Source organism: Pseudomonas sp. Cab53 (genome assembly GCF_018325965.1).
GTDB classification, from domain to species: Bacteria; Pseudomonadota; Gammaproteobacteria; order Pseudomonadales; family Pseudomonadaceae; genus Aquipseudomonas; species Aquipseudomonas chlororaphis_E.
This window is the reverse complement of record NZ_AP021902.1, coordinates 4,676,882-4,791,501: the sequence shown is the minus strand read 5'-3', so window position 1 is coordinate 4,791,501 and position 114,620 is coordinate 4,676,882. Positions and strand designations below refer to the sequence as shown.

Below are 114,620 nucleotides of genomic sequence, written 5' to 3'. Positions count from 1 at the left end.
CGGTGGGTCAGGTTGCGTGGATGCTGGCTGCGCTGGTGTCTTCGCGAGCGAGCCCGCTCCCACAGGGCGCCGCGTTCGCCGCAGGCCCTGTGTGGAGCAGCGTAGCCAATCGCTTAAGGCTGAACGACCGCGCCGGGCACCAATGGCAGCTCCAGGCTGGCGATGAAGCCGCCCCCAGGATGATTGGCCAGCACCAGCGCGCCACCGTGACGCTCGGCGGCGCGGCGGGCGATGGCCAGGCCCAGGCCGTGGCCGGCGGCGGTCTGCCCGGGCGCGCGGTAGAACGGTTCGCCCAACTGGCCCAGGTGTTCGGCTTCCACCCCCGGCCCATGGTCACGCACGCTGATGATGATCCGCTCCCCCTGGCGCAGCGCGCGCATTTCGATCGGCTGGCCGACGGGGTTGAAGCGCTGGGCGTTGCGCAGCAGGTTGTCCACGGCCCGTTCGATCATGGTCGGCCAGCCCTTGAGGTTCAGGTTCGGCTCAGCGTTCAACTGCACGCTTTGTTCTGTCGACGCCAACTGCGCATCTTTTTGCAGGTTGACCAACAGGCTGTTCAGCTCGATGTCCTCGGCGCTGGCGTTGTCGGCATCGACCCGGGCCAGGACCAGGATTTCACTGATCAGCGCTTCCAGGCGGTCGCATTCGCGGGTCAGGCGCGGCCAGAGTTTTTCGCGCTCCTCGGGGCTTGCCCGTTCCGCCAGCGCCAGGGCAATGCGCAGTCGCGCCAGGGGCGAACGCAACTCGTGGGATACGTCGCGCAACAGTTGCCGCTGGCTGCCGATCAGGCTTTGCAAGCGGGCCCCCATGCGGTTGAAGTCGGTGGCCAGCACGCCGAACTCGTCTCGCCGGGCGGCCAGCTTGGCCAGGCTGTTCTGTTGGTAGGTGGCCTGGCCGAGGTCGTGCACTGCGCCCCGCAGGCGGCTCAATGGGCGAGTGATGGAGAGCGTCACCAGCAGGCTGAACAAGGTCAGCACCACCAGCGCGATTCCCAGGGCACTGAGGGGCCAGAGCAGGCTTCCACGGTGCCAGGCATCCAGTTCGGGGTGGGGAATGCGATAGATGAACAGGTACGTGTCGCCGCTCTTGGCGCTGGTGAATTCGTCGGTCAGCCGCCGCCAGGGCAGGCGCCGGTCGTCGTTGTTCTGCCGGGCCTCGAACGCCGCGGCGCGACGCGGGAAGGTGCCGCGCACCACCGGGTCGCCGCTTTCGTTGAGCACCTGGACGTCGATGTGGTACTGGCGCTTGCGCTGTTGCAGGATCTCCTGCGCGGCGTCCTCGCCCTGGCTTTCATAGGTTTGCGTCCATTCTTCGGCCAGGGTGTTGAGCCCCGGGTGGCGACTGAGGATCCATGCGTCCTGGTTCAGCATGTGGCCCATGAGAATAGACAGCCCGGCAACCAGGGCGATGGCCAGCCAGAAACTGGCCAGGATGCGCCAGAACAATGAACGCACGGTAAATCCTCGAAAACAAAGAAAGCCCAACGGCGGTTTGCCGTTGGGCTGGATGACTTCAGCGCATTATTGCGCTTTTTGCGGCTGTTGCGCTTTCCAGGCCTTGAATTCGGCCCATTCGGCGCGACGCTCGGCCTGTTTCTTCTGGATCGCGTCGAACTCTTTCTGTTGTTCAGGCTTGAGCAGCCCGCGGATCTGGGCGTCGACTTTTTCATGCCGGGCCGCCATTTCGTCCTGCATGGCCTTCTGATCGGCGGGCGACAACTTGGCCAGGTACTTTTCTACCAGCTCGCGGCGTTCGTGGCGTTGTTCGTCCATGATCTTGCGGATCTGCTGGCGCTGTTCGCGGCTCAGGTCCAGTTGGCTGTACGGGCCTTTGTCGTGCATCTGGCCACCGTGACGCGGGCCGTCCATCGGGCCCATCGGGCCGGGGCCTTCAGGCATGGCCATGGCAACGGTGGGCAGGGCAGCTGCGAACATCAGAGCGGTAAGGGTCTTGCGCATGGTGTTTCTCCTTGTCTCGTTCCCGGTCAGTTCCGGATGTGTGCAGATTACGCAGAGCAAGGTCAGCGGCGGTCAGGGGGGCGTAAAGCTTGGGTAAAGACGGTTGGGTGCGAGCCTGACAAAACAGGCGATACAAATCCCTGTGGCGAGGGGATTTATCCCCCGCTGGGCTGCGCAGCGGCCCCCTGAGGTCTGCCGGATGTAACCGGGAGTCAGAAAGACTTTGGGGGCGCTTCGCACCCCAGCGGGGATAAATCCCCTCGCCACAAGGGGATCGGTTCAGAGGCTGTAGTAATAGCCTCGGCTGCGCAGCGCCACGATGCGCGGGCGGCCGTCGGGGTGGGGGCCGATTTTCTTGCGCAGGTTGCTGACATGCATGTCGAGGCTGCGATCGTAGAGGGTGAGCTTGCGGCCCAGGGCGATCTGCGCCAGTTCCTGCTTGTCCAGCGGCTCGCCCGGTTGCTTGAGCAAGGCTTCGAGCAGGCGGCTTTCGGAAACGGTGAGGGTCTGTTCCTGTTCGTCGATGCTGACCACGCCGCGTACCGGGCTGAAGGTCAGGTCGCCCAGTTCGATCTGGCTGGACACTGCCGTCGGGTGGCTGCGGCGCAACACGGCGCGCAGGCGGGCGGTGAGTTCACGTGGGTCGCAGGGCTTGGCTAGGTAATCGTCGGCGCCCAGCTCCAGGCCCAGGATGCGGTCCAGCGGTTCGCCCCGGGCCGAGAGCATCACCACCGGCAATTCCGGGTGGTCGTTGCGCAATTGCTTGAGCAGTTCCAGGCCGCTGCCATCGGGCAGCATCACATCCAGCACGACCGCCGCGGGGGAGGCCTCGGCCAGCGCCTTGCGGGCACTCTGGCCATCGTGGCAGGCCCGGACCTGAAAACCTTCCTGGCCCAGCCAGCTCACCAGGAGCTCACACAGCTCCTGGTCATCATCTATCAGTAACAGCTCGCTCATGACTCACTCAATTTAGCCATTGCCGACGTCGTCTGCGTCCACCGCTGGCAAAGATACCGCAGAGCAGGGCCAATAGCGCTACCCCGGCACCAATCACGAACCATTGTTGCTGATCGGTCAGCAGCCGTGGCAGCGGGCTTGCCTGGGCTTCCTTGAGTTGCAGTTTCAGGCGCTGGTTTTCCTGGCGCAACCGGCCCAGCAAGGCACTTTCGCGCTCGCCGTCGGCGTTTTGCAGTTGTTTGCTCAGTTCTTCACGCTGGCGCTCGCTGTCTTTCAAGCGCTGTTGCAGCTCGGCGATCTGGCTACCGGCGCTCAGGGACAAGGGCGCCGAATGACTGCCCTCGGTGCTTTCCTCGCCATGGGCGGGGGCCCCGATCGCCAACGTGACCAACAACAGGCACAACGGACCTTTGCGCATTGCAACTCCTGGATTCCAATCGAGATTAGACAGGTTGTCGGCAGGCAAACGAGAACAATGAGCAATTGAGCGCAATGAGCCGTGCAGGCTCATTGCACCTGGGGGATTTACGGCAGGACTTGCTTGAACGGCTTGACCACGACGCTGGCGTAGACACCGGCCTTCACGAACGGGTCGGCCTCGGCCCAGGCTTGCGCGTCGGCGAGGGAGTCGAACTCGGCCACGGTCAGGCTGCCGGTGAAACCGGCGGCGCCCGGGTCATTGCTGTCTACGGCCGGATGCGGGCCGGCCAGCACGACGCGGCCTTCGGCGGTGAGCTGTTGCAGGCGCTCAAGGTGCGCGGGGCGAGTGGCCAGGCGTTTTTCCAGGGAGTTGGCGACGTCGGTGGCAATGATTGCGTAGAGCATGTCAGTCCTCGGTGTTTGGCGTGGTGGTGTCGGTATCGTGCAAGTGACGGGACAGGTAGATGCCCTGGCCAATCAGGAACAATAGCGTCATGCCCAGGCTGCCGAAGACCTTGAAGTCGACCCAGTAGTCCTGGAATGTGAACGCCACGAACAGGTTGGCGGCCCCGCAGAACAGGAAGAAGGCGATCCAGGCGATGTTCAGCCGGGTCCAGATCACGTCCGGCAGGCTCAGGGCGTGGCCCATGATGCGCTTGATCAGCAGGCGGTCGCCGATGAAGTGGCTGCCGATGAAGGCCAGGGCGAACAGCCAGTTGACCACCGGGGCTTTCCATTTGAGGAAGGTTTCGCTGTGGAAGGCCAGGGTCAGGCTGCCGAACACCAGGCAGGCGATCAGGGTCAGCCACTGGCTCTTTTCCAGCTTGCGCTGGGAGATGAACAGCGCGCCGTAGACCACCAGGGAACTGATGATCAGCACCGCGGTGGCGCTGTAGATACCGCCTACGGTCAAGGATTGACCAGCGATGTCGACGCTGCGCGGATCAAGTTTGTAGACGACGAAAAACAGCAGCAGCGGGATGAAATCGATGAATTGTTTCACAGTGGCAGCCAGGAGCGGGATGTGGCGGCATAATAACAAACATCCTTGGCCGCGATAGGGCCAGCTGATTTGAGGTAACAAACTCTCGTGAATGTTGATTTGCACTGCCATAGCACGGCCTCCGATGGCGCCCTGGCGCCTGCGGTTCTGGTGGCGCGGGCGTTCGAGCACGGCGTGCGAGTCCTGGCCCTAACCGACCACGACACCCTCGAAGGCCTCGATGAGGCCCGCGACGCCGCCACGGCGTTGGGCATGCAACTGGTCAACGGGGTCGAGCTGTCCTGCACCTGGGGCGGGGCGACCATTCACGTGCTGGGCTATGGTTTCGATGTGAATGCGCCAGCGCTGGTCGAGGCCCTTGCGCAACTGCGCGACGGCCGCTGGCTGCGGGCGCAGGAGATCAGCCGCAAGCTCGAGCTCAAGGGCATGCCCGGTGCGCTGGAGGGCGCCCGGCAGATCCAGCAGGAACTGGGCGACAGCGGTAACGCGCCGGCCCGGCCGCACTTTGCCGACTGGATGGTGCGCGAGGGGTTCGTCAAGGATCGCGCCGAGGCGTTTCGCAAATGGCTGGGGGCCGGCAAGCTGGGAGACGTCAAGCAGCATTGGCCGACCCTGGAAGAGACCGTCCAGACCCTGCGAGCGGCGGGTGCCTGGGTCAGCCTGGCGCATCCGTGGCACTATGATTTCACCCGTAGCAAGCGTCGCCGCCTGGTTGCCGACTATATTCAAGCAGGGGGCCATGCCATCGAGGTGGTCAATGGTCACCAACCGGCCGAGCAGGTCGGCAGCCTGGCGATCCTGGCCCGTGAATTCGGTTTGCTGGTGAGCGCCGGAAGTGATTTCCATGGCCCTGGGGGCTGGTCCGAGATCGGCGAATATCGCCCGTTGCCGGAAGATCTGCCACCACTATGGTGTAGATTCAAACATGATCCCGTTACCGCCGCCGTCTGAACAGGTAGAACACGTGAGTCAATTTTTCCAGATTCATCCGGAAAACCCGCAACCGCGCCTGATCAAACAGGCCGTCGAGATCATCCGTAGCGGTGGCGTGGTGGTCTATCCCACCGACTCGGCCTACGCCATCGGTTGCCAGATCGGTGACAAGAACGCCGTCGAACGGGTTCGACGCCTGCGCCAGCTCGACGACAAGCACAACTTTGCGTTGATCTGCAGCGACCTGTCCCAGCTGGGCCTGTTCGCCAAGATCGACACTGGCACCTTCCGCCTGCTCAAGGCCCACCTGCCGGGGCCGTACACCTTCATTCTCAACGCCACGCGGGAAGTGCCGCGGCTGTTGCTGCACCCGAAGAAACGCACCATCGGCCTGCGGGTGCCGAGCCACCCCATTGCCCTGGCGCTGTTGGCCGAGCTGGGCGAGCCGCTGATGAGCGTGACGCTGATCATGCCCGGTGACACCGAGCCGATGACCGACCCCTACGAGATTCGCCAGTTGCTCGAGCACCAGGTCGAGCTGATCATCGACGGTGGCTTCGGCGGCATGAAGGCGTCCACCGTGATCAACCTGGCCGACGGCGAGCCGCAGGTGGTGCGGGTCGGCTGCGGCGATCCGGCCCCGTTCATGGCCGAGGCCTGAATGTCGGCTGTGCAAACCCCTGTGGACAGCGCGGACAGCCAGGCCGGTGCGCAACAGGAGCTGCCGTTCGCCATGGTCTACGGCCAGGCGGTCCTGGAAATGCCCCTGGACCTGTACATTCCGCCGGACGCGCTGGAAGTGTTCCTCGAAGCCTTCGAGGGCCCGCTCGACCTGCTGCTGTACCTGATTCGCAAGCAGAACATCAACATCCTCGACATCCCGGTGGCGGAAATCACCCGCCAGTACATGGGGTATGTCGAGCTGATGCAGTCGGTGCGCCTGGAGTTGGCGGCCGAGTACCTGGTGATGGCGGCCATGCTCGCCGAGATCAAGTCGCGGATGCTGTTGCCGCGTTCGGCCGAGGTCGAGGAAGAAGAGGACGACCCGCGCGCCGAATTGATCCGCCGCTTGCAGGAGTACGAGCGCTTCAAGGTGGCGGCGGAAGGCATCGACGGCTTGAGCCGTGTCGGCCGCGACGTGCTGGTGCCCAAGCTGGATGCCCCTGAGGCCCGGGCGCGCAAGTTGTTGCCGGATGTCAGCCTGGAAGAGCTGCTGATGTCCATGGCCGAGGTCCTGCGCCGAGGCGATATGTTTGAAAGTCACCAGGTCAGCCGCGAAGCGCTGTCCACCCGCGAGCGCATGAGCGACGTGCTGGAGCGGCTTAAAGGCGGCGGCTTCGTGCCGTTCGTCGAGCTGTTCACCGCCGAGGAAGGGCGGCTGGGCGTGGTGGTGACGTTCATGGCGGTGTTGGAATTGGTCAAGGAATCCTTGGTCGAGCTGGTGCAGAATGAGCCGTTCGCAGCGATCCACGTGCGGGCACGAGCCGAATAACGAGCAAATCAATGAATCTGACTGAACCCCGCGAGCTGGCCCCCTTGCTTGAAGCTTTCCTGTTGGCTTCGGGAAAGCCGCAATCGATGGAGCGCCTGTTCGAGCTTTTCGAGGAAGGCGAGCGGCCAGAGCCGGCCGTGTTCAAGAAGGCCCTGGCGCTGCTGGGTAAATCCTGCGAGGGACGGGCCTTCGAGCTCAAGGAAGTGGCGTCCGGCTATCGCCTGCAGATCCGCGAGAAGTTCGCCCCTTGGGTCGGGCGCCTGTGGGAAGAGCGGCCGCAGCGCTATTCCCGGGCCATGCTCGAAACCATGGCGCTGATTGCCTATCGCCAGCCCATCACCCGCGGTGAGATCGAGGATGTGCGGGGGGTGGCGGTCAACAGCCACATCGTCAAGACGCTGCTGGAGCGGGAGTGGATCCGCGTGGTCGGCTATCGCGACGTGCCGGGCAAACCGGCGATGTTCGCCACCACCAAGGCCTTCCTCGATCATTTCAACCTGAAGAACCTGGATGACTTGCCGCCCTTGGCCGAGCTTCGGGAAATCGAGCCTGAGCCGGTGTTGGAGTTCGACGATGCACCTGTGCCCCAGGGCCTGCAGGACCTGGCCGATGCCAGCGCCGAGCCGGAGGAGCCCAAGGAGGAGACCAGTTTCCACTCATTGCTGCTGGAACTGGACACCATGGAGGAGGGCCTGAAGACCGATTTCGACGACCTGCTGCGCGAGGGCCCGGGGCCTGAAGGCGAGACGGATGAGTTGCCTGAGCCTGACAGCGAGTCGGAACCTGAGCCAGAGCCAGAGCCGGAAGAAGACATCCTCGGCGTGGCCGAAGCCCGGGAAAAACTGCTGGCCGCCGTCGCCGCCCTTCAACCGCCGGAACTCGAATTGAGCGACGAAGAAGCCGAAGCCCGCGCCCTGGCTGAAGCGATCGAAAACGAACGGCGCGAGTTCGACGACTGATCCGATTTTTTGGTGATTAGACCTCCGCCATCGCGAGCAAGCTCGCTCCCACAATTGATCTTCAGTGTTCATGGGGTCCGAATACCCACAGAACCCTTGTGGGAGCGAGCTTGCTCGCGATAGCGGTGGGTCAGTCAACGAAGAGGGTGAGGGTAATGACGCTATCGCGAGCAAGCCCGCTCCCACATTGGAGGGTGCGGCGTTATCACCGATCGGCGGAAAACGCGCCGGGCCTGCATTGATCAGCTAGTCTCTGATGCGCAAACGTCTCAACGAGCGTATGATTCGCGACCCTTTGGCGATCCCTTCGCCATGGACCTGTTTTCAACGCGTCAGGCCACGCCTGGCCGACCACACCGGGAGGTGCCCAGAATGAAAGACCAAGACCAGAACGACAGCCAGGAAATCCGTCCAGCCGGCGAGAAACTGCAGAAAGTCCTCGCCCGTATCGGCGTCGGTTCGCGCCGTGACGTGGAAACCTGGATCACTCAGGGCCGCATCAAGGTCAACGGCAAAGACGCCACCTTGGGCCTGCGTGTCGACATGCATGACGCCATCACCATCGATGGCAAGGTGATCAAGCGCGAAGAGGCCGCCGAAACGGTGCGCCGCGTGATCATGTACAACAAGCCCGACGGTGAGATCTGCACCCGTGACGACCCGGAAGGCCGTCCGACCGTGTTCGACAAGATGCCGCGTCCCAAGGAAGGTCGCTGGATCAACATCGGTCGCCTCGACATCAACACCACCGGCTTGCTGATGTTCACCACCGACGGCGAGCTGGCCAACCGCTTGATGCACCCGTCCTACGAAATGGACCGCGAATACGCCGTGCGTGTACGGGGCGAAGTCGATGACGAGATGATCGAGCGCCTGAAGGCCGGCGTCGTGCTGGAAGACGGCCCGGCGCGTTTCACCGACATCAAGCAGGCGCCCGGCGGTGAAGGTTTCAACCATTGGTACCACTGCGTGGTGATGGAAGGCCGTAACCGTGAAGTGCGCCGCTTGTGGGAATCCCAGGGGTTGGTGGTCAGTCGCCTGAAGCGCGTGCGTTTTGGCCCGGTGTTCCTCAACTCCGACCTGCCGATGGGCCGCTGGCGTGAAATGAGCCAGTACGAAGTCGACATCCTGGCCGCCGAAGTGGGCCTCACGCCCGTGGCAATGCCGCAGATGACCGCCAAGAGCAAGGACAAGCTGGAGCGGATGCAGCGCAAGTCCTCGCGGCCGATGGCCAAGACCGAACGCGTGCGCACCCTGCGTCCGCCAGTCGAAGGTGCGGCGCCTGGCCCGCGTCCTTCGCGCGAGCCGCAGATCGAAGGCGAGCGTCCGGCCCGCAAACCGGCGCCTCGCCAGGATGGCGAGCGCGGCCCACGCAGCCCGCGTCCGGCTAACGGTCGGGCCGAGCGCGGCGAAGGCCGCAGTGCTCCGGCAGGTCGTGGCACCCCAGTTGCCGATCGCCCGGCCGACACCAAGCGTCCAGCCAAGCCGGCGCCGAAGAAGCGCCCTGGCATCGCGCTGGTGGACCGTGACGCGCCTTCGGGCAAGCGTCGTGGGGCACCGGCCGGTTCGGGACAGCGTCCAGGCTTCGGGCGCCGCAAGCCCGAGTGAGGCCGCGTTGAGGTTCTAGCTGCAAGCGGCAAGAAAAAACGCCAACCGTTGGGTTGGCGTTTTTTTTGGGTTCGGCTTAAGGGGTGGGGTGCTGATGAAACCGCTTTCGCGGGCAAGCCCGCTCCCACATTGGGGCGGCGGCGTTCAAAGATCTTCCATTCACTGAGATCAACTGTGGGAGCGGGCTTGCCCGCGAAGGGGCCAGCCGCCTCAACCACTCTTTGCCAGACCTCCCTCGCTTGCCGCTCGAAGCTGCCCTTAAAGCGGCTTCTAAAGCACAAACCGCCCATCGAACATCGCTTCATTGTCCAGCGCCAGCACACCACTTTCGAAAATCAGGTCCAGGTGATGGCTGCCCTTGGCCCCGCCGCCTAGCCCCAGGTGCAGGCCGCAATGACGTTCCTCGAAGCCGGCGTTGCGCGCGTACAGGCTTTTGATCCCTTCATTGGTGCCGATTCCCAGTTCCTCGATGCGACGGTTGGACGGATTGGCGTCCAGGTATTTGTTGAAGTCGTGTTCCAGGCCCGGCACGTCGGTGGCGATTTTCTGAATGGTGGAGTCTTCGATCCACAGCTCCAGCGGCGATTGCAGCACACCGTACTTGCGCGCAAACGGGATGGTGCTGAGGAACGTGCCGACGAATTTGACCCGGCCGTTGATGGTGTCGCTGTGAGTGGCGATTTCACCGGGGGCCAGGTCGTAGTTGCCCACGCCGTTGATGTCGGTCCACTTCTTCACGCTGTCCAGGGCCGTGTCGAAATACGAGCCGTGCTCATCCTGGAAGCTCAACGTCGTGGCTTGGGACATGCGCCGGATCAGGTGACTGTTGAGCCCGGCGATCCGCTGGGGGATGACGCTGAAGGTGTCGTAGAAATAATCGCCGTAGTCCTTGAACAGCAGCGATTTCCTCCAGTTGTCCGCCATCACGCCTTGCAGCGCGCGAACAAAGTCCGGGCCGTCCGGGCGGGGGTTGGGCAGGGTGGAGGAGTCGTAGAAGAAAATGTACAGATCGCTGTCGGCAATGGCCTTGGACAGGCGCTCCGTGGATTCGAGGTCCAGGCGCATGGCACTGAACTGCAAAGGTGAACCGCTGCCCGCCTGTTCGACGATGGCGCCGGTCAGTGCCTCGTAGTCGGCGGTGTGGCCGAGCAAGACCTTGGCGGGCTGGATGCCGGCCAGGGCTGGATGGTGATCGAGGTAGTAAAGGAAATGTGAGATGGCTCGTTGTGTGTCCATGCTTGTTCTTCCCTGACAAATCTATTTGGCTTCCCTGACAACGGCAAAAAGTGGCGGAGTCGACCGGCCGGACCGCCTCCGCCGGGCTGTGCCTACAGAGGCCACATCGCCGTGCCGAACGGAACGACCGCGTCGGCTTGCATCATTTCAACAGCGGCTTCATGGGTTGGCGCTTCAAACCATTCGTCCAGTTGCAGTTCGGTTTCCAAGTCTTTGTCCAGTGTTTGCATAGTGAATCTCCTAGAGGACTTTTACGGAAATGAGCGGGCCGATCGGCGAGTGGAAACTGGCCGCAGGGGGCACCGCAAAACTTGTCGGCACGATGCCTTGGCAAGTCGGTGAAAACCTAGTCGAGGGTTTTTTGGAATGCAAAAAATAATTTTTATTTTTTCAGATGAACTTTTTGTTCCATTTTCGGCGGGTTTTTTTGCTGAGGTAAAACAATTGGCTGTGAGGTTTATTCATTAGCTAGCTTCCTACCGTCAATTTCCAGACGGATGACAGAAATTTCCTACATGGAAAAAATGCGTTACGCCTTGTAAAGAAAAGCTGACGAAAAGCCAGTGCCGCGTCGATCCCAAACACCTGTACCGACGAATGTAAGAAAAAGCTTCCATCAAGCCCTTCAAACGGAGTTTTCCAGGGAATGGGGCGCCTTGTTTCCGCTCCTGGGGCAGGGTCAGATGCGTGCCATGCCTTGTGAGGGTGTCTGGCGGCAAAAGGTCGGCGGTGTACAATGCGCCGCGTTTTACTGTGACCCTTCGCGTACCCACGCACCTTCAAGGTTATCCGCCTTGCTCATTCCGCCACGTCACAAGCGTGTCGGGTTCGATTTCGTCACAGATAAAAACAAACAGGTGACGCATGACCGTTGTAAATACGCTGAATTCCTGGTGCCTGCGCTGGGGTTTGATGGGCGCTGCTTGAAATCCATTTGAGCGGCAACGTCCTACGAACATCATCAAACCTTGCGTGAGACCCTTTTCATGAGTGGACAAAACTCGCATTCAGGCGAGCTGAAACGCGGCCTGAAAAATCGCCATATCCAATTGATCGCCCTCGGCGGCGCCATCGGTACCGGTCTGTTCCTGGGTTCGGCCGGGGTGCTGAAGTCGGCCGGTCCGTCGATGATCCTCGGCTACGCCATCTGCGGCTTCATCGCCTTCATGATCATGCGCCAGTTGGGCGAAATGATCGTCGAAGAGCCGGTGGCCGGTTCCTTCAGTCACTTTGCCCACAAGTATTGGGGCGGTTTCGCCGGCTTCCTGTCGGGTTGGAACTGCTGGATCCTCTACATCCTGGTGGGCATGTCCGAGCTGACCGCGGTGGGCAAGTACATCCACTACTGGGCGCCGGACATTCCGACCTGGGCTTCGGCGGCCGCGTTCTTCATCCTGATCAACGCCATCAACCTGGCCAACGTCAAGGTGTTCGGCGAGGCCGAGTTCTGGTTCGCCATCATCAAGGTGGTGGCGATTGTCGGCATGATTGCCCTGGGCAGCTATCTGCTGGTCAGCGGCCATGGTGGGCCGCAAGCGTCGGTGACCAACCTGTGGTCGCACGGCGGGTTCTTCCCCAACGGCGTCAGCGGCCTGGTGATGGCCATGGCAATCATCATGTTCTCCTTCGGTGGCCTGGAAATGCTCGGCTTCACCGCCGCCGAGGCCGACAAGCCGAAAACCGTGATCCCCAAGGCCATCAACCAGGTGATCTACCGGATCCTGATTTTCTACATCGGCGCCCTGGTGGTGCTGTTGTCCCTGACGCCTTGGGACAGCCTGCTGAGCACCCTCAACGCTTCCGGCGACGCCTACAGCGGCAGCCCGTTCGTGCAGGTGTTCTCGATGCTGGGCAGCAACACGGCGGCGCACATCCTCAACTTCGTGGTCCTGACCGCTGCGCTGTCGGTGTACAACAGCGGCACCTACTGCAACAGCCGCATGCTGCTGGGCATGGCCGAGCAGGGCGATGCTCCACGGGCCCTGGCCAAGATCGACAAGCGCGGCGTGCCGGTGCGCTCGATCCTGGCGTCGGCGGCGATCACGCTGGTGGCGGTGCTGTTGAACTACCTGATCCCGCAACACGCGCTGGAGCTGCTGATGTCGCTGGTGGTCGCGACCCTGGTGATCAACTGGGCGATGATCAGCTACTCACACTTCAAGTTTCGCCAGCACATGAACCAGACCGGCCAGGTGCCGCTGTTCAAGGCGCTGTGGTATCCCTACGGCAACTACATCTGCCTGGCGTTCGTGGTGTTCATCCTTGGCGTGATGTTGCTGATCCCCGGCATCCAGGTCTCGGTGTACGCGATTCCGGTGTGGCTGGCGTTCATGGGGGTGTGCTACGTGATCAAGAACAAGCGCAGTGCCCGTCAGGAACTGGCTGTGGCAGCGGCCAAGTAGGCGCCCCGAAACACACCAGACCCGGCCGCGTGCCGGGTCTGGTTTTTCTGGCTCACGCGATCCTTTGTGGGAGCGGGCTTGCCCGCGAAAGCGTCGTTACATTCAATGCTTCGTCGACTGACACAGCGCTGTCGCCAGCAAGCCCGATGCCACAGCAGGATGGGTGTTGCGCTGGCGATTCGGGGTATTCTTGGCGGCCTGAATACCGGACCTTTTCCCAATGCTGGCGATTTCCAACACCGTGCACATTCCCGACGCCGAGATCGAGCTGACGGCCATCCGCGCCCAGGGCGCCGGGGGCAGAACGTCAACAAGGTGTCCAGCGCCGTGCACCTGCGCTTCGACATCCCGGCTTCGTCCTTGCCCGAGTTCTACAAGGAACGGTTGCTGGCCCTGCGCGACAGCCGCATCACCAGCGACGGTGTGTTGATCATCAAGGCCCAGCAATACCGCACCCAGGAACAGAACCGGGCCGATGCGCTGGAGCGCCTGGTCGAACTGATCCTCGGGGCCACCAAGGTCGAGAAGAAGCGGCGTCCCACCAAACCGACGCTGGGCTCGAAGAAACGTCGGCTGGAATCCAAGACCAAGCGCGGCTCGATCAAGGCCGGACGCGGCAAGGTGGATTTCTAGTTGCGCGTCCGTGCCTCGCGCTGCCTTGGCGCTTGCCGGTACAAGTACACGCTCAGGGCCAACCCGCCCAAGGCGGCCAGCGCCGCGAACAGGAAGATCGACGCGAAGCCAAAGCCTGCGGCAATGGCACCGGCCAAGGGACCGGTGATCCCCAGTGACAGGTCGATGAACAACGAATAGGCACCCACCGCCGCGCCGCGACTGGACGCCGGCACCAGGTTGACCGCCTCCACGCCCAACGCCGGGAACACCAGGGAAAAACCGAAACCGCTCAACGCCGCCCCCGCCAACGCCCAGTGGGCATCGGGCGCCAGCCATAGCAGCAACAGCCCCAGGACCTCCACCGACAGGCAGGCAATCGCCACGCGAAAGCCACCGAGGCGGTTGATCAGGTTGCCGAACAACAGCCGCGCACCGATGAAGCTGGCGCCGAACAGGCTCAGGCAGAGCACGGCGTTTTCCCAATGCTGGGTGGCGTAGTACAGGGTGATGAAGGTGGCGATGGTGCCAAATCCGATGGAGCCCAGGGCCAGGCCGCAGCCGTGGGGCAGGACGCGACCCAGCACGTGCATGAAGGGCAGGCGTTCACCGGCGACGATGGGCGCGGCCAGTTTCGGCCAGGCCAATGCCAGGCCCAACGAGGCCAGCAGGATAATGCTGACGCCCATGCTCCACAGTCCCAGGGTATTGACCAGCCACACCCCCAGCGGCGCGCCGATCGCCAGCGCACCGTAGCTGGCAATGCCGTTCCAGGAGATGACCTTGGCGGTATTCGCCGCGCCGACCCGGCCAATGCCCCAGCCGATGGAGCCCGAGCCCACCAGGCTTTCGGCGCTGCCCAGCACCAGGCGGCCGATGAACAGGCTGGCCAGGCTGAGCATCGGCAGGCTCGGCGTCCAGGCCGACACCAGCATGAACACCCCGCTCAGTCCGCAACCGGCCAGACCGATCATGACTGCGCGCTTGCTTCCCAGGTTATCGATGATCCGGCCGGCGTAAGGGCGGCTGAGCAGGGTGGCGAGGTACTGGACGCTGATCACCAGCCCGGCAATGACCGCACCGAAACCCAACTCGCCATGGACGTACCCGGGCAGCACGGCGAGCGGGATACCGACGTTCAGGTAACCAATGAAGGTGAATAGGACGATGGAAACAACTTGCAGCGTGACCGCCAGGGGGCGCTGGGAATCTGACATGGGGAAAGGGTCCACGGAGCAGCAACAATAGATAGGCTGCTTATGATAACGGCGACCGTGGGGGCAGGGTGCGGAAAAGTAAAACTATTTGCCCGGCGGCTTGTTCAGTCAGTGCCTTGTTCGCTGACCAGGTGACTGGTGACCAGGGCGGCCAGGGCGTTTTCCTCGGTGCCGAAACGGGCCAGCAGCGCGGCTTGTTTTTCAGGCGACAAGCGCGTCCAGATCTCGACCATTTTCTCGGCGGTGCCGATCAGTACGCTGGCCTGGGCTTCGCTGAAGGGGGAGGTGTCATTGGTCATCGCAGGGCTCGGATTCAGGCAGTGTGGAAAGCGCATCTTAGCGCTTTCCACACGGTCTGGTTACGCGGTGGATCAGTCTTGGCTGTCGGCCTGGCGGCGTTCAGTGGCTTCTTTGGGTTCGGGTTGCTGGGCGTCTGCCGGCCCCCCGGCTTGTAGCGTGGTCGTCTGCTCAGTGTCGTGCAGGCTTGGGAAGGGGAGATTAGGGATCTCGTGCATATCGCGCTCCTCGCAAAGTCTGTGGATAGATCTGGTAGATCCGCGCTTTTAAAAAAGCCTGGGCAGGATACAGCAGGAGAAATGACAAAAAGACGTTTAAATCCTGTTGCACCGACAGATGGGATTGTCTGGACAGGTCAAGGCAAGCTTGTCGACAGGCTTGCAAAGGCCGCCGACAATCGGATGAAGCCATTCGAGGAACGCCAGCACGACGTCCAGGGCATCCTGGGTGAGTTGATCGCGCGTGAACAAGGCGTCCCGGCGAACATCAAGAGGCGCATCGAGCAGCCAACGCCCGCGCCACCGGCTCAATAGTCGCGTCGCTTGCGAAACGCCCAGCGACCGGCGATCAGGGTGAAGGTCGCCACCAGTGCCACGAGGATCCAGAAACCTTCGGGATCGGTGGCCAATGGCACGCCGCCGACGTTCATGCCGAAGAAACCGGCAATGATGTTGATGGGCAAGGCCAGCACCGTGACCACCGTCAGGGTGAACAGGGTACGGTTGCTCTGTTCATTGAGGTTGGCGGCGATCTCTTCCTGCAACAGTTTGATCCGCTCGCCCAGCGCGGTCAGGTCGTTGATGATCAGGGCGAATTCCTCGGTGGATTTGCGCAGCTCCTTGACGTCTTCTTTCTGCAACCATTGCGGCGGGCGGTTGAGCAGGCGCAACAACGAACCGGGCTCCAGCGCCAGCAGGCGTTGCAGGCGTACCAGCACCCGGCGCTGGCTGCCCAGCTCGGCGCGATTGGTGGACAGGCGCGAAGACAGCAACTGATCTTCGATCTGGTCGACGCCTAGGCTGGTCTTGCGCACGATCTGGGTCAGTACTTCACCCTGGTCGCGCAGCAGGTGCACGAGCAACTCCAGCGGTGAGCGAAAGCATTCGCCGGCCTTGACCGAGGAGCGCAGCTTGTCGACCGAGTGCAGGGGTTGCAGGCGGGCGCTGACGATCAAACGGCTGTGAACGCACACCCACAACGTGGAGACGTCCGAAGACACCAGGTTGCTGAGGTTAAACACCACGTCGTTCACCACCGCCAGCAACGCCGAATCCACGTGTTCGATGCGGGTCGAGCGCGAGCCTTCATGCAGGGCTTCGAAGAATTCCTGTGGCAAGGCCAGGTGACTTTTCATCCAGCGCTCGCACGCGGCATGGGCCAGGTTCAGGTGCAGCCAGAGGAACTCATCGGCGTCCTGGGGGTGTTGCAGGCTTCGCAGGGCTTGGGCCGAGTCGATTTCCTGTCCACGCTGGCCGGGACGGAAACGAAACCCGTAGAGCAGGCCGAACAGGTCCGGATCGCGGTGGCTTTGATCGATGCTGTGATTCATGAAGGCTCGCTGGCGGGAAGTGCCTGTCGCGGCTACAGGTTCACTTGAGTGGCATCATCGCAAGCTTTCTTGATGGTTTTGTGACAGTTGTGAGGGGCCCGACAGGTTTAATCCAGGCAAAAAAAGAGCCGCGCAACGGGAAGTTGCGCGGCTCTTTTTGCAGGTCAATCAAGTGTCTTGTTTGTTGCTCAGGACTTCGCCAGTGGTGGCGTCGAAGTCGACGTCGAACTCTTTGCCGTCAGCGGCCTTCAGTTCAACTTCATATTCATAACCGTTGAAGTGATTGTCCAGGTCGGTGTCGGTGATGGTCGCGCCCGGGTGCAACTTCAGGGCTTCTGCGTTCATCGACTCAAGGGACTTGATTTTGCCTTCCTTGACCAACTGGGGAATCTGGTCGATCCGGACGTCGGCTTGGGCCAGGCCGGCGGTGAGGGTCAGGGCAGCGGCGGTAAAGAGGGCAGTCAACGTTTTCATAAGTGCTTTCCTTGTGTCATTAAAGGGGTGATTCGTTTAAGTGGGTTCAGGCTAACGCTGGCAACTTAATTCACCCTTAATTTGCAATAACTTGGAATGCACCCAGAGGCCTGTGGTTCCCCACAGGCCTCTTCGGTTTCAATACCCGTTCTTTTTCAGCAGTTGTGCCACGCTGCCAGTCTCGGGACGCTTGAAGTACTTGAGCAGTTCACTGGCGCGGTTGGTAAAGATGCCATCGACGCCGGCATCCAGCACTTTCTTGAAGTCCACTGCCTCATCCATGGTGTAGACGTGCACCAGCAGGCCCTGGTCATGGGTGTACTGGTTCATCCAGGGTTTGACCAGGTCCGCGTAACTCTGGCTACCGCCATGGGTCAGTGCGGCGGACGGCCCGGTGCCGATGGCGCCCTGGGACTTGGCGTACTGGACCCATTTCTCGAACTCGGCCTTGTCCTTGGGTTCCTGCTTGGCGTAGTAGGCCGCCTTGTCGGTTTCCCCGGACTCGGCAAACGGCACCTTGGACTTGGGCTCGATGTTGCCTTCGCCGACCCACAGCAAGAGGATCTTCGGCACCTTCGGCATCTCTTTTTGCAACAGTTCGAGGCTGCTCTTCTCGAAGGTCTGCAAGACCACCTTGCCCTTGCCTTGGCCGACGCCGGTGGCGCTCTTGGCGAGCTTGGACCCGGACGGACTCAGCCAGCCACGGTCCTGCAACTTGTCCTTGAGGTCACGCTCGATGCCGGGGAACAGCTTCGGCTCCTTGGTTTCGATGTACAGCCCCGGTTTGTGCTGCGGGTTGCCTTCGGCAATGTCGATCACTTCATCGAGGGTCAGGATCTTCAGGCCGGCGAACGAGGGGCGCGCGCGGTCCGGGTAGGTCGTGTTGAACCAGCTGCCGGCGTCCAGGGTCTTGAGCTCTGCCATGGTGAAGGCGTTGGCGGTGCTGTCCTTGCGCTCGGGAAATTTGCTCGCGACGTCCGTGGTGCGCAGCAGGCTGTCGTCATGCAGCACGAACAACACGCCATCCTTGCTGCGTTGCAGGTCCAGTTCCAGGTAGTCCGCCCCCAGGTCGCGAGCCAGCGTGTAGGAAGCCGCGGTGGATTCCGGCGCGTCGAACGAGGCGCCACGGTGGGCGATGACCGCTGGGTGAGGGATGCCCTGGCGAGCTGCCAGGGCCTTGGGGCTCAACGCTTCGGCGGCGTGGGCCTGGCCGAAGCCGAGCACCAGGCTCAGCATCAAGACGCTGCGGGTGAAGGTGACAGGCATGCTCGAGTTCCTTTCGTGGGTGTGCAAAAACCTATCTTTTAACAACTGAACGCCGTCGGCGCTATCGCCATACCGACATAAATGCGTGCGAAGCAGATTTTTCCCACACATTGACGTACCGCTTTGCAGTACCCTTGGTCGCACCAGTTTCCCCGGCAGAGGGAGACCTTGAATCAGCATTCGCCGCCCTGCGTGTAAACCATCGATCAGCCGTCCCCAGGGGACGCATCCATGAGGTTTACCATGCGCACCACTTCGACACTCATCTGCCAGGCCGCCGACCAGCTCAAGGGTTTTGTCGGCCTGAACCGCAAGACCGGCCAGTACATCGTGCGTTTCAGCGAAGACGCCTTCGGCATGGACGTGGCCGACGACGGCATCATTCCCACCTGTGAATTTGTCTGGGGGCCGGCGGCAGACGGCACCATGGCCCTCAAACGCGAGCGGATCCAGCTGCTGCTGGACCAGCATGTCGACGACCGGATCAACCTCACTGATCCGCTGCGGGTCTACATGGCCCGCACCGACCTGCCTGAAATCGTAGCGGTGCGGCAGTTGGTCGTGGAGGGCTGATCCCCACGGATCAGTTGATCGATACCCGGTGACACTCAGGCGCGGGTCTTGGCGCATGCCTCGACAAATGCCTTCGCCAGCGGCGGCGTGCGGCCTTCCAGCGCGGCTCGTTCGGGCTGAAACAATGTCGCGACAAAGAACGGATGATCGCGCAGTTCCACCGCGCGCAAGTCACCGGTCGAGTCCCGGGCGACGGCGTGCAGGCGCTGGCCGAGCAGGTCTTTTTCGAAGGCCGGGTTGAGCCCGAAGCGGCAGCGATAGCTTTCGAACGCTGTCTGGCGTCCATAGGCCCGGGCAATCAGTGACCCCGCGTCGAACTGAAGGCTGTCGAGGGTTTCGATCAAGGCGCAGCTCAGCGGCGTCACTACGAGCCGTTCAGCCTCGGGGGAGTTCTCGCCGTGGGCGGCATCGGTCCAGCCCATCACGTGGCGCGCGTATTCCAACACCGCATGCTGGAAACCGCCGCAGGTGCCGAGGAACGGACGACGTTGTTCACGGGCAAACCGAATGGCGTGCAAAGCGCCGTCTTCGTTTCGGTAAGGGCTGCCCGGTACGCACCAGATGCCGTCGAAGTCGTTCATCAGCGTGCTGTGGTCGATCAGGTCGGTGGCCAGCCACTGGAAACGAAGCCCGTGGCCTGTTTGCTGGCTGGCCTGTTCAAGGGCCAGGGGGATCGCCCGGTGGGCCGTGATTTGTGGGTCATGATCGCCGACCAGGGCGATGTGCAAAGGACGCTGGTTTTCCATGGAAATCTCGCCGCTTGTTGATTGCTGGCGGCCACTATAGATTGGCGTTCACGCAATCAATATTGGCGTTTACCCAAGTGTTCAATGCATCCACGCACTATCGACTGGACTATCCCGACCTCTCCCTGATCCTGGCGTTGGTGCGTGGAGGCTCGCTGGCTCGGGCGGCGCGGTTGCTGGACGTAGACGTGTCCACCGTGTTTCGTTCGGTGCGCCGACTCGAGGCGGCCCTGGGCCAACCCCTGTTCGAAAAAAGCCGTGCCGGGTATCTGCCCACGAGCCTGGCCCAGACGCTGTCCGAGCAGGCTGAGCGCGCCGAACAGGCCCTGGAGGCGGCACGCATCGGCGTGGAGCAGGGCGGCGAGGTCGTCAGCGGCACGGTGCGCCTGACGTGCTCCGACTCGGTCCTGCAGGTGCTGTTGTTGCCGGCGCTGGCGCGGTTCATGCCCGCGTATCCGGCGTTGAACCTGGAGCTGAGTACGTCGAACGACTTCGCTAACCTGAGCCGTCGCGATGCTGACATCGCCTTGCGCCTGACCCGCACGCCGCCGGAACATCTGGTGGGGCGGCACCTTGGTGGTGTCGTCTACCGAGTCTGCGGGAGTCCGGTCTTCCTGTGCGGCGCGAATCTGGATGACTTGGCGTCCCTGACCTGGATCGCGCCGGACGACTTCCTCCCCGATCACCCCACCGTGGCCTGGCGCCGACAACATCTGCCCGCCGTGATGCCAGCCTATCGCTGCAACAGCATGCTCTCGGTCGCCGAGTTGGCGCGGGCCGGCCTGGGTGTCGCCGCCTTGCCGGATTTTCTGATCGGTGAAGGCCAGGGCTTGATCCCCTTCGGCGAACCGTTGGCGGGGTATGACACGTCGCTCTGGCTGCTGACACGACCAGACTGCCGCGCCTTGCGTTCGGTGGTGACATTGTTCGACGAGTTGGGGCGTAATTTGCGGCAGCGCTGATGTTTCATGAGCCAAGCGTGCCGGGATAGATGATGATCGCCCAGCGGTTATAGTGCCTTCAGCACCAGCCCCAGGCGGAGAACATCATGGCGACCCCTTACCCATCCACCCCCGCGGCCCCCGTGGATCACTTGCGTTTTCATCGGCCTCACGCGCATCTGGCACCCACCTTCGGGAATGATCGCTTTGCGTTGCGAGCGGAGGCGTTCGCGCGTTTTTTCGGCACGCCGATGTTCCTCGGCGCACAAACCCTGATCGTGCTGATCTGGGTAGGCTTGAACCTGTCGGGCATCGTGCATTTCGACGCTTATCCGTTCATCTTGCTCAATCTGGCGTTCAGTCTGCAGTCGGCCTACGCCGCCCCGCTGATCCTGCTGGCGCAAACTCGCCAGGCCGCTCGCGACAAAGCCCAGGCGGAAGCCGATGCGCAACATCGCGAAGCCCTGGCCATTGCCAACACTGAGCGCCAAGCCCAGGCCGCGCACAATACGGCGCAGTTACTCGAGTTGTTGGAGCAGAACACCCGCCTGACGGAAATGACCAAGGCACTGACCGAGCGCATCGACAGCCTGACCACCGAAATGCATCAGAAATTCGTGAACACTTCCTCGGCGCAATGACCCTCGTGACGCGACTCCCGGTGGTGGGCACTCAAGCCTGATAGCGAACCAGGAACATGTCGAGGGCTGACTCGATCACCTGCACTTGCTCCTCATGGGTCAGGCTTGGTTGCCCCATGGAAATCTGTGGCCAGAAGGCGAAGGTCTTGATCAAACCGTGCATTTGCTGGGCAGCGAATTCCGGCTCCACCGGCTTTAGCCGGCCATCGACCTGGGCTTGGCGAATCCAGGTGGTGAGGCCTTCTTCACGCTGGCCCATGCGCGACACCATGTCTTGGGCACGTTCGGGTGAGTGAATGGTTGCGGCAATGGCGATACGCGCCAGATCGAGGAAGTTCTCCTCCGACAACAGTTGCAGCTTAGCTTGCAGCAACCGACGTAGCTGCTCACGCAAAGGCTCCAACGGGTCATAGGCCATCTCCTGTTCAGCGGTGATGCTCTCCCATAGCCGACTCAGGATTTCGGCAAACAGCTCTTCCTTGCTCGGAAAGTGGTTGTACACCGTGCGCTTCGACACGCCTGCCGTCGCCGCGATCTTGTCCATGCTGGTGATCTCGAAACCGTTGATGCGGAATTCGGCAATCGCGGCCTGGAGGATGGCTTCGCGTTTTCGTTCGGTGAGGCGCTGCGGTACGGTCATGGGCATTCGTCGGTTGAGAAGGGCAAATTACACTCGGCAGTTTACTTGCTCCCGGGATTCATGCAATCTAGAAACTACACCGAGTGGTGTAGTTTTGTCGCGAACGGCTGAGCGTGCACGTCGCAGCCATCAAACGTCCCCACAAAGACGAAGCGTAATTCGACGACGTTCCTGGAGTTATCGCACCATGAGTATTCCTTCTTCCACGACCGATAACGCGGCTGCCAACCCGGCCTCCCGACACGAACAAGGGAAGTATCACAATCACGCCCATACACCGCGAGAAGGGTTTGGCCAGATGCTGCGCATCATCTGGAACATGCTCCTCCACAAGCCCCGTACCACCCGTCCGGCAGGGGCCATCGCCGTCCAGCCGCTGACCCGCGCCGAGCTGCTGGCAGCACCGAACCAGAGTGTGTTCCGTCTCGGCCACTCCACGGTTCTGCTCAAACTGCGCGACAAGTTCTGGATCACCGACCCGGTGTTCTCCGACCGTGCATCGCCCGTGCAATGGGCCGGCCCCAAGCGTTTCCACCAGCCGCCCATCAGCCTGGAGGATCTGCCGCCGATCGAGGCGGTGATCCTGTCTCATGACCATTACGACCACCTCGACCATCAGGCCATCCTCAAGCTTGCCGCCAAGACCCGGCACTTCCTCACGCCCCTTGGCGTGGGTGACATCCTGGTCAAATGGGGTATCGAGGCCAGCAAGGTGCGTCAGCTGGATTGGTGGCAAAGTACCGAAGTGGACGGTATCGAGTTCATCGCCACACCATCGCAGCATTTTTCCGGTCGCGGGCTGTTCAACGGCAACAGCACGTTGTGGGCTTCCTGGGTGATGATCGATGGCGGCGCGCGGATTTTCTTTAGCGGCGACACCGGTTACTTCGACGGTTTCAAGCGCATCGGCGAGCGATACGGCCCCTTTGACCTGACCCTGATGGAAACCGGCGCCTATAACGTCGACTGGCCTCACGTGCACATGCAGCCCGAGCAGACATTGCAGGCTCATATCGACCTGCGTGGGCGTTGGCTGCTGCCGATCCACAACGGTACATTCGACCTGGCGATGCATGCCTGGTTTGAACCCTTCGACCGCATCCTGGCGCTGGCCTGGGAGCGCAACGTGCTTATCACTACGCCACAGATGGGCGGAGCCTTCACCCTGACCCATCCGCACCGTGGCCGGGCCTGGTGGCTGGAGGTAGAGGCGTCGGCCTATCAGAACCAGACTGGCGCGGCCTGACGCCCATCGCAGCGGCCCGGCTATTCGATCATCGCGTAGTCGGGCCGCCCCGCCGGGTCCGGTGTGGAGCCCTTGATGTTCATGCCACGCCCCGGTGCAAAGCCAGGGAAGAACACCAGGCCTTCGGCTTCAAAGCGAAACGCCAGCGCCAGTCGGGTTACATCGAGCAGTTCACCCCCGGCTTCGAAGCGTTGGATGGCGGGTACCGAGACGCCCGACCGACGGGACAACTCCTCGACACTCCACCCCAGCATGGCGCGGGCTTGCGCGCTGTGGGCAGGGGTGAATTGATAGACAGCGATGCGTTCCAGGGTGGTTTTGAGTGCGAGAGAGGCCATGGGATGCTCCAAAGCAGTGGATTCAAAATACTGTGTTTTTGTACAGTTGTTTTGAAACCGGATCAATCTCATTTTTTTGATGGGTGACCAGTGGTCGGCTTCAGCCAAGCGCTCGGTGTACCCTGGCGTCTAACGGAGGAGGGGTGGTATGTCTATTTCCGATAGTGACTGGAAAAGTTACAACGAGCTCTACGAACTGGCGCTGGACCGCTTCTGCAAAGGGGTTCTTGCTGATGCCCAGACGATCGCTCAGAACGAAACTTTATCGGCCCACGCTCGATACGCAACGCTGTATGGTCTCATACGCAATCGAGACAAAGACCTGTCGATGGCCTTCAACGGACGTCGACGCAAAGAAGTTTCCCTATCTTTGAGGCTGATGGTCGCCTATGACCTGCTGAGCGATCAGGAGCTGATGGTTCTGAGCGACGAGTTACGAGAACGGATTTCCGACGCTGTTCGTCAGCCCTATGAAATAGAATGGGCCACAGACGCATAGTCCTTTTCAAGCAGAGCGCACCATGTTGATCTTCAATTGCACCGAAGCGGCTTGTAACTTCTTTAGCCGCGTGCACAAAGGCAAGAAAATCACTCCAGTGGAGAAGCCTCCGTCACCCGTTATCGAGGACGATGAGGTGGATGGATTCGCAGAACAGTGGTTGGTCCATGCCATTACTGTCCAACGTAAACATGTGTTGTTCGTCATCCATGTGCAAACCCGTTATTGCATGATCTTCGCTGACGCCAAAAAAGCTGACGTGGAAGGTTTTATTCATCGGTTTTCCGAGCGTTGGATCAACGGCTTGATGCGCCACGCCGGGCAATATGACCTTTTGCACTGGGTCGATGACGAGCCAATGATGGCCCGCTTCCAGGAAAGTTGTCATGAGTCCGTTTTTTACAAGCGCGGCCATCGCGGTGCGCAAAAGCACATCAATGAAATCTCCTGGGTTTTCGAGGATTGCGCCGCTGAGTGGGGAACGTTGCCTTCTGATGAATTCTCCGCAGGCCGCTTTGATGGTGATATGAACAACACCCCGAGAGGCAGCAAGGGGCACAAGGACTATTACTTCCCAGATGAGGAAATGATCATTTACTGGTTGCGGCGTTATGGTGGCCTGGATGAGCCCTGCGTTCAGAAAGCCCGTGAACGACGCATGGAAGTGAAACGGGAGATGCGGGCGTTTGAGCGGCAGCTTGTCCAAGATGGACTATGAACTGAAACACCGGCGCGTGTAGGGTTGCTGTCAGCCCAAGCCGAGATCAGTTATCGGCCAACCCCGGCGCTTCACGAATCATGAAGTGGTCTAGATTCTCAATCTGAGCACTGAACACCCCGAACGTCTGTTCGGGGTTTTTCTTGCTCGGCACCTGTTTCAGCTCCGGTGTCACGCCATAGAAGAAGCAATACAGATCCCGTTCGCTCTCGGCGGCATGCTTGATTTCTTCCAGAAACGCCTTGCGCTTGCGGTAGCTGTCGATCAGCTTCTTGCTCAGGTAAACGTTGACCGAATAAGGCTTCTTCTTCACCTCGCCCGGTAGCTGGGTCCAGACCTTTTGCTCGAAATCGACGCGAAAACTGGCGCTGTGATAATCCTCGATCTTCTTGATCTTGCCCCAGTAGATCAGCCCCTTGTTATCCAGCAAATATTCGATCTTCTTGAAGAACGATGCATAGGGCGCCGTGTGCTCGCCAATCTTCAACGGCATGCGCTTGAGCAGATTCTTGTCGGCGAAGTTCGACACAAAACATTCCACTGGATGGGCGAACACATGGGTCTTGTCCGGCGCTGAATCACGGCTCGGGTGCTCGACTTTATTGCCGGCTGAAGGCACTTGCTCCTCGCGCATGACGTCTGCCGCCACTGCCGGGCTGGACGGCTTACGCAGATACTCACGCCGAGTCAGCAACAACTCCGAAGGGAAGTGTTCCTCCCGACCGTCATCCAATTGCGCAGCATCCGCCTCCAGGCCGGTAGTCGGAGTTTTCAGGCTCGCATAAGGACAACCCTCGACATGCCGCGTGCTGGGAATGTTCTTGAAGTGCGGCGTGCGCACGTAGTTCACATTCTTGGCGTTGAACGTCCCCAACACATTCGCCGCATCGAACGCCGCCCGACAGGCGTCGTTGGGGCACTGGAACTGTTCCTTCGCGGAATCGAAGCCCACCGTCTCGTCGAAATTCAAATCGCGCACGTCATAGATCGACAGCTTGTCGTCGAGGCTGCGGCAGTAGGCGAGGTCGAATTTCATGAGGGGCTCGGGTCCTTGAGTGGGGGGAGGGTATTAATAGCGGGTGGTGGGGGAGTACTGAATGATTTGGCTATCGAGCTTAGGTGAGTCGGTATCAAAATGCCGATTAACTCCACATGCATGTCGTTAGTCGGAATTATATTGCTGAAAAAGCCTGTATGAGTCACATTAGTCGGCATCATAATTCCGATTGTATGGCGCGCTATGGTAGGACAGCTCACGATCCAGGCCTATATCAAAGGCCATTGGCACGACGCAATGGTGCTCTCTGTATCGGACGCTCAAAAGGTCGATGAGTCGCGTTGCGCCGCATCTTACGCTCAGAGTTACCTGGTCGAATTCATCGATAAATTCGAGACGCTCTTCGAGCCTGCCGTCAGCGTCAACCTTCCGTTGAGCTGGAATCCTGTCGATAGCGAAGGGTACCCCCCGTTTGTGTACGACATCATACCGGCCGGCGCCGCCCGTAAATCGTTGCAGCGGCGATTTGGTGGAGAAAGACCGGTTGGGATGGACATGGGCTTTTTCCTTTTGAGCCGCTGCACCCCTTCGCCCATAGGGCACTTGCGCGTGAAGGAGTCTTTCGAGCAAATCGATCAGACCCGCAAGGAGGCCTTTGCCCGCAAAGAGGTCGTAGAGAGGACAAGTGATTTTCTCGAATACGCTTATGAGTCCGGCGCTGCCCTAGGCGGTGCCACTGGCGCCCAGGGCGAAGCGCCGAAGCTGATTATGGTCGAAGGAGAGGATGGCGACCTATATGCCGACGCCATGCTTTGCGACGAGCATGCGCGCCGTCATTGGCTGGTAAAGTTTGCTCGCAACCAGGGCACTGAACGCGACAAGAACATCCTGCGAACGGAATACCATTATTACAAAGCGATCTCTCAGCTTGGTTTGAACACGATAGCCACAGATGGGCTGGTGCTTGAGGAAGCCGACAAGCCGAGCCTGTGGATGCCACGTTTTGATCGGCGGGTCGCTGACGGCGAGGTAGAAAGGATTCCAGTCGAGTCGATTTATTCGGTGTGCGGGAACACCGAACCGGGCTCGAGGATGAACCATGAGGACGTGCTCCGCCGTCTGGTGAATCTGTGGCGCATGAACGGGCAGGACGCAGAGCTTGAGGATTTGGTGTTCGAGTATCTGCGCCGTGACGTGCTTAACCGCATCCTTGGGAACTCGGACAATCATGGACGCAACATGGCCATTTTCAGATATCGAGGCAGATTCGATCTGGCGCCGATCTACGACCTCGCGCCGATGGTGCTCGACCCGGAGGGCGTTACGCGAGCCACTAAATGGGAGTCCGAGCACATGGGAAGTCCCGACTGGAAAACGATCTGCGGATACTTTCAGGACCTGGTAAGCACAGACGTGCTCTTCGAACGTCTGCGCGGAGCGGCTGAGACGTTTCGGGCGTTGCCGGATCTGCTGGTCGATCTTCCAGACGAAGTGAGGCGCGCTCAGTCTATTCCGATGAACAATCTGGACAAGCGCCTGGCCGAGTGGGGGCTTCGATGACAGATAACACCCCCGAACGGCGCAAGGAAATTATCGAAGACATCGCGATGCAGCATGCGCTGGGGAATGAAACCCTCGGAACCGCTGTTCGCCGGTTAAGGCTCGAGGTAACCGGTCTGGATCAGGACACCTTCGCGCTGATGTGCAAGATGTCGACCAAAGCCCTGTACCAGATCGAGAAGGACAAGGGCAATCCGACCCTCAGCACCATCGAATCCATCTTGCGGAAATTCGGTCTTCGCCTGGGGCTGACCACAGCGCTCCAGCCCATTTATGCGCCGCAGCCTGAGCCGCACAAACCGGCCACTTACACGCTGACTCGTGGGGCTAAGCCTCGGCGCAAGTAGACGGGTTGAGCTCCGCGGATCGGTTGCTCTGCGAGCCAATTGAGTGGAAGGGCCCAACCGGATGAGTAAAAGCCCCTTCCTCATCTACTAGCCAGATTTACTCAATCTGAGCAGGCGGGATTTCAGCAGGCGCCTCGCCAATGCAGGCCTCGTCGAACTCGCCCATGGCGGCCTCGTCGATAGCGCCAATTTTCAGCAGTGCTTCTGCCGAACTGTGAATCGACTCGAAGGCCTCACTTTTAAACGCGTTAGCCATTCAATATCTCCAGTAGAAGTTGGACTGAAGCCTTGCTCCATCACCGTGGCGAGGGAGCTTGCTCCCGCTGGGCTGCGCAGCAGACCCTCTTTAACTAAATGTAGTCACTCAACAACCAGCCGCCCAACCCTCTCATACAGCGACAAGGTAAACGCCTCCCGAACACTGGCAAGATGACGCCGCCGATGGCAGTTAAATGCAAAAAACCCCGCTTTCACGGGGTTTTTAGTCGAGCGTCAAATGACAGGGTCCAACTTAGGATTTATCAATCCCAGCTCAACGCCCCACCCGTCTGATACTCAATCACCCGAGTCTCAAAGAAGTTCTTCTCTTTCTTCAAGTCCATGATCTCGCTCATCCAAGGGAACGGGTTCGTCGTGCCTGGATACTCTTCTTTCAGGCCAATCTGCGACAGACGACGGTTGGCGATGAACTTCAGATAGTCCTCCATCATCGCCGCGTTCATACCCAATACGCCGCGAGGCATGGTGTCACGGGCGTATTCGATCTCCAGCTGAGTGCCTTGCAGGATCATCTGGGTCGCTTCTTCCTTCATCTCGGCATCCCACAGGTGCGGGTTTTCGATCTTGATCTGGTTGATCACGTCGATGCCGAAGTTCAGGTGCATGGATTCGTCGCGCAGGATGTACTGGAACTGCTCGGCGACGCCGGTCATCTTGTTGCGGCGGCCCATGGAGAGGATCTGGGTGAAGCCGCAGTAGAAGAAGATGCCTTCCAGGACGCAGTAGTAGGCGATCAGGTTGCGCAGCAACTCCTTGTCGGTTTCCGGGGTGCCGGTTTCGAACTTCGGATCGGAGATCGAGCGGGTGTACTTCAGGCCCCAGGCGGCTTTTTTCGCGACCGATGGGATCTCGTGGTACATGTTGAAGATCTCGCCTTCATCCATGGCCAGCGATTCGATGCAGTACTGGTAGGCGTGGGTGTGGATCGCCTCTTCGAACGCCTGGCGCAGGATGTACTGGCGGCACTCCGGGTTGGTGATCAGGCGATACACGGCCAGGACCAGGTTGTTGGCCACCAGGGAGTCGGCGGTGGAGAAGAAGCCCAGGTTGCGCATTACGATGCGGCGCTCGTCGTCGGTCAGGCCTTCCGGGTTTTTCCAGAGGGCGATGTCGGCGGTCATGTTGACTTCTTGCGGCATCCAGTGGTTTGCGCAGCCGTCCAGGTACTTCTGCCAGGCCCAGTCGTATTTGAAGGGCACGAGCTGGTTGAGGTCGGCGCGGCAGTTGATCATGCGCTTTTCATCGACGGCGACACGGGCGGAGGCGCCTTCGAGTTCGGCGAGGCCTTCGGCGATGTCGAGTTTGTCGAGGGCGGCCTTGGCGCGAATGATCGCGGCCGAGTCGCTGGCCGTCACGGCGCGGGCTTCGAGCGCGGCGGCACCGCCGGCGCTGTCGAGGCGGTCCATGTTGGCTTCAGAAGCGTGGCCGGCATTGGCGCTTTTTACAGCGACTTCGCCGTCTTCTTTGTCGAATTCGTCCCAGCTCAGCATGACGTGTCGTCTCCTGCGTGAGGGCCAGCAACCCGGGGGAGGTCGGCTGGCGGCGGTGGATCTTGGAAAAATCGTTTGTTGCAGCTGACGCAGGCAATAAACAGAAAAATGTACGGGTCGTGCTGAAGCGGCGGTGAACGCGAAGAGGTCATGGGTCTTGGCGTGGGCTTCAGGCTGGCTTGATCCCCTGTAAGGGAATATTGCAGGCCCGTTTAAGGCGGCATTATAAGGACTTTTTTGCCTACGTGGTGCGGCGAAATCGCCCACGGAGGAGCTGACGGACGGCTCATCCGCGTTGGAGCGAGGGTTTACAAGGCTTTGGCCGGATCCGGCTGCCGAAGATTTTTTTTGCCTGGGTCGGATGGCAGGCTTTTTTGCTCAAAAAATGAGCTGTTTTTGCCTTTTTACACTACATGTTGTGTTTGAAAAGGGTTTTCGACGGCTCCAGACACAACCGGGCCCGATCGAAATCGGGCCCTGGAAAATACCGGTAGTGATCAGCCGTTGGAGCAACCGTTGCCCATCACGCTGTAGCGCAGGATGTGGCGCTGGCCCTTGGAATCGTCGTAGACCATCTTCGCCGGGACTACTTCGCAGACATTCGGGATCTCGCTCATGGAAATGACTTTGGCGATGTCCAGGTGAGTGGAGTAGGTGTACTCCTCAACGGCGGGTTTTTGCTGGGCGACATCGCTCGGGGCCTCGTCTGCCATCGCGGTGGCGCACAGGCTGCCGAGGACCAGAACCCATAAAGCTTTCATCTGATTTCACCTTTTTTGAGGTCGAGTGGGGTCACGCAACCTTTTTGGGGTTGCGTGTGGAGCAAGTATTGGAAATTTGATCAACGGCCTTCGTGGGGGCTGTGTTGCGTCAATCGTGTTTGCCGGTTGGCGGGGCTGATTCTAGAGGGGCAGGGTGGATGCAAACAGACTGGGTTTTGATAAAGACTTTTGGTTGATTTGGTAATAATCGGCTGATGTTGGAGGCTGGCTGTTGGATCTGTTCTGGCTGTGCTGTTGTCTTCGCGAGCAAGCTCGCTCCCACAGGAATGGGCTGTGAAAGTGGTCTTGCACGTTAGTACCGACATTTTGTAGGGACTTGTTACTACCATCGTCGAATGGTTCTATAGGCCCGCCCCAGGCTACAACGGGACCATACAAAAACAACTATGTCACCGAGGTAAGAAACATGAGTGCGGCTTCTCTGTATCCCGTTCGCCCCGAGGTTGCGGCCAGTACGTTGACTGACGAGGCGACCTACAAGGCGATGTACCAGCAGTCAGTCGTCAACCCGGATGGCTTCTGGCGCGAGCAGGCCAAGCGCCTGGACTGGATCAAGCCCTTCACCACGGTGAAGCAGACGTCCTTTGACGATCACCATGTCGACATCAAGTGGTTTGCCGATGGCACCTTGAACGTTTCCTACAACTGCCTCGACCGTCACCTGGCCGAGCGTGGCGACCAGGTCGCGATCATCTGGGAGGGCGATGACCCGTCCGAGAGTCGCAACATCACGTATCGCGAGCTGCATGAAGAAGTCTGCAAGTTCGCCAACGCCCTGCGCGGCCAGGACGTGCACCGCGGCGACGTGGTGACCATCTACATGCCGATGATCCCGGAAGCCGTGGTCGCCATGCTGGCCTGTGCCCGGATCGGCGCGATCCACTCGGTGGTGTTCGGTGGCTTCTCCCCCGAGGCCCTGGCCGGCCGGATTATCGACTGCAAATCCAAAGTGGTGATCACCGCCGACGAAGGCATTCGCGCCGGTAAGAAGATCCCGCTCAAGGCCAACGTCGACGACGCGCTGACCAACCCGGAAACCAGCAGCATCCAGAAAGTCATCGTGTGCAAGCGCACCGCGGGCAACATCAAGTGGAACCAGCACCGGGATATCTGGTACGAAGACCTGATGAAAGTCGCCGGCACCGTTTGCGCGCCGAAGGAAATGGGCGCCGAAGAAGCGCTGTTCATCCTCTACACCTCCGGCTCCACCGGCAAGCCCAAGGGCGTGCAACACACCACGGCCGGCTACCTGCTCTACGCGGCCCTGACCCACGAGCGCGTGTTCGACTACAAGCCGGGCGAAGTCTACTGGTGCACCGCCGACGTCGGTTGGGTCACCGGCCACAGCTACATCGTCTATGGCCCGTTGGCCAATGGCGCGACCACGGTGCTGTTCGAAGGTGTGCCGAACTACCCGGACATCACTCGGGTGGCCAAGGTCATCGACAAGCATAAGGTCAGTATCCTCTACACCGCGCCGACCGCGATCCGCGCGATGATGGCGTCGGGCACCGCCGCCGTCGAAGGCGCCGATGGCAGCAGCCTGCGCCTGTTGGGGTCGGTGGGTGAGCCGATCAACCCGGAAGCGTGGGACTGGTACTACAAGAATGTCGGCAAGGAACGTTGCCCGATCGTCGACACCTGGTGGCAAACCGAGACCGGTGGCGTGTTGATCAGTCCATTGCCGGGCGCCACGGCGTTGAAACCGGGCTCGGCCACTCGTCCATTCTTCGGCGTGGTGCCGGCGCTGGTGGACAACCTCGGCAACCTGATCGAAGGCGCCGCCGAAGGCAACCTGGTGATCCTCGATTCGTGGCCAGGCCAGGCGCGCACGCTGTACGGCGACCACGACCGCTTCGTCGACACCTACTTCAAGACCTTCAGTGGCATGTACTTCACCGGTGACGGTGCGCGTCGCGACGAGGACGGCTACTACTGGATCACCGGTCGCGTGGACGACGTGCTCAACGTGTCCGGCCACCGCATGGGCACCGCCGAGATCGAAAGCGCCATGGTCGCCCACCCGAAAGTCGCCGAAGCGGCGGTGGTGGGTGTGCCGCACGACATCAAGGGGCAGGGCATCTACGTCTACGTGACCCTCAATGCGGGCGAGGAAAGCAGCGAGGCCCTGCGCCTGGAGTTGAAGAACTGGGTGCGCAAGGAAATCGGTCCGATCGCCTCGCCAGATGTCATCCAGTGGGCACCGGGCCTGCCGAAAACCCGCTCCGGCAAGATCATGCGCCGCATTCTGCGCAAGATCGCCACGGCGGAATACGACGCGCTGGGTGACATTTCCACCCTGGCCGACCCAGGCGTGGTGGCGCACCTGATCGAGACGCACAAGACCATGAACGTCGCCTGACGGCGGATTTGTGATCCCTGAAAGCCCGGAACGGTGTGAGCTGTTCCGGGCTTTTTTTGTATGTGCGCATTCCCGTGTGGTGAGGATGCTTTTGTGACGAGAGGATTTATCCCCGCTGGGCTGCGAAGCGGCCCTAAACCCTGACACCTCGGTCTGCCCGACAGATTGAGCCGCCTGTCTTGGGGCTGCTGTGCAGCCCAGCGGGGATAAATCCCCTCGCCACAGGGTTCGGTGTCCGAAAGACTCTGGCATCTGGCTTTGGGGCTGCTTCGCCGCCCAGCGGGAGCAAGCTCCCTCGCCACAGGAGGAATGAATAAATATCGATCTTCAACGTCAGACGCTTGCAGGCGTTACCGATGTTTCGAAATGTGTAACCAAACGCGCCCGTCCGAGGCGATGGGAAACGCCGAGCCCTGTTCCAGGGCATTTTCAGCCCGTGGACAAAATTAGCCGACACGCTGTGCTTGCCGGATTAGAAGGGTTTGCGAATAATGGGCCCGCAATTTGCAACATAGATCGGTTTCCCTTCTTTTGCTCTTGCATGAATTTGCGGGGCTGTCAATGTCCTTGAAAGGCTTTCTCGGTGCTTCTGTAATTTGTTGTCGCATTGAAGAAATATCGGCCTCGGGCCTGTCGTTAGAATGCCGATCACTCGCTCGTCGTGGCGTGCGTTGAATAAAACGTTCGCTTCCTAGGACGCAGCACCGGAATTCGTTTCACTCATTCGCATATTGGGCTGTTGCTCACTCTGCCGTTTTTGCCCTTTACCGATGGAGTTCCAAGATGAAGAAACTCGTGCTGCTTGGCGCCCTGGCACTGTCCGTGCTGTCCCTGCCGACATTCGCTGATGAAAAGCCCCTGAAGATCGGTATCGAGGCGGCGTACCCTCCGTTCGCCTCGAAAGCCCCGGACGGCAGCATCGTCGGTTTCGACTACGACATCGGCAATGCGCTGTGCGAAGAGATGAAGGTCAAGTGCGTGTGGGTCGAGCAAGAGTTCGACGGCCTGATCCCGGCGCTCAAGGTCCGCAAGATCGACGCGATCCTGTCGTCCATGTCGATCACCGAAGACCGCAAGAAATCCGTTGATTTCACCAACAAGTACTACAACACCCCGGCCCGCCTGGTCATGAAGGCCGGCACCCAGGTCAGCGAAGGCCTGACCGAGCTCAAGGGCAAGAACATCGGCGTGCAGCGCGGTTCGATCCACGAGCGTTTCGCCCGTGAAGTCCTGGCCCCGCTGGGTGCCGAGATCAAACCGTACGGCTCGCAGAACGAAATCTACCTGGATGTCGCTGCCGGTCGTCTCGACGGCACCGTGGCCGACGCAACGCTGCTGGATGACGGCTTCCTGAAGACCGACGCCGGCAAGGGCTTCGCGTTCGTTGGTCCGGCCTTCACCGATGAGAAGTATTTCGGTGACGGTATCGGTATCGCGGTGCGCAAGGGCGACGCCCTGAAAGACAAGATCAACAGTGCGATTGCCGCCATTCGCGAGAACGGCAAGTACAAGCAGATCCAGGACAAGTACTTCACCTTCGACATCTACGGCAAGTAACACCGTCCCGCCACTCGTGAGAAATGGCGCAAGCACCAGGCTCCCTGCGGTTTGCGCCATTTTTTCATCCCATTTTCGAGGACCTGAATCATGTTGAAAGGCTACGGGGCTGTCATCCTCGATGGCGCATGGTTGACGCTTCAGCTCGCCTTGTCGTCCATGGCCCTGGCCATCGTCCTGGGGCTGATCGGTGTCGCGTTGCGTCTTTCGCCGGTGCGCTGGCTGGCGTGGCTGGGCGACCTGTATTCCACGGTCATTCGCGGCATTCCCGACCTGGTGCTGATTCTGCTGATTTTCTACGGCGGCCAGGACCTGCTCAATCGCTTGGCGCCGATGCTCGGTTATGACGATTACATCGACCTCAATCCGCTGGCGGCCGGTATCGGCACCCTGGGGTTCATCTTCGGTGCGTACCTGTCGGAAACCTTTCGCGGCGCGTTCATGGCCATCCCCAAGGGGCAGGCTGAGGCGGGCATGGCATATGGCATGAGCGGCTTGCAGGTGTTCTTCCGGGTGATGGTGCCGCAGATGATTCGCCTGGCCATTCCCGGCTTCACCAACAACTGGCTGGTGTTGACCAAGGCGACCGCGCTGATTTCGGTGGTGGGCCTGCAAGACATGATGTTCAAGGCCAAGCAGGCGGCGGATGCCACTCGCGAGCCTTTCACCTTCTTCCTGGCGGTGGCGGCGATGTACCTGGTGATCACCAGCGTCTCGTTGCTGGCACTGCGTCACCTTGAGAAGCGCTACTCGGTAGGCGTAAGGGCGGCTGATCTATGATCTTCGACTACAACGTCATCTATGAAGCCTTGCCGCTGTATTTCAGTGGCTTGCTGACCACCCTCAAGCTGCTGGCGCTGTCGCTGTTCTTCGGCCTGCTGGCGGCGCTGCCCCTGGGGCTGATGCGGGTGTCCAAGCAGCCGGTCGTGAACATGAGCGCCTGGCTCTACACCTACGTGATTCGCGGCACGCCGATGCTGGTGCAGTTGTTCCTGATCTACTACGGCCTGGCACAGTTCGAGTTCGTGCGCGAGAGCTTCCTCTGGCCTTGGCTGTCCAGTGCGACCTTCTGCGCGTGCCTGGCGTTCGCCATCAACACCAGTGCCTACACCGCCGAGATCATCGCCGGCAGCCTGCGGGCCACGCCCAACGGTGAAATCGAGGCGGCCAAGGCCATGGGCATGTCGCGCTTCACGCTGTATCGCCGGATCCTGCTGCCGTCGGCCCTGCGCCGGGCGCTGCCGCAATACAGCAACGAAGTGATCATGATGCTGCAGACCACCAGCCTGGCGTCCATCGTGACCCTGATCGACATCACGGGTGCCGCGCGCACGGTCAATGCGCAGTATTACCTGCCGTTCGAGGCCTACATCACGGCCGGTGTCTTCTACCTGTGCCTGACCTTCATCCTGGTGCGCCTGTTCAAACTGGCCGAACGCCGCTGGCTGGTTTACCTGGCCCCGCGCAAGCACTGATAACGCATCGATCCGATCGACTGCTCAACGAATGACGTTTTGTGAGAACCGACCGCATGTACAAGCTTGAAGTCCAAGACCTGCATAAACGCTATGGCAGTCACGAAGTGCTCAAGGGCGTGTCCCTGAAGGCTGCCGCTGGCGATGTGATCAGCATCATCGGCTCCAGTGGCTCCGGCAAGAGCACGTTCCTGCGTTGCATCAACCTGCTTGAGCAACCCCATGCCGGCAAGATCCTGCTCAACAACGAAGAGTTGAAGCTGGTGGCGGGCAAGGATGGCGCGATGAAGGCCGCGGACCCCAAGCAACTGCAACGCATGCGTTCGCGGCTGTCGATGGTGTTCCAGCATTTCAACCTGTGGTCGCACATGACCGCCCTGGAAAACATCATGGAAGCGCCGGTGCATGTGCTGGGCGTTGCCAAGGCCGAGGCCCGCGAGAAGGCCGAGCACTACCTGAACAAAGTGGGCGTGGCTCATCGCAAGGACGCCTACCCGGGCCACATGTCCGGCGGCGAGCAACAGCGCGTGGCGATTGCCCGGGCGCTGGCGATGGAGCCGGAAGTGATGTTGTTCGATGAGCCGACATCGGCCCTCGACCCGGAGCTGGTGGGTGATGTGCTCAAGGTGATGCAGGCCCTGGCCCAGGAAGGGCGGACGATGGTGGTGGTGACCCACGAAATGGGCTTTGCCCGCGAAGTGTCGAACCAGTTGGTGTTCCTGCACAAGGGTATCGTCGAAGAGCGCGGTAACCCGCGTGAAGTGCTGGTCAATCCGCAATCGGAGCGCCTGCAGCAATTTCTTTCGGGCAGCCTCAAGTAATCGCTCCCGTTTCGCACCCGATTTAGGTCATGCTGCGCACCGCGCGCCAGATGGTCTAACTTGGTTGCAGCCGCTTCTGGCTTTAACACTGTTTTCGCTTTGGATTGCCCGCCATGACCGCCCATCGAATTGGTTTCCTGATTTGGCCCAGCACGAAAGCCTTGACGCTGGCGCTGGCCGAGGAGGCCTTGCGTGTTGCCCAGCGGGTGCATCCAGAGGTGGTCTACGAGCTCTCGTTCCTGCAAGCCGAGCCGGCGGTCGAAGGCGCCTGGCAATTGCCCGGCGAACCCTGGGCCGGCAAGCTCGAAGGCTTCCAGAAGCTGTTCCTGCTGGCCGATGAGCCGCCGACCGTGCTCGCCTCTTCCCTGGGCAGCGCCCTCAAGCAGTTGGTGCGGGCCGGGTGCGTGATCGGGGGCTTGTCCGCCGGTGTCTATCCCCTGGCCCAATTGGGGCTGCTCGACGGTTACCGCGCTGCCGTGCACTGGCGCTGGCAGGATGATTTCTCCGAACGCTTTCCCAAGGTCATTGCCACCAGCCATCTGTTCGATTGGGACCGCGATCGCCTGACCGCCTGCGGCGGCATGTCGGTGCTCGACCTGCTGTTGGCGGTGCTGGCCCGGGACCACGGCGCGGAACTGGCCGGTGCGGTGTCGGAAGAGCTGGTGGTCGAGCGCATCCGCGAGGGCGGCGAGCGCCAGCGCATCCCGTTGCAGAACCGCCTCGGCTCCAGTCACCCGAAGCTCACCCAGGCGGTGTTGCTGATGGAAGCGAACATCGAAGAGCCGCTGACCACCGACGAAATCGCCCAGCATGTGTGCGTGTCCCGCCGGCAACTGGAGCGGATCTTCAAGCAGTACCTCAACCGCGTACCCAGCCAGTATTACCTGGAGCTGCGCCTGAACAAGGCCCGGCAGATGCTGATGCAAACCAGCAAATCCATCATCCAGATCGGCTTGTCCTGCGGGTTCTCCTCGGGCCCGCATTTCTCCAGCGCCTACCGCAACTTCTTCGGCGCGACCCCCCGCGAAGACCGCAACCAGCGACGCAGCAGCAGCCCGTTCGAATTGTCGTCGGTGCCGTCCGAGCGCGGCTAGCACTGGCGCGGTCCTCGTGGTGGCAGCTTACTCTGTGGCGAGGGGATTTATCCCCGCTGGGGCGCGAAGCGCCCCCAAAACCCGGCACCTCGGTGTGCCAGACAGATTAGATTGACTGTTTCAGGGCTGCTTCGCAGCCCAGCGGGGATAAATCCCCTCGCCACAGATAAGCCCCTCCCAAGCTACAGTTGCGCCCGACAAGGGAAATGTGGAAGCGAGTGCCTCAAACCCCCTGGCAACGTTTAAACTGCGCCTTTGCGACGCAATTTGTCGCATTGCCGTAAACCCGCTGAAAACGTGGGTTGGCGCTATAAGAAGTTGTCGCTTGGCGACAAGGCCGGGCTGAAAACTGTCCTTACAATCCCTTCATCGCTCGCCATTCCAGGCGAGTGTTTCTCTTCAGGAGACTCCGATGTCCGTTGAGCAAGCCGCGGTACAACGCGCCGATTTTGACCAGGTCATGGTGCCCAACTATGCCCCTGCTGCCTTCATACCTGTGCGTGGCGCCGGTTCGCGCGTGTGGGACCAGTCTGGTCGCGAGCTGATCGACTTTGCCGGCGGTATCGCAGTCAACGTGCTGGGGCATGCCCACCCGGCGCTGGTCGGTGCACTGACCGAGCAGGCCAACAAGCTGTGGCACGTGTCCAACGTATTCACCAATGAGCCGGCCCTGCGCCTGGCCCACAAGTTGATCGACGCGACCTTCGCCGAGCGCGCTTTTTTCTGCAACTCCGGCGCCGAAGCCAACGAGGCCGCCTTCAAGCTGGCCCGTCGCGTGGCGTTCGATCGCTATGGCAGCGAGAAGTACGAAATCATCGCCGCACTCAACAGTTTCCATGGCCGCACGCTGTTTACCGTCAACGTCGGCGGACAGTCGAAGTACTCCGACGGTTTCGGGCCTAAAATCACCGGCATCACCCACGTTCCCTATAATGACCTGGCCGCGTTGAAAGCGGCTGTTTCGGACAAGACCTGCGCCGTGGTGCTGGAGCCGATCCAGGGCGAGGGCGGTGTGCTGCCGGCCGAGCTGGCCTACCTGCAAGGCGCCCGCGAGCTGTGCGATGCGCACAATGCACTGCTGGTGTTCGACGAAGTGCAGACCGGCATGGGCCGCAGCGGCGAGCTGTTCGCCTACATGCACTACGGCGTGATCCCGGACATCCTCACCAGCGCCAAGAGCCTGGGCGGTGGTTTCCCGATCGCGGCGATGCTCACCACCGAGGCGCTGGCCAAGCACCTGGTGGTTGGCACCCACGGCACCACCTACGGCGGCAACCCGTTGGCGTGCGCGGTGGCCGAAGCGGTGATCGACGTGGTCAATACCCCGCAGGTGCTCGGCGGCGTCAAGGCCAAGCATGACAAGTTCAAGACCCGCCTGGAGCAGATCGGCCAGAAGTACGGCCTGTTCACCGAGGTGCGCGGTCTGGGCCTGTTGATCGGCTGCGTGCTGAACGATGCCTGGAAAGGCAAGGCCAAGGACATCTTCAACGCCGCCGAACAGGAAGGCCTGATGATCCTGCAAGCCGGCCCGGACGTGATTCGTTTCGCCCCGAGCCTGGTGGTGGAAGACGCCGACATCGACGCCGGCCTGGACCGTTTCGAGAAGGCTGCGGCGAAGCTGACCCAGGCTTGATCCATTTCAGCTGAACCGGGTCCACTGTGGGAGCGAGCGTGCTCGCGAAAGCGGTGGTCCTGCTTGCATCAATGTTGAATGTGCCACCGCCATCGCGAGCAAGCTCGCTCCCACAGAGGGCGGTGGTCACAGACGGGCAGTAAACCCGGTATTTTTTCTTGTGTATCGATCCTTTCGGTCGAACCCTTTATTTCAAGTTAAGGAGTGACACCATGCTGGTGATGCGCCCCGCGCAAATGGCTGATCTGGGCGAGGTACAGCGTCTGGCTGCGGACAGTCCGATCGGTGTCACTTCCTTGCCGGATGACGTGGAACGCTTGAGCGACAAGATCGCCGCGAGCGAAGCCTCGTTTGCCGCCGAAGTCAGTTTCAACGGCGAGGAGAGCTATTTCTTTGTTCTTGAAGACACCGCCACCGGCAAGTTGGCGGGCTGTTCGGCGATCGTCGCGTCGGCGGGCTATTCCGAACCGTTCTACAGCTTTCGCAATGAAACCTTCGTCCACGCCTCCCGTGAGCTGAAGATCCACAACAAGATCCACGTGCTCTCCCAGTGCCACGACCTGACCGGCAACAGCCTGCTGACCAGCTTCTACGTGGTCCCGGAACTGGTCGGCTCGCCGTGGTCGGAACTCAACTCCCGTGGACGCCTGCTGTTCGTCGCCAGCCACCCGGAGCGCTTCGCCGATTCGGTGGTGACCGAGATCGTCGGCTACAGCGACGAGAACGGTGATTCGCCATTCTGGGACGCCATCGGGCGCAATTTCTTCGACCTCAACTACGCCGCCGCCGAGCGTCTGTGCGGGCTGAAAAGCCGCACCTTCCTCGCCGAGCTGATGCCCCATTACCCGATCTACGTGCCGCTGTTGCCGGACGCCGCCCAGGAAGCCATGGGCCAGGTCCACCCGCGCGCGCAGATCACCTTCGACATCCTGATGCGCGAGGGTTTCGAGACCGATCACTACATCGACATCTTCGATGGCGGCCCGACCCTGCATGCCCGTGTCTCGGGGATCCGCTCGATTGCCCAGAGCCGCGTGGTGCCGGTCAAGATCGGCGAACCGGTCAAGGGCGCCGGCCGGCAATACCTGGTGGCCAATGCCCTGTTGCAGGATTACCGCGCTGTGCTGCTGGAGCTGGATTACGCGCCGGGCAAGCCTGTGACGCTGGACATGGAAGCGGCCGAGGCCCTGGGTGTCGGCGAAGGTGCCAGCGTACGCCTGGTGGCGGTTTAATGAGTTTCGCGGGTGGCGTGAGCGGCCCGTCTGAGGAGATAGCATGATCGTTCGTCCCGTACGCAGCAGCGATTTACCCGCTCTGATCGCCCTGGCCCGTAGCACCGGCACCGGCCTGACCACCTTGCCGGCCAACGAAGAGCGCCTGGCCCATCGGGTCGGCTGGGCCGAGAAGACCTTTCGCGGTGAAGCGGGGCGCGGTGACGCGGACTATCTGTTCGTGCTCGAAGACGACGACGGTCGGGTGGTGGGGATCTCCGCCATCGCCGGTGCCGTGGGGCTGCGTGAGCCCTGGTACAACTTCCGGGTCGGCCTGACGGTCAGCGCTTCCCAGGAGTTGAACATCTACCGGGAGATCCCGACGCTGTTCCTGGCCAACGACCTGACCGGTAATTCCGAACTCTGCTCGTTGTTCCTGCACGCCGACTACCGCAATGGCCTCAACGGCCGCCTGCTGGCCAAGGCACGGATGCTGTTCATCGCCGAATTCGCGCATCTGTTCGGCAACAAGATCATCGCCGAAATGCGCGGCATGTCCGACGACCACGGCCGCTCGCCGTTCTGGGAAAGCCTGGGCCGGCACTTCTTCAAGATGGAATTCAGCCAGGCCGACTACCTGACCGGGGTGGGCAACAAGGCGTTCATCGCCGAACTGATGCCCAAGTTCCCGCTCTACACCTGCTTCCTGTCCGAAGACGCCCGGGCCGTGATTGGCCAGGTGCATCCGGACACGGAGCCGGCGCTGTCGATGCTCAAGAGCGAAGGCTTCAGTTACCAGGGCTACGTCGACATTTTCGACGCCGGCCCGGCCGTGGAATGCGAGACCGGCAAGATCCGCGCGATTCGCGACAGCCAGGCGCTGGTGCTCGCCATCGGCACCCCGGGCGATGACGCCACGCCGTTCCTCATCCATAACCGCAAGCGCGAAGACTGCCGCATCACGGCAGCCCCGGCGCGCTTCGCCGCGGGCACCCTGGTGGTCGATCCGCTGACCGCCAAACGCCTTCAACTCAACGCCGGCGACCAGGTACGTGCCGTTGCGTTGTCCGCTGCTCGGGAGTCGAAATAATGAATTCGCTGTACATCGCAGGCAGTTGGCTGGAAGGCCAGGGTGACGTCTTCGAGTCGTTGAACCCGGTGACCCAGCAGGTGTTGTGGGCAGGCAAGGGCGCCACGGCGGCGCAAGTGGAGTCAGCCGTGCAGGCGGCGCGCCAGGCGTTCCCGGAGTGGGCCCGGCGTTCGCTGGATGAGCGCATCCAGGTACTGGAAGCCTTTGCCGCGACCCTGAAAAATCGCGCCGACGAACTGGCCCGCTGCATCGGTGAAGAAACGGGCAAGCCGTTGTGGGAAGCGGCCACCGAAGTCACCAGCATGGTCAACAAGGTGGCGATCTCGATCCAGAGCTACCGTGAGCGCACCGGGGAAAAGAGCGCCCCCCTGGGCGATGCCACGGCCGTGCTGCGGCACAAGCCTCACGGCGTGGTGGCGGTGTTCGGCCCGTACAATTTCCCCGGTCACCTGCCGAACGGGCACATCGTGCCGGCACTGCTGGCGGGCAACAGCGTGCTGTTCAAGCCCAGTGAGCTGACGCCGAAAGTCGCCGAGCTGACGGTCCAGTGCTGGGTCGAGGCCGGCCTGCCGGCGGGCGTGCTGAACCTGCTGCAAGGTGCGCGGGAAACCGGCATCGCCCTGGCGGCGAACCCGGGCATCGACGGGTTGTTTTTCACCGGTTCGAGCCGCACTGGCAATCTGCTGCATCAACAATTCTCCGGGCGCCCGGACAAGATCCTGGCGCTGGAAATGGGCGGTAACAACCCGCTGGTGGTGGACGAGGTGGCGGACGTCGAGGCGGCGGTCTACACCATCATCCAGTCGGCCTTCATTTCTGCCGGGCAGCGCTGCACCTGCGCGCGCCGCCTGCTGGTGCCGGAAGGCGCCTGGGGCGATGCGTTGCTGGCGCGCCTGGTGGCGGTCAGCGCGGCCCTGCAGGTGGGGGCCTTCGACCAGCAACCGGCGCCGTTCATGGGCTCGGTGATTTCCCTCGGCGCCGCGAAAGCGCTGATGGATGCGCAGAACCACCTGCTGGGCAAGGGCGCCGTGCCGCTGCTGGCCATGACCCAGCCCCAGGCCCAGGCGGCCTTGCTGACCCCAGGCATCCTCGACGTGACGGCCGTGGCCGAGCGTCCGGACGAAGAGCTGTTCGGGCCGTTGCTGCAAGTGATTCGCTACGCGGATTTCCCCGCGGCGATCGCCGAGGCCAACAACACGCAATATGGCCTGGCCGCCGGGTTGCTGTCGGACTCGGAGGCACGTTACCAGCAGTTCTGGCTGCAAAGCCGTGCCGGTATCGTCAACTGGAACAAACAACTGACCGGCGCCGCCAGCAGCGCGCCGTTCGGCGGTGTGGGTGCTTCGGGCAACCATCGCGCCAGTGCTTACTACGCGGCCGATTATTGCGCATACCCGGTGGCATCCCTGGAAACGCCGAGCCTCGTCATGCCGGCTGCCCTGACCCCCGGCGTGAGAATGGTGTGAACCCCGATCGCGAGCAAGCTCGCTCCCACAAGGACAGTGCAAGGCCCTGTGGGAGCGAGCTTGCTCGCGATAGCCGCGCCGCGGTTGTTATTTGATGCCTATAAAAACAGATTCTCGTGGAGCCTCGCTGATGAAATCCTATGAAGTCAACTTTGACGGTCTAGTGGGGCCGACCCATAACTACGGCGGGCTCTCGTACGGCAACGTCGCGTCCCAGAGCAACAGCCAGCAGTCCTCCAACCCCAAGGAAGCGGCGTTGCAGGGCCTTTCGAAGATGAAGGCGCTGATGGACATGGGCTTTACGCAAGGCGTGCTGGCGCCGCAAGAACGTCCAGACGTGGCTGCCCTGCGTCGGTTGGGCTTTGCTGGCAGCGATGCCCAGGTCATCCAGCAGGCGGCGAAGGAAGCGATGCCCCTGTTGGTCGCCAGTTGCTCGGCTTCCAGCATGTGGGTGGCCAACGCCGCCACCGTCAGCCCGAGTGCCGACACTGCTGACGGGCGCGTGCATTTCACCGCCGCCAACCTGAACTGCAAGTACCACCGCAGCATCGAGCACCCCACCACCAGTCGCGTGCTGGGCGCGATGTTCGCCGACCAGAAACACTTCGCCCATCACGCCGCCTTACCGGCGGTGGCGCAGTTCGGCGATGAAGGCGCCGCCAACCACACGCGTTTCTGCCGCGCCTACGGCGAAGCCGGCGTGGAGTTCTTCGTGTTCGGCCGCAGCGCCTTCGACATGCGTTACCCGGCCCCGCAGAAGTACCCGGCGCGCCAGACACTCGAAGCGTCCCGCGCCGTCGCGCGCCTGCACGGGCTGAGCGAGGACGGTGTGGTGTATGCACAACAGAACCCGTCGGTGATCGACCAGGGCGTGTTTCACAACGACGTGATCGCGGTCGGCAACGGCGAAGTGCTGTTCTACCACGAGGATGCCTTCCTTGAGACTGACAAGCTGCTGGCCGAGCTGGGCGACAAGCTCGCCAAGGTCGGCGGGAAGTTCCAGGCCGTGTGCGTGCCGCGTTCGGCGGTGACGGTCGATGATGCGGTCCGTTCCTACTTGTTCAACAGCCAACTGCTGTCGCGTGCCGATGGCTCGATGCTGTTGATCGTGCCGGAAGAATGCCGTAGCAACGAGCGCGTCTGGCAGTACCTGCAAGGCTTGCTGGCCTCGGGCGGGGTGATTCGCGAAGTGAAGGTCTTCGACCTCAAGCAAAGCATGCAGAACGGCGGTGGCCCGGCGTGCCTGAGGTTGCGTGTGGCGCTCAATGAAACCGAGCTGGCGGCCGTCAACCCAGGAGTTATCATGACCGCGCCGTTGTACGAGTCGCTGACCCAATGGGTCGAACGGCACTACCGCGACCGCATGACCGAAAACGACCTGGCAGACCCGCAGTTGCTGCTCGAATGCCGTGCGGCACTGGATGAACTGACACAAATCCTTAAACTTGGCGCGGTTTATCCTTTCCAGATCAATTGAAAGCGCGCGCGACCTGACTACAGTCAAAGCAGGGCGCGTTGCCTTATCCCCAGACGAGAACGTAAAAACATGAGCGATGGCCTGCAGCTGATTCTTGAAGACACCGATGGCACCCAACTGGAAACCTCCTGCACCCGCGTCGCGGTGATGTGGCAAGGCAAGGAGCTGTGGATCCAGCAGGACGGCCGCGGCCAGTTGCTGATCGGCGTGGACGTCGAGGAAGGGGACGAGGAATACGCCAACCTGTTGTTGCGTCCATTGGCGACCAACCTGGTCAGCCTGCAACTGGAAATGGAACCGGCGGACGTCGGCGACGATGACCATGTCCATGGCCCGGATTGCGGCCACGACCATTAAGGAAACCGCGCTATGCTCGCCCTCGGCAAACTGCTTGAACTGACCCTCGCCGGCCGTGAACCGGCGGAGAAGACTCAACTGACAGTCGAAGGCGTACGGATGCGCTGGTTGAGCGAGGGCGCGCTGGAGGTCAAGCCGCCCGAAGCCCGGGATAACGGCCTGGACCTGCTGCTGTCGGCCGGTATCCATGGCAACGAGACCGCGCCGATCGAGTTGCTCGATCGCTTGCTGCATGACATCGCCCGTGGAGTCCTCAAGCCCCGGGCACGCATTCTGTTCCTGTTCGGCAACCCCGAGGCCATTCGGCGGGGCGAGCGTTTCGTCGAGCAGGACGTCAACCGGCTGTTCAACGGGCGTCACGAACTGAGCGGCGGCCCCGAGGCGTTGCGCGCCTGCGAACTGGAGCGACTGGCCGCCAGTTTCTTCAATCGCCCGGAACGCAGTCGCTTGCATTATGACCTGCACACCGCCATCCGCGGCTCGAAAATCGAGCAGTTTGCCCTGTACCCGTGGAAGGAAGGTCGCCCGCACTCACGCCGTGAACTGGCGCGCCTGCGGGCGGCGGGGATGGAGGCGGTGCTGTTGCAGAACAAACCGTCCATCGTCTTCAGCGCCTACACCTACGAACAGCTGGGTGCCGAGTCCTTCACCCTGGAGCTGGGCAAGGCGCGGCCATTCGGGCAGAACGACGGTGTCAACGTCAGCCTGCTGGAAACCCGCCTGCAACAGATCATCGAAGGCAACGAACCAGAGCTGGATGACGGGCTCGACGGCTTGCAACTGTTCAATGTGGCGCGGGAAATCATCAAGCACAGCGACAATTTCCGCCTGAATCTGCCGGCGGACATCGAGAACTTCTCGGAACTGGAAAAAGGCTATGTGCTGGCCGAAGACATCGCCCAGACCCGCTGGGTGATCGAGGAAGAGGGCGCCCGCATCATCTTCCCCAACCCCAAGGTCAAGAACGGCTTGCGGGCCGGGATCCTGATCGTGCCGGCGACTGACGAGAACCTGGCCTGAAGGGCGGCGGATTCCAACTGTGGGAGCGGGCTCGCTTGCGAAAGCGGTATGACAGCAACATTTTAGTTGGCTGACACAACGCCTTCGCGGGCAAGCCCGCTCCCACACTTACTTTTGCGGTAGCTGCGATATCTGCGGCAAGCAGAAAACCTGTGGGAGCGGGCTTGCCCGCGAAGGCGTCAGGTCAGCCACCTATGCGACGGCTGACACACCGTTTTCGCGAGCAAGCCCGCTCCCACAGGGAAGGGGTCGTCAGACCGCTACCGCACGCGGCTCGGTACGGCGCAATGCCCGGGTCTTGTGCAGGGTGTCGGCGCAGGTCTTCGCGGCTTCCTGGCCCTTGTGCACGAAATGTTCGAAGAAGAACTTCTGGTGCTCTTCCCCGGCGTGGAAGTGATGGGGCGTCAGCACCACCGAGAACACCGGCACTTCGGTTTCCAGTTGAACCTGCATCAGGCCGCTGATCACCGATTGGGCAACGAACTCGTGGCGATAGATACCGCCATCCACCACCAGGCCGGCGGCGACGATGCCGGCGTAGCGGCCCGACTTGGCCAGCAGCTTGGCGTGCAGCGGGATTTCAAAGGCGCCGCCGACTTCGAAGAAGTCGATATCACTTTCCTGATAGCCCTGGTTGATCATTTCAGCGACGAAGCCGTTGCGGCTCTGGTCGACGATTTCCTTGTGCCAGCAGGCCTGGATGAACGCGACGCGCTCGCCCGAGTGTTTGGTTTTGCTATCGATTGCAGTGGGTTGCATGTTCTGGTTCCTGTTTGTGTGAAAAACAGGGCGTCATGAATCGAAGGGGATTCGAGGGTACGTCGCGAACAGACGGTCGCAAGCGGCCCTTGGGTGTCAATCCCGTTCTCTCTTCATCCGGACTATGACCGTCGGCCCCGGAATCACACCGGGTCTGCTGACCTTGCCGCCACACCGCAGAAGCCGTGTATCGCCAAGCGCTCGCGGGCTATGCACCTTGCGTGCAATTACCGCCGGTGGGGAATTACACCCCGCCCTGAGAACGTTTTGCCGCCATGGTTTTTGGCTGCCGAGGATTTTTAACACATAACCTACTGTGGGAGCGAGCTTGCTCGCGATAGCGGTAGTTCAGCTTGCGTTGATGCTGGATGCACTACCGCTATCGCGAGCAAGCTCGCTCCCACAGGAGTGTTTTGATTAATCTTCAGGTACAGGTGGTGTTTTCCTGGGGTCAGGCTTGATTATTCCTGCCCATGACCGCAGTAATTGCCCTTCGAAAGGGAATTCCCGCCACCAGAACCCGAGGCCAGATTCATGAGTGTTATCGATCTTCGCAGTGACACGGTCACCCAACCTTCCGCCGGCATGCTCGATGCCATGGCCAGCGCACCGACCGGCGACGATGTGTACGGCGAAGACCCGACCGTCAATCGCCTCGAAGCCGAACTTGCCGGGCGCTTGGGCTTTGCGGCGGCATTGTTCGTGCCCAGCGGCACCATGAGCAACCTGCTGGGATTGATGGCCCACTGCGAACGCGGCGATGAGTACATCGTCGGCCAACAGGCCCACACCTATAAATACGAAGGCGGCGGGGCGGCGGTACTCGGGTCGATCCAGCCGCAGCCGCTTGAAGTGCAAGTCGATGGCTCCCTGGACCTGGCCCAGGTGGCTGCCGCCATCAAGCCTGACGACTTCCACTTCGCCCGGACCCGCCTGCTGGCCCTGGAAAACACCATGCAGGGCAAAGTGCTGCCGCTGGACTACCTGGCCCAGGCCCGGCGTTTCACCCGCGAGCACGGCCTGGCGCTGCACCTGGACGGCGCACGGTTGTACAACGCGGCGGTCAAGCTTGGGGTCGATGCGCGGGACATCACCCAGTATTTCGATTCGGTCTCGGTGTGCCTCTCCAAGGGCCTGGGCGCGCCCGTTGGCTCGGTCCTGTGCGGCAGTGTCGAGTTGATCGGCAAGGCGCGCCGGTTGCGCAAGATGGTTGGCGGCGCCATGCGCCAAGCCGGGATCCTGGCAGCGGCGGGGCTGTATGCCCTGGACCATCAGGTCCAGCGCCTGGCCGATGACCACGCCAACGCCCTGCGACTCGCCGAGGGCTTGCGCGCGGCGAGCTATGAGGTCGAGCCGGTGCAGACCAACATGGTCTACGTGCAAATGGGCGAGCGCGCCGAGGCGCTCAAGGCGTTTACCGCCGAGCGGGGCATCAAGCTCAGTGCTGCGCCACGTCTGCGGATGGTGACTCACCTGGATGTCAGTCGCGCGCAAATCGACCAGGTGATCGCCACTTTCGTCGAATTTTCCGGCAACTGATCGCCCAAGCGAGCCAATTGACAGTTTCTATCGCATAACACGCTGTACCCCAGGCGAAGGGCCGATATAATGCGGCCCTTTGCCGTTGCTTCGTCTGTCGACGTTTTGCACAGGCCTTTGGCCGCAGCCTCCGTGGAAGAACCTAATGAAAAGCGCAGAAATCCGTGAAGCCTTCCTTCGCTTCTTCGAAGAGCAAGGCCATACCCGAGTAGCCTCCAGCTCTTTGATTCCGGGCAATGACCCGACCCTGCTGTTCACCAACGCGGGGATGAACCAGTTCAAGGACTGCTTCCTGGGCCAGGAAAAACGTGCCTACACCCGTGCGGTAAGCAGCCAGAAATGCGTGCGCGCCGGCGGCAAGCACAACGACCTGGAAAACGTCGGCTATACCGCCCGTCACCACACGTTCTTCGAAATGCTGGGTAACTTCAGCTTCGGTGACTACTTCAAGCGCGACGCCATCACGTTCGCCTGGACCTTCCTGACCTCCGACAAGTGGCTGAACCTGCCCAAGGACAAGCTGTGGGTCACGGTCTACGCCACCGATGACGAAGCCTATGACATCTGGACCAAAGAGGTCGGTGTCCCGGCCGAGCGCATGGTGCGCATCGGCGACAACAAAGGCGCGCCTTACGCCTCCGACAACTTCTGGACCATGGGCGACACCGGCCCGTGCGGCCCTTGCACCGAGATCTTCTACGATCACGGTGCCGACATCTGGGGCGGCCCACCCGGCTCGCCGGAAGAAGACGGCGACCGCTACATCGAGATCTGGAACAACGTGTTCATGCAGTTCAACCGCACCGCCGACGGCGTGTTGCATCCGCTGCCTGCGCCGTCGGTCGACACCGGCATGGGCCTGGAGCGGATCAGTGCGGTGTTGCAGCACGTTCACTCCAACTATGAAATCGACCTGTTCCAGAGCCTGCTGGACGCTTCGGCCAAGGCCATTGGTTGCACCAACGACAACCAGGCTTCGCTGAAAGTGGTCGCCGACCACATCCGCTCCTGCGGCTTCCTGATTGCCGACGGCGTGCTGCCGTCCAACGAAGGTCGTGGCTATGTGCTGCGCCGGATCATCCGTCGTGCCTGCCGTCACGGCAACAAGCTGGGTGCCAAGGGCAGCTTCTTCTACCAGATCGTGGCGGCCCTGGCTGCCGAGATGGGCGATGCCTTCCCGGAACTCAAATCCCAGCAGGCACACATCGAACGCGTGCTCAAGGCCGAGGAAGAGCAGTTCGCCAAGACCCTGGAACAAGGCCTGAAGATCCTCGAACAGGACCTGGCCGAGCTCAAGGGCACCGTGGTGCCGGGCGATGTGGTGTTCAAGCTGTACGACACCTACGGTTTCCCGATGGACCTGACGGGCGACATCGCCCGCGAGCGCAACCTGACCCTCGACGAGGAAGGTTTCGAGCGCGAGATGGAAGCCCAGCGGGTACGTGCGCGTTCGGCCAGCGCCTTCGGCATGGACTACAACAGCCTGGTCAAGGTCGACGTGGCCACCGAATTCACCGGTTATGCCGGTACCACCGGTTCGGCCAAGATCGTGGCCATCTACAAGGACGGGCAATCGGTCGACATCCTGAGCGAAGGCCAGGAAGGCGTGATCGTGCTGGACAAGACACCGTTCTACGCTGAGTCCGGCGGCCAGATCGGCGACAGCGGCTACCTGCAGGCCGGCAATTCGCGCTTCGACGTGCGTGACACCACCAAGACCGGCGGCGCGTTCCTGCACCACGGCGTGCTGGCTTCCGGCAGCCTGATGGTCGCGGCTCCGGTGGCAGCCCATGTCGACGCCGAGGTGCGCCATGCCACCTCGCTGAACCACTCCGCCACCCACTTGCTGCACGCGGCGCTGCGCCAGGTACTGGGCGAGCACGTCCAGCAGAAAGGCTCGCTGGTGGACAGCCAGCGTCTGCGCTTTGACTTCAGCCACTTCGAAGCCATCAAGCCGGAGCAGCTCAAGGCGCTGGAAGACATCGTCAATGCCGAGATCCGCAAGAACTCCCCGGTAGAGACCGAAGAAACCGACATCGAAACCGCCAAACAGAAGGGCGCGATGGCGCTGTTCGGCGAGAAGTACGGCGAGAGCGTGCGCGTGCTGAGCATGGGGGATTTCTCCGTGGAGCTGTGCGGCGGTATCCACGCCAACCGGACCGGCGACATCGGCCTGCTGAAGATCGTCAGCGAAGGCGGCGTGGCCTCCGGCGTGCGCCGTATCGAGGCGGTCACCGGCGCTGCGGCCCTGGCGTACCTCAACGCGGCCGAAGAACAACTCAAGGAAGCGGCAAGCCTGATCAAGGGCAGCCGCGACAACCTGATCGACAAGCTGTCGGCTGTGCTGGAGCGCAACCGCTTGCTGGAAAAGCAACTGGAGCAGTTGCAGGCCAAGGCCGCCAGCGCCGCGGGCGACGATCTGTCGGCCCAGGCCGTGGACGTCAAGGGCGTGAAAGTGCTGGCCGTGCGTCTCGACGGCCAGGACGGCAAGGGCCTGCTGGCGCTGGTCGATCAACTGAAAAACAAACTCGGCCGCGCAGTGATCCTGCTCGGCAGTGTCCATGAGGAAAAGGTCGTTCTCGTCGCAGGCGTGACCAAGGACCTGACTGGCCAACTCAAGGCCGGTGATTTGATGAAGCAGGCCGCTGCGGCAGTGGGCGGTAAGGGCGGTGGTCGTCCGGACATGGCGCAAGGCGGCGGTACCGACGTCGGCGCACTGGACGCGGCACTGGCCCAGACCGTTGCATTTGTAGAGCAGGGTATTTAAGGCAGCGCCCCGGGTTCGCGGTCTAGTGGCGGGCCCGGTCGCTGTTGTGATTATTGGGCGCCCTTCATGGGCAGAGGCGGCTTTGAAATGGCTTTGATCGTACAGAAATTTGGCGGCACTTCGGTCGGCACTGTCGAACGAATCGAACAGGTCGCCGACAAGGTTAAGAAATTCCGTGATGCGGGCGATGACCTGGTGGTTGTGCTGTCGGCAATGAGCGGCGAGACCAACCGTCTGATCGATCTGGCCAAGCAAATCAGCGGCGACCAGCAACCGGTTCCCCGCGAGCTGGACGTGATCGTTTCCACCGGCGAGCAGGTGACCATCGCCTTGCTGGCCATGGCGCTGATCAAGCGTGGCGTGCCGGCGGTGTCCTACACCGGCAACCAGGTTCGTATCCTGACGGACAGCGCGCACAACAAGGCGCGTATCCTGCAGATCGATGACCAGAAGATTCGCGGCGACCTGAAGGCGGGCCGCGTGGTCGTGGTCGCCGGGTTCCAGGGCGTGGACGAGCACGGCAACATCACCACCCTCGGCCGTGGCGGTTCGGACACGACCGGCGTGGCGCTGGCAGCGGCCCTCAAGGCTGACGAATGCCAGATCTACACCGATGTGGATGGCGTCTACACGACCGACCCACGCGTGGTGCCTGTGGCCCAGCGCCTGGACAAGATCACCTTCGAAGAGATGCTGGAAATGGCCAGCCTCGGCTCGAAAGTGTTGCAGATCCGGGCGGTCGAATTCGCCGGCAAGTACAACGTTCCGCTGCGCGTCCTGCACAGCTTCAAAGAGGGTCCGGGCACCCTCATTACTATCGATGAAGAGGAATCCATGGAACAGCCGATCATTTCCGGCATCGCCTTCAACCGCGATGAAGCCAAGCTGACCATCCGTGGCGTGCCAGACACCCCCGGCGTGGCGTTCAAGATTCTCGGCCCGATCAGTGCCGCGAACATCGAAGTCGACATGATCGTGCAGAACGTCTCGCACGATAACACCACCGACTTCACCTTCACCGTGCACCGCAACGACTACCCGGCTGCCGAAGCGGTCCTGAAGAAAACCGCAGGCGAGATCGGTGCCCGGGAAGTGGTCGGCGATACCAAGATCGCCAAGGTCTCGATCGTCGGTGTCGGCATGCGCTCGCACGCGGGCGTGGCCAGCCGTATGTTCGAAGCCCTGGCCAAGGAAACCATCAACATCCAGATGATCTCCACTTCGGAAATCAAGGTGTCCGTGGTGATCGAAGAGAAGTACCTGGAACTGGCCGTGCGCGCCCTGCATACGGCTTTCGAACTCGACGCCGCTGCCCGACAGGGCGAGTAAGCGTTGTCCTTGAGGGCGCGGCTGGGCCGCGCCCTTTGTTTTTTTGAATGGCGCGTCCCAAAACTGTTCTTTTGCCCGCGCTGGTCAATACTAGGCTTGGAGGCTTCGACCGTTTCGGTTGCAGGTCCAATGCCTTTTTTTGCCGACTGTTGTCCCTGAACTGAATTGCGTGAGGAGAAAGGTATGCTGATTCTGACTCGTCGGTGTGCAGAAAGCCTGATTATTGGCGATGGCGAAATCACCGTGACCGTGCTCGGCGTCAAAGGAAACCAAGTGCGTATCGGCGTCAACGCCCCGAAAGAGGTCGCTGTGCACCGGGAGGAAATTTACCTGCGTATCAAGAAAGAGAAGGACGACGAACCAAGCCATTAATTTTTATCGATTTTTATGTTTGCAAACGGGGAGGAAGGTGGTTAATATACGCCCCGTGTTGCGGAGAGCTGGCCGAGTGGCCGAAGGCGCTCCCCTGCTAAGGGAGTACACCTCAAAAGGGTGTCGGGGGTTCGAATCCCCCGTTCTCCGCCATTATTCGTTTAGTGCGTCAAACCTGGCTTGTTCAGTAAGTGCTTGAAATTACTGAAAAAAGCGCTTTACAAAAGGATTTGACGACCTATAATGCGCGGCAACAAATGCACTCGTAGCTCAGCTGGATAGAGTACTCGGCTACGAACCGAGCGGTCACAGGTTCGAATCCTGTCGAGTGCACCATTTAAGAGTTTTTTGCAGCGATGCAAAAAACTTGGCTTCAACCAGTTGTGATCTGGTATAAAACCACAACTTGCACTCGTAGCTCAGCTGGATAGAGTACTCGGCTACGAACCGAGCGGTCACAGGTTCGAATCCTGTCGAGTGCACCAAACACCAAAAAGCCCGCTTTTAACGCGGGCTTTTTGCTGTCTACGATTTGCCTTTCACGCATCCTTTCTCATCGAACACGATCTCGGCGCTGCGGCCTTTCTTCGTTGCGTAGGTGTACCGCGTGCTCGAATTCCTGACCTTGATCGAGTGCGGCTTGCCCAAGGCGCTCTCCACATCCTGCTGGCTCATGCCGGCGAGAATCCTTCGGCCTATGATGGCTTCGCGGCGTTGCCGGGCGGTGATGAGGTTGGCGCAGCGGTCTTCGAACTGGCCGACCACGGTCGGTTCCTTGCGCGGCGTTTTGTTGCCGGATAGTTGCCGGTGCTCGGCTTCCGGCAGCATCGATTCGGTCGTCGGCGAGACCGTGCCAGGGTGATACGGATTGATCCGTTGCAGCGAAAGGTTTTCTCCCGGCCCGCAGCTCAGGGTTGTGTACGTCACCTGCCCGGCGCTGTTCTCGCAGCGATGCACCGTTTGCCCGGCCGCCCACAGGGGCAGGCAGGGCAGGCTGGCGAGCAGAAGCAGGTAGTGGCTGACAGGCATCCGGGCGGCCTCCTTGGCGCTGAAAAAAACAAGGGTAGCCGCTACATTTACCGCAGGGCGCGTGTTTTCTTTTCAGGATAAGTCGTCGTAACGGGACAGGTTCAGCCAGGGTTCAGGTTTGTGTCGCAAGCGCTTGTTCTTGCCATGATTTTTTAACGTTTTAAAGCGTCAAGCGGTGTATGATTGCGCCCGTCAGCCCCGCCGGGGCTTTGGAATATCTCCATGGACTTACCCAGTAGTTACTCAATATCCCGTTTTGCCAATCATGAATTGACTGATTGATCCTTCCGGCGTGCTCCACTGCTGGGAGTGGAGTTCGCCTATGACCCAAGTAGAAGTAAAGAAAACACAAGAAAGCCTTCAGGACCGCCTCGCTCAAGTCGTCGAGCTGCTGCAGCGCCAGCGGGTCGTCGAAGACCTGACGCATCGCCAGGAAGGTCCGCACCATGACCGGGTCGAGAACCTGGTCCACCGGCAGAACCTCGTCGAGCTGCAACGCAAGCTCGATGACCTGCACTCCGCCGACGTCGCCTACATCCTTGAAGCCTTGCCGCTGGAAGAGCGCCTGACGGTCTGGCAGCTGGTCAAGGCCGACCGCGACGGTGACATCCTGCTCGAAGTGTCCGACTCGGTCCGGGAAACCCTGATCGCCGACATGGATGATCACGAGTTGCTCGCGGCGGCCAAGGAGATGGACGCCGACGAACTCGCCGACCTGGCGCCCGAGCTGCCTCGGGACGTTATCCACGAACTGATGGAAACCCTCGACGGCCAGCAACGCGAGCGCGTGCGCTCGGCGCTGTCCTATGACGAGGAGCAGGTCGGTGCGCTGATGGACTTCGAGATGGTGACGATCCGCGAGGACGTCAGCCTTGAAGTGGTCTTGCGTTATCTGCGTCGCCTCAAGGAACTGCCAGGGCACACCGACAAACTCTTCGTGGTCGATTACGACGGCGTGTTGAAGGGCGTGCTGCCCATCAAGCGCCTGCTCGTCAACGATCCGGAAAAACAGGTGGCCGAGGTCATGGCCAGCGATCCGGTGAGTTTTCACCCGGACGAAGACGCCTATGACGCCGCCCAGGCGTTCGAGCGTTATGACTTGATTTCTGCGCCGGTGGTCGACAAGAACGGCAAGCTGATCGGCCGTCTGACCATCGATGAAATGGTTGACCTGATTCGTGAGGAAAGCGAAAGCGAAGTCCTCAGCATGGCTGGTCTGCGCGAAGAAGAAGACATCTTTGCCTCGGTCTGGAAATCCCTGCGTAACCGTTGGGCCTGGCTGGCAATCAATCTGATCACGGCGTTTGTCGCCTCACGGGTCATCGGCCTGTTCGAAGGTTCCATCGAGAGGCTGGTGGCGCTTGCGGCATTGATGCCCATTGTTGCCGGGATTGGCGGCAACTCTGGCAACCAGACCATCACCATGATCGTCCGCGCCATGGCGCTGGATCAGGTCAGCACCGGCAACACGTCGCGCTTGATGCGCAAGGAGTTGGCGGTGGCCTTGATCAATGGCGTGATCTGGGGCGGCGTGATCGGTGTGGTGGCTTATCTGCTCTATGGCAGTTGGTCGCTGGGGGTGGTGATGACCGCCGCGATGACGCTTAACCTGCTGCTCGCAGCCTTGATGGGGGTCTTGATTCCCATGACCCTGGCGCGGATGGGACGCGACCCGGCCATGGGGGCCAGCGTGATGATTACCGCGATGACCGACAGTGGCGGGTTCTTCATCTTCCTGGGGTTGGCGACGATCTTCCTGCTCTGACATTCGCCTGATTCACGGTGGCGAGGGCGTTCGCTCCCTCGCCACCGTTGCATTCATCCCTTGCACGCGCTGGGCAAATTCCGGGCAAAAAAAAGCCAGCGCAAGGCTGGCTTTTGATTCATGCGTTCGATCAGGACGCGTCTGCGGCCATCTCTGCGTCATGGGCAATCAGCGAAACGAGGGCGTTTTGCTGGCGGTGAGAGAGTTGTCGGAAGCGTTGAAGCAACTCGCGCTCATGCAACGACAGCTCCGGGCTGTCCAGGCGCATGCTCAACTCTTCACCCAACGCGCCTTCCTGGATCAGGCTTTGCTCAAGGCGCGCGATGATTTCAGAGTTCATGCTGCGGTGATGATTGCGAGCCACCTCGGCAATGCGTTCCCGCATTCCGTCTGGCAGACGTACGACGAACTTGTCAGCCGTACGGCTGGAATAAATTGCCTGTTTCAATGGGCGCATATATTTAACCGGTTAGTTCAGGGGAGCGGTTCTCGGGATTGGCCGCAGGATGTCGATAGGACAAGCTCCAAAGCCAAATGTTCAACCTGAATCGTTAAGAGGCCCGCATCATGCCTCAAAATTGCCAGATCATTGGCGCCAATTCTGTGACAAATTCTGATCCGCGTAAAGGCGTTATGCCAGTACCCTTCGTCAAAAAATGCGGACTGGTTGGAAAAATCAACAGGTCAGGATGTGTGACCGCCGTATCGTGTCGTTGTGCCATACCGTCTGGCGGATAACCCGCCTGGTACAAAAAACACGCACTGTCCTTGTCTTGTATAGGATAGTGGCAATTGGCCGATTTACTAGGTTAAACCGCTCAAGGACGGATGAATGGCGACTGCCATTCAACGCTTGGAATCATCGAAGCGGGCCCGCCGCACCATTTGCCTACACTTAAAAACAGCGACGACATGACAAACGCAGGGCAGGTCGCTAACATGCACGCCGTTCCGCGCACCGCGTTTCTCGCGGTCGACTCGTGTCTCAGTAGCTCAATTGGATAGAGCATCCCCCTCCTAAGGGGAAGGTTGGCAGTTCGAACCTGCCCTGGGACACCATTACTTCAGCCGGCCTCCTGCCGCATACCCCTCCTTATATTCACATGATCGATTGGCGTGACGTCGCCCCAGCACGGCCTTCCTGCGGCCCGGTGCTGTGAACCAGTGCCCATTTTTTCGACTGTGTAACAAACGTGTGTGCCTGGTGCGAAACTTTCTCACCTGATGGCAATCTGACCGTCTCGGTACGTTGTAGGAAACTTCCTAATTACGCGCCTTTTTGAGGGGCATCAGTGCCGATGCTCACCGTATTCCTGGACTCAAGCCACAAGGATGTGTCATGCGCGCAGCCGCACCCTGCCGAACGCGTCAATCACGCACTGCTCGTCGCCCTGTCGACGGCGCTCGTTCTTCTTCACCCAACGCCCAGCGGCTTGCGCTGCTGTTGCTGGCCGCCTGGACGGTGGGGGCGGGGAGCCTTGCGCAGGCGGCTGGGCCGGAGGAAGAGTTGCTGCGTCAGCGTGAGCGTGAGCGGGTGCTGCGTGATCAGTTGGAGTCCCGGCCGGATGTGCGCCTGCAAGCGGCACCCGTCGCGGAAGGTGCCGATCGCCTGCCCGCCAAGGAAAGCCCCTGCTTCGCCATCGATGACATCCGGCTGATTGGCGAGGCGTCGGAAAAATTCCAATGGGCCTTGCGCGCCGCCAACCCCAAGCATGACCCGGCCATCGGGCGTTGCCTGGGGGGCGCCGGGATCAACCTGACGATGAAGCGCATGCAGAATGCGATCATCGAGGCTGGCTATGTCACCACTCGGGTGCTTGCCGAAGCCCAGGACTTGAACAGTGGCGTCCTGGTGTTGACCTTGGTGCCGGGGCGCATCCGCGAGATTCGCTTCCAGGAGGGCACCAGTTCCCGGGCCAATGCCTGGAATGCGATGCCGGCCAGTCCCGGCGACTTGCTCAACCTGCGGGACATCGAGCAGGCGCTGGAAAACTTCAAGCGCGTGCCGACCGCCGAAGCCGATATCCAGATCGCACCGGCCCGTGCCGCCGACGCCAAGCCCGGTGAGAGCGACGTGGTGATTGCCTGGACCCAGCGGTTCCCGGCCCGCGTCAGCCTGTCGGTGGACAATTCGGGCAGCAAGACCACCGGCAAGTACCAGGGCAATGTGTCGCTGTCCCTGGACAACCTGCTGTCGCTCAACGACCTGTTCTACGCCAGCGTCAACCACGACTTGGGTGGCGGTGAGTCCGGCCATCGCGGTTCCGATGGCAACACCCTGCATTATTCGCTGCCGTTCGGTTACTGGCAGTTGGGTTTCACCACCAGTGAATACAACTACGAACAGTCCGTCGCCGGCGCCAACCAGACCTACCAGTACCGTGGCGAGAGTCGTAACAACGAACTGCGCCTGTCACGCCTGCTGTACCGCGACGCCGTTCGCAAGACCACCGCGTGGGGCAGCCTGTGGACGCGCTCTTCGGAGAACTTCATCGATGACACCGAGATCGGCAACCAGAAACGGCGCATGGCCGGCTGGCAACTGGGGCTGAACCATCGCGAGTTCATCGGCGCCTCGATTCTCGATCTGGGCGCTGCCTACCGCCGCGGCACCGGGGCCCATGACGCGCTCAGGGCACCCGAAGAAGATTTCGACGCAGGCACTTCACGCTCGCAGATCATCACTGCCGATGCCCAGTTGCAGGTGCCGTTCCAGGTCAGCGACCAGCGCCTGCGCTACATCGGCGGCTGGCGCGCGCAATGGAACCGGACGCCGCTGGTGCCCCAGGACCGCTTCTCGATTGGCGGGCGCTACAGCGTGCGGGGCTTCGACGGGGAAAACATTCTGTCCGCCGACCGTGGCTGGACCCTGCGCAACGAAGTCGGCCTGTTTTTGGGACAGACCGGCCAGGAGCTCTACACCGGCATCGACTATGGCGAAGTCAGTGGTCCTTCCAGCGAGTTCCTGATCGGCAAGCGCCTGGCGGGGGCCGTGGTGGGTCTGCGGGGCGGCTACAAGGGCTTGTCCTATGACTGGTCGTTTGGCACGCCATTGAAGAAGCCCGATGGCTTCGAAACGGCCAACGTGACCAGCGCGTTCACCGTCATCTGGTCATTCTGAGGTGATCCCATGCAGTTCGAGACGCTAGACATCATTGCCCCCGGCTTGATCGATGAGCCCTGGAACGAGGCTGCCGTGTTCGGCTCGGCCACCTGGCTGTGGATGCATTCCAAGGCTCACCGCGATGCGCCGTTGCACAGCTTGCCGACGTTGTTGTTGCCGGCCCTCAAGCATCGCCAGTTCGTGCTCGCCAGCGAACAGGGAAAACCGGTGTTCTACCTGTCCTGGCTCAACCTCGACGCGGCCACCGAGCAACGCTACCTAAGGCAATCGCCACTGACCCTGACAGAAGCCGACTGGAACAGCGGCGAGCGTCTCTGGCTCAACGACTGGGTGGCGCCGTTCGGCCACACCGGCGTGGTCACCCGCCTGCTGCATCGACAGTTGTTCGCCAACCGGTGTGGGCGTGCGCTCTATCACCGAGGCGAGGAACGCGGCCTGCGGGTCAAGACATTCCAAGGGATCGGTGTCATCCCTGAACAGGCCAAGGCCTGGTTTGCCGCTCACCCGCTGGCAGTCGCACCGTAACGCTAACCCCGAGTTAATTGCGGGCCAGAACCGCAAATGGAATTGCCATGAACAAGCACCTGTACCGAATCGTTTTCAACAAGGCTCGCGGACTGCTGATGGTGGTGGCCGAGAATGTCACCAGTCAGGTCAAGGCTCCGGGGACCCGTAGCGGCCCGACGCCGGGACCGGTGGCCTGCGCGGCGACGCTCGGGCCGTTGCGCTTTGCCGTGATGGCGGCGATCGGATTGGTGTCCTTGAACGTGGCGCCTGCCTGGGCCGCGACCATCGTGGCGGATCCCGGCGCGCCGGCCGGCCAGCGTCCCGGTGTGATCGAAAGCGCCAACGGTACACCCCAGGTGAATATCCAGGCCCCCAGCGCGGGGGGCGTTTCGCGCAATACCTACAGCCAGTTCGACGTCGACAACCGTGGCGTGATCCTCAACAACGCCACGACCAACAGCCAGACCAAACTGGGCGGCTGGATCGAAGGTAACCCGATGCTGGGCAATGGCAGCGCGCGGGTCATCCTCAACGAAGTCAATTCCGCCAACCCCAGCCAACTGCGTGGCTATGTCGAAGTCGCGGGCCAGCGCGCCGAAGTGGTGATTGCCAACCCGTCCGGCATTACTTGCAACGGCTGCGGCTTCATCAATGCCGACCGGGCGACCCTCAGCACCGGTCGGGCGCAGTTGGAGAACGGACGCATCAGCGGCTACACCGTACAGGGCGGGACGATCAACATCGAAGGCAAGGGCCTGGATGCCCGCGAGACCGACTACACGGACCTGATCGCTCGTAGCGTGCAGGTCAACGCCGGGGTCTGGGCCAACGACCTGAAGGTCACGACCGGACGCAACCAGGTCAACGCCGATAACACCCAGGCCACGCCACTGCCGGGTGACGACGGGGAAAAGCCCAGCGTGGCCATCGACGTCGCCAAGCTGGGCGGCATGTACGCCGGCAAAATCATGCTGGTGGGCACCGAGTCCGGCGTGGGTGTGCGCAACGCCGGGCAGATTGGCGCCATGGCCGGTGAAGTGGTCGTCAGCGCCGACGGCAAGTTGCAGAACCAGGGCGCGATCAGCAGCGCCACCGCGACCCGTATCAAGGCCACCGAGGTCGACAACAGTGGCACGCTCTACGCCAAGGGCGACTTGACGCTCGACAGCACCGGCGACATCGACAACAGCGGCACCGTTGCCAGCCTGAACCACACGACGCTGACCGCCCGCAACATCCGCAGCACCCAGGCGTCCAGCGTGGCGGCGGGTGTCGGCGCGGACGGCAAGCTGGCCGGCGCGGGCAACCTCGCGCTGCGGGCCGGCACGGTCAAGGCACAAGGGCAGAACCTGGCGTCCGGGGACGTCAGCGTCGCCGCCGCGGACCTGGACCTGAGCGGCAGCCAGACCCAGGGGCGCAATGTCACCCTGACCGCCAGCACGGGCGACGCCAATCTCGCCGGCAGCCAGGTCGATGCCATCCAGGTGCTGAGCGCAACGGCGGCCAAGACCCTGCGCACCGGCGCGGCCAAGGTCAACGCCGGCAACCTGCAATTGAGCGCCCGGGACATTGCCAACACCGGCGGTGAGTTGATCCAGACCGGCACCGCAGACACCTTGATCAAGGCCAGTGCGACCCTCGACAACCGCGACGGGCGCATCGCCTCCAATGCCGACAACCTGAAGCTGGGCGCCAGTCGTCTGGACAACGGCAAGGGCAAGGTCGAGCACGCCGGCAAAGGCACCCTGGATATCCAGGCCAACCAGTTGGCCGGTGGCAAAGGCAGCGTGGCCAGCAACGGCAAGGTGACGATCAAGGCCACCGACGTGGTGGTGGACGATGGCCTGACCCAGGGCCAGCAGATCACGTTCGACACCCAGACCCTGTCCAACCAGCGCGGACAGATTGTGCAGACCGGCGCGCAGCCCTTGCAGGTGACCGCCCGTGAGCGCTTCGACAACCAGGACGGGCGCGTCAGCAGCCCCGGCGCGGTGAACCTTGATGTCGGCACGCTGAACAACCAGGGCGGCAAAGTCGTCGCCACCGACGGCGGGGCGCTGACGGTGACCGCCGGCCAACGGATCGACAACAGTTCAGGCACCCTGGCCGCCAGCGGCAACGCCCAGGTGAAGGGAGCCCGCCTGGACAACAGCCAGGGCACCGTGAGTGCCGGGGGTGAGTTGCGGGCGACGTTCGATCAGTTGAACAACATCGGCGGCACGATGGCCGCCACCCAGCGCATGGAGATCATCGCCGGGCAATTCAATAACACCAATGGCGTGCTGGGCTCGGTGCAGTCCGGGCTGCGGGTCAGCGTCTCCGGCGATGGGCTGAACAACAGCGGTGGGCGTCTTGAAGCGCTGGGTGACATCACGCTGTCGGCCCTGGGCCTGAACAACCAGGGCGGGGTGATCAGCGGCGGCGCTCTGGACCTGGACAGCCACGGCAACCGGGTGGACAACAGCCAGGGCACGCTGAACGCCACCGCAACCCTCGACCTGCGCAGCGGCCAATTGCATAACGCCGCCGGCTTGATCCAGGCCAAGGGCAAGCTGCTCATCGACACCGGCAACCAGGCGCTGAACAACCTGCAGTCGGGCACCACCCAAGGGATCAGCGGCCAGGACAGCGTCGAAATCCGCACGGCCAGCCTCGACAACAGTGCGGGTTTCCTGGGAGCCAAGGGCTCCCTGTTGCTCAAGGCCACCGACCTGGGCAATGGCAGCGGCGGCCAGATCATCGGCGAGAAAACCGTACGGGTCGAAAGCGCCCGGGTGGACAATCGCGGCGGTCAGTTGCAAGGCCTCGGCGATGTCCAGATGGTGCTGGGGGAGACGCTCAATAACCAGGGCGGGTTGATCCGCAGTGCAGGAACGCTGGACGTGAGCGCCGACGTGCTCGACAACGGCGCCACCCGAGGCACCCAGCAAGGCCTCGAAGGCCGCGCCATGAGCCTGGCGGTCAATACGCTTTCCAACCAGTCCGGTGCGATTCGCGCCGACCAGGGGCTGAGCCTGGGGATCAGCCAGGCGTTGAACAACGAAGGCGGGCTGATTTCCTCTGGCGCCGGGTTGAGCATCAGCGACCGTGACCCGGCGCAACGGCGCCAGGCCGTGCACAACCAGGGCGGCACCTTGCTCGCGGGCAGCCTGCTGTCGCTCAATGCGGCCTACTACGGTGGCACCGGCAGGGCCCTGAGCCTGGGCGACCTGACCTTCAGGCTGCAAGGCGGCCTGGACTTGAGCGGCCAGATCCAGGCCAACGGTCAGGTCGACCTGAGTACCGAGGGCGCCTTCAACAACAGCGGGCAATTGCTGGCCGGCAACCTGCTGACGGTCCGCGCGCAGACGCTGGACAATGCCGGCACCGGCGAGATCAGCGCCGGCCAGGTTCGCCTGACCGTCAACGACAGCCTGACCAACCGTGGCCTGATCGACGGCCAGCAAGTGCGGGTGCAGGCCCTCTCGCTCAACAACCTGGGCACGGGCCGGCTCTACGGCGACCGTCTGGCGATCAGCGCTTCGACGCTGAACAACCGGGACGAAAACGGCATCGGCGCGACCATCGCCGCCCGCGAGTCGCTGGACATCGGCGCCGGTAGCCTGGACAACCGCGAGCAGGCCCTGATCTTCAGCGCTGGCGACCTCGCCATCGGCGGCGCGTTGAGCGCGGCTGACAAGGCCCAGGACCGCGCCCAGTTGCTGACCAACGCCAGCGCGACCATCGAGGCCCTCGGCAACCTGTCACTGAACGTGCAAAGCGTGCGCAACACCAACGAGCATTTCAGCACCCGGCAGGTGGAGGTCAGTCGTACCGCCTTGCAGGAATTCCAACTCACCGGTTCGACGAACCGCTACCAGGGCAACCAGGTTTCGGTCAGCAGCGACGAAGTGCTCTACCTGGCCACCCCCGAAGGCCGCGAGGACAACTGGAACCGCTACGACTACACCCGGGTGGTGGCGGAGACCCAGATCGCCACCTCGGCACCGGCGCAGATCCTCTCCGGTGGGACGATGCAGATCAGCGCCGGCGACGTGCTCAACGACAAGAGCCGGATCATTGCCGGCGGACTGCTGCAGGCCGACATCGGCAGCCTGACCAACACTGAACTGACGGGCCAGCGCACCACCACCGACAGCGGCACCGCCACCCACTTCTATCGCATCCAGCGCAAGGGGCGCGACCGCCAGGGCACGGCCGTCACAGACTACACGCCGGCGCCGATGATCCAGGACATCACCCTGCAACCAACCGTGTTCGCCGAGAACACCGCGGGCAATGGCACCGGCACCCAGATCGCCGCGCGCGCCACCCAGGGCGTCACCGAGCAGGTCGCCGCCACAGGCGCGGTCAACGCCACGGGCAGCCGCACCCACCAGGTCGCGCCGATCGTCCAGGTCGCCGCCCAGACCACCCTGAACAGCCAAGGCGTGGCTGAGCAGATCCGCAGCGGCGGGCCGTCCCTGGCGTTGCCGAACAACAGCCTGTTCAACACCAACCCGCAGAACACCGGCGGCTATCTGATCGAAACCGACCCGCGCTTTGCCAGCTACCGCACCTGGCTGTCCTCGGACTACATGCTGCAACGCCTGCAAGTCGACCCGGCCCTGACCCAACAGCGCCTGGGCGACGGTTTCTACGAACAGAAGCTGATTCGCGAACAAGTGGCGCAACTCACCGGCCGACGTTTCCTCGATGGCTACGCCAATGATGAACTGCAATACCGTGCCCTGATCGACAACGCCGTCACCGTCGCCAACCAATGGCAATTGGTGCCCGGCGTGGCGTTGACGTCCGAGCAGATGGCCCAGCTGACCAGTGACATCGTCTGGCTGGTGCAAAAGCAAGTGACCCTCCCTAACGGCGACACCCGCAACGTGCTGGTGCCGCAGGTCTACGTGCGGGTCCAGGAAGGCGACCTCAACGGCTCCGGTGCGCTGATCGCCGGGCAGCGCCTGAACCTGAACATCGCCGGCGACCTGGTCAATAGCGGCAGCCTGGCCGGGCGCAGTGTCATGGCGATCACCGCGCAGAACATTCAGAACCTGGGTGGGCGTATCCAGGCCGACAACGCCTCGGTCACCGCCAGGGACAACCTCAACAACCTCGGTGGCCTGATCGGCGCCGTGGACAACCTGTCGGTGAAGGCTGGGCAGGACATCAACGTCATTTCCAGTAGTCGCGACAGCAGCAGCGCCCAAGGCACCCGGACGCAGTTGTCACGGGTGGCCGGGCTGTTCGTCAGCGGTGCCCAGGGCACGATGAATGTCAGCGCCGGCAAGGACTTGAATCTCACCGGGGCCCAGGTCGTCAATGCAGGCCAGGGCGGCAGCACGTCTCTGGAGGCCGGCAACAACCTCAACCTCGGCACCGTGGGCGAGGCGCATCAGCAAGCGTTGACCTGGAACAGCAGCAACTGGCGCAACGACGCCAGCCAGACCGAAGTCGGCTCGCTGATCCAGGGCCAGGGCGATGTCCGCCTGAGCGCGGGCCAGGACCTCAACGCCCGCGCCGCCCACGTGACCAGCGAGCAGGGCGCGGTGTTTGCCGAGGCCAAGCGTGACGTCAACCTCACCACGGCCCAGAACTACCAGTTCGCCGACGAAGCGCACAAGGTCAAAGGCAAGAGTGGGTGGTTCTCCAGCAAGACCACCACCACCCGCGACACCGTCAGCCAGACCCAGGCCGAAGGCTCCACCCTGAGTGGCGAGCAGACGTATGTGCAGGCCGGGCGCGACATCAACCTGAGTGGCAGCAACGTGGTCTCCACCACCAAGACCATCCTGGTGGCGGACAACAACGTCAACATCGAAGCGGCCACCGCCAGCAGCAGCGAACGCCACGACAAGACCGTCAAGAAAAGCGGCCTGTTCAGCGGCGGCGGCATCGCCGTGACCCTCGGTACTCAGAAACAGAGCGTCAAGGACCTCGCCACGGAGCACACGGCCGTGGCAAGCACCGTGGGCTCGACCACCGGCGATGTGCTGATCGAAGCGGGCAAGGGTTACCGTCAGGTGGGCAGCCAGGTGTCGGCGCCCCAAGGCAACATCGACGTCACGGCGCAGACCATTGATGTCGTCGAAGCCCGTAACACCCGTGAACGCGAGCGTGAAACCCTGTTCAAGCAAACCGGGTTCACCCTCACCGTGACCAACCCGGTGATCAGCGCGATTCAAACCAACCAGCAGATGAAACGGGCCTCGGAGAAAACCGACGACGGACGCATGAAGGCCCTGGCCGCCGCGACCGCCGTGCTGGCGACCAACAACGCCGCTACCGCCGTGGCGATGGACCCAGGCTCGGCCGGCGGGATCAACATCAGCCTGTCGCTGGGCACCAAGAAAAACGAAAGCACCACTACCTACACCAGCGACAGCGCGGCCGGCTCGACCATGACCGCCGGCAACGACATCCGCCTGCGTGCCACTGGCGCGGGGGCGGCCAGCGACATCACCGTGCAAGGCAGCGATATCAAGGCCGGACGCAACGCCAGCCTGCTGGCGGACGGCGACATCAACTTGCTCGCCGCCCGCAATGTCGACAAGCAGGAGACCGACAGCAAAGGCAGCAGCGCGAGCATCGGCATCGGCTTTTCCCTCGGTGCTCGCAACGGTTTCACCCTGGACCTGGGAGCGTCCGGCAGCCGTGGCCAGGCAGACGGCGATGGCCTCACCCACACCAATACCCATGTCCAGGCGGGCAACCAGTTGCTGCTGTCCTCGGGCGGTGACACAAACCTCAAGGGCGCGGTGGCCAGTGGCAAACAGGTACTGGCCGACGTTGGCGGCAACCTGAACATCGAAAGCCTGCAAGACACCAACACCTACGTCGTCGATGAGAAGAGCCTGGGTGTTGGCATCAGCTTGTGTGTCCCGCCGTTCTGCTACGGCATGAGTTCGGTCAACGGCATGAGTGGCAGCTTCGGGGCCACGGACATCGACTCCAACTACGCCAGCGTGATCGAGCAATCCGGGATCAAGGCCGGCGACGAGGGCTTCGACATTCGCGTGGGCGGCAACACCGACCTGGTCGGCGGGGTGATCGCCAGCAGCGACAAGGCCGTGCAGGACGGCAAGAATCGCCTGGTCACCGCCAGTCTCACCAGCCGCGACATCAAGAACAAGGCCGAGTACGACGCCAGCTCCGTCAGCGTCGGGGGCGGCTATCGCGAAGTCGGCAAGGACCAACAGGGCAATGCCACCAGCGGCGGCACGCAAACCCCGGGCACCGGGCTGCCGCAGAACGGCAATGAGCTCAGCGCCACCATGCCGATTGCCATCAGTGCCAGCGACGACGCCAGCAGCGTCACCCGCAGCGGCATCAGTGGCGGCACGGTCGTCATCACCGACGATGCCGAGCAGCAGAAGCGCACCGGCAAAAATGGCGAGCAAACCGTCGCCAGCCTCAATCGCGACGTCTCCAGCGACCGCGATACCAGCAACACGCTCAAGCCGATCTTCGACGAAGATGAGATCCGGGCCGGTTTCGAGATTGTCGGCGCGTTCGCCAACGAAGCCAGCACTTTGCTCGCCAACAAGGCCAAGGAGGTCGATGCCAAGCGCAACCAGGCCGAGAAAGACAGGGCCAAGGCCCTCGATCCGAATGCGAACCTGACCGATGCCGAGCGGTTGGCGTTGCTCAACAACTCCCAGCGACTGACTGTCGAAGCCCGCGGTATCGCCGACAAGTGGGGCGCGGGCGGCACCTACCGCCAGATCACCACCGCCCTGGTGGGCGCGGCCAGCGGCAACATCAGCGGCAGCAACGGCGCATTCGTCCAGAGCCTGGTGGTCAACTACGTGCAACAGCAAGGCGCGGGCTACATCGGCGACCTGGTGGCGGACGGCAAACTCACCGAAGGCTCGCCGCTGCATGCCGCGCTGCATGGCATCGTTGCCTGCGCGGGCGCCGCGGCCAGCAGTCAGAGCTGCGGCAGTGGCGCAGCGGGCGCGGCGGCGTCGAGCCTGCTCACCGGCCTGTTTTCCGAAGCCAGCCCCAACGAAAGCGAAGCCCAGCGCGAAGCCAAGCGAAACCTGATCGTCAGCCTGGTCACCGGGCTGGCCGCGAGCAGCGCCTCGCTCGACCCGGCCACCGCCAACAGCGCGGCTGGCGCGGCGGTGGACAACAACTGGCTGGCGACCCAGCAACTGGTCCAGGCCGAGAAGGAATACAGCGCAGCCGATGGGCTGGCGGCCAAGGCGCAGGTGATCGCCAAATGGGCGTACATCAACCAGAAGCAAGACGTACTGACCCGCTTCGGCGTGGGCAAAGGCCTGGTGCAGGCGGGATGGAGCGACGTCGAAGGCCTGGCGCAGTTCCTTCTTCATCCAATTGACGGAATCAACGGCCTCAAGGCCCTGATCAACGACCCCGAGGCCCGCAAGCAGTTCGGCGATGGCGTGGTCAATGAGCTCAACGCCAAACTCGATCGCGTCAAGGATGCCCTGGAAAATGGCGGCGACGACCGCGCTGTGCAGTTGGGCCAGGACCTTGGCGAACTGGTTTGGCAGGTGGGTAGTATTGCGACGGGTGTCGGCGGCGCCGCCAAAGGTGGCGTGGCGCTGGCGAAGGCCGGGATCAGGGTCGGGGCCGAAGGGCTTGAGGCGATGGCTGGCCTGGCCAAGTTCGACAAGCTGGTCGCCCGTGGCGGGCAGTTCAACCCCAATGGCACGCCGCTGATGGATTTCCGGGCGTTGACCAACGCGCAGAAGAGCATCATCGGTGATGTCATGGGCGGCGAGCGGATCAAATCCCTGGTGCCGGGTGCCGAGAAAATCGGCCGAGCGCCGGACATCGGGCAGACTGGTATTGATGACCTGTACAAGGTCAACAAGCCGGGTGTGGATTACCTGATCGTGGAGTACAAGTTTGGTTCGTCTGCGTTGAAACCGACCAAGGATGGTTTGCAGATGAGCGATAGCTGGTTGCAGGGGACTGCCACAAATTATGATCGTATTCTGGAGTCGGTCAGTGGTAACGGTGGAATGGCGCAAAGTATTGAAAACGCCTTGCAGGCTGGGCGGGTGGAAAAATGGTTAGTACATACCGACCCTTTTGGTAATGTCACAGTGGGTGTACTGGATGCCCGCGGAAAGTTTTTCGCTGACCCAGTTGCAGCGTCCAAGCTTCTAGGAAACAAGTAGATGATCCGTGCTCCTCTTGGCAATGTCAGTTATTGGAATCAGGTCGTCGAGGACAATGACGGCTATCTCCTGGAATCTCAAAGAATCATGAGGGAACCTGCGGGTAACCCGGATTACGCGCCGCAATACGCCTTCAACACTGCAAAGAAACATTGGCACCAGATCCTGCGTCGCTACAGCGCTGGCAATCCTATAGCTGATTTGTCGCGCTACTTTCCGGGCTTGCTTGATGCCTGGGAAGAGGCCGAACGCCTGGGTGCATCGGTCTGGACACCTGAGCAGCAATTCACCCGCCACAGCTGGCGCGTCAACTATGACCATTACATCGTCTGCTTCTGGCTGGTGGGCCTGGGGTTGGCGCTGGAGATTCCCGATGATCAATGGCGAAGGCTGCTGGCCCTTATCGGCAACGAAGGCGAGGACGTGTTGCTCGACCGGGTCATCGCGAGTCGCAGTCCCGAGCGCAAAGTGGGGGCCGTTCTCCTTTATCCCAAACCCTATGGACGACTGCTGGCGGCAGTGGATGCGCCGGTGGAGACGCAGGCTTCCAAGTTGGAAGCGTTCGTCAGTCATTGGTATCAGGAAGTCCGAACAGGGGCGAAATCCGGCTCCGATCCCCAGGCAGTCAGTTACAAGCATCCCTACTGGTACACCTATGGCGACGAGAATTTTGAAGGTGGCGCATATTTCGGTCGCTGGTGCGTGGAAGCCGTGGCGGCGGTGAAGGCTTTTGGGCTGGATGATTCACAGTGCCTGGGGCTTGAGCATTATCCCGGGGATTTACTCCGACCCGACGGCCCGAGTACACACCCGCTCAGGCAGGACGCTGAAGCGCCTATTGCGGTGGTTGTTGAGAATAAGGTTGGTTTTTGGTCGAAGTTGTTGGGGCGTCGTTAGCGGTTTCGAGCAGGTTTACAGGCCCCTTTTTCAGTTAAGCAACGACATGCGATGAGCTGAAATGAAGTATTACTTGTTGCGGGAAGATGTGCAGTTTCCTGAACGCTGGTATTTGGGAGATATAAAGCACTGCAACAACTGGCTCTTCATCGACCCCCCTTCTGAGTACATGGAGCCGTGTACCTACACCCTTGAGGTTCTTGAGGAAGGTGGGAGTCTGGATTTTTCCTTGGCTGGCTATGCCTCTGTGCCGGTTTTGAGTGAAAAAGCCAGGGATGCATTGTTGGGCTTTCCCGATGTTGATGAACCGTATATGAATGTCGTGCTCGAGCCTGTGTCGGTTGCAGGCGAGCAAGCTCATGGTCGTTACTATGTGATGATTGTCGAGACCCAATTGGATTGCGTAGACGAATCACGCTCCGCTTTCAAAAAATATGAGGTCAATGATCCCGTACGACCTGATCGAGCTGGCGAATACAGCGTTTTTCTGAATCTTGTCATTGATCCTGCCAAGGCCCAGGGAAAACATATTTTTCGTATCAAGAAACACTTGGGAGCATTGATCGTTAGCGAGGATGTGAAGCTTCGGCTGGAGCGTGCGGGTCTCAGAGGCATGCTATTGGAGGGGGTGAATGGTGAGGGTGAAGTTATTTGCTGATGGGATGAAGCTTGACACCATCCTTTTGTGCGAGGGAGCAAGTGGACTTGCCCCTACCAAACCGGACACCAACTCCCCGTTAATTGATGCTGCCGCCAAGCGCCTGAACTTAGGCAATCACCTGAAAGTGTGAGCGGAAATTTGATCGGCGTTGATTTGAAGGGAGAAGTACTAAGAGTTTTCCTTGGGCACGCAAGACGTTTTTGAGTTACATGGGAACCGCACTGAAATGGAAAAAATCAATACTCTGCTTGAACAGCATCGACGTTGGCTATCCCAGTCGGGAGACATGACGGCTCAAGAGCTTGCCTACATTGATGAGGATCTGGCTAGCGACTCGTTAGGTGGATTGGACAACGTGGCTGATTCGTTGGGGATGCTGGCGACCTACTACGGTGTTCAGGGAGAAGTTGCTATTAGTGATCGAGATCCCGCTGGCTGGGAGCACGTCTCGCGTTCGATGATGTACCGTTATTGGGCCCTGATGCTCAAAGCGAAGGCTTTCTCCAAGACGAGTTTTCTGCAAGGCGTCAAAACTGTCCCCAATTTGACTAATCAATTGAGCCTCGCTGGATGCCTATTGGCAGGATTGATAGTGGCTGATCGTCGAGACCTGGCCGCCTCCGTAGCCGATGTTTTGGCCGGGATGCTGGCTATCAATGGCGCTGTCGATGCTAGCTATCTTGAACAGCGTCGATTCGAACCTTTCATGCTCTGGCTTTATTCAGTCTATTCGCAAGGAGAGACGCTTCCAGAAATTAAGTCGATGAATTTAGGTGTTTATCAAGAGGTGATAAACGAATGGAGTAATGAGCAAGGGCTCGCTCAAGCGCTGGAAAAACTATGTAAGTATCATCTCTCCAATTTTGAGGACAGCGGTGGGGCGTGGGACCCTGAATTCAAATATGCGCCTTTCGATCTGCTACCTTTAGAGATTCACGCAATTTTTCGTGTGCGACAACAATTAGGTTTGACTACGCCAGTTGTGTCGAGTCCTTTGTTATTCGCCGAAGCTGCCGAGTTAGAGAGCGTGGGCATCATTTCTGATCAGCTTGTTGAGCGGGTGGAGGCAGCCTACGAGGGTTTCTTCGTACTTTAGCAGCGAGAGTGGTTACTGGTTCCTAATTTAAATGCCAGAAATTTCCACGATATTGGGTTGTGAAGGAAACTTAAATGGTTCGGGCACCACTGGGAGATTCCCGCTACTGGTCTGAATGGGTTGCGTATGGTGACGAACGCATTGCCCGAGCGCTGGAGAACGCGCGGGCCCCGGCACGCGATCCCGACTACGCGCCGCAGTACGTCTATACCATTGCCCAAGACCACTGGCACCAGATGCTAAGTCGCTACTCTGCCGGATGCCCTGTCGCCGACTTGCCTCCTTATTTCCCTGGGCTACTCGATGCCTGGGAAGAGGCCGAACGCCTAGGTGCATCGGTCTGGACCCCTGAGCAACAGTTCACCCGCCACAGCTGGCGCGTCAACTATGACCATTACATCGTCTGCTTCTGGCTGGTGGGCCTGGGGTTGGCTCTGGAGATTCCCGATGATCAATGGCGAAGGCTGCTGGCCCTTATCGGCAATGAAGGCGAGGACGTGTTGCTCGACCGGGTCATCGCGAGTCGCAGTCCCGAGCGCAAAGTGGGGGCCGCTCTCCTTTATCCCAAACCTTATGGACGACTGTTGGCGGCGGTGGATGCGCCGGTGGAGACGCAGGCTTCCAAGTTGGAAGCCTTTGTCAGTCACTGGTATCAGGAAGTCCGAACAGGGGCGAAATCCGGCTCCGATCCCCAGGCAGTCAGTTACAAGCATCCCTACTGGTACACCTATGGCGACGAGAATTTTGAAGGTGGCGCATATTTCGGTCGCTGGTGCGTGGAAGCTGTGGCGGCGGTGAAGGCTTTTGGGCTGGATGATTCACAGTGCCTGGGGCTTGAGCATTATCCAGGGGATCTACTCCGGCCCGATGGTCCGAGTACGCATCCGGTAAGGCAAGAGATCGTGCCACCTGCGCCAGTGGTCGCGGAGACTAAAGTGGGATTTTGGGGAAGGCTGTTGGGACGTCGCTAAGTGACGATCTGACGAGCAAAGCCGGGCATGGCACTGCCGTTTCAGCGAATCCAAAGTGGGCACGCTGTGGCGAGGGAGCTTGCTCCCGCTGGGCTGCGCAGCGGCCCGACAAGGCAAGGGCCGCTTCGCGCCCCAGCGGGAGCAAGCTCCCTCGCCACGGATTCCACTGGGGGCTGCCAGTTCCTTCTGGCGGACTGGCATTGGCGCCTTTCTCGCACTAAACCTCTCCCATACGATCGGTTAACGGAACGCCACTTGCGGCCGATAAGCTGATGAGCACCCGTTTGGGCGCATCTTTTTTACTTGCCTGGACATCCTCGATGCTGGCGTACCACCAAAAAAGTTTTCTGATCGTCGATGATTTCTCGGATTTCCGCAGTTCGATCCGCTCCATGTTGCGTGAGCTGGGCGTCAAGGACGTGGATACCGCCGACACCGGTGAAGTGGCGTTGCGCATGTGCTCGCAGAAGCGCTATGACTTCATCCTGCAGGACTATCACCTCGGCGACGGGCGCAAGAACGGTCAGCAGGTGCTTGAAGACCTGATGGTCGAGAAGCTGATCAGCCATGAAAGCGTGTTCCTCATGGTGACCGCCGAGACCAGTCAGGCGATGGTGCTCAGCGCTTTGGAGCATGAGCCCGACGCGTACCTGACCAAGCCGTTCAACCGCTCCGGCCTGGCCCAGCGGCTGGAACGGCTGGAGCAGCGCAAGACTTTGCTCAAGCCGATCCTCCAGGCGCTGGATCGCGAAAAACCGTTGGAAGTGCTCAATGCCTGCATCGCCCTGTGCAAGCAGGATCCGCGCTACGGGCCGCTGTGCCTGCGCTATCGGGCCGACGCGTTGCGCGACCTGAATCAGAACGAAGCCCTGGAGCGCCTGTACAACACCATCCTGGCCGACCGTCCGCTGCCCTGGGCCTATGCGGGCCTGGGCAAGTTGCTGTTCAAGCGCGGCCAGGTGGCGCAGGCCAAGGAGGTCTACGAAAAGGCACTGAAAACCTTTCCGATGATGCCGGCCTTGTACGACGGCATGGCCGATGTGCTGGTGGCCGAAGGCGACACGAAACAGGCGCAGCGGGTGCTGGAAGAGGCGGTTCGCCTGTCGCCCCTGGCGGTGCGTCGACAAGCGCTGCTGGGCAAGCTGGCGATGACCAACGAAGACTACGACACCGCGTCCAGGGCCTATCGCCAGGCGGTCGGGCAGGGCGCGCAGTCGCGCTTCAAGGATCCGGAGACCAACCTGGGCCTGGCTCATGCGTTGATCAGCAAGGGCAGCGAAAAGGGCCTCGATACGCGCACGCGGCTGGAGATCAACACGACCCTCAGCGCCGTGGCGAAGGAAAACCTCAACGACCCGGGCCTGCAGGTCCGGGCGCGCCTGATGAAAGCCACGAGCCTGCTGCTCAACGATGCCGAAACCGCCGAGAAGCTCACCGAGCAGGCCTTGCAGCGCCTCGACGGCATGGAGCAGTTCATGAGCGCGGAGGCGGCCTTGTTGGTGGCCAAGCAACTGCAAATGCTTGGTCAGGCCAGCGCCGGCGAGTCGATGCTCAAAAACTGCGCGGAAATCTACGGCGATGACCCGACGGTGATGCAAGGCATCGCCAAGCTCACCGACGACCCGAACATCCTCAACCAGGGCAATGCGGCGGCCGAGCTGAACCGCGAAGGCGTGCGCGTCTACAAGACCGGCGCCTTGCCGGAGGCGCGGGAGCTGTTCCGCCGCGCCCTGAAGATGCAGCCGAAGAACATCAGTATTGCCCTGAACATGGCGCAGTCCCTGCTGCACGGCACCGATACCAGCGTGGAATCGGAACTGCTGCAGGAGTGCCGCGCTTGTCTGAAGCTGGTGGGCATGATGCCCGACACCGACGCGCGGTTTGCGCGTTACCAGAAACTGCGAAGCAAGGCGTTTGGCGATGAATGACAGCGAACAGGCACTCGATTTTTCCACGGTGATCGCGTCGACCGTGCATGACATGAAGAACTCCCTGACCCTGCTCATGCAGGCGCATGCGCAGTGGCTCGAGCGCTTGCCCGACGCCGAGCGCCAGACCCCGGAGCAGGGCGTCATGGACTTCGAATTCGCCCACCTCAATGGGTTGCTGGTGCAACTGCTGGGGCTGTACAAGCTCGGCGTCAACCAGTTGCCCCTGCATCCGGCCTACCACGAGTTGGACGATTTCATCGAGGCGCAACTGGCCGGCCATGAGGACGTGTTCCGCAGCCGCGGGATCATGGCCACCTATGAAGTCGACCCCCTCAGCCCGCTGGGCTTTTTCGACCGCGAGTTGATTGCGTCGGTGCTCGACAATTGCATCACCAACGCCATTCGCCATGGGCGCCAGGCCTTGTTGATCAGCGCGAGCGATGAGGCCGGGCAGTTGGTGCTGACCATCAACGATGACGGCGAGGGCTATCCGGCCGAGATGATCGAACGCCAGGCTGAGTACGTGCAAGGCATCAACCACAGCAGCGGCAGCACCGGGCTGGGCCTGTACTTCGCGGCGCGTATCGCCGGGCTGCACCAGCGCGGCGGCGTGAGCGGGCGAACCGAGATCGCCAATGGCGGTGTGCTGGGCGGCGCGGTGTTCCGGATCTACCTGCCCTGAGGTATTCCTTGCGCATAACCCCTCTGTGGGAGCGAGCTTGCTCGCGAAGGCGGTGCATCAGTCGCTACGCAAAGGCTGACAGACTGCCTTCGTGAGCAGGTTCGCTCCTACGGTGTAGGCTGTGTATTTTCTGACGGTTTTTATTCGTCCAGCCTGCTTGATATTCCGAACAGCCGAAGCCTATTTTGTACGGGTTGCCGTTCGCGGCTCGCATATAACAAGGATTGCGTCATGACGACCGATGGCCAGTGTTCACTCGCGCAGCGATTGACGGGCATTGATGAGATTGAATGCGTTACGCCGGATTTGAACGGCGTGCCGCGAGGCAAGGTGATGACCGCCGAAGGGTTCCTCGAGGGCCGACGGTTGCAGCTGGCGCGGGGGGTGCTGCTGCAATGCATCATGGGCGGTTACCCGGCGGCGCGATTCTACGGCAGCGACGACGGCGACCTGGCCCTGGTGGCCGACCCGCAACAGATCCACCGCCTGCCCTGGAGCCAACAGCCCCGCGCCCTGGCGATTTGCGATGCCGATGAACTGACCGGTGAAAGCTCAAGGCTTTCCACGCGCGGCCAACTCAAGGCCGTGATCGCGCGTTATGCCGCCCGTGGCCTGGCGCCGGTCGTGGCGACCGAGCTGGAGTTTTTCGTGTTCGCGCCCAACCCGGACCCGACCCAGCCGTTCCAGCCGCCGCTGGGCCTGGATGGGCGACGCGAGGACGGGCATTCGGCGTTCAGTGTCAGTTCCAACAATGGCCTGCGACCTTTCTTCAATGAGGTGTACGCCTGCATGGCGGCACTGGGCCTGCCCCGCGATACGTTCATGCACGAAATGGGCGTGAGCCAGTTCGAGATCAACCTGCTCCATGGCGACCCGCTGCTGCTGGCCGACCAGACTTTCCTGTTCAAGCACCTGCTCAAGGAAGTGGCCCTCAAGCATGGGCTGATCGTGGTCTGCATGGCCAAGCCCCTGGCGAATACGCCGGGCAGTTCGATGCACATCCACCAGAGCGTCGTGGAACTGGGCAGCGGTCGCAACGTCTTCAGTGACGAGGCTGGCGAGCCGACGGCCACTTTCCGGCATTTCATCGGTGGGCAACAGGCCGGCCTGGCCGACTTCACCGCCCTGTTTGCGCCGAACGTGAACTCCTACCAGCGCCTCTACCAGCCGTGCGCCTCGCCGAACAATGCCTGCTGGTCCCATGACAACCGTTCGGCCGGGCTGCGGATCCCCGCCAGTTCACCGGTCGCCCGTCGGGTCGAGAATCGCTTGCCCGGGGCGGATGCCAACCCGTACCTGGCGATCGCCGCGAGCCTGGCCGCCGGGCTGCATGGCATTGAAAATCGCCTGGAGCCCAGCGAGGCGATCCAGGGTGAATTCGACGTGCCGGATAATCTCTCGCTGCCATGTACCTTGCATGCCGCGTTGGAGCGTCTGAAACGTAGTCATCTGGCGAAGGAACTGTTCAGTGAGGAGTTCATCGAAGGCTACGTTGCTTCGAAGACCCTTGAGCTGGCCAGCTTCTTCGATGAGATCACACCCTGGGAACGCCGCATTCTGGCGGCCCAGGCATAACGAATCGTTGTATCCGGGCTATCTTCAAGGGTAGCCCTTACCCCACCTCAAGGAGCCGCTCGGAACGCCGATGCGCCAAGTCTGGAAACCTTTTCGAGCGCTTTATTTCGCCTCGCTGATGATGTTGATCGGCTCGGGCCTCTTGAGTACCTACCTGGCCTTGCGCCTGGCCGCCGACCACGTGGACAGCCTGTGGGTCGGTGCGCTGATGGCGGCCAACTATTTCGGCCTGGTGCTGGGCGGCAAGATCGGCCATCGGCTGATTGCCCGCGTCGGGCATATCCGCGCCTACTCGGCCTGCGCCGGGATCGTCGGGGCGGCAGTCCTGGGCCACGGGCTGGTGAACTGGCTGCCGGCCTGGATCGTGCTGCGGATGATTGTCGGCCTCGGCATGATGTGCCAGTACATGGTCATCGAGAGCTGGCTCAACGAGCAGGCCGACGCCAAGCAGCGCGGGGTGGTGTTCAGCGGTTACATGATCGCCTCGTACCTGGGGATGGTGCTGGGCCAGTTGATCCTGGTGATCCATCCGGCCCTGGGCCTGGAATTGCTGATGCTGGTGGCGCTGTGCTTCACCTTGTGCCTGGTGCCGGTGGCGCTGACCCGACGGATTCACCCGGCGCCGCTGCGTCCGGCGCCGATGGAGCCGCGGTTCTTCATCAAGCGCGTCCCGCAGTCGCTCAGCACGGTGTTGGGCTCGGGGTTGATCGTCGGTTCCTTCTATGGCCTGGCGCCGTTGTATGCCTCCCAGCAGGGCCTGTCGACCGAGCAGGTCGGCCTGTTCATGGGGAGCTGCATCTTCGCCGGCCTGCTGGTGCAGTGGCCTTTGGGCTGGCTGTCCGATCGCTACGACCGGGCGTTGCTGATCCGCTGCTTTGCATTGGCCCTGGCAATCTGTGCGATGCCATTGGCGATCCTGTCGAGTGTGCCGCTGGAAGTGCTGTTCATCGCCGGGTTCTTCTGCTCGCTGGTCCAGTTCTGCCTGTATCCGCTGGCAGTGGCGTTCTCCAATGACCACGTCGAGGCGGATCGGCGAGTGTCGCTGACGGCGATGCTGTTGGTGACCTATGGCGTCGGTGCCAGTATCGGGCCGTTGGTGGCCGGGGTACTGATGAAGCTGTTCGGCAGCCACATGCTGTATGCGTTTTCCGCCTTCTTCGCCTTGATACTGGTGTGGCGGATTCGGCCGAAAGCGGTCACCAACCTGCACCAGGTCGACGACGCTCCGCTGCACCACGTGGCCATGCCCGACAGCATGTCGAGCTCGCCGCTGGTAGCGTGCCTTGACCCTCGGGTGGATGAGCAGGTGGTGCAGGAGCAGATGCAGGCGCCGGCCGCATCGGACGTTGAGCCCGAGCCTGAGCCCGAGCCTGAACCGGTTGCAGAAGCCGAAGCGGCCGATGACGAGCCGCAGGCCCCCAGCTTTACTCAAGCCAGGCCGTAATTGCGCATAAAAAAACGGGCAGTCACCGCAAGGGGCTGCCCGTTTTTTTAATGCGGCGGATCAGAGATCATCTTTGTCGAAACGACGGGCTTCGCGCTGGAGCTGGTAGACGAACCGCTCGACCTGGCGCTGCACCAGGCCGCTGATGTTGTGGAAGCGCACGCCAGCGAAGGTGGTGTTGATCCTTTCTTCGAAATGCAGGTAGCGCAATTCGACCGGGGCCGTCATGTTGCCGAAGGGCAGGGCAGCGATGAAGCGCTCGTAGACCTGGCCCAGTTGCAGGCGTTCGGTGATGTCGCCGTCAAAGCGCAGCTTGCAGCCGGTGGCGGAAATGTCCAGCAACTTGCCGTTTACTGCCGCCTTGAGCTTTTCGCCGCCCAGTTCGACGTCCACCAGTTGTGCCAGCTTCAGGGCGGCACGAAAGGCGTTGCGACGTTGATGATAGACCACTTCGTCAGGCAGGGCGCCGCGGTAGCAGCGGCCGTCGCTGGTGTCGCTGATGGTCAGCGGGCCGTTGCTTTCCCAGGCGATGCGCACGCCGTCGTGGAAGCCCTCGACGCGAAATGGCTCGCCCGCCAGCAGGAACCGTTCACCGTCCCGGGGGATCATTTCGTCGAGGGCGAGGGAGTTGTTCTCGCGGTTCACGTCCACCAGGTAGCTCTGGAAGCGTTGGGTGCGTTCGTGGAAGGTGATGATCAGCGGGTCATGGCTATCTTGCAGCATCCGCAGGTTGCCGGAGATTTCCAGGGGCGTGGTAAGGACCTTGGGCGGTTGCGGAGCATCATCCGCGTTTGAGGCATTGAACACGGTGGGTCAATCTCCAGGCAAAATACGACTACAAAGAGCCAGCATTTTGCCAGCATGTATCGCGCGTTGATAGAGCGCCGGCATGGTTCGTTTCATGCCTGGCTGAGCGGGCGGTGCTTGACCATCTTGGCGGTCGAACCGCGAGCGTCATACAGCGTCGGGATTTCACCGCCATTGAGGATGCGCAACTGATTGGCGGTGGCGGCCTGCTGGACCTGGATCGACTGGCCATTGCGCGCGTTGGCGGCCTGGCATTGGGCGAGCAGGTCAGTCAGGACAGCGCTCTGGGCGAGGAGCTGGTCGCCGATCGACGACTGGCTGGCCAACTGCTCGAGGCCGTCGGGGCTGGCGGGCAGGTTGAGGCTGGCGAGGATTTCGCTGCGCTTGCGGCCATGCTGGTCGAGCAAAATGATCAATGCCTGCTTCTGTGCCAGGATGTTTTCCAGCAAGGGCATGTCGCGACCGTGCAGCGCCAGTGATTCGGTCTGCAGCAGTTCCAGCAATTGTTGCGCTGGGACAAAGTCGTCGATGATCAGTTGCAATAAAGTCGTGTCGTGCATGGCTGGCCTTAGGTCTTAAGCGTCCAAAAGCCTGGCGCAGGCGGCGGCCTAGCGCTGGGCTTCGAAGTTGAGCAGTTTGCTGGCTACGCGGTTGCTGTCGACTTTATAGCTGCCATCGGCGATGGCTGCTTTCAACTCGGCCACGCGGGCGTTGTCGACGACAGGTTGATCGCGCAGCTTGTCAGTGACCTTCTGCAACTGCTGAGCCTCATTGCTGAGGTGAACCGACTCTCCATTGCTGACTTGTTCGGCCGGCGTAGACAACGGCGCGGATTTGTCGGCTTCCTTGCTGGCGCTGGTACGCGTAGTGCCTGTCAACGGTGAAGAGCTGTTTAAACGATTGAAGTCGATGACCATGGTAGAAAACCTCTGGATATTTGGACGCTTGCCATGTTTTCGGCCATCCCTAAAAAAACTTTAGGCTCATTTATCCAATGAACGTGCGCACGTCTGCGCTTGCCTTTGCGTAAGGCACAGTCTAGGGAACAGCGAGGTCAAGCGCCAGCTTTCTACCTGCCTGCGTAAAGTACTACATGGCCACTTCCACCTGGCCGGGGGCGATGACCTGAGCCTTGATCACCCGTTGGGAGTTGAGGTTCTTCACTCGGATCTGCTCGCGCATGCCGCCGTTGGACAGGGCCTCGCCGGGCATTCGCACGGCCAGGGTGCCGCTGCGGGCGGTGATGACCACCTGGTCGCCCTTGCGGACCACTTCGGCCTGTTCCAGGTGCACCTGGGTGATGACCTGGTCGGCGACCATTGGTCGGACAAGTTTCTGCCCGATGGCCTCATCCACCGACGTCAGGAAGCCCTGGCTGATCTGGCTGACGTCACGTTCGCGCAGCACCACGTCCTGCGGCTCGACGATCCCGGCCCGCTTGAGCGGACGAGTGGTCGTGACGATTTCACGAAACAGGCGCACCTGGGCGGGCACGAACACCGTCCAGGGCGCGGCGCTGTCGCAGCGCACCTTCACCGTGACGCGGCCCAGCGGGCGGGCCGGGCTTTCCAGCGAGGCAGTCAATTCCTTGTCGCACATCGGCATGCGCAGGCGTGGGTCGAGCTGGTTGACTTCGATTTCGTAGCGACCTTCGGTTTGACTGGTTGCCAGATAGTCTTCTACGGTGAATTCAAGAAAGCCTTGAGTGACGCCGATAAGGAGATCAGGCAAGGTAACCGGAGCCTCCGCGAGAGCCGGGTTGCCCCAGGTGAACAGGCAGGCAGCCAACAGTGCACCGAGCCAGTGGCGGCAGTGAGTGGTCAGGCGTCGAGAAAATGTCGTTTGTGCGTTCATGCCGGTTGAATAGCAAGCCCCGTGCCGTTTAGTGATGAATGCGCGTCGGACCCATTAGCGTTAGGTAGGAGTCAGGGCATGGCGGGAGTAATGGACTCGGTAAACCAGCGGACACAGCTGGTCGGTCAGAATCGCCTGGAGCTGTTGCTGTTCCGTCTCGACGGCCAGCAGTTGTACGGGATCAACGTATTCAAGGTGCGCGAGGTGCTGCAATGCCCCAAGCTGACCCTGATGCCCAAGTCCAGTCCCGTGGTGTGCGGTGTGGCAAACATTCGGGGAGCGACCATCCCCATCCTCGACCTGGCGATGGCGACCGGTTCGGGGCGGTTGATGGACCAGAGCAATCCGTTCGTGATCATCACCGAGTACAACACCAAGACCCAGGGTTTCCTGGTGCGCTCGGTGGAACGCATCGTCAACATGAACTGGGAGGAGATCCATCCGCCGCCCAAGGGCACCGGTCGCGATCACTACCTGACGGCGGTGACCCGGGTCGATAGCCAGTTGGTGGAAATCATCGACGTGGAGAAAATCCTCGCCGAAGTGGCGCCGACCACGGAAACGATTTCCCAGGGTGTGGTGGATGCCGAAACCCAGCACAAGGCGATTTCGCTGCGGGTGCTGACCGTGGATGATTCGTCGGTGGCGCGCAAGCAGGTGACCCGTTGCCTGCAAACTATCGGCGTCGAGGTGATTGCATTGAACGACGGTCGGCAGGCGCTGGATTACCTGCGCACGCTGGTCGACGAGGGCAAGAAGCCGGAAGAGGAGTTCCTGATGATGATCTCCGACATCGAGATGCCGGAGATGGACGGGTACACCCTCACTTCGGAGATCCGCAGCGACCCGCGTATGCAGAAACTGCATATCATCTTGCACACGTCGTTGTCCGGGGTGTTCAACCAGGCGATGGTCAAGAAGGTCGGTGCCGACGATTTCCTGGCAAAATTCCGGCCCGATGACCTGGCGTCCCGGGTGGTCGATCGAATCAAGTCAGTAGAATAAAAGGTCGGGCGCATTGTGCGCCCGGCACATCAATACAATGAAAGAGGCGGTATCTTGTCTACGGGTAATTTGGATTTCGAACAGTTCCGGGTCTTCCTGGAAAAAGCCTGTGGCATATTGCTTGGTGAAAACAAGCAATACCTGGTGTCGAGCCGTCTCAACAAATTGATGGAGCAACAGGGCCTCAAGACGTTGGGCGAGCTGGTGCAGCGCATCCAGACCCAGCCGCGCAGTGGCTTGCGCGAGATGGTGGTGGACGCCATGACCACCAACGAAACCTTGTGGTTTCGCGACACCTATCCGTTCGAGGTGTTGAAGAACAAAGTGCTGCCGGCGGCCATCAAGGCCAGTCCGGGCCAGCGCCTGCGGATCTGGTCGGCGGCCTGCTCGTCGGGACAGGAGCCGTATTCGCTGTCGATGTCCATCGACGAGTTCGAGCGGACCAACATCGGCCAGTTGAAGGGGGGCGTGCAGATCGTCGCCACCGACCTGTCCGGGACCATGCTCAACAACTGCAAGACCGGCGAGTACGACAGCCTGGCCATCGGTCGCGGCCTGTCGCCCGATCGCTTGCAGCGCTACTTCGATCCGAAGGGGCCGGGGCGTTGGGTGGTCAAGGCACCGATCAAGAACCGGGTGGAGTTCCGCTCGTTCAACCTACTGGACAGCTATGCCAGCCTGGGCAAGTTCGACATCGTGTTCTGCCGCAACGTGCTGATCTACTTCTCGGCCGAAGTGAAGAAGGACATCCTGATGCGTATCCACGGCACCCTGAAGCCCGGTGGCTACCTGTTCCTCGGGGCTTCCGAGGCGTTGAACGGCTTGCCGGATCATTACCAGATGGTCCAGTGCAGCCCGGGGATCATCTACCAGGCGAAGTGATTGGCCGGTGTGTCAAAAAACGGGAGCCCTTTAAGGCTCCCTTTTTTTTTGCCTGCCACCTTTCATCAAATCCCCCCAATCTCCTGTGGGAGCGGCTTGCCCGCGAAGGCGATCCAATAGAGACATTGATGCCGACTGATACACCGCTTTCGCGGCAAGCCCGCTCCCACCATTAATCGCCGTTGACGCTGAGAGCGGCAGAAAAGCGGCAGCCAAGCGGAAACCCATTGCCGCTTTTCTGGCATTGCCGCCTTGCCGCTGCCCGCAAAGCCCCGGTTTATGGGCTTTTGGAAAGTGGCACGACGCTTGCTATAGCCATCGTACGTACATTGGTCACCCAAAGGTTTGTGCCATGAGCATCAGCTTCGATAAAGCGCTCGGTATCCATGAAAAGGCCCTGGGCTTCCGCGCCCAGCGTGCCGAAGTCCTGGCCAACAACATCGCCAACGCCGATACCCCGAACTACAAGGCCCGGGATCTGGACTTCTCCAAAGTGCTCGCCGAGCAGAACGAGAAGACCAAGAACGGCAGCTTCGCCCTGAACATGACCAACAGCCGTCATATCGAGGCCGAGGGCCTGGGCAATGGCGACGAGTCGCTGATGTATCGCACGCCGATGCAACCGTCCATCGACCAGAACACCGTGGACGCTCAACTGGAACAGTCCAACTACGCGGAGAACTCCGTGAACTTCCAGGCCAGCTTCACGCTGCTCAACAGCAAATTCAAAGGGCTGGTATCGGCCCTGCGCGGAGAGTAATCCATGTCGATCGCGAGCGTATTCAACATCGCCGGCAGTGCCATGAGTGCCCAGACCACTCGCCTGAACACCGTCGCCAGTAACATCGCCAACGCCGAAACCGTGTCGTCGAGCATCGACCAGACCTACCGTGCTCGTCACCCGGTGTTCGCCACCATGTTCCAGGCTGGCCAGAACGGCGGCAGCGACTCGCTGTTCCAGGAGCAGGACGCGGCCGGGCAGGGCGTGCAGGTGTTGGGCGTGGTCGAAGACCAGAGCAACCTCGAAGCACGTTACGAGCCTAACCATCCGGCTGCCGACGCCAAGGGGTACGTCTACTACCCGAACGTCAACGTCGTCGAGGAAATGGCCGACATGATTTCCGCCAGTCGTTCGTTCCAGACCAACGCCGAAATGATGAACACCGCCAAAACCATGATGCAGAAGGTCCTGACCCTCGGTCAGTGATAAGGGGCGAGTCACATGAGTGTTACCAACACCACCGGTGGTCTGAGTCTCAACGAGATCCTGGCGAACTCGTCGGTCAAGACCACTAGCGCCAGCGACAGCCTGACCTCGGCCACCAGCGCGGCGACCGGCAAGAAGGAGCTGGGCAAGGATGCGTTCCTGCAACTGCTCGTTACCCAACTGAAGAACCAGAACCCGCTGGAGCCCCAGGACAACGGCGAGTTCGTGGCCCAACTGGCGCAGTTCAGCAGCCTGGAAGGCATCACCACCCTCAACCAGACGGTGAGCGGTATCGCCGGCAACTACAACTCGTCCCAGGCCTTGCAGGCGTCGTCGCTGGTCGGGCGCTCGGTCATTGCCCCGGGCGACAAGGCCGTGGTCGATACCTCCAAGAGCCTCAACGGCACGGTGGTGGTCCCGGCATCGGTTTCCTCCGTCGCGGTCAAGATCGTCGACAAGGACGGCAAGACCGTGCGCACCATCGACCTGGGCAGCCAGAAGGCCGGCAATTCCGCCTTCATCTGGGATGGCAAGAACGACGCGGGCACGACGGTCGAATCGGGCACTTATACCTTCGCGGCCTCGACGACTATCGACGGCCAGGCCACGTCGCTGATCACCAACCTGCCGGCAACGGTCAGCAGCGTGACGATCAGCCAGACGGGCGGTGAGTTGATGCTCAACCTCGCCGGGCTGGGCAGCATCGCCCTGTCCAAAGTACAAACTATTGGTATGTAAGAGCCGACTAACCCGGCAAAGGAGTGGAAAATGTCTTTCAACATCGGCCTTAGCGGTCTCTATGCAGCCAACAAGCAGCTGGACGTTACCGGCAACAACATCGCCAACGTGGCGACCACCGGTTTCAAATCGTCTCGCGCGGAATTCGAAGATGTCTACTCGGCCACCAAGCTGGGTTCGGGCAGCAAGACCGTCGGCAACGGCGTGCGCCTGGCCAACGTTTCCCAACAGTTCGGCCAGGGTGACGTCAACAACACCGGCAACGTGCTGGACATGGGCATCCAGGGCCAGGGCTTCTTCGTCCTGAGCAACGACGGTTCGCTGAGCTACACCCGTGCCGGTACCTTCAAGACCGACAAGGAAGGCTTCATCACCAACACCGATGGCACTTCGCGCCTGCAAGGCTACGGTGTGGACGCCAACGGCAAGATCCAGAACGGCATCCTGACCGACCTGCGCATCGACACCTCCAACCTGCCGCCGCAAGCGACCAGCCTGGTGTCGTCGACCATCAACCTGAACTCGACGGCGCCGGCGATCACCGCGGCGTTCAACCCGAGCGACACGGCGACCTTCACCAAGCAGTTCACCACCCCGGTCTATGACACCCAGGGCAACCAGCACTCCATGGACCAGTACATGGTCAAGACGGCTGGCAACACCTGGAACGTCTATACGCTGATCGACGGTCGTAACCTCAACGGCAGCTTGCCGACCACGACGGGGGCGACCGCACCGGTGCCTTCGACCATGACCTTCGATTCGAGCGGCAAGCTGACCCAGGTGAGCACGCCTCCTGCGACCATCAACAACGACCTGGTGCTGACGGGCTGGGTGCCGGGCACCGTGACCAACGGCGTGTGGGCGGCCAACGGGGCTGCGAGTGCGCCAAGCATCACGATCTCGATGACCAACACCACCCAGTTCAACGCCGACACTGCGCGTTCGATCCCGACCCAGAACGGCTACGCCACCGGCCAGATCACCAACCTGACCATCGACGGCAGCGGCGTATTGCTGGCCAACTTCAGCAACAACCAGACCAAGCCGATCGGCCAGCTCGCCCTTGCCAGCTTCACCAACGAGCAGGGCCTGCAACCGGTAGGTGGCACCAGTTGGAAGGAAACCTTCGACTCGGGTATCCCGGGCTACGACGCTCCAACCACAGGCACCCTGGGTTCGATCGTCTCCAACTCCCTGGAAGAGTCCAACGTCAACCTGACCAACGAACTGGTCGAGCTGATCAAGGCGCAGAGCAACTACCAGGCGAACGCCAAGACCATCTCCACCCAAAGCACCATCATGCAGACCATCATTCAGATGACCTGATGCCTCAGGTGGCTTGAAGGCTGCACAAGGAGCCCCTCGCAAGAGGGGCTTTTTTCTGCTCCGCTTGTTCTGGCCGTATCGCGAATAGACCTGTGTTCATTCAGATCCCTGTGGGAGCGGGCTTGCTCGCGAAAGCGGTGGTTCAGTCAATGACAATTGTTGGATGTACCGACGCCATCGCGAGCAAGCCCGCTCCCACATTGGAATGCGTTCCCTTGTGGGAGCGAGCTTGCTCGCGATGGGGCCAGGTCAGGCGCTACTTTCCTCCACCCAAAAGAAAACCCCCGATAAACCAGCGGTCTATCGGGGGCTTCTTTCAGCGGGCGCTTTGCAACGCCCGCCGGCTCAGCTTATTGGCAAGCTTCGCAATCCGGCTCGTCGATCGCGCAGGCCTTTGGCACTGGCGCCGGGCCGGCGGGAGCGGCCAGGACCGAATCGTCACCGTGGTTGCCGCCGCTGGAAACAGCGTTCAGCTTGCCGGTGTTGATGGTCGACTTCTCGGTGCTGGTAGCGGCCAGGGCACGGAGGTAGTAGGTGGTCTTCAGGCCACGGTACCAGGCCATGCGGTAGGTCACGTCCAGCTTCTTGCCCGAGGCGCCGGCGATGTACAGGTTCAGCGACTGAGCCTGGTCGATCCACTTCTGGCGACGGCTGGCGGCGTCGACGATCCACTTGGTGTCCACTTCGAACGCGGTGGCGTAGAGCGCCTTGAGCTCCTGCGGGATGCGCTCGATCTGCTGCACCGAACCGTCGTAGTACTTCAGGTCGTTGATCATGACCGAGTCCCACAGGCCACGGGCCTTGAGGTCGCGGACCAGGTACGGGTTGATCACGGTGAACTCGCCCGACAGGTTCGATTTCACGTACAGGTTCTGGTAGGTCGGTTCGATCGACTGCGACACGCCGGTGATGTTGGCGATGGTGGCGGTCGGTGCGATGGCCATGATGTTGGAGTTACGGATGCCTTTCTGCACACGGGCGCGAACCGGTGCCCAGTCCAGGGATTCGTTCAGGTCAACGTCGATGTACTTCTCGCCACGGGACGCGATCAGGATCTGTTGCGAGTCCAGCGGCAGGATGCCCTTGGACCACAGCGAACCCTGGAACGTCTCGTAGGCACCGCGCTCGTCGGCCAGGTCGCAGGACGCCTGGATCGCGTAGTAGCTGACCGCTTCCATGGACTTGTCGGCGAACTCGACCGCGGCATCGGAACCGTACGGGATGTGTTGCAGGTACAGCGCATCCTGGAAGCCCATGATGCCCAGTCCGACCGGACGGTGCTTGAAGTTGGAGTTCTTCGCCTGTGGGACCGAGTAGTAGTTGATGTCGATCACGTTGTCGAGCATGCGCACGGCGGTGTTCACGGTGCGTTGCAGCTTGGCGGTGTCCAGCTTGCCGTCGACGATGTGGTTCGGCAGGTTGATCGAGCCCAGGTTGCAGACGGCGATCTCGTCTTTGTTGGTGTTCAGGGTGATCTCGGTGCACAGGTTCGAGCTGTGGACCACGCCCACGTGTTGCTGCGGGCTGCGCAGGTTGCACGGATCCTTGAAGGTCAGCCATGGGTGGCCGGTCTCGAACAGCATCGAGAGCATCTTGCGCCACAGGTCCTTGGCCTGGACGACCTTGAACAACTTGATCTTGTTGTACTCGGTCAGGGCTTCGTAGTACTCGTAGCGCTCTTCGAAGGCCTTGCCGGTCAGGTCGTGCAGGTCCGGTACTTCGGACGGCGAGAACAAGGTCCACTTGCCGTCGTCGAAGACGCGCTTCATGAACAGGTCGGGGATCCAGTTGGCGGTGTTCATGTCGTGGGTACGACGGCGATCGTCACCGGTGTTCTTGCGCAGCTCGATGAACTCTTCGATGTCCATGTGCCAGGTTTCCAGGTACGCACAGACCGCGCCTTTGCGCTTGCCGCCCTGGTTGACCGCAACGGCGGTGTCGTTGACTACCTTGAGGAACGGCACGACACCCTGGGATTTGCCGTTGGTGCCCTTGATGTACGAGCCCAATGCGCGCACCGGGGTCCAGTCGTTGCCCAGGCCGCCGGCGAATTTCGACAACATGGCGTTGTCGTGGATCGCGCCGTAGATGCCCGACAGGTCGTCCGGAACGGTGGTCAGGTAGCAGCTGGACAGCTGTGGACGCAGGGTGCCGGCGTTGAACAGGGTCGGGGTCGACGCCATGTAGTCGAAGGACGACAACAGGTTGTAGAACTCGATGGCACGGTCTTCTTTCTGCTTCTCTTCGATGGCCAGGCCCATGGCCACGCGCATGAAGAAGATCTGCGGCAGTTCGAAGCGGATACCGTCCTTGTGGATGAAGTAACGGTCGTACAGGGTTTGCAGGCCCAGGTAGGTGAACTGCTGGTCACGCTCGTGGTTGATCGCCTTGCCGAGTTTTTCCAGGTCGAAGGACGCCAGGACCGGGTTCAGCAATTCGAACTCAATGCCCTTGGCCACATAGGCCGGCAGCGCCTTGGCGTACAGGTCGGCCATCTCGTGGTGGGTGGCGCTCTCGGCGACGTCCAGGAAGCTCAGGCCTTCGGCACGCAGGGTGTCCATCAGCAGGCGGGCGGTGACGAAGGAGTAGTTCGGCTCGCGCTCCACCAGGGTCCGCGCGGTCATGACCAGGGCGGTGTTGACGTCCTTGAGGGCGACGCCATCGTAGAGGTTCTTCAGGGTTTCGCGCTGGATCAGGTCGCCGTCGACTTCTTCCAGGCCTTCGCAGGCTTCGGTGACGATGGTGTTCAGGCGGCCCATGTCCAGCGGCGCCAGGCTGCCATCGGCGCGGGCGATGCGGATCGACGGGTGGGCTTGTACCGGGGCTTCGCTGGGGCGCGGGTGGCGCGTTCCTTGGCGCGGGAGTCGCGGTAGATCACGTAGTCGCGGGCCACTTTCTGCTCGCCGGCACGCATCAGGGCCAGTTCGACCTGGTCCTGGATTTCCTCGATGTGGATGGTGCCGCCCGATGGCATGCGACGCTTGAAGGTCGCGGTGACCTGTTCGGTCAGGCGGGCCACGGTGTCGTGGATTCGCGACGAAGCGGCGGCGGTGCCACCTTCAACTGCGAGGAAGGCCTTGGTGATGGCGACGGTGATCTTGTCATCGGTGTAAGCGACGACAGTGCCGTTACGCTTGATCACACGCAGTTGGCCCGGTGCGGTGGCGGACAGATCCGGGCTCGAATCGGCGGCCAGCGGCGCGGTGCCCTGCGGGTTCTCGCGAGTTGTGTCGGTGTGCATGGGTGTCTCCACAGTCTCTATGTTTGTTTGGGCACCATCACGGTGCCCACCGTTCCGTCCTGAAGCACTACAACCGGCTGGGGCGCCGGGTATAACAACTTCGGGACAGTAGGAAACAGGCGTATGGCGCTGTTTCCATCCGAAGTTCTCGGGTTGCGAGCCGGGGCTCGGAACCGGATTTGCGGGTGGCAGCAATGGACTGCAACACCCGTACCGTTGCGGTCGTTTTCGACCTCGAAACGGTCGCCATCCGCAGGGGCGGTCTGGGCTTGGGGAAACGCGGTACTTCAGTTGGACAGAAGCAAGAAAAGCGCTTGAAATCTCTGTCCAACTAGTGTTTGGTTTTTGGCCTGAACCCCTACATGTAGGGTTTTTTGCGCGGCGGGCTACAAGATAATGCGTTTTGGGGGGTGATGCAACGTACTACCTGTGGATAAGCCTGTGCGTAATTTGTGTGCGAAACATGGAACTACGCTGTAGGCCGCGACCTAGCTGGAGCGAGGCTTTTTTCATCGTTTTCAACCAGTCGAAAACAGTCCGGTGGTTTTTGCGGGCGCGGACGTTACCACACAAAACCCGGCTGACCGCACGCATTTAATGGCTTGTTTTCTCCGGGGGTGGCGTTTATACAATCGGCCGGTGTGCTGGCATGTTTATCCTCCTTTGATATGACAAAAAGAGGGGGCTGTATTCGAACCTCTGGAGCGAGCACTGTTGTGGCGAGGGAGCTTGCTCCCGCTGGGCTGCGAAGCGGCCCGGCTTTTTGCGATTGCTGCGCAATCGAGCGGGAGCAAGCTCCCTCGCCACAGGTAAGTGCTGATCCTTCTTTTTTATACTCACAGCAAGACGAGGCCCCCAGTGGAACAAGAAGCCTGGCAGGTATTGATCGTCGAGGATGACCAGCGTCTGGCCGAGCTGACCCGTGAGTACCTCGAAAGCAACGGCTTGCGCGTCGCCATCGAGGGCGATGGGGCGGTGGCGGCGGCGCGGATCATTGCCGAACAACCGGACCTGGTGATCCTCGACCTGATGCTGCCCGGCGAAGACGGCCTGAGCATCTGCCGCAAGGTGCGTGAGCAGTATGACGGACCGATCCTGATGCTCACGGCCCGCACTGACGACACCGACCAGATCCAGGGCCTGGACCTGGGCGCCGACGATTACGTCTGCAAGCCTGTGCGCCCGCGCCTGCTGCTGGCGCGGATCCAGGCCCTGCTGCGACGCAGTGAGCCGGAACCGTCCGCCACGCAAAAGCCGCGCCGCCTGGAGTTCGGCCCGCTGGTGGTGGACAATGCCCTGCGCGAAGCCTGGTTGCAGGGCAATGGCATCGAATTGACCAGCGCCGAGTTCGACCTGCTGTGGCTGCTGGTGTCGAACGCCGGGCGCATCCTGTCCCGGGAAGAAATCTTCACCGCGCTGCGCGGCATCGGCTATGACGGCCAGGACCGGTCTATCGACGTACGCATTTCGCGCATCCGTCCCAAGATCGGCGACGACCCGGACCATCCACGACTGATCAAGACCGTGCGCAGCAAAGGTTACCTGTTCGTGCCCGAAGCCTGTGTAGACGCGGCGCCGTGAACTCGATCTTCCTGCGTATCTATGGCGGCATGTGCGCGGCCCTGGTGCTGGTGGCGGTGCTGGGCGTGCTGGCCCTGCACCTGCTCAACCAGGCCCGCAGCGAGCAATACCGCGAGCGCCTGGCCCACGGCACGTTTTCGTTGATGGCCGACAACCTGCGGCCGATGAACGACACCGAACGGCACCGGGCGCTGTTGGTCTGGGAGCGCCTGCTGGGCATTCCCCTGACGGTGCAGACGTTCAACCAGACCCACCTGGACCTCAGTCAACGCACCCGCGTGCTGCGGGGCCAGGCGTTGGTCGAGCAGACCGGGCCCCACGCGGCGAAGGTCTACCGCCTGGTCAGCGATGGCGAGCAATTGGTGCTGGTGGGGGAAGTCCAGCAGATCAGCGAGCAACTGGCGCGGGCGACCATCTACCTGTTGGCCGACGAACTGGTGCGCTACCCGGTGGCCGAGCAACCCCGGAGGCTCGCCCAACTCAAGGAGGAAAAAGGCTTTGGTTTCGATTTGCGCCTCATGACCGCCGAGCAGGCGGACATGGACGAAGACCAGCGCCGCCGCGTGTCCGAGGGCGATACGGTGATGGCCTTGGGCAAGGGCGGCGATTCGATCCGCGTGTTCGCCGGCATGGTCGGCACGCCGTGGGTCCTGGAGATCGGGCCGCTGTACCAGATGAACCCTTATCCGCCGCAATGGCTGGTGCTGATCGCGGCGTTGGGGTTGAGCCTCATCGGCCTGATCGTCTACCTGCTGGTGCGCCAACTGGAGCGGCGCCTGCGTGGCCTGGAGTCGGCCGCTACGCAAATCGCCCAGGGCAGCCTGGAAACCCGGGTGCCGGCTCGCGGCGCCGACTCGGTCGGGCGCCTGGCCGCTGCGTTCAACGGCATGGCCGAGCACTTGCAACAACTGTTGGCGATCCAGCGCGAACTGGTGCGAGCGGTGTCCCACGAACTGCGCACCCCGGTGGCCCGCCTGCGTTTCGGCCTGGAAATGCTCGGCACGGCCTCCACGCCCCAGGCCCGGGACAAATACCTGGCGGGCATGGACCACGACATCGAAGACCTCGACCGGCTGGTGGACGAGATGCTGACCTACGCCCGGTTGGAGCAGGGTTCGCCGGCGTTGAATTTCCAGCGGGTGGACCTGGACGCGCTGGTCAATCAGGTGATCGATGAACTGGGCCCGTTGCGCGCTGGTATCACCGTCGAGCGCGGGCTATGCCTGTCGGCCGCCGATTGTGACGGCGCCTGGGTCGAGGCCGAGCCACGGTTCCTGCACCGGGCCTTGCAGAACCTGGTGGGCAACGCCATGCGCCACGCCAGCTCGCGGGTGACCGTCAGCTACCAGGTGGGCCAGTTGCGTTGTCGGGTAGACGTGGAGGATGACGGGCCAGGCGTGCCGGAGGCGGCCTGGGAGCGCATCTTCAAGCCCTTCCTGCGCCTGGACGACAGCCGCGCCCGCGCTTCGGGCGGGCATGGTCTGGGCCTGTCGATCGTGCGGCGGATCATCCACTGGCACGACGGCCGGGCGTTGATCGGCAAGAGCAAGAGCCTGGGCGGGGCATGTTTCAGCTTGAGCTGGCCGCGGCATCAGGATCGGTCTTGATAGGTGGGGTGTCTGTACTGGCCTCATCGCGAGCAAGCTCGCTCCCACAAGTCGAGCGCGCGCCAATGTGGGAGCGAGCTTGCTCGCGATGAGGCCTTCCCAAACCCAACAACCTCAGGCCTTGATCGCCACCAGGCTCAATAGCTGCTCATCCCGCACCCCAAACTGCGCCTGCAGCTCACTGCCATGGCGCCATTCGGTCGACAGGTCCGTCAGCAGGCGCAGGTGCACTTGTCCATCGCGCGTCCAATCCAGCACCTCGGCATGCTCGAAATAAAAGCGTTGCCCAACGAGGGGGTACAGCGCCTTGAACAGGCTTTCCTTCACGGAAAAGGTCAGGGTCACGAGCAGGGCCCGGTCATCGCGGCTTAGGGTGGCCATGCGCAGCAGCTCGGGTGGGGTGAGGATTTCACCGCACAGGCGCTCGGCGCGCTCGGGTTCCAGCAGGTTTTCCAGGTCCATGCCGAGTCCTCGCCAGTGGGTTTTCCTGGCGACGATGGCGGCCGCGTGGCCGTTGCTGTGGGTGATCGAGCCGCTGACATGGGCCGGCCACACCGGGGCCCGGTCTTCGCCAATGGCCGGCACGCAAGGCTGGCCATCGAGCCGTTGCAAAGCGGCCCGGGCACAGATGCGCCCGGCGAGGAATTCGGCCTGGCGCTTGGCCACCGAACGCTGGATGCTCGCCGGCGGCTCGATGGCGCTGTTCAGGAAGTCATCCGCGCCCAGCCGTGCTGGATCGAAGCGGGTGCTCAGCAGCACCGTACCGGGCAGGGTTTCGGGTAACGGCCAGTGTTCATCCAGGGGCGAGCAGCAGGCGGGTAGGGTGGGGAGTGCGTTCATGGCGGGCATTTTGCCGGGTTGCCCGGGAGCTGGGTAGTGGGAGCCATGATGTCCTGAGTGAACAAGGCTTTTGTGGCGAGGGAGCTTGCTCCCGCTGGGCTGCGCAGCGGCCCCCGAAATTTGCGGGCGCTGCGCACCCGAGCGGGAGCAAGCTCCCTCGCCACGGATCTACAGGATCAATCGAAGATTTTCTTGAAGAACGCCTGCATGTCCGCCCACGATTTTTCGTCGGCCGACTTGTTGTAGCCAATGTCCGGCCCGCCGTGCTCGCCGTGGCTCAGGCGGTCGGCGTCAGGGTTGCTGAAGCCGTGCTTGGCACCGTCGAGGCTGACGAACTTATAGTCGGCGCCGGCCTTGTCCATCTCGCTCTTGAACGCCTTCACGTTCTCTTCAGTGACCATGCTGTCCAGCGCGCCGTGCTCAACCAGCACCTTGGCCTTGACGCTGCCGGGCGTGGCCGGGGTGTTGGTCACCAGGGCACCGTGGAAACTCACCACGCCGGCCAGCGGCACGCCCTGGCGCGCGGCGTCCAGCACCACCTTGCCGCCGAAGCAGTAACCAATGGCGGCGAGTTTGTCCGGGTCGGTCTGGGGCTGCTTCTTCAGCAGGTCGAGCCCGGCCTGGAAGCGCGCACTGGCGGCCTTGCCATCCTTGAGCGCGGCCTGCATGAACGCCATGGCGTCCTTCGGATGCTCGGTGTTCTTGCCGTCGCCGTACATGTCGATGGCCAGGGCACTGTAGCCCAGGCCGGCGAGGTCACGGGCGCGACGCTTGGCGTAATCGTTCAGCCCCCACCACTCGTGCACCACCACCACGCCCGGGCGCGGTCCTTTGACGGCGTCGTCGAAAGCGTAATAGCCGATCAGCTTCGTGCCGTCGGCACTGGTGTAGGGAATCTCCTGGGTCTGGACAGCGGCGTGGCTCATGCCACTGAGGGCCAGAAGTGCAACGGCAAGCAACCTGCGCATGGTGGATCTCCTTGAGAGGGGGCGTATGGGACAAGACACTCTAGCCGATTCATTCAGCCAAGGTTCAGAGAACGTTCAAGGGGTGTTCAGGGACCGCTGGTTAACGTGACTGCGACTTCACCCACCACCCACGCTTGAAAGGAATTTGATCATGACTGCGATGAAGAAACTGCTGCTGGCTTTCACCGTGCTGGGCGCCAGCGCCATGGCCCACGCCGATGACAATTTCGCCAGCCTGACCCTGGGCCAGACCAGCGACAAGGTCAAGAAGTCCGATGCCTTGAACGACAACCTGAACCACCCGAACGCCGACGGCATCATCGGTAAAGACACCACCTATGGCATTCGCCTGGGCAAGCAGAACGATCAGGGTCGCTACTACGCCACCTATGACAATGTCTCGGGTACTCACAACGGCATCAAGCTGCGCCAGGAAAACCTGCTGGGCAGCTACGACGTGTTCTATCCGGTCACCAGCACCACCAAGCTGTTCGGCGGTGGCACGGCGGGCCTGACCAAGCTGACCCAGGATTCCCCGGCTACAGCCGCGACAGCGACATCGGTTACGCCGTGGGCTTGCAGGGCGGCGTCCTGCAACAAATTTCGCAGAACACCTCGGTAGAACTGGGTTACCGTTACCTGCGCAGCAACGCCAGCACCGAGATGAGCCCCCACGGTGGCGACAAGGTCGGCTCGCTGGACCTGACCAGCAGCGCCCAGACCTACCTGTCGGCCAACTACACGTTCTAAGCGGCGTGGGGTGAGCGTATCCCGCCGGATCGGTCCAAAACGATCCGGCGCCTTTCGTTGTGGTACACAGCACTGGATCGTTTGATTTGCCTGGGGAGAGGCTTCATGAAATTACTGGTCGTCGAAGACGAGGCTCTGCTGCGTCATCACCTGCAAACCCGTCTCACCGACAGCGGCCACGTGGTGCAGGCCGTCGCCAACGCTGAAGAGGCCTTGTACCAGGTCGCGGAATTCAACCACGACTTGGCCGTCGTCGACCTGGGCCTGCCGGGCATCAGCGGCCTGGAGCTGATCCGCCGGCTGCGTTCCCAGGACAAGACGTTTCCGATCCTGATCCTGACCGCCCGCGGCAACTGGCAGGACAAGGTCGAGGGCCTGGCCGCCGGGGCCGACGACTATGTGGTCAAGCCCTTCCAGTTCGAAGAGCTGGAAGCCCGCCTGAATGCGCTGTTGCGGCGCTCCAGCGGCTTCACCCAGTCGACCATCGTCGCCGGACCATTGCTGCTGGACCTCAACCGCAAGCAGGCGTCCCTCGACGAAGAACCCCTGGCCCTGACCGCCTACGAGTACCGCATCCTCGAGTACCTGATGCGTCATCACCAGCAGGTGGTCGCCAAGGACCGCTTGATGGAACAGCTGTATCCCGATGACGACGAGCGCGATCCGAATGTCATCGAAGTGCTGGTCGGGCGCCTGCGCCGCAAGCTGGAGGCCCCCGGTGGCTTCAAGCCGATCGACACCGTGCGAGGACTGGGCTACCTGTTCAACGAGCGCTGCCAGTGATTCGTTCGCTACGCCTGCGCTTGATGCTGGCCGCCATGACCCTGGCGGTGTTGTTCATGCTGGCGCTGCTGCCGGCGATGCAAGGTGCGTTCAGCCTGGCGTTGCAGGAGTCCATCGAGCAGCGCCTGGCGTCGGACGTGACCACGCTGATTTCCGCCGCCCGGGTGGAAAACAACCGCTTGAAGATGCCGACGCAACTGCCCGACGAGCGCTTCAACCTCGCCGATGCCCGGTTGCTGGGCTACATCTATGACCGCGACGGGCGATTGGTGTGGCGCTCGAAGGCCACGCGGGAAGAAAACATCAACTACACGCCGCGCTACGACGGCCAGGGCAACCAGTTCGCGCGAATCCGCGAGAACGATGGCCAGGAGTTTTTCGTCTATGACGTCGAGATCCAACTGCTCGGCGGGCAGAACGCGGCCTTCAGTATCGTCACCCTGCAACCGGTCCGCGACTACGAGGTGACCCTGCAAGGCCTGCGGGACAATCTCTACCTGGGTTTTGGCGCGGCCCTGCTGGTATTGCTGGCGCTGTTGTGGATCGGCCTGACCTGGGGCCTGCGGGCCTTGCGGCGCTTGAGCCAGGAGTTGGACGAGATCGAAAGCGGGGCCCGGGACAGCCTCAGCACCGAGCACCCCCGCGAGCTGTTGCGCCTGACCGGCTCCCTCAACCGCCTGCTGTACAGCGAGCGCGAGCAGCGCAGCCGCTACCGTGACTCCCTCGATGACCTGGCCCACAGCCTGAAAACCCCGCTGGCGGTGCTGCAGGGCGTCAGCGAAGACATGGCCCGGCGCCCCGCGGACCGGGACCAGGCCTGGGTCCTGCAATCCCAGATCGAACGCATGAGTCAGCAGATCGGCTACCAGTTGCAGCGTGCCAGCCTGCGCAAGAGCGGGCTGGTGCGCCACCAGGTGCCCTTGCGCCCGGTGTTGCAAAGCCTGTGCGACACCCTGGACAAGGTCTATCGCGATAAACGGGTCGATGTCGGTTTCGACCTGCCAGAGCACTGCCAGGTGCCGATCGAGCAGGGCGCCTTGCTGGAAATGCTCGGCAACCTGTTGGAAAACGCCTATCGACTCTGCCTGGGGCAGGTGCGCGTCAGCGTCCACCAGACCCTCGGCGGCATGGAGCTGTGCGTCGAGGACGATGGGCCGGGCGTACCGCCGGATCAGCGGGCGCGGATTCTCCAGCGTGGCGAACGGCTCGACCGCCAGCACCCGGGGCAGGGGATTGGCCTGGCGGTGGTCAAGGACATCATCGAAAGCTACGGCGCCACGTTGACCCTGGGGGATTCGGAACTGGGCGGCGCGGCGTTCCGGATTCATTTTCCGGTGGTATGACTGGGTTTTTTTTCGGTGTGGCTATTGGCCTCTTCGCGGGCAAGCCCGCTCCCACAGGGGATTTGCGGTGCTCACGGGAGCGGGCTTGCCCGCGAAGAGGCCTACCAAAACCGGATGCTGCCACTCAGTTCTCCTGCTCCCGATAAGCCCCCGGTGTCACCCCCGTCCACTTCTTGAACGCCCGATGAAACGCCGACGGTTCCGAGAACCCCAACTGCTCGGCAATCTCCTGCAACGACAGCTGCGCATGCCCCAGGTGATAGATGGCGATATCCCGCCGCAATTGGTCCTTGAGCGCCTGGAAACTGGTGCCTTCCTCGCGCAGGTGCCGGCGCAGCGTCTGGGGGCTGATGTGCAGGTGGCTCGCCACGGTGTCCAGGTCGGGCCAACGTGCCGTGTCGCGGCTGAGCAGGCGCCGCAGCTGGCTGCTCAGGCTGTGGCCATCGTCGGGGCGCGACAGCAGGTCGGCGGGGGAGCGTTCGAGAAAATGCTTGAGGGTGCGTTCGTCCTGCAGCAGCGGCATGTCCAGGTAGCGGCTGTGGAACAACAGGCTGCTGCTGGGAGCCCCGAACACCAACGGACAGGGGAACAGCAAGTCGTACTCGGCCGCGTGGGCGGGCCTCGCGTAGCCGAACGTCGCCTGTTCCAGACCGATCCGCTGGCCAATCAACCAACTGCCGAGGCGATGCCAGATCACCAGCAGGCTTTCGCTCAGGAAGTGATCCGGGTCCCACAGCGTCGAGTCGTCCAGCACCAGCCGGACCCGCTCGCCTTCGGCTTCCAGCGACAGGCGGGGGGCGTCGGGGAACAGGCCGTAGAACAACAGGCCGCGCTGGAGCGCCTTGCCCAGGGTTCGGCAGTGGATCAACGCGTGGCACATCATTGCAAACGTCCCGGGTTTACTCGGCGCCCGGCCGAACCCCAGGTATTCATCGTCCAGTTGTTGCCACAGCGACTGCAGCAGGCGCGCGAACTGTTCCGGCGCGATGCGCGCCCGTGATTCCTCCAGCAATTGGGGGCTGATGCCCAACTGTTGCAGCAGGGGAAGGTAATCGAAGCCTTGCCGGCGCGCGCCACCCAGGGCTGCGCGGGCGAAATGGCTGGCGATCGTGCGTTGGCGCATGGCAAGAAATCCGTCCGTTAAGCCGGCGATGGTAGCAGCGGGACGGACCTGGACAAGGCGGATATCCGCCAAATTCCGGAGCGGGAAGCGGCCAGCAGGCGGAAATCCGCCACCTTACACGCCCTGTTTAAACCCTTGTGGAATGCGCCAACCCGTCTGCTATACCGGATGTAGGAGGTTTCGCAAAAATGGCACGCGCTTTGCGATGCGTTAGGTAGGTCTGCCGCGTGCAGCCGACAAAACAAATCCCTCCAGTGCAGGAGGGTTCGCAATTGAGGTTTCGTGGACGACAGGTGGATGTTGTCGCACGGGACGCTTGAGGAAGGTTTGCCATGACGACTCGTCAGCCCCTGTACAAATCCCTGTATTTCCAGGTGATCGTAGCCATTGCCATCGGTATTTTGCTCGGCCACTTCTACCCGCAGACCGGTGTTGCCCTCAAGCCGTTCGGTGACGGGTTCATCAAACTGATCAAAATGGTCATCGCCCCGATCATCTTCTGTACCGTCGTCAGCGGTATCGCCGGCATGCAGAACATGAAGTCGGTCGGCAAAACTGGCGGCTATGCGCTGCTGTACTTCGAGATCGTCTCCACCATCGCCCTGCTGATCGGCCTGGTCGTGGTCAACGTCGTGCAACCGGGTAACGGCATGCACATCGACGTGTCGACCCTGGACACCAGCAAGATCGCCGGCTTCATCTCCGCCGGTAAAGACCAGAGCATCGTTGCCTTCATCCTCAACGTGATCCCGAACACCATCGTCGGCGCGTTCGCCAACGGCGACATCCTGCAAGTGCTGATGTTCTCGGTGATCTTCGGTTTCGCCCTGCATCGCCTGGGCGCCTACGGCAAGCCGGTCCTGGACTTCATCGACCGCTTCGCCCACGTCATGTTCATCATCATCAACATGATCATGAAACTGGCGCCCCTGGGTGCATTTGGTGCCATGGCCTTCACCATCGGCGCCTACGGTGTCGGTTCGCTGGTGCAACTGGGCCAGCTGATGATCTGCTTCTACATCACCTGCGTGGTGTTCGTGCTGGTCGTGCTGGGTGCCATCTGCCGCATCCACGGCTTCAGCGTGATCAAGCTGGTTCGCTACATCCGTGAAGAGCTGCTGATCGTGCTGGGCACCTCCTCGTCGGAATCGGCCCTGCCACGCATGCTGATCAAGATGGAACGCCTGGGCGCCAAGAAGTCTGTCGTTGGCCTGGTCATCCCGACCGGCTACTCGTTCAACCTGGACGGTACTTCGATCTACCTGACCATGGCCGCGGTGTTCATCGCCCAGGCCACCGATACCCACATGGACATCACCCACCAGATCACCCTGCTGCTGGTGTTGCTGCTGTCGTCCAAGGGGGCTGCCGGCGTGACCGGTAGCGGCTTCATCGTACTGGCCGCCACCCTGTCGGCCGTGGGTCACCTGCCGGTGGCCGGCCTGGCGCTGATCCTGGGTATCGACCGCTTCATGTCCGAAGCCCGCGCCCTGACCAACCTGGTGGGCAACGCCGTTGCCACGGTAGTGGTTGCTAAGTGGGTCAAGGAACTGGACGAAGACCAACTGCACGCCGAACTGGCTTCCGGTGGTCGCGGCATCTCCGACGTTCGCGAAGAGGACGAGCAGATTGCGGCAGCCGAAGCACCGGGCGCTGTGAAGTAAGCGTCAGCCTGCACTGAAAAGACCCGCCTCGGCGGGTTTTTTCATGACTGACGAAAAGGCCACTGCACCCCCTGTGGCGAGGGAGCTTGCTCCCGCTGGCCTGCGCAGCGGGCCCCTTGTGTTATCTGATGCATTGCAGTGTGGGGCTGCTGCGCAACCCAGCGGGAGCAAGCTCCCTCGCCACGGCTCGCTTCTTGAGCGCATTGGTCACCCCAAACAACACCCGCGGTAATTGCCCCGTCTCTCATCCCTGCCTAGGCTTGAGCCATCACCCCTCGGAGATCGCTCATGCAAGGCCCACTGGCATCGCTCAAGGTTCTGGACTTTTCGACCCTGCTGCCCGGCCCGTTCGCCTCGTTGCTGCTGGCCGACATGGGCGCTGAGGTGCTGCGCATCGAGTCGCCGAACCGTGCGGATCTGTTGCGGATGCTGCCGCCCCATGACCACGGGGTGTCTGCCAGCCACGCGTACCTCAACCGCAACAAGCGCAGCCTCGCCCTGGACCTCAAGCAACCAGAGGCGCTGGCGGTGATCGAGGCCTTGCTCGCCGACCACGACATCCTGCTGGAGCAGTTCCGGCCCGGGGTCATGGAGCGACTGGGCCTGGGATACGAAGCGCTGAAGGCCATCAATCCGCGGCTGATCTACGTGTCGATCACCGGCTACGGCCAGACCGGGCCGTACAAGGAACGTGCCGGCCACGACATCAACTACCTGGCCGTGGCAGGCTTGGCCAGCCACACCGGTCGCGCCGACAGCGGGCCGCTGCCGCTGGGGATCCAGGCAGCCGATATCGCCGGTGGCTCGCTGCATGGAGTGATCGGGCTGTTGGCGGCGGTGATTGCCCGACAGCAGACCGGGCGGGGCCAGCACCTGGACGTCAGCATGACCGACTGTGTCTTCAGCCTGAACGCCCTGGCCGGTGCCGGGTACCTGGCCTGCGGTCAGGTGCCAGGGTTTGAAAGCCAGATGCTCAATGGCGGCAGTTTCTATGACTATTACCGCACGCGGGAGGGCCGCTGGATGTCGGTGGGCAGCCTGGAGCCGGGCTTCATGCAGGCCCTGTGCGAGGCCTTGGGGCGACCGGAACTGGCGACCCAGGGCCTCTCGCCCGATCCCGCGCAACAGCGGGCGCTCAAGCAGGCGTTGCAGGTCGAGTTCGAAAAACATGACTTCGCCGAGTTGTGCCGGTTGTTCGCGGGCATCGATGCCTGTGTCGAGCCGGTGCTGGGGTTGGACGAAGCGTTGCAACACCCGCAGTTGCAGGCGCGCGAGGTGGTGACCCAGGTGCCTCGGGGCGATGGTTCGCGCCAGGCGCAGATGGCGTGTCCGCTGAAGTTTTCGGATGGGCTGCCCGCGCCCCGGCACATTGGCGCGAAGGTTGGGGAGCATACGGACCAGGTGTTGGGGGAGCTGGGGTTTAGTGCGCAGCAGATTGCCCAATTGCGCGGTGACAAGGTGATTTTGTAGTGCTTTTTAGGGCCCCTTCGCGAGCAAGCCCGCTCCCACATCGGACCTACGGTGTACACAAGTCCCCTGTGGGAGCGGGCTTGCTCGCGAAGAGGTCAGTCCAGGCACCGCAAAATCAGGCTATTCCACCCGCGTCTCCCCACTGAACACCAACGTCCCCCGGCAACTGCGACACAAGTACCTGCGTCCCTGGCGTACCAGGCTGTGGCGCTGGGCCGAGAACGGGAAGTCGCTGCCGTCGCACGGGCATTTGTAGATGTAGCGGGTCACGCTGCGGCGTTTGATGGCGTAGGTGTGACAGCGATTGGGCGGCAGTTCGTACACCCCGCGCATGATCAGTTGCCACTCTTCGCCATGGGGCTGGATGCGCTCGCCAAACAGTTGGTGGGCGATCAGGTGTGCGACTTCGTGGGCGACGGTCTGCTTGAGGAAGTCATCGGCGTTTTCCCGGTACAACTGTGGGTTGAAGCGCAGCAGGTTCTCATGCAGGTGAGCGACCCCGGCTTTCTGGCCACGCAATTTGAAGCTGACCACCGGGCGTTTGAAAGGACGTTTGAAAAAGGTTTCGGCTTGTTGGTAACACTCTTCGACGCGGGTATTGAGTTGCTCGAGCATGCTGTACGGATCTCCAGAAACCCGAGTATGCCGCAAGCATCGACCGTTGCGAATCGCCGGGGCGCCCAGCGGTCGTTTTCGCCATTGCCAACACAGGAAGGCCGCCTTGCGGCGGCCTGTGTTGGCAGGATTGCTTGTTATCGGAGGGGCTTCTTGCGGTTAATTGGTATACACCGGGCCAACGCCCAGGCCCCAGACGATCACCGTGAACGCCATGATGGCGACCAGCACCACCAGGCCGACGGCAAGCACCGAGCTGGAGAAGAGGAAGCCTTCGTCCTGGGGAATGTTCATGAAGGTCGGCAGGCCCACGTACAGCAGGTAGACCGTGTAGCAGATGGCCGCCGTGCCGACGATCATCCCCAGCCACATGTGCGGGTAGAGCGCCGCCAGGCCACCGATGAACAAAGGGGTTGCCGTGTAGGTGGCAAACGCGACACAACGGGCCAGGCTCGGGTTGGCGTCGTAGGTGCGGGCCATCCAGTGGATGAAGGCGCCCATCACCGCCACGCCGCCCAGCATCGCCAGGTATGACATGACCGTCATCCACAGCGCGCTTTCCTGCGTCAGCATCACCGGAGGGCGGTTGCCGATGACCCAGCCCACCTGCGTGGTACCGATGAACGCCGATATGGCGGGGATGGCCGCCAGGATCAGCGTGTGGGTCAGGTACATGTGGCTGATGCTTTCCTCCTGATCGCCACGGATCTCCTTCCATTCTTGATCAGGGTGGGTAAAGAGTCCCACGACATGATGGATCATAGTCAGTCACTCCTTTGTTATTGCCATCGCCCCCAACGGAGCGCCTACGGGCCAAATGGCCAAGTAAGTAAAGGTCTGTATGTGTGTGCGACCTTATGCCGCAGTATAGAAAGGAGTTATCGCCAGCGGGATGGGAGGCTTAGAGCAAATTGCGCTGTCGGTTGGCGGGTTAATCGCCGATGGGTCTGTGCACCGCTCCGGCTGGAAGAATCCGCCTGTGGCGAGGGGATTTATCCCCGCTGGGGTGCGAAGCGCCCCCCATCCATTGGCTCCCCCAGTAACCCAGTCGTTAATGAGGGGCTGCTGCGCAGCCCAACGGGGATGAATCCCCTCGCCACAATAGCGCCCGTCATGAGCCTTCGCCGAAAGTGGATTTTTTGCGTAAAATGCCGGCCTTTCGTCACACCTCACGGATTTCGCGTCATGGGCACTCTTACGGTCAACCAGAACAAACTGCAAAAGCGCCTGCGCCGCCTGGCCGGTGAGGCGGTCGCCGATTTCAACATGATCGAGGACGGTGACAAGGTCATGGTCTGCCTGTCCGGCGGCAAGGACAGCTACACCTTGCTCGATGTGCTGATGCACTTGCAGAAGGTTGCCCCGATCAAGTTCGACATCGTCGCCGTGAACATGGACCAGAAGCAGCCCGGTTTTCCCGAGCACGTGCTGCCGGCCTACCTCGAGTCGCTGGGCGTGGAATACCACATCGTCGAGAAAGACACCTATTCGGTGGTCAAGGAACTGATTCCCGAAGGCAAGACCACCTGCTCGTTGTGTTCACGCCTGCGGCGCGGGACGCTCTACACCTTTGCCGACGAGATCGGCGCGACCAAGATGGCCCTGGGGCACCACCGCGACGACATCGTCGAGACGTTCTTCCTGAACATGTTCTACAACGGCACCCTCAAGGCCATGCCGCCCAAGCTGCGGGCCGATGACGGGCGCAACGTGGTGATCCGGCCGCTGGCCTATTGCAACGAGAAGGACATCCAGGCCTATTCGGACTTCAAGCAGTTCCCGATCATCCCCTGCAACCTCTGCGGTTCCCAGGAGAACCTGCAGCGCCAGGTGGTCAAGGAAATGCTCCAGGAGTGGGAGCGCAAGACCCCTGGGCGTACCGAGAGCATCTTCCGTGGCCTGCAGAACGTTGTCCCATCGCAACTGGCGGATCGCAACCTGTTCGACTTCACCAACCTGCGCATCGACGAAAACGCCACGCCGCGCTTCGTCAACGTGGTGAACCTCTGACCCGGCCAAGGCCTCTATTTCACGGCGCTCGCGAGCGCCGTTTTCATTTCTGACCCCAGGAGAGGGCATGCGCGATTACAAGTGGCTGCACGAGTATTGTCTGAACCGCTTCGGTTCGGCGGCTGAACTGGAAGCCCACCTGCCTGTTCCCAAGACCCCGGCGCAATTGCGCAAGATCAGTGACGACCGCTACCTCTCGACCATGGCGCTGCGGGTCTTTCGCGCGGGCCTCAAGCACAGCCTGGTGGATGCCAAGTGGCCGGCGTTCGAAGAGGTGTTCTTCAAGTTCGACCCGGAAAAAGTCGTGCTCATGAGTGCCGAGCACCTGGAGCGACTGATGCAGGACGCACGGATCATTCGCCACCTGGGCAAGCTCAAGAGCGTGCCGCGCAACGCCCAATTGATCCTGGATGTGGCCCACGAAAAAGGCAGCTTCGGCGCGCTGATCGCCGACTGGCCGGTGACCGACATCGTCGGCCTGTGGACCTACCTGAAGAAACACGGCCATCAACTGGGCGGCCTGTCGGCGCCGCGCTTCCTGCGGATGATGGGCAAGGACACCTTTGTGCCGAGCTATGACGTGGTGGCCGCGCTCAATGCCCAGGAGATCATCGACAAAGTCCCCACCAGCCTGCGGGACCTGGCGACGGTGCAGAATGCTTTCAACCGCTGGCATGAAGAGAGCGGCGGGCGGCCGATGTCGCAGATTTCGATGATGCTGGCCTACACCGTCAATCATTGAGACCGCGTCGCGCCCATCGCGAGCAAGCTCGCTCCCACAGGGGATTTGTGAACACCACAGACCTCATGTGGGAGCGAGCTTGCTCGCGATGGCGGCCTCTCAGGCGACAGGGACCTCGCCTTCCCCCGCCAACCGCCGGTTCAACTGAAACCGCCACCGCACATACAACAACGCCGAGCAGAACACCGCCAGGCTCGCCGCCATTTCCAGCAGGCCGAACAGTTGCCGGTTCGGGTCATAGGCCGCCAGCGCGCCCTTGATGAAGTACAGGTTCACCACGAAGCACATCCACGAGTGGCCGCGGGCGCTGCCGGTGAGCATGCCGGGGGCGAGGATCAGCAGCGGCACCAGCTCGATCAGCAGGATGACCCAGGGCCGCGCACCGTGCAGGTCAGCGATCAGCAGGTAATAGGCGCTGAGTAACCCCACCAGGCCAAAGAAGCACAGCAGGCTGAGGAGGCGGGCGATGCGCACCCGCGGTTCCAGCCACGCAATGGGCGGCAGGATCTTGGGCTTCTTAGCCACGGCCTTTCTCCAGCAACTGTGCCGTCTTCGCCAGGCGCGAACCCAGGGCCCGGCACAGCGCGACTTCGTGTTCGTTCAGGCCGCGCTTGCCGTCGCTTCCCGCGTGATGGCTCGGCCCATAGGGCGTGCCGCCGCCTTCGGTGTCGATCAGCGCCGACTCGCTGTAGGGCAGGCCGGTAATCAGCATGCCGTGGTGCAACAGCGGCAGCATCATCGACAGCAGGGTGGTTTCCTGGCCGCCATGCAGGCTGGCCGTGGACGTGAACACCCCGGCCGGCTTGCCCACCAGGGCGCCGGTCAGCCACAGGTTGCTGGTGCCGTCGAGGAAATACTTCAACGGCGCGGCCATGTTGCCGAAACGGGTCGGGCTGCCCAAGGCCAGGCCGGCGCAGTGCTTGAGGTCATCGAGAGTGGCGTAAAGCGGGCCTTGCTCGGGGATGTCCGGCGACACCGCTTCACATTCGGTGGAAATCGCCGGCACCGTGCGCAGCCTGGCTTCCAGCCCGGCCTGCTCGATGCCACGGGCAATCTGCCGGGCCATCTCATGGGTCGAGCCGCTGCGGCTGTAATACAACACCAGGATGTACGGCGTGCTCACGGCAGGATCTCCAGGATCTTCTCCGGCGGACGACCGATCACGGCCTTGTCGGCGGTTTCCAGGATGGGCCGTTCCATGAGTTTCGGGTGGGCGGCGATGGCGGCGATCAACTGCGCCTGGCTCAGGCTTTCGTCGGCCAGGTTCAGGTCTGTGTAGGCCTCTTCACCGGTGCGCAGCAGTTGCCGGGCGGTAATGCCGAGCTTGCCCAGCAGGCGTTCCAGTTGCGCGGCGTCCAGTGGGGTTTCCAGGTAGCGGACCACGGTGGGCGTCAGGCCGCGGGCCTCCAACAGTTCCAGCGCACCGCGGGATTTCGAGCAGCGCGGGTTGTGATAAAGCGTCAGATCGGTCATGAGCGGGTCGCATCTTGCGTAAGGTGGCGGCTATTCTACTGTGCCGCGAGGCCCCAAGCACCCAACAGAGGCAACGGGTCGCGGCAGCTCACATTCAGACAAGGATCGGCACATGGTAAGGCGACTGACGGCGGCAATGACATTCATGGGCATTTTGTTGCTCGCCGGCTGCGGCAACGACTACGGGGTAGACCAGAACGGCCAGGCCGTCGCCTCGCAGCGGCTGGACAAGCAATGGCTGGTGCTCAACTACTGGGCGGAGTGGTGCGCGCCGTGCCGCACCGAAATTCCCGAGTTCAATGCCCTGGCCGACCAGCTCAAGGGCCGCAACGTCGGCGTGTTCGGGGTCAATTTCGACCAGGTGCAGGGCGAGGAGCTCAAGAGCGCCAGCGACAAGATGGGCATCCGCTTCACCGTATTGGCTCGCGACCCGGCCGAGATCTTCGACCTGCCACGCAGTGAAGGGCTGCCGGTGACCTACATCATCGACAACCAGGGCAAGCTGCGCGAGCAGTTGCTCGGGGAGCAGACGGCGGCGGGGGTGATGGCGAAGCTGGAGGCGTTGCAGGCGCTCAAATAAGACCTGTTGCAAGGTGGATACCTTGTGGCGAGGGGATTCATCCCCGTTGGGCTGCGAAGCGGCCCCCATATATCAATGCCACCGCGATATATCAGACCAAACGCAAGGGGGCTGCTACGCAGCCCAGCGGGGATGAATCCCCTCGCCACAATCATCGCATCTACATCAGCTCATTAGTGTTGCTAGCCACAGGGGGGCGGTCTCAGCCTTCTTCCAGCCACCAGCGCAGCGGCTTGCCCTGGGCGGGCCAGAAGCGCATCTGCTCGTTGGGCGCGATGTCCCAGCGCTCGACCTTTTCCAGCGCCTGCAAGAAGCGGCCTTCCTGCTCCATCACGGCCGGGGCGCAGAGCTTGCGGGTGCTGCCGATCTTGCCGAAGCTCAAGCGGTGGCCTTCCAGGGTGTAGGCGGCAAACCAGTGGTTGCAGCCGCCGTTGCCATAGGCGCGACCATCGTCGCCGAGGGTGATGGTCAGGTGGCTGTAGTCCATCAACGGCCGTTCGCCGATCCACTCCAGGATGTAGCTGCGATTGTGCTGCAGTTGCACAGGTTCAGCGGCGCAACCCATCAGGCTCATGCCGATCAACGCGGCCAGGGCCGTGTGTTTCATCAGGCTGCTTCCTGGCATTTCGGGCACAGGTGTTTTTCACCGACCGTGGTCCAGCCCAGCTCGGCGATACGCGCGTTGGCGGCTGGCTTCTGGGCCTTGACGCCCAGCTGGGCATCGACGGCGAACTCGAAGCTCAGTGCCTTGGCGCAGCCGTCGCAGTTGACCTGCCAGGTGTGGATCGCCAGTTCGCCGAACACTGGGCCGGTGGTCATGGCAGTCCATTGGCCCATGGGCTTGAGCAGGTGCCGGACGGTGTCCACGGTCAGTCGCATGGACAGGTCCTTGCTGCCCTTGAGGGTGACCAGCAAGACATCGTTGGCCTGGATCGAACCGCCGTTGCCGGTGACCTGATAGCGGCCCGGCGCCAAGGCGCGGACTTCGGTCAGGGTGTGCTGCGGGTTCATCAGGGTGTAGCGGAAATCGTGTTCGGCCATGGGTCCTCCAAATAGGCGCGACATGCTAGCACGGGGGCATGGCTGGGGATGGGCAACCACGAGTCTTGCCGACGAAACTCCATCCTGTGGGAGTTATGTGTTGGCTGATAGAGCAGGTCAGCCATCTACCACGTTCTGTGGCGTGCCAGCCGCCCAGGCGGCGATGTTGTCCAGAGTGGTGGTGGCGATCGCCGCCAGCGCTTCATGGGTCAGGAAGGCCTGGTGGGCGGTGACGATCACGTTGGGAAAGGTCAGTAGCCGGGCCAGGACATCGTCCTGCAGGGGCTGGTCGGAGCGGTCCTTGAAGAACAGTTGGGCCTCTTCTTCATAGACATCCAGCCCCAGGTAGCCCAACTGACCGCTCTTCAGCGCTTCGATCAGCGCCGGCGTATCCACCAGCCCGCCGCGCCCGGTGTTGATCAGCATGGCGCCGCGTTGCATCGCGGCCAGGGACTGGGCGTTGATCAAGTGGCGGCTCTGTTCGTTGAGCGGGCAGTGCAGGCTGATGATCTGCGCCTGTTCCAACAGTTGCGGCAGCGGCAAGTAATGGGCGCCCAGCGCTTCGAGCTGGGCATTGGGGTAGGGGTCGTAAGCCAGTAACCGGCAACCGAAGCCGGCCATGATTCGCGCGAACGTCGCGCCGATCTGCCCGGTGCCGATCACCCCGACGGTCTTGCCCACCAGATCGAAGCCGGTGAGGCCATGCAGGCTGAAGTTACCGTCGCGGGTACGGTTGTAGGCGCGGTGCAGGCAGCGATTGAGGGCCATGATCAGCGCCACCGCATGTTCGGCGACGGCGTGGGGCGAGTAGGCAGGCACCCGGACGATGGCCAGCCCCAGGCGCTGGGCGGCCATCAGGTCGACATGGTTGTAGCCGGCCGAGCGCAGGGCGATCAGCCGGGTCCCGCCGCTTGCCAGCCGCTCCAGCACCGGGGCGCTGAGGTCGTCGTTGATGAAGGCGCAGACCACTTCGTGGTGTTCGGCCAGGGCGACGGTGTCCAGGTTCAAGCGCGCCGGCTGGAACTGCAGTTCAAGGCCGGCGGGGGCTACAGCCTTGCTGAAACTGTCGCGGTCGTAAGTCTGGCTGCTGAAAAGAATCACACGCATGGCGGCCTCCTGAGGCTTGGATGGCATCAGCTTAGCCGTGATGGCCCCGACGGTTATTGCGCTGGGTCAGGCGCTGATACGGGCCTCGCTCGCCAGCCGATTGATGGCGCGCTCCAGTTCTTCCAGGGCGGCGGCGGCTTTGGGGTCCTGTTGCTTGAGCAGGGTTTCGCTGCGCTGGCAGGCGGCGCGCAGTTGCGGAACCCCGCAGTAGCGCGTCGCCCCGTGCAGGCGATGGACTCGTTCGATCAAGGCGTTGTGATCGTTGGCCTCGCTGGCCTGGCGGATCGCTTCGCGGTCGGCTTCCAGGGACGCCAACAACATCGCCAGCATGTCCGCCGCCAGGTCGGCCTTGCCGGCGGCCAGGCGCAGGCCCTCTTCGTGGTCGAGCACCAGCAGTTCACCGCCGGCCTGGGCGTCGCCGTGGCGCTCCGGCGACTGATTGCGCAAGGCCAGGCCGGTCCATTTGAGCACCACCTGGGCCAGTTGCCGTTCGCTGATGGGTTTGGTCAGGTAGTCGTCCATGCCGCTTTGCAGCAGAGCGCGCTTTTCGTTGGCCATGGCATGGGCGGTGAGGGCGACGATCGGCAGCGGCGTGCAGTGGCGCTCGCTTTCCCACTGGCGGATCGCCTCGGTGCTCTGGCGCCCGTCCATGCCGGGCATCTGCACATCCATCAGCACCAGGTCGTAGGTTTCCTTTTGCACGGCCTTGACCGCGGCATAGCCGCTTTCCACCGCCAGCACCTTGGCCCCCATGTCTTCGAGCAGGGTCTGCACCAGCAACAGGTTGGCCGGGTTGTCATCCACGCACAGCACTTTGGGCGCGCGGCTGGCCACCGGCTCGTTCGGCTCGCTGCGGGTTGGCCGTGGGTTCACCAGGTCGGACAGCGAGCGGCGCAACTTGCGGGTGCAGGCGGGCTTGGCCTGCAACTGGCTGTGGGGGTTGGGCACCGAGAGGTGGTAGAGCGTCTGTTCGGTGGTGGGGCACAGCACCAGCACCTTGCAGCCCAGGTGTTCGAGGTCCCAGATGTGCTGGTTGAGGCGTTCCGGCGGCATGTCGTTGCTGGTGATGCCCAGCACGGCCAGGTCGAACGCCTGGTCGGTCGGGTGGGCGACGGTGACGCCGTTGGTCAGGCTTTCCAGGGTGTTGAAGGGCGTGACGTGCAGGCCGCAGTCCTCGAGCTGGTGTTGCAAGGCCTGGCGCGCCAGCTCGTGGTTTTCCAGCAGCGCCACGCGTCGGCCCAGCAACGGCGGGCCGGGCAGGTCCTCGGCGTCGTCGCGGGTCTTGGGCAGGCGCAGGCTGATCCAGAACTCCGAGCCTTCGCCCGGCGTGCTGTCCACACCGATCTCGCCGCCCATCTGTTCCACCAGGCGCTTGGAAATCACCAGGCCCAGCCCGGTGCCGCCCGGCTGGCGCGACAGTGAATTGTCGGCCTGGCTGAACGCCTGGAACAGCGCCCGCACGTCCTGGGCGGACAGGCCGATGCCGGTGTCCTGGATGCTGATGCGCAACTGCACGCTGTCTTCGTGTTCGTCTTCGAGCATGGCCCGGGCGACGATGGTGCCCTCGCGGGTGAACTTGATGGCGTTGCTCACCAGGTTGGTGAGGATCTGCTTGAGGCGCAACGGATCGCCCACCAGCGACAACGGCGTGTCGCGGTACACCAGGCTCACCAGCTCCAGCTGCTTGGCATGGGCGGCGGGGGCGAGGATGGTCAGGGTGTCTTGCAGCAGGTCCCGCAGGTTGAACGGGATGTTGTCGAGCACCAGCTTGCCGGCCTCGATCTTCGAGAAGTCGAGGATCTCGTTGATGATGCCCAGCAGGCTGTCGGCGGATTTTTCGATGGTGCCCAGGTAGTCGAGCTGGCGTGGGGTCAGCTCGCTTTTCTGCAAGAGATGTGTGAAGCCGAGGATGCCGTTGAGCGGGGTGCGGATCTCATGGCTCATGTTCGCCAGGAATTCGGATTTGATCCGGCTCGCTTCCAGGGCTTCCTTGCGCGCCAGGTCCAGCTCGATGTTCTGGATCTCGATGGTTTCCAGGTTCTGGCGCACGTCCTCGGTGGCCTGGTCGATGCTGTGCTGCAGTTCTTCCTGGGCGTTCTGCAAGGTGCCGGCCATGCGGTTGATGCCCGACGCCAGTTCGTCCAGCTCCTGGCTGCCCAAGGGCGGCAGGCGGGTTTCCAGGTGACCGTCCTTGAGCTGGGCCACGGCTTGCTTGATCTGGCTCAACGGGCGGTTGATCGTGCGGCCCATGCGCAGGGCCAGCAGCGCGGTCAGGCCCAGGCCGGCGGCAATCAGCAACAGGCTGGCGAAGAGGCTGCGATAACCGCGCAACAACATGCCGCTGTGGGACAGCTCCAGCTCGACCCAGCCCAGCAGGCGGTCGGCTTCTTCGGGAATCAATTCGCCCGCCAGGTTGCGGTGCTTGCCGAAGACCGGCAGCAGGTAGCGCGTGGCGTCGTTACCGGTGCGTTGCAGCAATTGCGTGCTGTTGCCCTCAGGCGCCCGGTTGAGCATGGTCGGGCCGGCGTGGGCCAGCGGCGAGCGGTCGGGGGCGAGGAAGGTCACGGCGCGTACGTCGGTTTGTTCCAACGACTGGGTGGCGATGCGCTCCAGCAGCTCGGTGTCTTGCCGGCTCATGGCGGGGGCGACCAGCGGGGCCAGTTGTTCAGCGATCATTTCGCCACGTTGCAGCAACTGGGCGTGCAGGTCAGATTGCTGCATCCAGGTGAAATAGCCGCCCAAAACCAGCGCCATCAGGCTGGTCGGCAACAGGGTCAGCAACAGCACGCGGCCTTTGATTCCCAGTTTCTTGAGCACACTTGTCTCCTGCATCCAGCGGTTCGATTAAGCGTTGCGCGCATCCGGCACGCAGTACCTGCGCAGTGTAGCGATTTGCAGGCGGGCAATCTTCGTAAAATTCAAGTCGCCGCGCATCGCGGCCGCCGGGCGAAGGGCGTAGGCGATGGTTGCCTCTTTGGGGGTGATCTTGAATAATCGCCAACTGAGAATTATTTGCAGATAGTCATGACTCCCACTTCCGCCGTTCACCCGCGCATCCTGTCCATCGAAGACGATCCCGTGCTGGGCGCCTACGTGCATGAGCACCTGGGCCGCAGCGGGTTCGACGTGACCTGGTGCCAGAATGGCCAGGAAGGCCTGGACATCGCCTGCCAGCAGGTTTTCGACGTGGTGCTGATGGACATCCTGTTGCCGGGCCTGGATGGCCTCGCGGCGCTGACCCGCCTGCGCCAGAGCCACTCGACCCCGGTGCTGTTGATGTCGGCGCTGGGGGCCGAGGCCGATCGCATCAGTGGCTTTCGCCTGGGCGCCGACGATTACTTGCCCAAGCCCTTCAGCATGGCAGAGCTGCACGTGCGTATCGAAGCCATCCTGCGGCGGGTGGCGCTGGACCGACGGCCGGCGCTGGCGGCGAGCGGTCGCCAGGCCCGGGACCTGGCCTTCGACGAAGAGCGTGGCGATGTACACGTCGGCGGGCAATGGGCCGGCCTGACCCGCAGCGAATATCGCCTGCTCGATGTCCTGCAGCGCAGCGGCGATGAAGTGTTGAGCAAGGCCTTCCTTTATCAGCATGTGTTGCAACGCGGCTACGCCCCCCACGATCGCAGCCTGGACATGCACGTCAGCCAGATCCGGCGCAAGCTCAAGGCGATCGACTACGGCGCGCGCCAGGTGCGCACGGTGTGGGGCAAGGGCTACGTGTTGAGTGCCGACGATGAAATGGTCTGACCTGCCGGGCCGGCACTCGCTGTTCTGGAAACTGGCGTGCCTGCTGGTGGCGTTCTGTCTGCTGATGATCTGGCTGAGTTGGTCCTGGGGCCGCTACATGGAGGTGCGCAACCAGTTCCTCTCTGACGAAGCCCGCCACACACTGAGCCATTATGCCGCCGAGGCCGAGCAAGCCTGGTCTGCCGGCCAGCAGGCGGGCGTCGAGCAATGGCTGCAAGGCATGCAGCAGCGGGAAGCGAGTTGGGTCGGGGTCATTGGCGGTGACTTGCAATCGCTCGGCGACCGCCCGCTGACCGACAGTGAAACCCAACGCCTGACGTTCCTGCGCGGGCTCGACTGGCCGATTCACAAGAAGGGCCGTCCGTGGCTGCGGGTGCCGTTTCCCGGTGACCCGTCCGTCGGTAGCCTGGTGATCGAACTGCCCGAGCGTTTCCTGCCAGGGCAGTACCGGGTGTTCTGGCGCGTGATCACCAACGGCGTGATTCCGGGCTTGTTCACCCTGCTGCTGTGTGTGGGCCTGTATCGCCTGCTGGTGGTGCCGCTCAACCAACTGCGCGAACAGGCCAACGCCTGGCGGGCCGACCAATTGAACGTGCGCCTGTCCAGCCACACGACCAACCGGACCGATGAGCTGGGCGAGCTGGGACGCGCCTTCGATCACATGTCCGAGCGCCTGCAATCCACGGTTGCCCTGCAACAACAGCTGTTGCGCGACCTGTCCCATGAACTGCGCACGCCGCTCAGCCGTTTACAGGTGGCCAGCGAAAGCGAGCAGGCGCTGCCGCAACTGCGCGAACGCGTTGCGCGGGAAGTCGCCGGCATGCAGCGGCTGGTGGACGACACGTTGCAACTGGCCTGGCTCGACACCGAGCGCGCGCCGTTGCCAGGCGAGGCGATCCAGGTCCAGGCGCTGTGGGAAATGCTCAGCGAAAATGCCTGCTACGAAAGCGGCTGGCCCGCTGACCAACTGCATTGCAGCGTGCCTGCCGATTGCTGGGTCCAGGGCAACCTCAACACCCTGGCCCAGGCCCTGGAAAACGTCTTGCGCAACGCCATCCGCCACTCACCGCCCGGCGGCGTCGTGCGGTTGGCCGGCCAACGCGACGGCGCCCACTGGCATCTGTGGCTGGAGGACGAGGGCGGCGGAGTGGCCGAGCAGGATCTTTCACGCATCTTCGACCCCTTCATCCGCCTCGACGGCTCTCGTCCGGGGGACGGTGGTTTCGGGTTGGGCCTGAGCATCGCGCGCAATGCGGTGCTGCGTCAGGGCGGGGGGATGTGGGCCGAGAACGCGAGAAAGGGATTACGCCTTAACCTGCTGCTAATCGCCAGTGAGCCCTGCACGGCCCCTGTGGCGAGGGGATTTAGCGAAACGTCGCACCGCCCCGCTGGGCTGCGAAGCAGCCCTCAGGCCTGAGTCCTCGGTGTGTCAGATCGGTTATCGGGGGCCGCTTCGCGCCCCAACGGGGATAAATCCCCTCGCCACAAAAAAATGTGTGCATTGCGCTCCTTGCTTGCAGCTTGCAGCTTGCAGCTTGCAGCTTATGCGCTTATTCCCATAAGCCATAACCACCTCACTTTGCGTGATATGGCCTCGCCGGGTTTGCCGGTATGATAGGCGCCCCCGCAGCCCGGATTGCGAATACGCCATGACTTTGCAGTACCCCACCATCGCCGATTGCGTCGGCAACACTCCGCTGGTCCGTTTGCAGCGCTTGCCCGGCGCCACCAGCAATACGCTTTTGCTCAAGCTCGAAGGCAACAACCCGGCGGGTTCGGTCAAGGACCGGCCGGCATTGTCGATGATCACCCGTGGTGAATTGCGCGGGCAGATCCGGCCGGGTGACACGCTGATCGAGGCGACCTCCGGCAACACCGGCATCGCCCTGGCCATGGCGGCCGCGATCAAGGGCTACAAGATGATCCTGATCATGCCCGACAACTCCAGCGCCGAGCGCAAGGCGGCCATGACCGCCTACGGTGCGGAGCTGATCCTGGTCACCCAGGAGCAAGGCATGGAAGGTGCCCGGGACCTGGCCGAGCGCATGCAGGCCGAGGGCCGTGGCAAGGTGCTCGACCAGTTCGCCAACGGCGATAACCCCGAGGCCCACTACACCACCACCGGCCCCGAGATCTGGCGCCAGACCGGCGGCAGCATCACTCATTTCGTCAGCTCGATGGGCACCACCGGCACCATCATGGGCACCTCGCGCTATTTGAAGGAACAGAACCCGAACGTGCAGATCATCGGCCTGCAGCCGATGGAAGGCGCGGCCATCCCCGGCATCCGTCGCTGGCCCGAGGAATACCTGCCGAAGATCTACCAGGCCGATCGTGTGGACCGCATCATCGACATGGCCCAGGCCGAAGCCGAAGACGTGACTCGTCGCCTGGCGCGCGAGGAGGGCATTTTCTGCGGCGTCTCTTCGGGCGGTGCCGTGGCAGGCATGCTGCGCTTGTCGAAGGAGGTTGAAAACGCGGTGATCGTCGCGATCATCTGCGACCGCGGCGACCGCTACCTGTCGACCGGCATTTTCGACGCGCCCAACTGATGGCCAAGCAAGAAAGAGGCCTGCGCTTCCAGCCCAGCGGTGGAAGCCGGGCCCCGCAAGTGCCCACCGGTAAAAAGCAGCGCCTGACCATCGAGCGCCTGGCCAACGATGGCCGGGGCATCGCCTTTGTCGACGGGCGCACCTGGTTCGTCATCGGCGCGCTGGCCGGCGAAGAGGTCGAGGCGCGGGTGCTGGGGGCCCACGGCAAAGTGGTCGAGGCCCGTACC

At 61.9% G+C, this 114,620-nt stretch carries 103 protein-coding genes, 4 tRNA genes, 3 pseudogenes and 1 riboswitch (1 of these 111 cut by a window edge); of the genes and pseudogenes, 69 read left to right on the top strand and 41 right to left on the bottom strand.

What is annotated here, in order from left to right; all coding sequences use genetic code 11:
- Positions 1-113: 113 nt before the first annotated feature.
- From KI241_RS20885 to KI241_RS20860, 6 genes are all read right to left on the bottom strand, one after another.
- Entirely contained in the window at positions 114-1,454 is a 1,341-nt protein-coding gene (locus tag KI241_RS20885; RefSeq protein WP_042731588.1) for a HAMP domain-containing sensor histidine kinase, read from the bottom strand.
- A 66-nt stretch (positions 1,455-1,520) separates the two neighbouring features.
- On the bottom strand, positions 1,521-1,958 hold the full coding sequence (locus tag KI241_RS20880; protein ID WP_212802952.1) for a Spy/CpxP family protein refolding chaperone: 438 nt from the start codon (positions 1,956-1,958) through the stop codon (positions 1,521-1,523).
- Between the two features lie 279 nt (positions 1,959-2,237).
- Positions 2,238-2,915: a response regulator transcription factor gene (locus KI241_RS20875; RefSeq protein WP_042729507.1), complete on the bottom strand. Its 678-nt coding sequence runs from the start codon at positions 2,913-2,915 to the stop codon at positions 2,238-2,240.
- Between the two features lie 7 nt (positions 2,916-2,922).
- Positions 2,923-3,333 carry a translation initiation factor 2 gene (locus KI241_RS20870; RefSeq protein WP_042729506.1) on the bottom strand — a complete coding sequence of 137 codons (411 nt, stop codon included), beginning with the start codon at positions 3,331-3,333 and terminating at the stop codon, positions 2,923-2,925.
- A 107-nt stretch (positions 3,334-3,440) separates the two neighbouring features.
- The gene (locus tag KI241_RS20865; protein WP_042729505.1) at positions 3,441-3,740 is read right to left on the bottom strand and encodes a YciI family protein; all 300 of its coding nucleotides are present in this window, start codon (positions 3,738-3,740) and stop codon (positions 3,441-3,443) included.
- A gap of 1 nt (position 3,741) precedes the next feature.
- A complete protein-coding gene (locus KI241_RS20860) occupies positions 3,742-4,338 on the bottom strand; it encodes a septation protein A (protein ID WP_042729504.1) in 597 nt (198 codons plus the stop codon).
- A gap of 87 nt (positions 4,339-4,425) precedes the next feature.
- Here KI241_RS20860 and KI241_RS20855 point away from each other — a divergent pair, with 87 nt between their 5' ends.
- From KI241_RS20855 to rluB, 5 genes are all read left to right on the top strand, one after another.
- Complete coding sequence (locus KI241_RS20855; protein ID WP_047736583.1) at positions 4,426-5,289, top strand: PHP domain-containing protein; 864 nt, start codon at positions 4,426-4,428, stop codon at positions 5,287-5,289.
- A 13-nt stretch (positions 5,290-5,302) separates the two neighbouring features.
- On the top strand, positions 5,303-5,932 hold the full coding sequence (locus KI241_RS20850; RefSeq protein WP_042729509.1) for an L-threonylcarbamoyladenylate synthase: 630 nt from the start codon (positions 5,303-5,305) through the stop codon (positions 5,930-5,932).
- A gap of 132 nt (positions 5,933-6,064) precedes the next feature.
- Positions 6,065-6,763, top strand: a complete 699-nt coding sequence (locus KI241_RS20845; protein WP_172679738.1) for a ScpA family protein — start codon at positions 6,065-6,067, stop codon at positions 6,761-6,763.
- Positions 6,764-6,774: 11 nt separating this feature from the next.
- Complete coding sequence (scpB, locus tag KI241_RS20840) at positions 6,775-7,722, top strand: SMC-Scp complex subunit ScpB (protein WP_047736581.1); 948 nt, start codon at positions 6,775-6,777, stop codon at positions 7,720-7,722.
- Positions 7,723-8,094: 372 nt separating this feature from the next.
- Complete coding sequence (gene rluB / locus KI241_RS20835) at positions 8,095-9,330, top strand: 23S rRNA pseudouridine(2605) synthase RluB (protein ID WP_042729500.1); 1,236 nt, start codon at positions 8,095-8,097, stop codon at positions 9,328-9,330.
- A 270-nt stretch (positions 9,331-9,600) separates the two neighbouring features.
- Here the strand turns inward: rluB and KI241_RS20830 are convergent, their stop codons facing one another.
- Positions 9,601-10,566, bottom strand: coding sequence for a leucyl aminopeptidase (aminopeptidase T) (locus KI241_RS20830; protein ID WP_042729499.1), 966 nt, complete (start codon positions 10,564-10,566; stop codon positions 9,601-9,603).
- 92 nt (positions 10,567-10,658) lie between these two features.
- Positions 10,659-10,796: a hypothetical protein gene (locus KI241_RS20825; RefSeq protein WP_042729498.1), complete on the bottom strand. Its 138-nt coding sequence runs from the start codon at positions 10,794-10,796 to the stop codon at positions 10,659-10,661.
- A 756-nt stretch (positions 10,797-11,552) separates the two neighbouring features.
- On the opposite strand from KI241_RS20825, the gene KI241_RS20820 reads away from it, so the two are divergent.
- Both KI241_RS20820 and arfB read left to right on the top strand, forming a co-directional pair.
- A complete protein-coding gene (locus KI241_RS20820) occupies positions 11,553-12,968 on the top strand; it encodes an amino acid permease (RefSeq protein WP_047736580.1) in 1,416 nt (471 codons plus the stop codon).
- 220 nt (positions 12,969-13,188) lie between these two features.
- Positions 13,189-13,601: pseudogene (gene arfB / locus KI241_RS20815) on the top strand (alternative ribosome rescue aminoacyl-tRNA hydrolase ArfB).
- Here the strand turns inward: arfB and KI241_RS20810 are convergent.
- The 3 genes from KI241_RS20810 to KI241_RS20800 all read right to left on the bottom strand — a co-directional run bounded on the left by KI241_RS20810 (position 13,598) and on the right by KI241_RS20800 (position 15,312).
- On the bottom strand, positions 13,598-14,797 hold the full coding sequence (locus KI241_RS20810; protein ID WP_042729495.1) for an MFS transporter: 1,200 nt from the start codon (positions 14,795-14,797) through the stop codon (positions 13,598-13,600). The pseudogene arfB and the gene KI241_RS20810 sit on opposite strands and share 4 nt — an antisense overlap.
- A gap of 104 nt (positions 14,798-14,901) precedes the next feature.
- The gene (locus KI241_RS20805) at positions 14,902-15,132 is read right to left on the bottom strand and encodes a hypothetical protein (protein ID WP_080922052.1); all 231 of its coding nucleotides are present in this window, start codon (positions 15,130-15,132) and stop codon (positions 14,902-14,904) included.
- A gap of 36 nt (positions 15,133-15,168) precedes the next feature.
- Entirely contained in the window at positions 15,169-15,312 is a 144-nt protein-coding gene (locus KI241_RS20800) for a hypothetical protein (RefSeq protein WP_185057640.1), read from the bottom strand.
- 81 nt (positions 15,313-15,393) lie between these two features.
- On the opposite strand from KI241_RS20800, the gene KI241_RS20795 reads away from it, so the two are divergent.
- On the top strand, positions 15,394-15,627 hold the full coding sequence (locus KI241_RS20795; RefSeq protein WP_042729494.1) for a hypothetical protein: 234 nt from the start codon (positions 15,394-15,396) through the stop codon (positions 15,625-15,627).
- Here KI241_RS20795 and KI241_RS20790 read toward each other — a convergent pair.
- The 3 genes from KI241_RS20790 to KI241_RS20780 form a co-directional block, all read right to left on the bottom strand.
- Entirely contained in the window at positions 15,621-16,643 is a 1,023-nt protein-coding gene (locus KI241_RS20790; RefSeq protein WP_042729493.1) for a transporter, read from the bottom strand. The two genes, KI241_RS20795 and KI241_RS20790, sit on opposite strands and share 7 nt — an antisense overlap.
- A gap of 168 nt (positions 16,644-16,811) precedes the next feature.
- The gene (locus KI241_RS20785; protein ID WP_042729492.1) at positions 16,812-17,117 is read right to left on the bottom strand and encodes a PepSY domain-containing protein; all 306 of its coding nucleotides are present in this window, start codon (positions 17,115-17,117) and stop codon (positions 16,812-16,814) included.
- Between the two features lie 138 nt (positions 17,118-17,255).
- The gene (locus tag KI241_RS20780) at positions 17,256-18,383 is read right to left on the bottom strand and encodes a glycerophosphodiester phosphodiesterase (protein WP_212802951.1); all 1,128 of its coding nucleotides are present in this window, start codon (positions 18,381-18,383) and stop codon (positions 17,256-17,258) included.
- A 243-nt stretch (positions 18,384-18,626) separates the two neighbouring features.
- Here KI241_RS20780 and KI241_RS20775 point away from each other — a divergent pair, with 243 nt between their 5' ends.
- Entirely contained in the window at positions 18,627-18,956 is a 330-nt protein-coding gene (locus KI241_RS20775; protein WP_042729490.1) for a DUF2025 family protein, read from the top strand.
- Positions 18,957-18,991: 35 nt separating this feature from the next.
- Here KI241_RS20775 and KI241_RS20770 read toward each other — a convergent pair whose 3' ends face one another.
- Positions 18,992-19,702 (bottom strand): CTP synthase, encoded by a 711-nt coding sequence (locus tag KI241_RS20770; RefSeq protein WP_042729489.1) that lies wholly within the window; start codon positions 19,700-19,702, stop codon positions 18,992-18,994.
- A 14-nt stretch (positions 19,703-19,716) separates the two neighbouring features.
- On the opposite strand from KI241_RS20770, the gene KI241_RS20765 reads away from it, so the two are divergent.
- Positions 19,717-20,664: a LysR family transcriptional regulator gene (locus tag KI241_RS20765; RefSeq protein ID WP_212802950.1), complete on the top strand. Its 948-nt coding sequence runs from the start codon at positions 19,717-19,719 to the stop codon at positions 20,662-20,664.
- Between the two features lie 86 nt (positions 20,665-20,750).
- Positions 20,751-21,284, top strand: coding sequence for a DUF1003 domain-containing protein (locus KI241_RS20760; protein ID WP_042729487.1), 534 nt, complete (start codon positions 20,751-20,753; stop codon positions 21,282-21,284).
- 31 nt (positions 21,285-21,315) lie between these two features.
- Here the strand turns inward: KI241_RS20760 and KI241_RS20755 are convergent, their stop codons facing one another.
- Positions 21,316-21,924, bottom strand: coding sequence for a TetR/AcrR family transcriptional regulator (locus KI241_RS20755; protein WP_123578433.1), 609 nt, complete (start codon positions 21,922-21,924; stop codon positions 21,316-21,318).
- A 187-nt stretch (positions 21,925-22,111) separates the two neighbouring features.
- Here KI241_RS20755 and KI241_RS20750 point away from each other — a divergent pair, with 187 nt between their 5' ends.
- A complete protein-coding gene (locus KI241_RS20750) occupies positions 22,112-23,170 on the top strand; it encodes an MBL fold metallo-hydrolase (RefSeq protein WP_212802949.1) in 1,059 nt (352 codons plus the stop codon).
- 20 nt (positions 23,171-23,190) lie between these two features.
- Here KI241_RS20750 and KI241_RS20745 read toward each other — a convergent pair whose 3' ends face one another.
- Positions 23,191-23,508: a helix-turn-helix transcriptional regulator gene (locus tag KI241_RS20745; RefSeq protein ID WP_123578431.1), complete on the bottom strand. Its 318-nt coding sequence runs from the start codon at positions 23,506-23,508 to the stop codon at positions 23,191-23,193.
- A 148-nt stretch (positions 23,509-23,656) separates the two neighbouring features.
- Between KI241_RS20745 and KI241_RS20740 the strand changes: the two genes are divergently transcribed.
- Positions 23,657-24,007, top strand: coding sequence for a hypothetical protein (locus KI241_RS20740; protein ID WP_047736565.1), 351 nt, complete (start codon positions 23,657-23,659; stop codon positions 24,005-24,007).
- A 22-nt stretch (positions 24,008-24,029) separates the two neighbouring features.
- Complete coding sequence (locus KI241_RS20735) at positions 24,030-24,725, top strand: hypothetical protein (protein ID WP_212802948.1); 696 nt, start codon at positions 24,030-24,032, stop codon at positions 24,723-24,725.
- Between the two features lie 46 nt (positions 24,726-24,771).
- Here KI241_RS20735 and KI241_RS20730 read toward each other — a convergent pair whose 3' ends face one another.
- Positions 24,772-25,761 carry a hypothetical protein gene (locus tag KI241_RS20730; RefSeq protein WP_212802947.1) on the bottom strand — a complete coding sequence of 330 codons (990 nt, stop codon included), beginning with the start codon at positions 25,759-25,761 and terminating at the stop codon, positions 24,772-24,774.
- Positions 25,762-25,965: 204 nt separating this feature from the next.
- On the opposite strand from KI241_RS20730, the gene KI241_RS20725 reads away from it, so the two are divergent.
- Complete coding sequence (locus tag KI241_RS20725) at positions 25,966-27,282, top strand: HipA domain-containing protein (protein WP_212802946.1); 1,317 nt, start codon at positions 25,966-25,968, stop codon at positions 27,280-27,282.
- Positions 27,279-27,629 (top strand): helix-turn-helix transcriptional regulator, encoded by a 351-nt coding sequence (locus KI241_RS20720; RefSeq protein ID WP_080922158.1) that lies wholly within the window; start codon positions 27,279-27,281, stop codon positions 27,627-27,629. Before KI241_RS20725 ends, KI241_RS20720 begins: the two co-directional genes overlap by 4 nt.
- Positions 27,630-27,726: 97 nt before the next feature.
- Here KI241_RS20720 and KI241_RS20715 read toward each other — a convergent pair whose 3' ends face one another.
- From KI241_RS20715 to KI241_RS20705, 3 genes are all read right to left on the bottom strand, one after another.
- A complete protein-coding gene (locus tag KI241_RS20715; protein ID WP_042732384.1) occupies positions 27,727-27,885 on the bottom strand; it encodes a hypothetical protein in 159 nt (52 codons plus the stop codon).
- A gap of 265 nt (positions 27,886-28,150) precedes the next feature.
- Positions 28,151-29,398 carry a ribonucleotide-diphosphate reductase subunit beta gene (locus tag KI241_RS20710; RefSeq protein WP_042732385.1) on the bottom strand — a complete coding sequence of 416 codons (1,248 nt, stop codon included), beginning with the start codon at positions 29,396-29,398 and terminating at the stop codon, positions 28,151-28,153.
- Positions 29,399-29,895: 497 nt separating this feature from the next.
- Complete coding sequence (locus tag KI241_RS20705; protein WP_042732386.1) at positions 29,896-30,159, bottom strand: DUF2790 domain-containing protein; 264 nt, start codon at positions 30,157-30,159, stop codon at positions 29,896-29,898.
- A 427-nt stretch (positions 30,160-30,586) separates the two neighbouring features.
- On the opposite strand from KI241_RS20705, the gene acs reads away from it, so the two are divergent.
- The 13 genes from acs to astE all read left to right on the top strand — a co-directional run bounded on the left by acs (position 30,587) and on the right by astE (position 45,743).
- Positions 30,587-32,542 (top strand): acetate--CoA ligase, encoded by a 1,956-nt coding sequence (gene acs / locus KI241_RS20700; protein ID WP_042732387.1) that lies wholly within the window; start codon positions 30,587-30,589, stop codon positions 32,540-32,542.
- A 783-nt stretch (positions 32,543-33,325) separates the two neighbouring features.
- Positions 33,326-34,099, top strand: a complete 774-nt coding sequence (locus KI241_RS20695) for an ABC transporter substrate-binding protein (RefSeq protein WP_047736557.1) — start codon at positions 33,326-33,328, stop codon at positions 34,097-34,099.
- Positions 34,100-34,189: 90 nt separating this feature from the next.
- Complete coding sequence (locus tag KI241_RS20690) at positions 34,190-34,879, top strand: ABC transporter permease (protein WP_047736556.1); 690 nt, start codon at positions 34,190-34,192, stop codon at positions 34,877-34,879.
- Entirely contained in the window at positions 34,876-35,574 is a 699-nt protein-coding gene (locus KI241_RS20685; RefSeq protein ID WP_042732893.1) for an ABC transporter permease, read from the top strand. Before KI241_RS20690 ends, KI241_RS20685 begins: the two co-directional genes overlap by 4 nt.
- 56 nt (positions 35,575-35,630) lie before the next feature.
- Entirely contained in the window at positions 35,631-36,395 is a 765-nt protein-coding gene (locus KI241_RS20680; RefSeq protein ID WP_042732894.1) for an ATP-binding cassette domain-containing protein, read from the top strand.
- Positions 36,396-36,508: 113 nt separating this feature from the next.
- On the top strand, positions 36,509-37,489 hold the full coding sequence (gene argR / locus KI241_RS20675; protein ID WP_042732895.1) for a transcriptional regulator ArgR: 981 nt from the start codon (positions 36,509-36,511) through the stop codon (positions 37,487-37,489).
- Between the two features lie 412 nt (positions 37,490-37,901).
- Positions 37,902-39,122, top strand: a complete 1,221-nt coding sequence (locus KI241_RS20670) for an aspartate aminotransferase family protein (RefSeq protein ID WP_042728519.1) — start codon at positions 37,902-37,904, stop codon at positions 39,120-39,122.
- 212 nt (positions 39,123-39,334) lie between these two features.
- Positions 39,335-40,354, top strand: coding sequence for an arginine/ornithine succinyltransferase subunit alpha (gene aruF, locus KI241_RS20665; RefSeq protein ID WP_042728518.1), 1,020 nt, complete (start codon positions 39,335-39,337; stop codon positions 40,352-40,354).
- Positions 40,355-40,397: 43 nt separating this feature from the next.
- Entirely contained in the window at positions 40,398-41,423 is a 1,026-nt protein-coding gene (gene astA, locus KI241_RS20660; RefSeq protein WP_042728517.1) for an arginine N-succinyltransferase, read from the top strand.
- Complete coding sequence (gene astD / locus KI241_RS20655) at positions 41,420-42,889, top strand: succinylglutamate-semialdehyde dehydrogenase (RefSeq protein ID WP_185057644.1); 1,470 nt, start codon at positions 41,420-41,422, stop codon at positions 42,887-42,889. Before astA ends, astD begins: the two co-directional genes overlap by 4 nt.
- Before the next feature lie 130 nt (positions 42,890-43,019).
- Entirely contained in the window at positions 43,020-44,366 is a 1,347-nt protein-coding gene (astB, locus tag KI241_RS20650; protein ID WP_042728515.1) for an N-succinylarginine dihydrolase, read from the top strand.
- A gap of 69 nt (positions 44,367-44,435) precedes the next feature.
- The gene (locus tag KI241_RS20645) at positions 44,436-44,723 is read left to right on the top strand and encodes a hypothetical protein (protein ID WP_042728514.1); all 288 of its coding nucleotides are present in this window, start codon (positions 44,436-44,438) and stop codon (positions 44,721-44,723) included.
- Positions 44,724-44,735: 12 nt separating this feature from the next.
- The gene (gene astE / locus KI241_RS20640) at positions 44,736-45,743 is read left to right on the top strand and encodes a succinylglutamate desuccinylase (protein ID WP_042728513.1); all 1,008 of its coding nucleotides are present in this window, start codon (positions 44,736-44,738) and stop codon (positions 45,741-45,743) included.
- Positions 45,744-45,995: 252 nt separating this feature from the next.
- On the opposite strand, the gene KI241_RS20635 is transcribed toward astE, so the two are convergent.
- On the bottom strand, positions 45,996-46,502 hold the full coding sequence (locus tag KI241_RS20635; protein WP_042728512.1) for a 6,7-dimethyl-8-ribityllumazine synthase: 507 nt from the start codon (positions 46,500-46,502) through the stop codon (positions 45,996-45,998).
- 100 nt (positions 46,503-46,602) lie between these two features.
- A riboswitch (FMN riboswitch) is annotated at positions 46,603-46,770 on the bottom strand.
- Between the two features lie 266 nt (positions 46,771-47,036).
- On the opposite strand from KI241_RS20635, the gene ltaE reads away from it, so the two are divergent.
- The 7 genes from ltaE (at position 47,037) to KI241_RS20600 (ending at position 52,994) form a co-directional block, all read left to right on the top strand.
- Entirely contained in the window at positions 47,037-48,041 is a 1,005-nt protein-coding gene (gene ltaE / locus KI241_RS20630) for a low-specificity L-threonine aldolase (RefSeq protein WP_212802945.1), read from the top strand.
- 145 nt (positions 48,042-48,186) lie between these two features.
- On the top strand, positions 48,187-50,808 hold the full coding sequence (gene alaS, locus KI241_RS20625) for an alanine--tRNA ligase (RefSeq protein WP_042728510.1): 2,622 nt from the start codon (positions 48,187-48,189) through the stop codon (positions 50,806-50,808).
- Between the two features lie 87 nt (positions 50,809-50,895).
- Positions 50,896-52,137: an aspartate kinase gene (locus KI241_RS20620; protein WP_042728509.1), complete on the top strand. Its 1,242-nt coding sequence runs from the start codon at positions 50,896-50,898 to the stop codon at positions 52,135-52,137.
- Positions 52,138-52,320: 183 nt separating this feature from the next.
- Complete coding sequence (gene csrA, locus KI241_RS20615) at positions 52,321-52,509, top strand: carbon storage regulator CsrA (protein WP_003178872.1); 189 nt, start codon at positions 52,321-52,323, stop codon at positions 52,507-52,509.
- A gap of 62 nt (positions 52,510-52,571) precedes the next feature.
- Positions 52,572-52,662, top strand: a tRNA-Ser gene (locus KI241_RS20610).
- A gap of 106 nt (positions 52,663-52,768) precedes the next feature.
- Positions 52,769-52,845: transfer RNA gene (locus KI241_RS20605), tRNA-Arg, on the top strand.
- 72 nt (positions 52,846-52,917) lie between these two features.
- A tRNA-Arg gene (locus tag KI241_RS20600) sits at positions 52,918-52,994 on the top strand.
- A gap of 40 nt (positions 52,995-53,034) precedes the next feature.
- Here the strand turns inward: KI241_RS20600 and KI241_RS20595 are convergent.
- Positions 53,035-53,538 (bottom strand): cell envelope protein SmpA, encoded by a 504-nt coding sequence (locus tag KI241_RS20595; protein ID WP_212802944.1) that lies wholly within the window; start codon positions 53,536-53,538, stop codon positions 53,035-53,037.
- Positions 53,539-53,860: 322 nt separating this feature from the next.
- Here KI241_RS20595 and mgtE point away from each other — a divergent pair, with 322 nt between their 5' ends.
- Positions 53,861-55,303: a magnesium transporter gene (gene mgtE, locus KI241_RS20590; RefSeq protein WP_042728507.1), complete on the top strand. Its 1,443-nt coding sequence runs from the start codon at positions 53,861-53,863 to the stop codon at positions 55,301-55,303.
- Between the two features lie 130 nt (positions 55,304-55,433).
- On the opposite strand, the gene KI241_RS20585 is transcribed toward mgtE, so the two are convergent.
- Positions 55,434-55,760, bottom strand: coding sequence for an Arc family DNA-binding protein (locus tag KI241_RS20585; protein WP_003178899.1), 327 nt, complete (start codon positions 55,758-55,760; stop codon positions 55,434-55,436).
- Between the two features lie 525 nt (positions 55,761-56,285).
- Here KI241_RS20585 and KI241_RS20580 point away from each other — a divergent pair.
- The 12 genes from KI241_RS20580 to KI241_RS20525 all read left to right on the top strand — a co-directional run bounded on the left by KI241_RS20580 (position 56,286) and on the right by KI241_RS20525 (position 77,334).
- Positions 56,286-56,362, top strand: a tRNA-Arg gene (locus tag KI241_RS20580).
- 280 nt (positions 56,363-56,642) lie between these two features.
- Positions 56,643-58,424 (top strand): ShlB/FhaC/HecB family hemolysin secretion/activation protein, encoded by a 1,782-nt coding sequence (locus KI241_RS20575; protein WP_042728506.1) that lies wholly within the window; start codon positions 56,643-56,645, stop codon positions 58,422-58,424.
- A 9-nt stretch (positions 58,425-58,433) separates the two neighbouring features.
- On the top strand, positions 58,434-58,952 hold the full coding sequence (locus tag KI241_RS20570) for a toxin-activating lysine-acyltransferase (protein ID WP_042728505.1): 519 nt from the start codon (positions 58,434-58,436) through the stop codon (positions 58,950-58,952).
- A 47-nt stretch (positions 58,953-58,999) separates the two neighbouring features.
- On the top strand, positions 59,000-68,077 hold the full coding sequence (locus KI241_RS20565; protein WP_212802943.1) for a hemagglutinin repeat-containing protein: 9,078 nt from the start codon (positions 59,000-59,002) through the stop codon (positions 68,075-68,077).
- Positions 68,078-68,974: a PoNe immunity protein domain-containing protein gene (locus KI241_RS20560; RefSeq protein WP_042728503.1), complete on the top strand. Its 897-nt coding sequence runs from the start codon at positions 68,078-68,080 to the stop codon at positions 68,972-68,974.
- Positions 68,975-69,035: 61 nt separating this feature from the next.
- A complete protein-coding gene (locus KI241_RS20555) occupies positions 69,036-69,632 on the top strand; it encodes a DUF1629 domain-containing protein (RefSeq protein WP_042728502.1) in 597 nt (198 codons plus the stop codon).
- 184 nt (positions 69,633-69,816) lie between these two features.
- Complete coding sequence (locus KI241_RS20550) at positions 69,817-70,731, top strand: hypothetical protein (RefSeq protein WP_234407984.1); 915 nt, start codon at positions 69,817-69,819, stop codon at positions 70,729-70,731.
- 74 nt (positions 70,732-70,805) lie between these two features.
- Entirely contained in the window at positions 70,806-71,702 is an 897-nt protein-coding gene (locus KI241_RS20545) for a PoNi-like cognate immunity protein (protein WP_042728501.1), read from the top strand.
- Between the two features lie 320 nt (positions 71,703-72,022).
- On the top strand, positions 72,023-73,630 hold the full coding sequence (locus KI241_RS20540) for a tetratricopeptide repeat-containing response regulator (RefSeq protein WP_042729807.1): 1,608 nt from the start codon (positions 72,023-72,025) through the stop codon (positions 73,628-73,630).
- Positions 73,623-74,315: a HAMP domain-containing sensor histidine kinase gene (locus KI241_RS20535; protein WP_042729806.1), complete on the top strand. Its 693-nt coding sequence runs from the start codon at positions 73,623-73,625 to the stop codon at positions 74,313-74,315. The genes KI241_RS20540 and KI241_RS20535 overlap by 8 nt, the downstream gene beginning before the upstream one ends.
- 333 nt (positions 74,316-74,648) lie before the next feature.
- On the top strand, positions 74,649-75,890 hold the full coding sequence (locus KI241_RS20530; RefSeq protein WP_185057643.1) for a glutamine synthetase family protein: 1,242 nt from the start codon (positions 74,649-74,651) through the stop codon (positions 75,888-75,890).
- 70 nt (positions 75,891-75,960) lie between these two features.
- A complete protein-coding gene (locus tag KI241_RS20525; protein WP_123578415.1) occupies positions 75,961-77,334 on the top strand; it encodes an MFS transporter in 1,374 nt (457 codons plus the stop codon).
- Positions 77,335-77,394: 60 nt separating this feature from the next.
- On the opposite strand, the gene KI241_RS20520 is transcribed toward KI241_RS20525, so the two are convergent.
- The 4 genes from KI241_RS20520 to flgA form a co-directional block, all read right to left on the bottom strand.
- Positions 77,395-78,141: a flagellar brake protein gene (locus KI241_RS20520; protein WP_042729803.1), complete on the bottom strand. Its 747-nt coding sequence runs from the start codon at positions 78,139-78,141 to the stop codon at positions 77,395-77,397.
- A 92-nt stretch (positions 78,142-78,233) separates the two neighbouring features.
- A complete protein-coding gene (locus tag KI241_RS20515; protein ID WP_042729802.1) occupies positions 78,234-78,701 on the bottom strand; it encodes a flagellar protein FlgN in 468 nt (155 codons plus the stop codon).
- A 48-nt stretch (positions 78,702-78,749) separates the two neighbouring features.
- Entirely contained in the window at positions 78,750-79,058 is a 309-nt protein-coding gene (gene flgM, locus KI241_RS20510) for a flagellar biosynthesis anti-sigma factor FlgM (RefSeq protein ID WP_042729801.1), read from the bottom strand.
- Positions 79,059-79,230: 172 nt separating this feature from the next.
- Positions 79,231-79,995, bottom strand: a complete 765-nt coding sequence (flgA, locus tag KI241_RS20505) for a flagellar basal body P-ring formation chaperone FlgA (RefSeq protein ID WP_042729800.1) — start codon at positions 79,993-79,995, stop codon at positions 79,231-79,233.
- 78 nt (positions 79,996-80,073) lie between these two features.
- Here flgA and KI241_RS20500 point away from each other — a divergent pair, with 78 nt between their 5' ends.
- The 6 genes from KI241_RS20500 to flgE all read left to right on the top strand — a co-directional run bounded on the left by KI241_RS20500 (position 80,074) and on the right by flgE (position 85,156).
- Positions 80,074-81,000, top strand: coding sequence for a chemotaxis protein CheV (locus KI241_RS20500; RefSeq protein ID WP_042729799.1), 927 nt, complete (start codon positions 80,074-80,076; stop codon positions 80,998-81,000).
- Between the two features lie 54 nt (positions 81,001-81,054).
- A complete protein-coding gene (cheR, locus tag KI241_RS20495) occupies positions 81,055-81,882 on the top strand; it encodes a protein-glutamate O-methyltransferase CheR (RefSeq protein WP_042729798.1) in 828 nt (275 codons plus the stop codon).
- Positions 81,883-82,234: 352 nt separating this feature from the next.
- Positions 82,235-82,642 (top strand): flagellar basal body rod protein FlgB, encoded by a 408-nt coding sequence (flgB, locus tag KI241_RS20490; RefSeq protein WP_042729797.1) that lies wholly within the window; start codon positions 82,235-82,237, stop codon positions 82,640-82,642.
- A gap of 3 nt (positions 82,643-82,645) precedes the next feature.
- On the top strand, positions 82,646-83,089 hold the full coding sequence (gene flgC, locus KI241_RS20485) for a flagellar basal body rod protein FlgC (RefSeq protein ID WP_042729796.1): 444 nt from the start codon (positions 82,646-82,648) through the stop codon (positions 83,087-83,089).
- A 15-nt stretch (positions 83,090-83,104) separates the two neighbouring features.
- The gene (flgD, locus tag KI241_RS20480; protein WP_042729795.1) at positions 83,105-83,827 is read left to right on the top strand and encodes a flagellar hook assembly protein FlgD; all 723 of its coding nucleotides are present in this window, start codon (positions 83,105-83,107) and stop codon (positions 83,825-83,827) included.
- Between the two features lie 30 nt (positions 83,828-83,857).
- Positions 83,858-85,156 (top strand): flagellar hook protein FlgE, encoded by a 1,299-nt coding sequence (gene flgE / locus KI241_RS20475; RefSeq protein WP_042729794.1) that lies wholly within the window; start codon positions 83,858-83,860, stop codon positions 85,154-85,156.
- 350 nt (positions 85,157-85,506) lie between these two features.
- On the opposite strand, the pseudogene KI241_RS20470 reads toward flgE, so the two are convergent.
- Positions 85,507-88,397: pseudogene (locus tag KI241_RS20470) on the bottom strand (ribonucleoside-diphosphate reductase subunit alpha).
- A gap of 858 nt (positions 88,398-89,255) precedes the next feature.
- Between KI241_RS20470 and KI241_RS20465 the strand changes: the two are divergent.
- Both KI241_RS20465 and KI241_RS20460 read left to right on the top strand, forming a co-directional pair.
- Positions 89,256-89,978 carry a response regulator transcription factor gene (locus KI241_RS20465; RefSeq protein WP_042729792.1) on the top strand — a complete coding sequence of 241 codons (723 nt, stop codon included), beginning with the start codon at positions 89,256-89,258 and terminating at the stop codon, positions 89,976-89,978.
- Complete coding sequence (locus tag KI241_RS20460; protein ID WP_212802942.1) at positions 89,975-91,585, top strand: ATP-binding protein; 1,611 nt, start codon at positions 89,975-89,977, stop codon at positions 91,583-91,585. The genes KI241_RS20465 and KI241_RS20460 overlap by 4 nt, the downstream gene beginning before the upstream one ends.
- 114 nt (positions 91,586-91,699) lie before the next feature.
- On the opposite strand, the gene KI241_RS20455 is transcribed toward KI241_RS20460, so the two are convergent.
- The gene (locus tag KI241_RS20455; protein WP_202595572.1) at positions 91,700-92,425 is read right to left on the bottom strand and encodes a 4'-phosphopantetheinyl transferase; all 726 of its coding nucleotides are present in this window, start codon (positions 92,423-92,425) and stop codon (positions 91,700-91,702) included.
- Between the two features lie 176 nt (positions 92,426-92,601).
- Positions 92,602-93,393 (bottom strand): dienelactone hydrolase family protein, encoded by a 792-nt coding sequence (locus KI241_RS20450; protein ID WP_042731786.1) that lies wholly within the window; start codon positions 93,391-93,393, stop codon positions 92,602-92,604.
- A 151-nt stretch (positions 93,394-93,544) separates the two neighbouring features.
- On the opposite strand from KI241_RS20450, the pseudogene KI241_RS20445 reads away from it, so the two are divergent.
- From KI241_RS20445 to KI241_RS20435, 3 genes and pseudogenes are all read left to right on the top strand, one after another.
- Positions 93,545-94,143, top strand: a pseudogene (locus KI241_RS20445) (hypothetical protein).
- Positions 94,144-94,248: 105 nt separating this feature from the next.
- Positions 94,249-94,926: a response regulator gene (locus tag KI241_RS20440; RefSeq protein WP_047736550.1), complete on the top strand. Its 678-nt coding sequence runs from the start codon at positions 94,249-94,251 to the stop codon at positions 94,924-94,926.
- On the top strand, positions 94,923-96,269 hold the full coding sequence (locus tag KI241_RS20435; RefSeq protein ID WP_042731783.1) for an ATP-binding protein: 1,347 nt from the start codon (positions 94,923-94,925) through the stop codon (positions 96,267-96,269). The genes KI241_RS20440 and KI241_RS20435 overlap by 4 nt, the downstream gene beginning before the upstream one ends.
- 124 nt (positions 96,270-96,393) lie before the next feature.
- Here the strand turns inward: KI241_RS20435 and KI241_RS20430 are convergent, their stop codons facing one another.
- A complete protein-coding gene (locus KI241_RS20430; RefSeq protein WP_042731782.1) occupies positions 96,394-97,392 on the bottom strand; it encodes an AraC family transcriptional regulator in 999 nt (332 codons plus the stop codon).
- Between the two features lie 332 nt (positions 97,393-97,724).
- Here KI241_RS20430 and KI241_RS20425 point away from each other — a divergent pair, with 332 nt between their 5' ends.
- Both KI241_RS20425 and KI241_RS20420 read left to right on the top strand, forming a co-directional pair.
- Positions 97,725-99,056, top strand: a complete 1,332-nt coding sequence (locus tag KI241_RS20425) for a dicarboxylate/amino acid:cation symporter (RefSeq protein ID WP_042731781.1) — start codon at positions 97,725-97,727, stop codon at positions 99,054-99,056.
- A 288-nt stretch (positions 99,057-99,344) separates the two neighbouring features.
- Positions 99,345-100,526, top strand: coding sequence for a CaiB/BaiF CoA-transferase family protein (locus tag KI241_RS20420; protein WP_123578411.1), 1,182 nt, complete (start codon positions 99,345-99,347; stop codon positions 100,524-100,526).
- A gap of 120 nt (positions 100,527-100,646) precedes the next feature.
- Here KI241_RS20420 and KI241_RS20415 read toward each other — a convergent pair whose 3' ends face one another.
- Positions 100,647-101,141, bottom strand: a complete 495-nt coding sequence (locus tag KI241_RS20415) for a SprT family zinc-dependent metalloprotease (RefSeq protein ID WP_053145879.1) — start codon at positions 101,139-101,141, stop codon at positions 100,647-100,649.
- 159 nt (positions 101,142-101,300) lie between these two features.
- Positions 101,301-101,903: a Yip1 family protein gene (locus KI241_RS20410; RefSeq protein WP_047736546.1), complete on the bottom strand. Its 603-nt coding sequence runs from the start codon at positions 101,901-101,903 to the stop codon at positions 101,301-101,303.
- Positions 101,904-102,326: 423 nt separating this feature from the next.
- On the opposite strand from KI241_RS20410, the gene ttcA reads away from it, so the two are divergent.
- The gene (gene ttcA / locus KI241_RS20405) at positions 102,327-103,151 is read left to right on the top strand and encodes a tRNA 2-thiocytidine(32) synthetase TtcA (RefSeq protein ID WP_042733005.1); all 825 of its coding nucleotides are present in this window, start codon (positions 102,327-102,329) and stop codon (positions 103,149-103,151) included.
- Between the two features lie 67 nt (positions 103,152-103,218).
- Entirely contained in the window at positions 103,219-103,893 is a 675-nt protein-coding gene (locus tag KI241_RS20400) for a DNA-3-methyladenine glycosylase I (protein WP_047736545.1), read from the top strand.
- A gap of 99 nt (positions 103,894-103,992) precedes the next feature.
- On the opposite strand, the gene KI241_RS20395 is transcribed toward KI241_RS20400, so the two are convergent.
- The 3 genes from KI241_RS20395 to arsC are packed head-to-tail and all read right to left on the bottom strand — an operon-like array spanning position 103,993 to position 105,366.
- Complete coding sequence (locus KI241_RS20395) at positions 103,993-104,418, bottom strand: DUF2069 domain-containing protein (protein ID WP_047736544.1); 426 nt, start codon at positions 104,416-104,418, stop codon at positions 103,993-103,995.
- Complete coding sequence (gene wrbA, locus KI241_RS20390; RefSeq protein ID WP_047736543.1) at positions 104,411-105,016, bottom strand: NAD(P)H:quinone oxidoreductase; 606 nt, start codon at positions 105,014-105,016, stop codon at positions 104,411-104,413. Before wrbA ends, KI241_RS20395 begins: the two co-directional genes overlap by 8 nt.
- On the bottom strand, positions 105,013-105,366 hold the full coding sequence (gene arsC / locus KI241_RS20385; protein WP_047736542.1) for an arsenate reductase (glutaredoxin): 354 nt from the start codon (positions 105,364-105,366) through the stop codon (positions 105,013-105,015). Before arsC ends, wrbA begins: the two co-directional genes overlap by 4 nt.
- 112 nt (positions 105,367-105,478) lie before the next feature.
- Between arsC and KI241_RS20380 the strand changes: the two genes are divergently transcribed.
- Entirely contained in the window at positions 105,479-105,946 is a 468-nt protein-coding gene (locus KI241_RS20380; RefSeq protein ID WP_047736541.1) for a TlpA disulfide reductase family protein, read from the top strand.
- 202 nt (positions 105,947-106,148) lie between these two features.
- Here KI241_RS20380 and KI241_RS20375 read toward each other — a convergent pair whose 3' ends face one another.
- The 4 genes from KI241_RS20375 to KI241_RS20360 all read right to left on the bottom strand — a co-directional run bounded on the left by KI241_RS20375 (position 106,149) and on the right by KI241_RS20360 (position 110,911).
- Positions 106,149-106,553, bottom strand: a complete 405-nt coding sequence (locus tag KI241_RS20375; protein ID WP_212802941.1) for an META domain-containing protein — start codon at positions 106,551-106,553, stop codon at positions 106,149-106,151.
- The gene (locus KI241_RS20370) at positions 106,553-106,987 is read right to left on the bottom strand and encodes a hypothetical protein (RefSeq protein WP_042728522.1); all 435 of its coding nucleotides are present in this window, start codon (positions 106,985-106,987) and stop codon (positions 106,553-106,555) included. The genes KI241_RS20375 and KI241_RS20370 overlap by 1 nt, the downstream gene beginning before the upstream one ends.
- A 117-nt stretch (positions 106,988-107,104) precedes the next feature.
- On the bottom strand, positions 107,105-108,094 hold the full coding sequence (locus tag KI241_RS20365) for a 2-hydroxyacid dehydrogenase (protein ID WP_212802940.1): 990 nt from the start codon (positions 108,092-108,094) through the stop codon (positions 107,105-107,107).
- Positions 108,095-108,160: 66 nt separating this feature from the next.
- Entirely contained in the window at positions 108,161-110,911 is a 2,751-nt protein-coding gene (locus KI241_RS20360) for a response regulator (protein WP_212803894.1), read from the bottom strand.
- A gap of 207 nt (positions 110,912-111,118) precedes the next feature.
- Between KI241_RS20360 and KI241_RS20355 the strand changes: the two genes are divergently transcribed.
- The 4 genes from KI241_RS20355 to rlmD form a co-directional block, all read left to right on the top strand.
- Positions 111,119-111,841 (top strand): response regulator transcription factor, encoded by a 723-nt coding sequence (locus tag KI241_RS20355; RefSeq protein ID WP_212802939.1) that lies wholly within the window; start codon positions 111,119-111,121, stop codon positions 111,839-111,841.
- Entirely contained in the window at positions 111,828-113,258 is a 1,431-nt protein-coding gene (locus KI241_RS20350) for a sensor histidine kinase (protein ID WP_047736537.1), read from the top strand. The genes KI241_RS20355 and KI241_RS20350 overlap by 14 nt, the downstream gene beginning before the upstream one ends.
- Positions 113,259-113,490: 232 nt before the next feature.
- Complete coding sequence (gene cysM, locus KI241_RS20345; RefSeq protein WP_042728528.1) at positions 113,491-114,393, top strand: cysteine synthase CysM; 903 nt, start codon at positions 113,491-113,493, stop codon at positions 114,391-114,393.
- Positions 114,393-114,620, top strand: partial view of a 23S rRNA (uracil(1939)-C(5))-methyltransferase RlmD gene (gene rlmD, locus KI241_RS20340; RefSeq protein WP_042728529.1) — the 5' end (the start) only. The gene runs 1,143 nt beyond the window's last position; 228 of the gene's 1,371 nt are visible here — the first part of the coding sequence; it begins with the start codon at positions 114,393-114,395; its stop codon lies off the right edge, out of view. Before cysM ends, rlmD begins: the two co-directional genes overlap by 1 nt.

Bases quoted from the DNA above. Each gene is read 5' to 3' on its own strand.
- KI241_RS20400 (WP_047736545.1), top strand. From the start codon at position 103,219: ATGCGCGATTACAAGTGGCTGCACGAGTATTGTCTGAACCGCTTCGGT.
- KI241_RS20560 (WP_042728503.1), top strand. From the start codon at position 68,078: ATGATCCGTGCTCCTCTTGGCAATGTCAGTTATTGGAATCAGGTCGTC.
- astB (WP_042728515.1), top strand. From the start codon at position 43,020: ATGAAATCCTATGAAGTCAACTTTGACGGTCTAGTGGGGCCGACCCAT.
- KI241_RS20695 (WP_047736557.1), top strand. From the start codon at position 33,326: ATGAAGAAACTCGTGCTGCTTGGCGCCCTGGCACTGTCCGTGCTGTCC.
- KI241_RS20690 (WP_047736556.1), top strand. From the start codon at position 34,190: ATGTTGAAAGGCTACGGGGCTGTCATCCTCGATGGCGCATGGTTGACG.
- KI241_RS20620 (WP_042728509.1), top strand. From the start codon at position 50,896: ATGGCTTTGATCGTACAGAAATTTGGCGGCACTTCGGTCGGCACTGTC.
- KI241_RS20350 (WP_047736537.1), top strand. From the start codon at position 111,828: ATGAAATGGTCTGACCTGCCGGGCCGGCACTCGCTGTTCTGGAAACTG.
- acs (WP_042732387.1), top strand. From the start codon at position 30,587: ATGAGTGCGGCTTCTCTGTATCCCGTTCGCCCCGAGGTTGCGGCCAGT.
- KI241_RS20355 (WP_212802939.1), top strand. From the start codon at position 111,119: ATGACTCCCACTTCCGCCGTTCACCCGCGCATCCTGTCCATCGAAGAC.
- KI241_RS20685 (WP_042732893.1), top strand. From the start codon at position 34,876: ATGATCTTCGACTACAACGTCATCTATGAAGCCTTGCCGCTGTATTTC.
- KI241_RS20540 (WP_042729807.1), top strand. From the start codon at position 72,023: ATGCTGGCGTACCACCAAAAAAGTTTTCTGATCGTCGATGATTTCTCG.
- scpB (WP_047736581.1), top strand. From the start codon at position 6,775: ATGAATCTGACTGAACCCCGCGAGCTGGCCCCCTTGCTTGAAGCTTTC.
- KI241_RS20880 (WP_212802952.1), bottom strand. From the start codon at position 1,958: ATGCGCAAGACCCTTACCGCTCTGATGTTCGCAGCTGCCCTGCCCACC.
- KI241_RS20450 (WP_042731786.1), bottom strand. From the start codon at position 93,393: ATGCGCAGGTTGCTTGCCGTTGCACTTCTGGCCCTCAGTGGCATGAGC.
- alaS (WP_042728510.1), top strand. From the start codon at position 48,187: ATGAAAAGCGCAGAAATCCGTGAAGCCTTCCTTCGCTTCTTCGAAGAG.
- KI241_RS20530 (WP_185057643.1), top strand. From the start codon at position 74,649: ATGACCGCCGAAGGGTTCCTCGAGGGCCGACGGTTGCAGCTGGCGCGG.
- rluB (WP_042729500.1), top strand. From the start codon at position 8,095: ATGAAAGACCAAGACCAGAACGACAGCCAGGAAATCCGTCCAGCCGGC.
- KI241_RS20545 (WP_042728501.1), top strand. From the start codon at position 70,806: ATGGTTCGGGCACCACTGGGAGATTCCCGCTACTGGTCTGAATGGGTT.
- argR (WP_042732895.1), top strand. From the start codon at position 36,509: ATGACCGCCCATCGAATTGGTTTCCTGATTTGGCCCAGCACGAAAGCC.
- KI241_RS20745 (WP_123578431.1), bottom strand. From the start codon at position 23,508: ATGGCCTCTCTCGCACTCAAAACCACCCTGGAACGCATCGCTGTCTAT.
- KI241_RS20820 (WP_047736580.1), top strand. From the start codon at position 11,553: ATGAGTGGACAAAACTCGCATTCAGGCGAGCTGAAACGCGGCCTGAAA.
- KI241_RS20430 (WP_042731782.1), bottom strand. From the start codon at position 97,392: ATGCGCCAACGCACGATCGCCAGCCATTTCGCCCGCGCAGCCCTGGGT.
- KI241_RS20440 (WP_047736550.1), top strand. From the start codon at position 94,249: ATGAAATTACTGGTCGTCGAAGACGAGGCTCTGCTGCGTCATCACCTG.
- KI241_RS20810 (WP_042729495.1), bottom strand. From the start codon at position 14,797: ATGTCAGATTCCCAGCGCCCCCTGGCGGTCACGCTGCAAGTTGTTTCC.
- flgM (WP_042729801.1), bottom strand. From the start codon at position 79,058: ATGGTCATCGACTTCAATCGTTTAAACAGCTCTTCACCGTTGACAGGC.
- KI241_RS20755 (WP_123578433.1), bottom strand. From the start codon at position 21,924: ATGACCGTACCGCAGCGCCTCACCGAACGAAAACGCGAAGCCATCCTC.
- KI241_RS20455 (WP_202595572.1), bottom strand. From the start codon at position 92,425: ATGAACGCACTCCCCACCCTACCCGCCTGCTGCTCGCCCCTGGATGAA.
- KI241_RS20410 (WP_047736546.1), bottom strand. From the start codon at position 101,903: ATGATCCATCATGTCGTGGGACTCTTTACCCACCCTGATCAAGAATGG.
- KI241_RS20525 (WP_123578415.1), top strand. From the start codon at position 75,961: ATGCGCCAAGTCTGGAAACCTTTTCGAGCGCTTTATTTCGCCTCGCTG.
- KI241_RS20760 (WP_042729487.1), top strand. From the start codon at position 20,751: ATGGCGACCCCTTACCCATCCACCCCCGCGGCCCCCGTGGATCACTTG.
- KI241_RS20790 (WP_042729493.1), bottom strand. From the start codon at position 16,643: ATGAATCACAGCATCGATCAAAGCCACCGCGATCCGGACCTGTTCGGC.
- KI241_RS20365 (WP_212802940.1), bottom strand. From the start codon at position 108,094: ATGCGTGTGATTCTTTTCAGCAGCCAGACTTACGACCGCGACAGTTTC.
- KI241_RS20870 (WP_042729506.1), bottom strand. From the start codon at position 3,333: ATGCGCAAAGGTCCGTTGTGCCTGTTGTTGGTCACGTTGGCGATCGGG.
- KI241_RS20705 (WP_042732386.1), bottom strand. From the start codon at position 30,159: ATGAAAGCTTTATGGGTTCTGGTCCTCGGCAGCCTGTGCGCCACCGCG.
- KI241_RS20735 (WP_212802948.1), top strand. From the start codon at position 24,030: ATGTTGATCTTCAATTGCACCGAAGCGGCTTGTAACTTCTTTAGCCGC.
- mgtE (WP_042728507.1), top strand. From the start codon at position 53,861: ATGACCCAAGTAGAAGTAAAGAAAACACAAGAAAGCCTTCAGGACCGC.
- KI241_RS20515 (WP_042729802.1), bottom strand. From the start codon at position 78,701: ATGCACGACACGACTTTATTGCAACTGATCATCGACGACTTTGTCCCA.
- KI241_RS20750 (WP_212802949.1), top strand. From the start codon at position 22,112: ATGAGTATTCCTTCTTCCACGACCGATAACGCGGCTGCCAACCCGGCC.
- csrA (WP_003178872.1), top strand. From the start codon at position 52,321: ATGCTGATTCTGACTCGTCGGTGTGCAGAAAGCCTGATTATTGGCGAT.
- KI241_RS20535 (WP_042729806.1), top strand. From the start codon at position 73,623: ATGAATGACAGCGAACAGGCACTCGATTTTTCCACGGTGATCGCGTCG.
- KI241_RS20715 (WP_042732384.1), bottom strand. From the start codon at position 27,885: ATGGCTAACGCGTTTAAAAGTGAGGCCTTCGAGTCGATTCACAGTTCG.
- KI241_RS20825 (WP_042729498.1), bottom strand. From the start codon at position 10,796: ATGCAAACACTGGACAAAGACTTGGAAACCGAACTGCAACTGGACGAA.
- KI241_RS20770 (WP_042729489.1), bottom strand. From the start codon at position 19,702: ATGGAAAACCAGCGTCCTTTGCACATCGCCCTGGTCGGCGATCATGAC.
- ltaE (WP_212802945.1), top strand. From the start codon at position 47,037: ATGAGTGTTATCGATCTTCGCAGTGACACGGTCACCCAACCTTCCGCC.
- KI241_RS20555 (WP_042728502.1), top strand. From the start codon at position 69,036: ATGAAGTATTACTTGTTGCGGGAAGATGTGCAGTTTCCTGAACGCTGG.
- KI241_RS20710 (WP_042732385.1), bottom strand. From the start codon at position 29,398: ATGCTGAGCTGGGACGAATTCGACAAAGAAGACGGCGAAGTCGCTGTA.
- flgC (WP_042729796.1), top strand. From the start codon at position 82,646: ATGTCGATCGCGAGCGTATTCAACATCGCCGGCAGTGCCATGAGTGCC.
- KI241_RS20740 (WP_047736565.1), top strand. From the start codon at position 23,657: ATGTCTATTTCCGATAGTGACTGGAAAAGTTACAACGAGCTCTACGAA.
- flgA (WP_042729800.1), bottom strand. From the start codon at position 79,995: ATGAACGCACAAACGACATTTTCTCGACGCCTGACCACTCACTGCCGC.
- KI241_RS20425 (WP_042731781.1), top strand. From the start codon at position 97,725: ATGACGACTCGTCAGCCCCTGTACAAATCCCTGTATTTCCAGGTGATC.
- cysM (WP_042728528.1), top strand. From the start codon at position 113,491: ATGACTTTGCAGTACCCCACCATCGCCGATTGCGTCGGCAACACTCCG.
- KI241_RS20380 (WP_047736541.1), top strand. From the start codon at position 105,479: ATGGTAAGGCGACTGACGGCGGCAATGACATTCATGGGCATTTTGTTG.
- KI241_RS20875 (WP_042729507.1), bottom strand. From the start codon at position 2,915: ATGAGCGAGCTGTTACTGATAGATGATGACCAGGAGCTGTGTGAGCTC.
- KI241_RS20680 (WP_042732894.1), top strand. From the start codon at position 35,631: ATGTACAAGCTTGAAGTCCAAGACCTGCATAAACGCTATGGCAGTCAC.
- KI241_RS20370 (WP_042728522.1), bottom strand. From the start codon at position 106,987: ATGGCCGAACACGATTTCCGCTACACCCTGATGAACCCGCAGCACACC.
- KI241_RS20595 (WP_212802944.1), bottom strand. From the start codon at position 53,538: ATGCCTGTCAGCCACTACCTGCTTCTGCTCGCCAGCCTGCCCTGCCTG.
- KI241_RS20780 (WP_212802951.1), bottom strand. From the start codon at position 18,383: ATGCCTGTCACCTTCACCCGCAGCGTCTTGATGCTGAGCCTGGTGCTC.
- aruF (WP_042728518.1), top strand. From the start codon at position 39,335: ATGCTGGTGATGCGCCCCGCGCAAATGGCTGATCTGGGCGAGGTACAG.
- flgB (WP_042729797.1), top strand. From the start codon at position 82,235: ATGAGCATCAGCTTCGATAAAGCGCTCGGTATCCATGAAAAGGCCCTG.
- KI241_RS20420 (WP_123578411.1), top strand. From the start codon at position 99,345: ATGCAAGGCCCACTGGCATCGCTCAAGGTTCTGGACTTTTCGACCCTG.
- KI241_RS20830 (WP_042729499.1), bottom strand. From the start codon at position 10,566: ATGGACACACAACGAGCCATCTCACATTTCCTTTACTACCTCGATCAC.
- KI241_RS20565 (WP_212802943.1), top strand. From the start codon at position 59,000: ATGAACAAGCACCTGTACCGAATCGTTTTCAACAAGGCTCGCGGACTG.
- KI241_RS20575 (WP_042728506.1), top strand. From the start codon at position 56,643: ATGCGCGCAGCCGCACCCTGCCGAACGCGTCAATCACGCACTGCTCGT.
- KI241_RS20500 (WP_042729799.1), top strand. From the start codon at position 80,074: ATGGCGGGAGTAATGGACTCGGTAAACCAGCGGACACAGCTGGTCGGT.
- KI241_RS20635 (WP_042728512.1), bottom strand. From the start codon at position 46,502: ATGCAACCCACTGCAATCGATAGCAAAACCAAACACTCGGGCGAGCGC.
- flgD (WP_042729795.1), top strand. From the start codon at position 83,105: ATGAGTGTTACCAACACCACCGGTGGTCTGAGTCTCAACGAGATCCTG.
- KI241_RS20775 (WP_042729490.1), top strand. From the start codon at position 18,627: ATGCGCACCACTTCGACACTCATCTGCCAGGCCGCCGACCAGCTCAAG.
- KI241_RS20415 (WP_053145879.1), bottom strand. From the start codon at position 101,141: ATGCTCGAGCAACTCAATACCCGCGTCGAAGAGTGTTACCAACAAGCC.
- KI241_RS20795 (WP_042729494.1), top strand. From the start codon at position 15,394: ATGACAAAAAGACGTTTAAATCCTGTTGCACCGACAGATGGGATTGTC.
- KI241_RS20725 (WP_212802946.1), top strand. From the start codon at position 25,966: ATGGTAGGACAGCTCACGATCCAGGCCTATATCAAAGGCCATTGGCAC.
- astE (WP_042728513.1), top strand. From the start codon at position 44,736: ATGCTCGCCCTCGGCAAACTGCTTGAACTGACCCTCGCCGGCCGTGAA.
- KI241_RS20785 (WP_042729492.1), bottom strand. From the start codon at position 17,117: ATGAAAACGTTGACTGCCCTCTTTACCGCCGCTGCCCTGACCCTCACC.
- KI241_RS20375 (WP_212802941.1), bottom strand. From the start codon at position 106,553: ATGAAACACACGGCCCTGGCCGCGTTGATCGGCATGAGCCTGATGGGT.
- arsC (WP_047736542.1), bottom strand. From the start codon at position 105,366: ATGACCGATCTGACGCTTTATCACAACCCGCGCTGCTCGAAATCCCGC.
- flgE (WP_042729794.1), top strand. From the start codon at position 83,858: ATGTCTTTCAACATCGGCCTTAGCGGTCTCTATGCAGCCAACAAGCAG.
- KI241_RS20645 (WP_042728514.1), top strand. From the start codon at position 44,436: ATGAGCGATGGCCTGCAGCTGATTCTTGAAGACACCGATGGCACCCAA.
- KI241_RS20805 (WP_080922052.1), bottom strand. From the start codon at position 15,132: ATGCGCTTTCCACACTGCCTGAATCCGAGCCCTGCGATGACCAATGAC.
- KI241_RS20570 (WP_042728505.1), top strand. From the start codon at position 58,434: ATGCAGTTCGAGACGCTAGACATCATTGCCCCCGGCTTGATCGATGAG.
- ttcA (WP_042733005.1), top strand. From the start codon at position 102,327: ATGGGCACTCTTACGGTCAACCAGAACAAACTGCAAAAGCGCCTGCGC.
- KI241_RS20670 (WP_042728519.1), top strand. From the start codon at position 37,902: ATGTCCGTTGAGCAAGCCGCGGTACAACGCGCCGATTTTGACCAGGTC.
- KI241_RS20865 (WP_042729505.1), bottom strand. From the start codon at position 3,740: ATGCTCTACGCAATCATTGCCACCGACGTCGCCAACTCCCTGGAAAAA.
- KI241_RS20730 (WP_212802947.1), bottom strand. From the start codon at position 25,761: ATGAAATTCGACCTCGCCTACTGCCGCAGCCTCGACGACAAGCTGTCG.
- KI241_RS20585 (WP_003178899.1), bottom strand. From the start codon at position 55,760: ATGCGCCCATTGAAACAGGCAATTTATTCCAGCCGTACGGCTGACAAG.
- KI241_RS20800 (WP_185057640.1), bottom strand. From the start codon at position 15,312: ATGCACGAGATCCCTAATCTCCCCTTCCCAAGCCTGCACGACACTGAG.
- astA (WP_042728517.1), top strand. From the start codon at position 40,398: ATGATCGTTCGTCCCGTACGCAGCAGCGATTTACCCGCTCTGATCGCC.
- KI241_RS20720 (WP_080922158.1), top strand. From the start codon at position 27,279: ATGACAGATAACACCCCCGAACGGCGCAAGGAAATTATCGAAGACATC.